At 64.0% G+C, this 107,537-nt stretch carries 106 protein-coding genes and 1 tRNA gene; 67 read left to right on the top strand and 40 right to left on the bottom strand.

What is annotated here, in order from left to right; translation table 11 throughout:
* Positions 1-68: 68 nt before the first annotated feature.
* From ACP7B7_RS22105 to ACP7B7_RS22095, 3 genes are all read right to left on the bottom strand, one after another.
* Positions 69-560 (bottom strand): hypothetical protein, encoded by a 492-nt coding sequence (locus ACP7B7_RS22105; protein WP_426078084.1) that lies wholly within the window; start codon positions 558-560, stop codon positions 69-71.
* Positions 561-836: 276 nt separating this feature from the next.
* A complete protein-coding gene (locus tag ACP7B7_RS22100) occupies positions 837-1,541 on the bottom strand; it encodes a hypothetical protein (protein ID WP_308921528.1) in 705 nt (234 codons plus the stop codon).
* Positions 1,542-1,879: 338 nt separating this feature from the next.
* On the bottom strand, positions 1,880-2,746 hold the full coding sequence (locus ACP7B7_RS22095) for a hypothetical protein (protein ID WP_308921527.1): 867 nt from the start codon (positions 2,744-2,746) through the stop codon (positions 1,880-1,882).
* A gap of 823 nt (positions 2,747-3,569) precedes the next feature.
* Between ACP7B7_RS22095 and ACP7B7_RS22090 the strand changes: the two genes are divergently transcribed.
* Positions 3,570-3,642 (top strand) — tRNA-Gly (locus ACP7B7_RS22090).
* A gap of 341 nt (positions 3,643-3,983) precedes the next feature.
* On the opposite strand, the gene ACP7B7_RS22085 is transcribed toward ACP7B7_RS22090, so the two are convergent.
* A complete protein-coding gene (locus ACP7B7_RS22085; protein WP_308921526.1) occupies positions 3,984-4,151 on the bottom strand; it encodes a hypothetical protein in 168 nt (55 codons plus the stop codon).
* A gap of 30 nt (positions 4,152-4,181) precedes the next feature.
* On the opposite strand from ACP7B7_RS22085, the gene ACP7B7_RS22080 reads away from it, so the two are divergent.
* From ACP7B7_RS22080 to ACP7B7_RS22070, 3 genes are all read left to right on the top strand, one after another.
* Positions 4,182-4,664, top strand: coding sequence for a hypothetical protein (locus ACP7B7_RS22080; RefSeq protein WP_426078083.1), 483 nt, complete (start codon positions 4,182-4,184; stop codon positions 4,662-4,664).
* Positions 4,665-4,742: 78 nt separating this feature from the next.
* A complete protein-coding gene (locus ACP7B7_RS22075; protein WP_374694193.1) occupies positions 4,743-4,961 on the top strand; it encodes a helix-turn-helix domain-containing protein in 219 nt (72 codons plus the stop codon).
* A gap of 38 nt (positions 4,962-4,999) precedes the next feature.
* Entirely contained in the window at positions 5,000-5,290 is a 291-nt protein-coding gene (locus ACP7B7_RS22070) for a hypothetical protein (RefSeq protein WP_308921524.1), read from the top strand.
* A 236-nt stretch (positions 5,291-5,526) separates the two neighbouring features.
* Here ACP7B7_RS22070 and ACP7B7_RS22065 read toward each other — a convergent pair whose 3' ends face one another.
* A complete protein-coding gene (locus ACP7B7_RS22065) occupies positions 5,527-6,276 on the bottom strand; it encodes an SDR family NAD(P)-dependent oxidoreductase (protein WP_308921523.1) in 750 nt (249 codons plus the stop codon).
* 129 nt (positions 6,277-6,405) lie between these two features.
* Between ACP7B7_RS22065 and ACP7B7_RS22060 the strand changes: the two genes are divergently transcribed.
* On the top strand, positions 6,406-7,305 hold the full coding sequence (locus tag ACP7B7_RS22060; protein WP_308921522.1) for a LysR family transcriptional regulator: 900 nt from the start codon (positions 6,406-6,408) through the stop codon (positions 7,303-7,305).
* 16 nt (positions 7,306-7,321) lie between these two features.
* Here ACP7B7_RS22060 and ACP7B7_RS22055 read toward each other — a convergent pair whose 3' ends face one another.
* Together ACP7B7_RS22055 and hmgA are read right to left on the bottom strand one after the other, a co-directional pair.
* Positions 7,322-8,407: a DUF1176 domain-containing protein gene (locus ACP7B7_RS22055; RefSeq protein ID WP_308921521.1), complete on the bottom strand. Its 1,086-nt coding sequence runs from the start codon at positions 8,405-8,407 to the stop codon at positions 7,322-7,324.
* A gap of 90 nt (positions 8,408-8,497) precedes the next feature.
* Positions 8,498-9,793 (bottom strand): homogentisate 1,2-dioxygenase, encoded by a 1,296-nt coding sequence (gene hmgA / locus ACP7B7_RS22050; RefSeq protein ID WP_308921520.1) that lies wholly within the window; start codon positions 9,791-9,793, stop codon positions 8,498-8,500.
* Between the two features lie 120 nt (positions 9,794-9,913).
* Here hmgA and ACP7B7_RS22045 point away from each other — a divergent pair, with 120 nt between their 5' ends.
* The 4 genes from ACP7B7_RS22045 to ACP7B7_RS22030 all read left to right on the top strand — a co-directional run bounded on the left by ACP7B7_RS22045 (position 9,914) and on the right by ACP7B7_RS22030 (position 15,412).
* Positions 9,914-10,819 (top strand): LysR family transcriptional regulator, encoded by a 906-nt coding sequence (locus ACP7B7_RS22045; RefSeq protein WP_426078082.1) that lies wholly within the window; start codon positions 9,914-9,916, stop codon positions 10,817-10,819.
* A 45-nt stretch (positions 10,820-10,864) separates the two neighbouring features.
* Complete coding sequence (locus tag ACP7B7_RS22040; protein WP_308921518.1) at positions 10,865-11,473, top strand: glutathione S-transferase family protein; 609 nt, start codon at positions 10,865-10,867, stop codon at positions 11,471-11,473.
* 33 nt (positions 11,474-11,506) lie between these two features.
* Positions 11,507-12,895, top strand: coding sequence for an amidase (locus ACP7B7_RS22035; protein WP_426078081.1), 1,389 nt, complete (start codon positions 11,507-11,509; stop codon positions 12,893-12,895).
* A gap of 285 nt (positions 12,896-13,180) precedes the next feature.
* The gene (locus ACP7B7_RS22030; RefSeq protein ID WP_308921516.1) at positions 13,181-15,412 is read left to right on the top strand and encodes an NADP-dependent isocitrate dehydrogenase; all 2,232 of its coding nucleotides are present in this window, start codon (positions 13,181-13,183) and stop codon (positions 15,410-15,412) included.
* A gap of 75 nt (positions 15,413-15,487) precedes the next feature.
* Here the strand turns inward: ACP7B7_RS22030 and ACP7B7_RS22025 are convergent, their stop codons facing one another.
* The 4 genes from ACP7B7_RS22025 to ACP7B7_RS22010 form a co-directional block, all read right to left on the bottom strand.
* Positions 15,488-16,789, bottom strand: coding sequence for a diguanylate cyclase domain-containing protein (locus tag ACP7B7_RS22025; protein ID WP_426078080.1), 1,302 nt, complete (start codon positions 16,787-16,789; stop codon positions 15,488-15,490).
* Between the two features lie 74 nt (positions 16,790-16,863).
* Positions 16,864-17,880, bottom strand: coding sequence for a hypothetical protein (locus ACP7B7_RS22020; RefSeq protein ID WP_308921514.1), 1,017 nt, complete (start codon positions 17,878-17,880; stop codon positions 16,864-16,866).
* Positions 17,877-18,590 carry an aspartyl/asparaginyl beta-hydroxylase domain-containing protein gene (locus ACP7B7_RS22015; RefSeq protein WP_426078079.1) on the bottom strand — a complete coding sequence of 238 codons (714 nt, stop codon included), beginning with the start codon at positions 18,588-18,590 and terminating at the stop codon, positions 17,877-17,879. The genes ACP7B7_RS22020 and ACP7B7_RS22015 overlap by 4 nt, the downstream gene beginning before the upstream one ends.
* Positions 18,587-19,078 (bottom strand): GNAT family N-acetyltransferase, encoded by a 492-nt coding sequence (locus tag ACP7B7_RS22010; protein ID WP_308921512.1) that lies wholly within the window; start codon positions 19,076-19,078, stop codon positions 18,587-18,589. The genes ACP7B7_RS22015 and ACP7B7_RS22010 overlap by 4 nt, the downstream gene beginning before the upstream one ends.
* 96 nt (positions 19,079-19,174) lie before the next feature.
* On the opposite strand from ACP7B7_RS22010, the gene ACP7B7_RS22005 reads away from it, so the two are divergent.
* Together ACP7B7_RS22005 and ACP7B7_RS22000 are read left to right on the top strand one after the other, a co-directional pair.
* Positions 19,175-19,486 (top strand): DUF6916 family protein, encoded by a 312-nt coding sequence (locus tag ACP7B7_RS22005; protein ID WP_308921511.1) that lies wholly within the window; start codon positions 19,175-19,177, stop codon positions 19,484-19,486.
* A complete protein-coding gene (locus tag ACP7B7_RS22000; protein WP_308921510.1) occupies positions 19,483-20,466 on the top strand; it encodes a class I SAM-dependent methyltransferase in 984 nt (327 codons plus the stop codon). The genes ACP7B7_RS22005 and ACP7B7_RS22000 overlap by 4 nt, the downstream gene beginning before the upstream one ends.
* A 3-nt stretch (positions 20,467-20,469) precedes the next feature.
* Here ACP7B7_RS22000 and ACP7B7_RS21995 read toward each other — a convergent pair whose 3' ends face one another.
* The 3 genes from ACP7B7_RS21995 to ACP7B7_RS21985 form a co-directional block, all read right to left on the bottom strand.
* Positions 20,470-21,183 (bottom strand): phage tail protein, encoded by a 714-nt coding sequence (locus ACP7B7_RS21995; protein WP_308921509.1) that lies wholly within the window; start codon positions 21,181-21,183, stop codon positions 20,470-20,472.
* A 105-nt stretch (positions 21,184-21,288) separates the two neighbouring features.
* Positions 21,289-21,972, bottom strand: coding sequence for a phage tail protein (locus ACP7B7_RS21990; protein WP_308921508.1), 684 nt, complete (start codon positions 21,970-21,972; stop codon positions 21,289-21,291).
* A 228-nt stretch (positions 21,973-22,200) separates the two neighbouring features.
* Positions 22,201-22,914 (bottom strand): phage tail protein, encoded by a 714-nt coding sequence (locus tag ACP7B7_RS21985; protein ID WP_308921507.1) that lies wholly within the window; start codon positions 22,912-22,914, stop codon positions 22,201-22,203.
* A 477-nt stretch (positions 22,915-23,391) separates the two neighbouring features.
* Here ACP7B7_RS21985 and ACP7B7_RS21980 point away from each other — a divergent pair, with 477 nt between their 5' ends.
* Positions 23,392-24,969 (top strand): hypothetical protein, encoded by a 1,578-nt coding sequence (locus tag ACP7B7_RS21980; protein ID WP_426078078.1) that lies wholly within the window; start codon positions 23,392-23,394, stop codon positions 24,967-24,969.
* A gap of 3 nt (positions 24,970-24,972) precedes the next feature.
* Here the strand turns inward: ACP7B7_RS21980 and ACP7B7_RS21975 are convergent, their stop codons facing one another.
* Positions 24,973-26,094 carry an NADH:flavin oxidoreductase gene (locus ACP7B7_RS21975; protein WP_426078077.1) on the bottom strand — a complete coding sequence of 374 codons (1,122 nt, stop codon included), beginning with the start codon at positions 26,092-26,094 and terminating at the stop codon, positions 24,973-24,975.
* Between the two features lie 103 nt (positions 26,095-26,197).
* Here ACP7B7_RS21975 and ACP7B7_RS21970 point away from each other — a divergent pair, with 103 nt between their 5' ends.
* On the top strand, positions 26,198-27,079 hold the full coding sequence (locus ACP7B7_RS21970) for a LysR substrate-binding domain-containing protein (protein ID WP_426078076.1): 882 nt from the start codon (positions 26,198-26,200) through the stop codon (positions 27,077-27,079).
* Positions 27,080-27,088: 9 nt separating this feature from the next.
* Here ACP7B7_RS21970 and ACP7B7_RS21965 read toward each other — a convergent pair whose 3' ends face one another.
* A complete protein-coding gene (locus tag ACP7B7_RS21965) occupies positions 27,089-28,453 on the bottom strand; it encodes an amino acid permease (RefSeq protein ID WP_426078075.1) in 1,365 nt (454 codons plus the stop codon).
* A 111-nt stretch (positions 28,454-28,564) separates the two neighbouring features.
* A complete protein-coding gene (locus ACP7B7_RS21960; RefSeq protein WP_426078074.1) occupies positions 28,565-29,008 on the bottom strand; it encodes an acyl-CoA thioesterase in 444 nt (147 codons plus the stop codon).
* A gap of 104 nt (positions 29,009-29,112) precedes the next feature.
* On the opposite strand from ACP7B7_RS21960, the gene ACP7B7_RS21955 reads away from it, so the two are divergent.
* The 6 genes from ACP7B7_RS21955 to ACP7B7_RS21930 all read left to right on the top strand — a co-directional run bounded on the left by ACP7B7_RS21955 (position 29,113) and on the right by ACP7B7_RS21930 (position 33,156).
* The gene (locus tag ACP7B7_RS21955; RefSeq protein WP_308921503.1) at positions 29,113-29,820 is read left to right on the top strand and encodes a GntR family transcriptional regulator; all 708 of its coding nucleotides are present in this window, start codon (positions 29,113-29,115) and stop codon (positions 29,818-29,820) included.
* Entirely contained in the window at positions 29,813-30,556 is a 744-nt protein-coding gene (locus ACP7B7_RS21950; protein ID WP_426078073.1) for an SDR family NAD(P)-dependent oxidoreductase, read from the top strand. Before ACP7B7_RS21955 ends, ACP7B7_RS21950 begins: the two co-directional genes overlap by 8 nt.
* A gap of 64 nt (positions 30,557-30,620) precedes the next feature.
* Complete coding sequence (locus tag ACP7B7_RS21945; RefSeq protein WP_426078072.1) at positions 30,621-31,340, top strand: hypothetical protein; 720 nt, start codon at positions 30,621-30,623, stop codon at positions 31,338-31,340.
* Between the two features lie 121 nt (positions 31,341-31,461).
* Positions 31,462-31,926 carry a hypothetical protein gene (locus ACP7B7_RS21940; protein WP_426078071.1) on the top strand — a complete coding sequence of 155 codons (465 nt, stop codon included), beginning with the start codon at positions 31,462-31,464 and terminating at the stop codon, positions 31,924-31,926.
* A 90-nt stretch (positions 31,927-32,016) separates the two neighbouring features.
* Positions 32,017-32,688, top strand: a complete 672-nt coding sequence (locus tag ACP7B7_RS21935) for a hypothetical protein (protein WP_426078070.1) — start codon at positions 32,017-32,019, stop codon at positions 32,686-32,688.
* Between the two features lie 27 nt (positions 32,689-32,715).
* The gene (locus ACP7B7_RS21930; protein ID WP_426078069.1) at positions 32,716-33,156 is read left to right on the top strand and encodes a hypothetical protein; all 441 of its coding nucleotides are present in this window, start codon (positions 32,716-32,718) and stop codon (positions 33,154-33,156) included.
* On the opposite strand, the gene ACP7B7_RS21925 is transcribed toward ACP7B7_RS21930, so the two are convergent.
* Positions 33,157-33,630 carry a heme-degrading domain-containing protein gene (locus tag ACP7B7_RS21925; protein WP_426078068.1) on the bottom strand — a complete coding sequence of 158 codons (474 nt, stop codon included), beginning with the start codon at positions 33,628-33,630 and terminating at the stop codon, positions 33,157-33,159.
* 73 nt (positions 33,631-33,703) lie between these two features.
* The gene (locus tag ACP7B7_RS21920; RefSeq protein WP_426078067.1) at positions 33,704-34,018 is read right to left on the bottom strand and encodes a hypothetical protein; all 315 of its coding nucleotides are present in this window, start codon (positions 34,016-34,018) and stop codon (positions 33,704-33,706) included.
* Between ACP7B7_RS21920 and ACP7B7_RS21915 the strand changes: the two genes are divergently transcribed.
* From ACP7B7_RS21915 to ACP7B7_RS21885, 7 genes are all read left to right on the top strand, one after another.
* Positions 33,995-34,153, top strand: a complete 159-nt coding sequence (locus tag ACP7B7_RS21915; RefSeq protein WP_426078066.1) for a hypothetical protein — start codon at positions 33,995-33,997, stop codon at positions 34,151-34,153. The genes ACP7B7_RS21920 and ACP7B7_RS21915 overlap by 24 nt on opposite strands.
* A gap of 191 nt (positions 34,154-34,344) precedes the next feature.
* Positions 34,345-35,007, top strand: coding sequence for a DNA oxidative demethylase AlkB (gene alkB, locus ACP7B7_RS21910; protein WP_426078065.1), 663 nt, complete (start codon positions 34,345-34,347; stop codon positions 35,005-35,007).
* Between the two features lie 90 nt (positions 35,008-35,097).
* The gene (locus tag ACP7B7_RS21905; protein ID WP_426078064.1) at positions 35,098-35,292 is read left to right on the top strand and encodes a hypothetical protein; all 195 of its coding nucleotides are present in this window, start codon (positions 35,098-35,100) and stop codon (positions 35,290-35,292) included.
* An 87-nt stretch (positions 35,293-35,379) separates the two neighbouring features.
* On the top strand, positions 35,380-36,195 hold the full coding sequence (gene blaOXA, locus ACP7B7_RS21900) for a class D beta-lactamase (protein WP_426078063.1): 816 nt from the start codon (positions 35,380-35,382) through the stop codon (positions 36,193-36,195).
* A gap of 91 nt (positions 36,196-36,286) precedes the next feature.
* Positions 36,287-38,761, top strand: a complete 2,475-nt coding sequence (locus ACP7B7_RS21895) for a penicillin-binding protein 1A (RefSeq protein ID WP_426078062.1) — start codon at positions 36,287-36,289, stop codon at positions 38,759-38,761.
* A gap of 2 nt (positions 38,762-38,763) precedes the next feature.
* Entirely contained in the window at positions 38,764-39,210 is a 447-nt protein-coding gene (locus ACP7B7_RS21890) for an Imm70 family immunity protein (protein ID WP_308921490.1), read from the top strand.
* Positions 39,211-39,241: 31 nt separating this feature from the next.
* Positions 39,242-39,676 carry a hypothetical protein gene (locus ACP7B7_RS21885; RefSeq protein WP_308921489.1) on the top strand — a complete coding sequence of 145 codons (435 nt, stop codon included), beginning with the start codon at positions 39,242-39,244 and terminating at the stop codon, positions 39,674-39,676.
* 131 nt (positions 39,677-39,807) lie between these two features.
* Here the strand turns inward: ACP7B7_RS21885 and ACP7B7_RS21880 are convergent, their stop codons facing one another.
* From ACP7B7_RS21880 to ACP7B7_RS21860, 5 genes are all read right to left on the bottom strand, one after another.
* Positions 39,808-40,443 carry a M17 family peptidase N-terminal domain-containing protein gene (locus tag ACP7B7_RS21880; RefSeq protein WP_426078061.1) on the bottom strand — a complete coding sequence of 212 codons (636 nt, stop codon included), beginning with the start codon at positions 40,441-40,443 and terminating at the stop codon, positions 39,808-39,810.
* 82 nt (positions 40,444-40,525) lie between these two features.
* Complete coding sequence (locus tag ACP7B7_RS21875) at positions 40,526-41,239, bottom strand: hypothetical protein (protein WP_426078060.1); 714 nt, start codon at positions 41,237-41,239, stop codon at positions 40,526-40,528.
* A complete protein-coding gene (locus ACP7B7_RS21870; RefSeq protein WP_426078059.1) occupies positions 41,236-41,802 on the bottom strand; it encodes a hypothetical protein in 567 nt (188 codons plus the stop codon). Before ACP7B7_RS21870 ends, ACP7B7_RS21875 begins: the two co-directional genes overlap by 4 nt.
* 79 nt (positions 41,803-41,881) lie before the next feature.
* On the bottom strand, positions 41,882-42,169 hold the full coding sequence (locus tag ACP7B7_RS21865; RefSeq protein WP_308921485.1) for a putative quinol monooxygenase: 288 nt from the start codon (positions 42,167-42,169) through the stop codon (positions 41,882-41,884).
* 96 nt (positions 42,170-42,265) lie between these two features.
* A complete protein-coding gene (locus tag ACP7B7_RS21860) occupies positions 42,266-42,838 on the bottom strand; it encodes an FMN-dependent NADH-azoreductase (protein ID WP_426078058.1) in 573 nt (190 codons plus the stop codon).
* 73 nt (positions 42,839-42,911) lie between these two features.
* Between ACP7B7_RS21860 and ACP7B7_RS21855 the strand changes: the two genes are divergently transcribed.
* Complete coding sequence (locus ACP7B7_RS21855) at positions 42,912-43,388, top strand: winged helix-turn-helix transcriptional regulator (RefSeq protein WP_426078057.1); 477 nt, start codon at positions 42,912-42,914, stop codon at positions 43,386-43,388.
* 56 nt (positions 43,389-43,444) lie between these two features.
* On the opposite strand, the gene ACP7B7_RS21850 is transcribed toward ACP7B7_RS21855, so the two are convergent.
* Both ACP7B7_RS21850 and ACP7B7_RS21845 read right to left on the bottom strand, forming a co-directional pair.
* On the bottom strand, positions 43,445-44,269 hold the full coding sequence (locus ACP7B7_RS21850) for an aldo/keto reductase (protein ID WP_426078056.1): 825 nt from the start codon (positions 44,267-44,269) through the stop codon (positions 43,445-43,447).
* A 120-nt stretch (positions 44,270-44,389) separates the two neighbouring features.
* Complete coding sequence (locus ACP7B7_RS21845) at positions 44,390-45,421, bottom strand: helix-turn-helix transcriptional regulator (RefSeq protein WP_308921482.1); 1,032 nt, start codon at positions 45,419-45,421, stop codon at positions 44,390-44,392.
* A 235-nt stretch (positions 45,422-45,656) separates the two neighbouring features.
* Here ACP7B7_RS21845 and ACP7B7_RS21840 point away from each other — a divergent pair, with 235 nt between their 5' ends.
* The 19 genes from ACP7B7_RS21840 to ACP7B7_RS21750 all read left to right on the top strand — a co-directional run bounded on the left by ACP7B7_RS21840 (position 45,657) and on the right by ACP7B7_RS21750 (position 64,973).
* Entirely contained in the window at positions 45,657-47,654 is a 1,998-nt protein-coding gene (locus ACP7B7_RS21840; protein WP_308921481.1) for a glycoside hydrolase family 3 protein, read from the top strand.
* 114 nt (positions 47,655-47,768) lie between these two features.
* A complete protein-coding gene (locus ACP7B7_RS21835; protein WP_426078055.1) occupies positions 47,769-49,574 on the top strand; it encodes a DUF885 domain-containing protein in 1,806 nt (601 codons plus the stop codon).
* A 78-nt stretch (positions 49,575-49,652) separates the two neighbouring features.
* Positions 49,653-50,108: a homoprotocatechuate degradation operon regulator HpaR gene (gene hpaR / locus ACP7B7_RS21830; RefSeq protein WP_308921479.1), complete on the top strand. Its 456-nt coding sequence runs from the start codon at positions 49,653-49,655 to the stop codon at positions 50,106-50,108.
* Between the two features lie 294 nt (positions 50,109-50,402).
* Positions 50,403-51,569, top strand: coding sequence for a porin (locus tag ACP7B7_RS21825; protein ID WP_308921478.1), 1,167 nt, complete (start codon positions 50,403-50,405; stop codon positions 51,567-51,569).
* Between the two features lie 23 nt (positions 51,570-51,592).
* A complete protein-coding gene (locus ACP7B7_RS21820; RefSeq protein ID WP_308921477.1) occupies positions 51,593-52,105 on the top strand; it encodes a sugar dehydrogenase complex small subunit in 513 nt (170 codons plus the stop codon).
* A gap of 12 nt (positions 52,106-52,117) precedes the next feature.
* Entirely contained in the window at positions 52,118-53,725 is a 1,608-nt protein-coding gene (locus ACP7B7_RS21815) for a GMC family oxidoreductase (RefSeq protein ID WP_308921476.1), read from the top strand.
* Positions 53,722-55,113, top strand: a complete 1,392-nt coding sequence (locus ACP7B7_RS21810) for a c-type cytochrome (protein ID WP_308921475.1) — start codon at positions 53,722-53,724, stop codon at positions 55,111-55,113. The genes ACP7B7_RS21815 and ACP7B7_RS21810 overlap by 4 nt, the downstream gene beginning before the upstream one ends.
* A gap of 51 nt (positions 55,114-55,164) precedes the next feature.
* Positions 55,165-55,482: a hypothetical protein gene (locus ACP7B7_RS21805; protein ID WP_426078054.1), complete on the top strand. Its 318-nt coding sequence runs from the start codon at positions 55,165-55,167 to the stop codon at positions 55,480-55,482.
* Positions 55,483-55,551: 69 nt separating this feature from the next.
* Entirely contained in the window at positions 55,552-56,214 is a 663-nt protein-coding gene (locus ACP7B7_RS21800) for an ABC transporter ATP-binding protein (RefSeq protein ID WP_426078053.1), read from the top strand.
* Positions 56,202-57,407, top strand: a complete 1,206-nt coding sequence (locus ACP7B7_RS21795) for an ABC transporter permease (protein ID WP_426078052.1) — start codon at positions 56,202-56,204, stop codon at positions 57,405-57,407. Before ACP7B7_RS21800 ends, ACP7B7_RS21795 begins: the two co-directional genes overlap by 13 nt.
* A gap of 11 nt (positions 57,408-57,418) precedes the next feature.
* The gene (locus tag ACP7B7_RS21790; protein ID WP_426078051.1) at positions 57,419-57,910 is read left to right on the top strand and encodes a DUF3299 domain-containing protein; all 492 of its coding nucleotides are present in this window, start codon (positions 57,419-57,421) and stop codon (positions 57,908-57,910) included.
* On the top strand, positions 57,907-58,356 hold the full coding sequence (locus ACP7B7_RS21785; RefSeq protein WP_426078050.1) for a TlpA family protein disulfide reductase: 450 nt from the start codon (positions 57,907-57,909) through the stop codon (positions 58,354-58,356). The genes ACP7B7_RS21790 and ACP7B7_RS21785 overlap by 4 nt, the downstream gene beginning before the upstream one ends.
* Before the next feature lie 50 nt (positions 58,357-58,406).
* On the top strand, positions 58,407-58,859 hold the full coding sequence (locus tag ACP7B7_RS21780) for an Rrf2 family transcriptional regulator (protein ID WP_308921469.1): 453 nt from the start codon (positions 58,407-58,409) through the stop codon (positions 58,857-58,859).
* The gene (locus ACP7B7_RS21775; RefSeq protein WP_426078049.1) at positions 58,846-59,766 is read left to right on the top strand and encodes an NAD(P)/FAD-dependent oxidoreductase; all 921 of its coding nucleotides are present in this window, start codon (positions 58,846-58,848) and stop codon (positions 59,764-59,766) included. Before ACP7B7_RS21780 ends, ACP7B7_RS21775 begins: the two co-directional genes overlap by 14 nt.
* A gap of 109 nt (positions 59,767-59,875) precedes the next feature.
* Positions 59,876-60,790: a GTP cyclohydrolase FolE2 gene (folE2, locus tag ACP7B7_RS21770; RefSeq protein WP_426078048.1), complete on the top strand. Its 915-nt coding sequence runs from the start codon at positions 59,876-59,878 to the stop codon at positions 60,788-60,790.
* Between the two features lie 79 nt (positions 60,791-60,869).
* Positions 60,870-61,580, top strand: coding sequence for a metal ABC transporter ATP-binding protein (locus tag ACP7B7_RS21765; RefSeq protein WP_308921466.1), 711 nt, complete (start codon positions 60,870-60,872; stop codon positions 61,578-61,580).
* A complete protein-coding gene (locus tag ACP7B7_RS21760) occupies positions 61,570-62,427 on the top strand; it encodes a metal ABC transporter permease (RefSeq protein WP_308921465.1) in 858 nt (285 codons plus the stop codon). The genes ACP7B7_RS21765 and ACP7B7_RS21760 overlap by 11 nt, the downstream gene beginning before the upstream one ends.
* A 22-nt stretch (positions 62,428-62,449) precedes the next feature.
* Positions 62,450-63,367 carry a metal ABC transporter substrate-binding protein gene (locus tag ACP7B7_RS21755; RefSeq protein WP_308921464.1) on the top strand — a complete coding sequence of 306 codons (918 nt, stop codon included), beginning with the start codon at positions 62,450-62,452 and terminating at the stop codon, positions 63,365-63,367.
* Between the two features lie 157 nt (positions 63,368-63,524).
* Positions 63,525-64,973 carry an MFS transporter gene (locus ACP7B7_RS21750; RefSeq protein WP_426078047.1) on the top strand — a complete coding sequence of 483 codons (1,449 nt, stop codon included), beginning with the start codon at positions 63,525-63,527 and terminating at the stop codon, positions 64,971-64,973.
* Here ACP7B7_RS21750 and ACP7B7_RS21745 read toward each other — a convergent pair.
* The 3 genes from ACP7B7_RS21745 to ACP7B7_RS21735 all read right to left on the bottom strand — a co-directional run bounded on the left by ACP7B7_RS21745 (position 64,970) and on the right by ACP7B7_RS21735 (position 68,168).
* Positions 64,970-66,154, bottom strand: coding sequence for an MFS transporter (locus tag ACP7B7_RS21745; RefSeq protein WP_426078046.1), 1,185 nt, complete (start codon positions 66,152-66,154; stop codon positions 64,970-64,972). The two genes, ACP7B7_RS21750 and ACP7B7_RS21745, sit on opposite strands and share 4 nt — an antisense overlap.
* Complete coding sequence (locus ACP7B7_RS21740) at positions 66,151-67,278, bottom strand: Gfo/Idh/MocA family protein (protein WP_426078045.1); 1,128 nt, start codon at positions 67,276-67,278, stop codon at positions 66,151-66,153. The genes ACP7B7_RS21745 and ACP7B7_RS21740 overlap by 4 nt, the downstream gene beginning before the upstream one ends.
* Before the next feature lie 119 nt (positions 67,279-67,397).
* On the bottom strand, positions 67,398-68,168 hold the full coding sequence (locus tag ACP7B7_RS21735) for an SDR family oxidoreductase (protein ID WP_426078044.1): 771 nt from the start codon (positions 68,166-68,168) through the stop codon (positions 67,398-67,400).
* A 123-nt stretch (positions 68,169-68,291) separates the two neighbouring features.
* On the opposite strand from ACP7B7_RS21735, the gene ACP7B7_RS21730 reads away from it, so the two are divergent.
* Positions 68,292-69,215, top strand: a complete 924-nt coding sequence (locus tag ACP7B7_RS21730; RefSeq protein WP_308921459.1) for a LysR family transcriptional regulator — start codon at positions 68,292-68,294, stop codon at positions 69,213-69,215.
* A 19-nt stretch (positions 69,216-69,234) separates the two neighbouring features.
* Positions 69,235-69,987 (top strand): DUF4303 domain-containing protein, encoded by a 753-nt coding sequence (locus ACP7B7_RS21725; protein ID WP_426078043.1) that lies wholly within the window; start codon positions 69,235-69,237, stop codon positions 69,985-69,987.
* A gap of 51 nt (positions 69,988-70,038) precedes the next feature.
* Here the strand turns inward: ACP7B7_RS21725 and ACP7B7_RS21720 are convergent, their stop codons facing one another.
* The 10 genes from ACP7B7_RS21720 to ACP7B7_RS21675 form a co-directional block, all read right to left on the bottom strand.
* Complete coding sequence (locus tag ACP7B7_RS21720) at positions 70,039-71,160, bottom strand: metallophosphoesterase (protein WP_426078042.1); 1,122 nt, start codon at positions 71,158-71,160, stop codon at positions 70,039-70,041.
* A gap of 13 nt (positions 71,161-71,173) precedes the next feature.
* Positions 71,174-71,980 carry a substrate-binding periplasmic protein gene (locus ACP7B7_RS21715; protein WP_426078041.1) on the bottom strand — a complete coding sequence of 269 codons (807 nt, stop codon included), beginning with the start codon at positions 71,978-71,980 and terminating at the stop codon, positions 71,174-71,176.
* A complete protein-coding gene (locus tag ACP7B7_RS21710; RefSeq protein WP_426078040.1) occupies positions 71,967-73,481 on the bottom strand; it encodes a response regulator in 1,515 nt (504 codons plus the stop codon). The genes ACP7B7_RS21715 and ACP7B7_RS21710 overlap by 14 nt, the downstream gene beginning before the upstream one ends.
* 1 nt (position 73,482) lies before the next feature.
* Positions 73,483-75,207, bottom strand: coding sequence for an ATP-binding protein (locus ACP7B7_RS21705; protein WP_426078039.1), 1,725 nt, complete (start codon positions 75,205-75,207; stop codon positions 73,483-73,485).
* A gap of 95 nt (positions 75,208-75,302) precedes the next feature.
* Positions 75,303-76,385, bottom strand: a complete 1,083-nt coding sequence (locus ACP7B7_RS21700) for an ATP-binding protein (protein ID WP_426078038.1) — start codon at positions 76,383-76,385, stop codon at positions 75,303-75,305.
* Complete coding sequence (locus ACP7B7_RS21695) at positions 76,382-76,795, bottom strand: anti-sigma regulatory factor (RefSeq protein ID WP_426078037.1); 414 nt, start codon at positions 76,793-76,795, stop codon at positions 76,382-76,384. The genes ACP7B7_RS21700 and ACP7B7_RS21695 overlap by 4 nt, the downstream gene beginning before the upstream one ends.
* A gap of 34 nt (positions 76,796-76,829) precedes the next feature.
* Positions 76,830-77,192, bottom strand: coding sequence for an STAS domain-containing protein (locus ACP7B7_RS21690; protein WP_426078036.1), 363 nt, complete (start codon positions 77,190-77,192; stop codon positions 76,830-76,832).
* A 7-nt stretch (positions 77,193-77,199) separates the two neighbouring features.
* Positions 77,200-78,078, bottom strand: a complete 879-nt coding sequence (locus tag ACP7B7_RS21685; protein ID WP_426078035.1) for an STAS domain-containing protein — start codon at positions 78,076-78,078, stop codon at positions 77,200-77,202.
* 175 nt (positions 78,079-78,253) lie between these two features.
* Positions 78,254-79,252, bottom strand: a complete 999-nt coding sequence (locus ACP7B7_RS21680; protein ID WP_426078034.1) for an NADP-dependent oxidoreductase — start codon at positions 79,250-79,252, stop codon at positions 78,254-78,256.
* 3 nt (positions 79,253-79,255) lie between these two features.
* Complete coding sequence (locus tag ACP7B7_RS21675; protein ID WP_426078033.1) at positions 79,256-80,071, bottom strand: oxidoreductase; 816 nt, start codon at positions 80,069-80,071, stop codon at positions 79,256-79,258.
* Between the two features lie 104 nt (positions 80,072-80,175).
* Between ACP7B7_RS21675 and ACP7B7_RS21670 the strand changes: the two genes are divergently transcribed.
* From ACP7B7_RS21670 to ACP7B7_RS21645, 6 genes are all read left to right on the top strand, one after another.
* Positions 80,176-80,616, top strand: coding sequence for a winged helix-turn-helix transcriptional regulator (locus tag ACP7B7_RS21670; RefSeq protein WP_426078032.1), 441 nt, complete (start codon positions 80,176-80,178; stop codon positions 80,614-80,616).
* A 120-nt stretch (positions 80,617-80,736) separates the two neighbouring features.
* A complete protein-coding gene (locus ACP7B7_RS21665) occupies positions 80,737-81,147 on the top strand; it encodes a hemerythrin domain-containing protein (protein WP_426078031.1) in 411 nt (136 codons plus the stop codon).
* A gap of 39 nt (positions 81,148-81,186) precedes the next feature.
* Complete coding sequence (hmpA, locus tag ACP7B7_RS21660; protein WP_426078030.1) at positions 81,187-82,368, top strand: NO-inducible flavohemoprotein; 1,182 nt, start codon at positions 81,187-81,189, stop codon at positions 82,366-82,368.
* Between the two features lie 107 nt (positions 82,369-82,475).
* A complete protein-coding gene (locus ACP7B7_RS21655; RefSeq protein WP_426078029.1) occupies positions 82,476-82,784 on the top strand; it encodes a DUF485 domain-containing protein in 309 nt (102 codons plus the stop codon).
* Entirely contained in the window at positions 82,781-84,454 is a 1,674-nt protein-coding gene (locus ACP7B7_RS21650; protein ID WP_426078028.1) for a cation acetate symporter, read from the top strand. Before ACP7B7_RS21655 ends, ACP7B7_RS21650 begins: the two co-directional genes overlap by 4 nt.
* 140 nt (positions 84,455-84,594) lie before the next feature.
* A complete protein-coding gene (locus ACP7B7_RS21645; protein ID WP_426078027.1) occupies positions 84,595-87,051 on the top strand; it encodes an ATP-binding protein in 2,457 nt (818 codons plus the stop codon).
* Between the two features lie 11 nt (positions 87,052-87,062).
* On the opposite strand, the gene ACP7B7_RS21640 is transcribed toward ACP7B7_RS21645, so the two are convergent.
* Positions 87,063-87,509, bottom strand: coding sequence for an RrF2 family transcriptional regulator (locus tag ACP7B7_RS21640; protein WP_426078026.1), 447 nt, complete (start codon positions 87,507-87,509; stop codon positions 87,063-87,065).
* A 333-nt stretch (positions 87,510-87,842) separates the two neighbouring features.
* Between ACP7B7_RS21640 and ppc the strand changes: the two genes are divergently transcribed.
* The 13 genes from ppc (at position 87,843) to ACP7B7_RS21575 (ending at position 107,230) form a co-directional block, all read left to right on the top strand.
* Entirely contained in the window at positions 87,843-90,596 is a 2,754-nt protein-coding gene (gene ppc / locus ACP7B7_RS21635; protein WP_426078025.1) for a phosphoenolpyruvate carboxylase, read from the top strand.
* Positions 90,597-90,673: 77 nt separating this feature from the next.
* The gene (gene pyk, locus ACP7B7_RS21630) at positions 90,674-92,134 is read left to right on the top strand and encodes a pyruvate kinase (protein ID WP_426078024.1); all 1,461 of its coding nucleotides are present in this window, start codon (positions 90,674-90,676) and stop codon (positions 92,132-92,134) included.
* Positions 92,135-92,227: 93 nt separating this feature from the next.
* A complete protein-coding gene (locus tag ACP7B7_RS21625) occupies positions 92,228-92,755 on the top strand; it encodes a hypothetical protein (RefSeq protein WP_426078023.1) in 528 nt (175 codons plus the stop codon).
* Positions 92,756-93,229: 474 nt separating this feature from the next.
* Positions 93,230-93,406, top strand: coding sequence for a hypothetical protein (locus tag ACP7B7_RS21620; protein ID WP_308921436.1), 177 nt, complete (start codon positions 93,230-93,232; stop codon positions 93,404-93,406).
* A complete protein-coding gene (locus ACP7B7_RS21615; RefSeq protein ID WP_426078022.1) occupies positions 93,403-93,969 on the top strand; it encodes a DUF6891 domain-containing protein in 567 nt (188 codons plus the stop codon). Before ACP7B7_RS21620 ends, ACP7B7_RS21615 begins: the two co-directional genes overlap by 4 nt.
* A gap of 119 nt (positions 93,970-94,088) precedes the next feature.
* A complete protein-coding gene (locus ACP7B7_RS21610; RefSeq protein WP_426078021.1) occupies positions 94,089-94,661 on the top strand; it encodes a (2Fe-2S)-binding protein in 573 nt (190 codons plus the stop codon).
* Positions 94,658-95,692 (top strand): FAD binding domain-containing protein, encoded by a 1,035-nt coding sequence (locus ACP7B7_RS21605; RefSeq protein ID WP_426078020.1) that lies wholly within the window; start codon positions 94,658-94,660, stop codon positions 95,690-95,692. Before ACP7B7_RS21610 ends, ACP7B7_RS21605 begins: the two co-directional genes overlap by 4 nt.
* Positions 95,689-97,983, top strand: a complete 2,295-nt coding sequence (locus ACP7B7_RS21600; protein ID WP_426078019.1) for a xanthine dehydrogenase family protein molybdopterin-binding subunit — start codon at positions 95,689-95,691, stop codon at positions 97,981-97,983. Before ACP7B7_RS21605 ends, ACP7B7_RS21600 begins: the two co-directional genes overlap by 4 nt.
* Positions 97,984-98,088: 105 nt before the next feature.
* Positions 98,089-98,589 (top strand): sigma-70 family RNA polymerase sigma factor, encoded by a 501-nt coding sequence (locus ACP7B7_RS21595; RefSeq protein WP_426078085.1) that lies wholly within the window; start codon positions 98,089-98,091, stop codon positions 98,587-98,589.
* Positions 98,586-99,545, top strand: a complete 960-nt coding sequence (locus ACP7B7_RS21590; RefSeq protein ID WP_426078018.1) for a FecR domain-containing protein — start codon at positions 98,586-98,588, stop codon at positions 99,543-99,545. Before ACP7B7_RS21595 ends, ACP7B7_RS21590 begins: the two co-directional genes overlap by 4 nt.
* An 83-nt stretch (positions 99,546-99,628) precedes the next feature.
* Positions 99,629-102,109 carry a TonB-dependent siderophore receptor gene (locus ACP7B7_RS21585; protein WP_426078017.1) on the top strand — a complete coding sequence of 827 codons (2,481 nt, stop codon included), beginning with the start codon at positions 99,629-99,631 and terminating at the stop codon, positions 102,107-102,109.
* A 383-nt stretch (positions 102,110-102,492) separates the two neighbouring features.
* The gene (locus tag ACP7B7_RS21580; protein ID WP_426078016.1) at positions 102,493-106,209 is read left to right on the top strand and encodes a PAS domain S-box protein; all 3,717 of its coding nucleotides are present in this window, start codon (positions 102,493-102,495) and stop codon (positions 106,207-106,209) included.
* A gap of 25 nt (positions 106,210-106,234) precedes the next feature.
* Positions 106,235-107,230, top strand: coding sequence for an HD domain-containing phosphohydrolase (locus ACP7B7_RS21575; RefSeq protein ID WP_426078015.1), 996 nt, complete (start codon positions 106,235-106,237; stop codon positions 107,228-107,230).
* The last annotated feature ends 307 nt before the right edge of the window (positions 107,231-107,537 follow it).

Here is a 107,537-nt window from a genome sequence, read left to right as displayed (position 1 = left end):
AGTTGTTGAGCGAGGTGGAATCCTTGATGAAAGGTTTCGGAACTGCATTCACAATAAATTTCGTCTGACTACTTAGCAGCAGAAGGATCATACCCAACTTGGCTATAGATAAATTCTCGAAGCGCTTTGCCTGCAAGCAGCCGGTAGTTCTTCTTCGCCTCTTCTTTGATGTTTGCTCCAGCATCAAAGGAATAATACTCAAGTATCGCCAAGCAAACCACATCGGGGTAGGCGTAAAAAGCAACACCACTGCGCTGTTTAATTTCGATATATGGGTGTTCGACAGCATCTCCATGGGAGATGATTATTTCCCGTATTCTCAAAGATCGAGACTGCTGTACCGGCTGGGACCATTCGTCGTTTATGCCTTGGATAACACTGTGATTTACGCCGCATAATCGCGCTAGTCCGCGAAGGGTTAAGAATGGCGTTCCGTCCGAAAGGACACCCATACCAACACCATCAATCTCGATCTGCTTGTTTATGCCCAAATCCAGGGATCCTTGGCCGGACATCTTGGAGGGCATAATCGAAGGCAACTTACTGATTGTATTGCTCATTTTTCTGGCTACCTGAGGTTGTTTCTATCGGTGGAATTCCGCTTGCAGCGGAATGTGAGAAATTGGTTTTGCTTGTTCGGTGGAATTGGCTCGATCATAGCCGTCCGCTACTGCGATGGCAGTTATGAGGGCTTGCTTGGCCTTGTCGACGCTTAGATTAGTTGTAATTGGGTGCCTTCATCTCATCAGCAGCACACCCGCCGCCGGCTAAGTGATGCCGTGGGTATGTTTTTTGCGTAGGTGGGCTATTTCGCGGCGGTACTGACCTAAAACGTGCTACAAGTTCTGCGCTTGCATTGACTTAATATCTTTAGCGCAATCATCGAAATTGTTAAATGTATAGACGATTTTAGCGTATGCGTTAGAACTGTCCGAGGCTTGGGCGGTGACTTCGACCGCCCTTAATTCGTTATGCAATGGGGCTGCCGCTTTACTTTCCCATGTGTATCCATAAATGACCGAATCATCTTTTAGACCAATCATCCACATATCGGGATTTCGCTTAAATGTCCCGCTGCCAACATAGTTTGTTTTAACGGGGGTGTCGCCATATTTAATTTTCAGGGACTCCGCCAGCCGATCAACTGATGCCTTGACCTGATCGCCCGAGTCATTAGCCACTGCAACAGGAGTTGACGCCACAATTCTGCATAGACCGCTACGTTTTGTTGCAAGAACGATGTAATCAACAAGACCCTCGACAGGCCTAGGTGGAATGCCTGCATAAACATTTGATGCGGTTTCTGCGGCCTTAAAGCCAAACGCTCCCGTCAATTGCTCGGTCGTCACCCCTTTGGCTAATCCAAATGGGCCTGCTAATATGGCAATATTTTCCATTGGCGGGTTAATCTCTTGTGTCTTCGCGGCGAGGGCTATGCTAGACTCTTCCCGACTTTTATTTGCGGGCTTATGATTGTCGCACCCGAACAGCAGCAAGGTTGCTGTGGTTATGCATATTTTCAGAATGGATGAATTGGTCACTATCGGTTCCAGTACCAGCAAAGATATGCCGTTTCTTTATTGAATTATATAAAATATTGATAATAGGAAATCTAGCGAATTGTTGCACTACTTCATCAGTCGCACACCAGCTTTTGGCGATGCAATCCCATCAATTTACCCTTGCGATAGAACATGATCTCTCGCGCACCGCCACCCCGGCACGCAGCCTTATAAGCACATGTCGTGACCATCTGAAGACGCTTCGCCTCGGGCTGCTTCTCGATGGCATATGTCCAGTGCACGGTCAGACGGCCGCCCTCCATGACCAGCCGACGAGCTTGCTGATTGCGACCTGGACGTCCTGAGCAGCTTTCCTATTACAGGACTTCGGATTCCTTTGCGCAACAGGCGCTGGCTGCTCTCATGGCGCTGGGCCTGAGAAGTGCGGATTCTTCATTTACTATTTCAACCATCGTCTTAATATTATCGTTAACTCTGGATTTTTCAAATGGGTTTCCAAATACAAATGTTTTGTTATCACCACGTCCGCACAATGATACTTTGTTGTGATCCTCGCCATCTGTTCTATCTTTGAAAAGGTACACGAGCGCAACCAATCCGTCGAAATAGAACCTTACATAGGGAACATTTCTCTCTCCAATCTCATCGTCCGTTGCGATGTTGACTTCTTCTGATAGTGGCACTCTGTTGTGCTTTACCCCGATAGTTGTGACTTGATAAAGATGTACTGGGTAGTCCTCAACTTGGCCAATATTTTTATTTAAGACACGTAAGCGGATGTCTTCTAATATCTCTGGTGCAACTTGTACATGCTTGAATTCTACTCTATTGGTTGTTGCAGCACGCCAGAGTAGGCTCAGAAAGAATAATTGTAGGGCAGGCGCATTTTTAATTGTTATCTGGCGTATGTTTTGATCGTCTGCTGTACCGACATCAAAATCAGCTTGAAGTTTTTCTGCACCCCCCCATGATCCCCAAATTAATAAATTTTCCCGCAGGATTCTTATCGCTTTTGTGTCAATATCTGCAAGTATTTTTTCACCTTCGTGTGTGCACAGTTCCAGGTCGAACCAGCTATCGAACCTTTTCTTTATGCCCTCACCAATTCCAACCTCTACTAAACGCTCGCCAGTTAAGCTCAAGCGGGTAAGCGCTTTTGGCAAAAGATGGGATCGCGCAAAACGCCCCCTCTTTTTGGTAAGTTTGCATAAATCTGTAGTCATTTCTCAAACCTATAACAGGAACGCCATGTGAGCCAATCTGTGTGTCGCCGTGATTTTAATTTGAATAACGATATTTGATTTCTCATCTATTTGCAATATGCATTGTGAAAAAATTTTTAACCGCTTAGAATGAAGGAATTCTTCCAGCACTCCGCGCCTAGCCGAGAGCTGGGACTCGCGATTTTACCCTGTGCCCCGTTGGTTGAGGTCGCTTGGAGATTTATCGCTCACCACGCACTATAGCCAAGGGGCAAACACTGGCGCCCGCTCATGCGGGCTTTTTCTATTGCGCGCCACCTTCGAGGCCGCCATGTCAGAAACCATTCCTTATTCACGCTACGTCGCCGGCGAGTACTTGGAGCGCTGCAAGCCGGCGCCCGACCTGCTGCCCACGCAGGATGAGGTGCGCCGCGAGTTGGGTTGAACCCTGATCACCGCTGAGCGTCAGGCGCATGCCAAGCGCGACGAACAAAACTGAACTATCCAGATGCGCGCGCGCATGCCACCGCAGGCCTGAAATGGCGGTGCACCATGAATTAACGAAGAATTCAACCCCCAGCGCCGCACGGCGCAATGTGATGGCGACTTACCGCGCATTTAGCCATCGGCGCAGTGGGTAGTTTTTCACTGGCGAGGCCTTAGCGCATCAATCAGCCTACAACCATGGAATCACCAAGATCTGCCAACAGCTGTCGACCGGACAAAGTCTAAGCCGGGACAAAGAAGCCCGCAGGATACGCCGAGCAGGCCGCAGCGCAACAGCTGACGGACTTTGTACCTCCCGCAATTCGGCTGCAGACGCTGTAACTGGCAACCAGATTTCGCGGGCTTAGCTCAATTGTTGAGCGGAAGCCTTCCAAGCTTTCCATGCGGGTTCGATTCCCACGCCCGCTCCAGTTTCCCTTGCCCGGCACGCCGGGTTTCGCCGCCTGCTGCATCACAGCGATGATGTGGCGTGTCCATCACTGCAACCACCATCACGGCCGCCCAAGCGACTCAGCTGCGGTAAGCCTCGGGCCAGGGCGCGTTTCCCTCAAGCTAACTGTGGAGTAGGTGGATCTGCTTTGCAAGGCGAATGCGCCGAAGTGGGCTGCATGGAGGTGATAGCGAGGGCATTTCTAACGCTGCATAGCGATTAAGCCGAGAACTGTATTTCGTTTCGTACATGGAGCTCTCCAGTTGTTGTATCGAGAACCAATTCTATGAGCTTTTCGCTGCTTAAAATTTAATCAGTAGCTCAAATCAATTTTGCGTAGGTGTATTTGCCGCTAATCTGCCAGCGCGCTTCATTGGCAGGGCTTGAAGAAATGGGCGCAGTCGCCGACGTAACAAAGATCCAGACGACTTCGGCCGCGATGCGCCGCGGCGCCTGCTGGAGGCGGGCGGTGGCTTCATACCATGACATAATTCACATTCAACAACATTGGAGGTAATTATGAATTTTGGAAATATATCCCAGGACAAGTGGCAAATTTTCCGCGATCTAGCGCCAACTATGGGCCGCATTAACGCCAGAAGCGATGCAGTGATTAATCTGCTGATTGCCTCGTGTGTTAAGCAAAGGACCTTAAAGGAGGCGCAAATCCTTGTAAGTAAGTCAGAAACTCAGCCTGAGCTAGCTATACTTAGCACACCTTTTGGCAAGGGGCGACTCGTTCGGTCTTGGAAGATAGGCGGCAAGGAGTTGGTGGGCCTTATTATTTGCGAGCGCGTTTGCCGAGACAAGTATGACCAAACGTATTGGGAGCCGGTGTGGGCGCTGCATATTCCGCAGTTTGAGGATCCTTTTACCGGAACTGGTGACGGTAAGTTGACCATAAAGCTAAACGATAGCTTCGAAGATGATCAATGGCATGGCGTCTTTAGCGCCATCATGTCTATGACATACGGCTTAATCGAAGGGCCGGTTTTGGAGTAAGAGTGATCTTCGAAAAGTTTAGCCGCCTTATGGCGGCTTGTCATTTAGTATATCTCATTTGTAAAGCCGCGAGGGAGTATGGGGCGCAAATCGTCGCTGACAGACAAGCAGTGGGCAGCGATAGGGCAACGTCTTCTCAAGGGGGAGGCGGCACGAGCGCTTGCCAAGGAGTTCGGCGTATCCGAAGCTGCGATCAGGAAACGCTTTGGTGCGCAGACGAAACAAATAAAGACATTGCAAATCAATTGGTTGTGGCAGAGTCAGCATCTAGCGCGCTACCGATTGGTGCGCATATAAGTGCGCACACGTTGGCCGACGAGTTGAAAGAAATCTCTATGCACTTGGCCGGCGCCGCACGATATGGCGCTGCCACCTCGCACCGACTGCCCGACATCGCTCACCACAAGGCGGGCGAGATCGATGACGCCGAGCCGCTGGACGACAAAAGCCGCCTGGCACTGGGCGATATCGCCGTGTTGACCAAGATGGCCAATGGCGCTGCCGAGATCGGCCTGAACCTGCTGAAAGCCAGCAAGGAAGTGAAGCCGGACGACGACGCGCCTACGCCTGTCGGCATCACCTTCGGCGTGAAAGACGCCAAGCGCCATGACGACAATCCAGTTTGACTTAAACCTCCAGCAATAGAGCTTCCTGCAGCTGCCGCACAAGTTCAAGGCCTACGTGGCCAGGTTCGGCTCGGGCAAGACGTTTGTCGGCTGCGCTGGCATCTGTATCCACCTTTAGGAGTGGTCAGGCATCAATCAAGGCTACTTCGCGCTGATCTACTCGCCGATCCGCAACATCTTCTACCTAACTCGTCCTGGAACAAATTGATACTTTCACGGCTGCGCGCCCCGTGTCATCAAATCTGCCTCAACCCCCCATCCACAAACAACTCAATCCCATTCACAAAACTCGCATCGTCCGACGCCAGGAACACCGCCGCTTTCGCGATCTCGTCCGGGTCGCCGACACGGCCCATCGGGATCAGGGATGCCAGGTGGTCGAGGAAGACTTGCTGCTGGCCGGCGTCGTGGCCGACCAGTTCCACCAGGCCTGGAGTCTTGATCGGGCCGGGGCTGAGGGTGTTGACGCGGATATCGCGGCCTTTCAGGTCGAGGATCCAGTTGCGGGCAAATGCGCGCACGGCCGCTTTGGATGCCGCATAGACGCTGAATGCTTCGGTGCCGCCGCTTGCTGCGGTGGAGCCGGTCAGTATCACCGACGCGCCCTTGCCCAGCAGTGGCAGGGCAGTCTGCACGGTGAACAGCGTGCCTTTGACGTTGCGCGCAAAGGTGTCGTCGAAGTGCTCTTCGGTAATCTGGCCCAGCGGCAGCAGGGAGCCGCCGCCGGCGTTGGCGACCAGGACGTCGAGCTTGCCGTGTTTTTCCCTGATGCGGTCGAACAGTGCCTGCAGTTGGGCGATGTCCTTTGAGTCGACGCGGGCGCTTTCGGCCGTGCCGCCGATGGCTTGCACAGCCGCATCGAGCTCGGCCTGGCGGCGGCCGGTGATGTAGACGTGTGCGCCTTCGCTCACAAAACGTTTTGCAATGGCCAGGCCGATGCCGGTGCTGCCGCCGGTGATGACGGCTACTTTTTCTGCAAGTTTCATGCTGTTTTTCCTTGATCTGGTGAATGGGGACGGATGCAGTGTGCCTCGCGACTGCCGCCGTGATAAGACAGGCGGCGCGCATATCAGCTATGCTTCAGTAGCATGAATTGATCGCAGGGGGATGTAGAAATGGATAAATTGCTGTGGATGCAGTGCCTGGTGCGCGCTGTCGAGACGGGCAGCTTTTCGGCGGTGGCGCGCGAATTGGGCATAGGCCAGCCCAATGTCAGCCGGCATATCGCGTCGCTGGAAAAAGCGCTCGATACGCGCTTGCTGCATCGCTCGACGCGCCAGCTGGTCGCCACGCCGGAAGGGCAACGCTATTATACGCAGGCACGCCAGGCGCTCGATCTGATCGCGCAGGCCGACGCCGATGCGCGCGGCCAGCACAAGCCCCATGGCTTGCTGAGGGTGTCGTGTGCGCCGACCTTGGCCACGGAGAAAATTATCGGGGCGCTGCCGGATTTCCTCGCGCGCTATCCCGATGTCGAGGTCGAGCTTCGGCTCGGCGATGATTACATCGATCTGGTGGCGGAAGGCGTCGATATCGCCATTCGCGGCGGTGTCCTCAAGGACAGTGCGCTGCGGGCGCGCCGTGTCGGCACCTCCGAGCGGATTTGCGTGGCGAGCGCGAAGTATGTGGAAAAACATGGCGTGCCGCAGCAACCGGCAGATCTGCTGCGGCACCAGTGCCTGATCTATACCCTGATGACGGGCGCGGGCGGCTGGCCTTTCAAGAATGGCGAGGTGCAGGTGCAAGGCCGCTTGCGCCTGAACAGCCTGGAAGGCATACGCAAAGCCGTGATGCAGGACATCGGCATCGCCTATTTGCCGTCGTGGACGATTGCGGAGCAGCTGCGTAGCGGCGAGCTGCGCGCGTTGCTGAGCGAGCATGCGGCTGGGCGCACGCCGCTCAATGCGGTGTACGCCGCCGAGCGCTTGTTGCCACGGCGTGCCGCCGTGTTCATCGATTTTATCAGCGCCGTGTTTGCGGCCACGCCCGGGCTCGACGGCAACACGATAGTTTGACCGTGTTGCGCTTGTTTCAGCGCGCCTGGTTCCTGCTCCCGCTCCTGCGCACGGTCGTCACATACGTCGGCAACTCCCACGCGCCACCTGGCGCCACCAGCCGGCACATGCCCGTGGTCGATTCTTTGGTCCAGACGAATTGCTTGCCATCCCAGGTATGGATGCTCGAACTCCAGCAGTCGCCCAGGCCGCGACCTTTATGCGACGCGGAAATCTCGCCCTCGTCATAGCCGCTGGCGTCGCCGCCGGCGCTGACCGGATCAAACGGTGGCGTGGCATTGACCACCCAGAACATGCCGGATTGATTGTAGGCATAGGTCTCGCAGACCGTCGACACGACCAGCTTGGTGCGTGACAAACGGTGCACGCTAAGCTCGTTCGCTTTCTCTCCGTCTTCGGACGGGTACAGCCCTTCACAGTCTTCCCGGGAGGCCGTTTTCCGCAGTTCTTGCAACAAGGCGGCACGCTGGACGCCCGGTAATAACAGATCCTTGTCGTTGTGCTGCGGCACGGCAGCGGCGATAACGACCGGCGCGATACTGGGTTGCAGTACGCCGGTTTCTGCGTTGCCGCCTTTGCGCACCAAGGCGCCGGCGGTACCGATGCGGCCCTGGGCTTCGTCCATTTTCAACAGCACGGCGCTGGCGCCGGCGGTGGACAAGGTCCAGTCCTGCTTGCCACTTGAAAATATCACGCTCGACGACTGCAGCAGCGCCGGCAGGATGACGGCCAGCGTTGCGCCGTTCAGGGGGCTGGACTGCGCGCCAGGGACCAGGTCGATTGTCCCGAGTTTGCGTCCACCTGACTTGATCACCAGATGACTGACATTGGCGGCCAGCGCCACATCACTCTCGGCGTAGGAGCCCAGCTGGATTTTTGCACTGACCGCCTGTTTCGCGCCCGCGTCGCGCATCAGCAGCAGGGACACGGCCGGCTCGGCCCCTTCGACCTGGTAGCCGGCGGCGCGGCAGGTGCCGGTATTGTCGCAGGCCAGTTCCCAGTCCTTGTGCGAGAAACCGATGCCCGGCTTGTCGGCGGCAAGGCCGAGGCCGGGCATGGCGGATGCGCCGGTCAACAACATGATGGCCAAGCCTGTCTTCATTTCAACTCTCCTGACTGTTCGATCCGCATTATAGGATGGGATGGCCTGGACCCCGAACGACAATGGCGGACACGGAACGGGCGTCAGGGATCAAGGCTGGGCCGGATCGAAATGCTTGCCGATGCCCATCCAGCACTCGAAATAATCGGCTTGCAATTGCGGCGAGGCCAGCGCGTGGGCGGTCGGGCACAGCACGCTGCGCGTTTCGAACATGAAGGCCATGGTGTTGTCGACCTTTTGCGGCACACTGGTGTCGATGCTGCTGGCCTTGTCGAAGGTGCCCGAGTCGGGGCCGTGGCCGCTCATGCAGTTGTGCAGGCTGGCGCCGCCCGGGCGGAAACCGGCGGACTTCGCGTCGTACTGGCCGTGGATCAGGCCCATGAATTCACTGGCCACGTTGCGGTGGAACCAGGGTGGGCGGAAAGTGTCTTCGGCCACCAGCCAGCGTGGCGGGAAGATGACGAAGTCCAGCGTATCGACGCCGGGCGTGTCGCTGGGCGCCTGCAGCACCAGGAAGATCGACGGGTCGGGGTGGTCGTGGCTGATCGAACCGATGGTGTTGAAGTGGCGCAAATCGTATTTGTAGGGCGCGTAATTGCCGTGCCAGGCGACCACGTCCAGCGGCGAGTGGCCGATTTTGGCCGTCCACAGATTGCCGCAGAACTTGGCCACCAGTTCGAAGTCGCCTTCGACGTCTTCGTAGGCCGCGCACGGCGTCAGGAAGTCGCGCGGATTGGCCAGGCCGTTCGAGCCGATCGGGCCCAGGTCGGGCAGGCGCAGCAGGGCGCCGAAGTTTTCGCAGATATAGCCGTGCGCCTCACCGTCCGGCAGCAGGGCCTGGAAGCGGATGCCGCGCGGGATCACGGCGATTTCCTGCGGTTCGAGTTCGATCACGCCCAGTTCGGTGCGCAGCTGCAAGCGGCCCTGCTGCGGCACGATCAGCAGCTCGCCATCGGCCGAATAGAAGTAGCGGCCCTGCATGTCGCGGTTGGCCGCGTACAGGTGGATGGCGCAGCCCGATTGCGCCGCCGCCGAGCCGTTGCCGGCCATCGTCACCCAGCCGTCGATAAAGTCGGTGGGTTCCACAGGCATCGGCAGCGGATCCCAGCGCAGCTGGTTCGGCGGCGCCTCGACGTAGTCGAAATCGGCGGCGATGCGGCCGTTGTCCAGGCGCTGGAACGGCCGGTGCATGGCGGCCGGGCGGATGCGGTACAGCCACGAGCGGCGGTTATGGCTGCGCGGCGCGGTGAACGCCGTGCCGGACACCTGCTCGGCATACAGGCCGTAGGCGGCACGCTGCGGCGAGTTGCGGTGGGCGGGCAGGGCGCCGGGCAGGGCCTCGGTGGCGAATTCATTGGCAAAGCCGGATTGGTAGGGCGCATTCATTGTTTTTGTCTCCATTGTGATGGCAGGCCCTACTCTAGAACGTGGGATAATATTTGACGAGATAAATAGGTGAATACAGAGTATTTACAATATGAATAGTCCCCGCTTGAAAGCCTCGCCATGATCGATGTGCGCAATATCGACCTGAACCTGCTGGTGGTGTTCCACGAGGTGTACCGCGAACGCCAGATATCCAACGCGGCCAGGCGGCTGCGCCTGAGCCAGTCGGCCGTCAGCAATGCGCTGGGGCGGCTGCGGCGCACCTTCGACGACGAATTGTTCGTGCGCACGGCGCAGGGCATGCAGCCCACGCCCTATGCGCAGCTGCTGGCCGAGCCGGTGGCCGGCGCGCTGGCTACGCTGGCCGAGGCCTTCAAGCCGCCGCAGGCATTTGACGCCGCCAGCAGCGCGCGCCATTTTCGCCTGGCCATGAGCGACGTCGGCGAAGTGTATTTCATGCCGGTGCTGGTCAAAACGTTGCGCCAACTGGCGCCGCAGGTGCAGGTCAGCACCGTGCGCGCGGGCGCCATCGATATCAAGACGGAAATGGAAGCGGGCCGGGTTGACCTGGCGATCGGTGCGTTTGACGACGTCTCGGGCGCGCTGTACCAGCGGCGCCTGTTCGAGCAGGCCTATGTGACGATGTTTCGCAAGGGCCATGCGCTGGGGCGCGGCAAGCCGACCCTGAAACGCTTCCTGGCGCTGGAACACCTGGTGGTGGCCTCGTCGGACAGCCCCTACGATAAAGTCAACGCGCTGCTGGACAAGGCCGGCGTGCGCGCCGCCACCAGTTTCCAGGTGCCGCATTTCACGGCCGTGCCGTATATCGTCAGCAGCACGGACCTGGTGGTGACGGTGCCCGAAAAGCTGGCGCAGCGCGCGGCCGCGCCGTTCAACCTGGCTTACCTGCGCCCGCCGCTGCACTTGCCTTCGCTGCAAACGAATATCTTCTGGCACCGGCGCTATACCCAGGATGCGGGCAACCAGTGGCTGCGCAATCTGCTGGCCGACACGTTCGCCGAATAGGGCGGACTGTGCATTACTATACGGTTTTGCTTATCAGGGAACACCATGGCCATCCGCGTACATCATCTGAATCAAAGCCGCTCGCAGCGCATTGTCTGGCTGCTCGAGGAACTGGGGCTGGACTATGAACTCGTGCGCTACCGGCGCGACGCCGTCACCCATTTCGCGCCGCCGGAACTGAAAGCCATCCACCCGCTGGGCAAGTCGCCGCTGCTGGAAGTGGACGGCGTGCTGATCGAAGAGTCGGGCGCCATCGTGCAATATCTGTGCGAACAGCATGGGCAGTTCCTGCCTGCGGCCGGATCGCCGCAGGCGCTGCGCCATCTGCAACTGATGCACTTTGCCGAGGGCTCGGCCATGATTCCGCTGCTGCTGCGTATTTATGTGTCACGCCTCGGCGATGGTGGCGCGCCGCTGCACGGGCGCATCGATGGCGAGGTGGTCAGCCATTTTGATTATCTGGAAAGCATCGTGCAGCCGTCCGGCTACTTTATCGGCGACAGCTTGACCGGCGCCGACATCATGCTCAGTTTCCCGGTCGGCATTGCCACCAAGCAGCCGGAAGCAACACGCTGGCCCAGGTTGCAGGCGTTTGTGCGCGCCATCGAGGCGCGCCCGGCCTGGCAGAAGGCCATGGCCATCACCGAAGGCTGATCAGGGCGCGCGATGGACAACTTCCAGAGAGACTTGAACGGTCCGGACGCCGTGGCCTTGCTGGCGGCGCTGCGCCAGGGCACATTGAGCGTGGAGCAACTGGCGCGGGCGCAGCTGGCGCGGCTGGACCAGGTGCAGCCGCAGGTCAATGGCGCGACGCATGTTTTCCGTGACGAAGCGCTGGCGCAGGCGCGCCTGCTGGATAGCGCCGGCGACAGGTCGCTGCCGCTGTTCGGCTTGCCGTGCAGCGTCAAGGAAACCTTTGCCATCGCCGGCGAGCCGCTGACGGCCGGTTCCATGCGCATGACGCCGCAAGTATCCACGCAAGACGCGCAGATCGTGCGCCGTTTGAAAGAAGCGGGCGCCATCGTGGTAGCGCGCAGCAATGTGCCGGAGTTTGCCATGACGGCCGAGAGCGTCAATCCGCGCTACGGGCGCACCCGCAATCCACTCGACGTGGATCGGGTGGCCGGTGGTTCGAGCGGTGGCGAAGGGGCGCTGGTCGGTGCGGGTGCTTCCGTGTTCGGCGTCGGCTCCGACATCCTCGGCTCGATCCGCATCCCGGCCGCCTTCTGTGGCGTGGTCGGCTTCAAGCCCCATTCCGGCGCCGTCGACCAGCGCGGCACCTGGCCGGTGGTGACCGGCAATACCCGGTCCTGGCTGGGCCTGGGACCGTTGACGCGCAGCGTGCGCGATGCGCGGCTGGTCTACGACGTGATCGCCGCGCAGCCGGTGTCTGCCGTTCCGCCCGCTGCCGGCAGGCTGGTCACGCCGGGCGGCTTTCCGCTGGCGATGCGCGAACCCTGCATGGCCGGGGCGCTGGCCGCCGCCAGGACGGCCTTGCTGGAAGAGGGCTACCGGCCGGAGGCGCAGGATTTTTCCGACGTTCCCTATTTATACAACCAGATTCCCAAGCTGATCCTCGATGATTTTTACGACGGCTGGCTGCGCTTGCTGTCGACACCCGAGGCAGGGCGCTTTTCGCCGTGGGCCGAGCTGCTGCGCCAATTGATGAAAAAGCCGACCATCGACGAAGGCTTGCTGCGCTGGATGCTGATTGCGCCGCTGATGAAGCCGCGTAGCGCGGCCAACGTCAACACGATCGCGGCGCGGTTTGCCGAGGCCCGGTCGCGCTGCCAGGCATTGCTGGGTACCGATGGCGTGATGGTCTTGCCGACCCTGGGCCTGCTGGCGCCTGCGCATGGGCAGATGAACCGGCTATCGTTGAAACCCGGTGTCAATGGCTGGTTTACCGCCCATACCCTGGGCAATTACCTGGATTTGCCGGCGATGGCGATTCCGGCCTGGAAATTTACGGACCCTGCCACCGGCTTGCCGCCGAGCATCTCCGTGCTGTGCGCACCGGGTGCCGAAGCGCAGCTGTTTGCGGCCGCCACGCGCATCGAGGCCGCCTTGAACTGAACATGTTTTCATGTTGATATTGTCGTTATGGCATTTCAGCAGGTGAAATATCGTTTTATTGCATGAAATTGGCGCTTGCGCACTGGCTCGGGCTTCTAATTTGCTGTCTTATATAAGATTCCTCGCCATCGGGTACACAAACGGCGGCCGGACAGTCTAAAATACGTGGTGGGCCAAGCACGGCGTCACCGCCGGTACACTAGCCGTCCAAAGCAAGGTCAACCACCCTGTGTTTGGAACGAAGAAAGTTAACCACCAAGCATCACCGCATACAAGGGACTGAACATGGCAACACAAAAATCCAAGATCATCTACACGCTGACCGATGAAGCGCCCATGCTGGCGACGTATTCCCTGCTGCCGATCATCAAGAAGTTCACTGCGCCGGCTGGCGTCGACGTTGTCGCCAGTGATATTTCGGTCGCTTCCCGCGTGCTGGCTGAGTTCCCCGAGTACCTCTCCGACGACCAGAAAGTCCCGAACACCCTGGCCGAGCTGGGCGCCCTGACGCAAAACCCCGACACCAATATCATCAAGCTGCCGAACATCAGCGCGTCGGTAGGCCAGCTGGTCTCGTGCATCCGTGAACTGCAAGGCCGCGGCTACAAGCTGCCGGACTATCCGGAAGACGCAAAAACCGACGAAGAAAAAGCGCTCAAGGCCCGCTACGGCAAGTGCGTCGGCAGCTCGGTCAATCCGGTGCTGCGCGAAGGTAACTCCGACCGCCGCGCACCGAAAGCGGTGAAAGAATTCGCCCGCAAGCACCCGCATTCGATGGGCGAGTGGAGCCAGGCATCGCGTACCCACGTGTCGCACATGCACCATGGCGACTTCTACCATGGCGAAAAATCGATGACGATCACCGCCGCGCGCGACGTCAAGATGGAACTGGTCACCAATTCCGGCAAGACCATCGTGCTGAAACCGAAGGTCTCGCTGCTGGCCGGCGAAATCATCGACAGCATGTTCATGAGCAAGAAAGCGCTGCTGGAGTTCTACGAGAAGGAAATCGACGACGCGTTCAAGACCGGCGTAATGTTCTCGCTGCACGTGAAAGCGACCATGATGAAGGTCTCGCACCCGATCGTGTTCGGCCACTGCGTGCGCATTTTCTACAAGGATGCGTTCGCGAAGCACGCCGCGCTGTTCGACGAGCTGGGCGTGAACGTCAACAACGGCATGGTCAATCTGTACGACAAGATCGAAACCCTGCCGACGTCCAAGAAAGAAGAGATCCTCAAGGACCTGCACGCCTGCCACGCGAACCGTCCGGAACTGGCGATGGTCGACTCGGCCAAGGGCATTACCAACTTCCATTCGCCGAACGACATCATCGTCGACGCGTCGATGCCGGCCATGATCCGTATTGGCGGCAAGATGTGGGGCGCCGATGGCCGTCCGAAAGACGTCAAGGCCGTGATGCCGGAATCGACTTTCGCGCGCATCTACCAGGAAATGATCGGCTTCTGCAAATGGCATGGCAACTTCGATCCGAAGACCATGGGCACCGTGCCGAACGTGGGCCTGATGGCGCAGCAAGCCGAAGAATACGGCTCGCACGACAAGACCTTCGAAGTGACGGAAGCCGGCGTGGCCAACATCACCGACATCGCCACCGGCGAAGTGCTGCTGTCGCAGAACGTGGAAGAGGGCGATATCTGGCGCATGTGCCAGGTCAAGGACGCACCGATCCGCGACTGGGTCAAGCTGGCCGTCACCCGCGCGCGCAACTCGGGCATGCCTGCCGTGTTCTGGCTCGACACCTACCGTCCGCATGAAAACGAAGTCATCAAGAAGGTGCAAACCTACCTGAAAGACCACGATACCAGCGGCCTCGACATCCAGATCATGTCGCAGACGCGCGCCATGCGCTACACGCTGGAACGCGTTGCCCGCGGCCTGGACACCATCTCGGTCACCGGCAACATCCTGCGCGACTACCTGACCGACCTGTTCCCGATCCTGGAACTGGGCACCTCGGCCAAGATGCTGTCGATCGTGCCGCTGATGGCCGGTGGCGGCATGTACGAAACGGGCGCCGGCGGTTCGGCACCGAAGCACGTCAAGCAGCTGGTGGAAGAAAATCACCTGCGCTGGGATTCGCTGGGCGAGTTCCTGGCGCTGGCCGTGTCGCTGGAAGACATGGGCATCAAGACCGGCAACGACAAGGCGAAAATCCTGGCCAAGACGCTGGACGAAGCGACCGGCAAGCTGCTGGACAACAACAAGTCGCCATCGCCACGTACCGGCGAGCTGGACAACCGCGGCAGCCATTTCTACCTGTCGCTGTACTGGGCGCAGGCACTGGCTGCGCAGAACGACGACGCCGAACTGAAAGCCCATTTCACGCCATTGGCCACCGCCCTGAGCGAAAATGAGACGAAGATCGTCGAAGAACTGCTGGCGGCGCAAGGCGTGGCCACCGATATCGGCGGCTACTATATGCCTGATCCGGCAAAAACCGATGCCGTCATGCGTCCGAGCGCCACCTTGAACACGGTGCTGGGCAGCATCTGATCGCGTAACAGGAAGGTGCGGCGCGCAGGCAGGCGCCGCATCGCGAAGCCGCCGGGAGAGATCCCGGCGGCTTTTTTATTGCTTGAACACCTGAGCCTTGGCCACATACATGGCCTGGTCGGCGTGGCGCAGCAGCAGCTGGGTGCTGTCGCCATGCTCGGGATAATGCGCGCTGCCGATGCTGGCGGCGGTGCGCAGGCAGCGGCCGTTATCGAGCGCGAAGTCGAGCGCCAGCGCCGCGTGGATTTTCTGCTCGACCAGCAAGACGTCGGCGCCCTGCGCATTGTTTTCCAGTAGCACCACGAATTCGTCACCGCCCAGGCGCGCCAGGGTGTCGCTCTCGCGCAGGCATTGTTTCAGCCGCCTGGCCACCGCCTGCAGCAGCAGGTCGCCGCAGGCATGGCCGTGCTCGTCATTGACCCGCTTGAAGCCGTCGAGGTCCAGGAACAGCAGCGACAGCCGTTCCTGCTTGCGCTGGGCACGCGCAAAAGCCGTTTGCAAACGGTCATGGAACAGGCGGCGGTTCGGCAGGCCGGTCAGTTCGTCGTGCATGGCCATGAACTGCATGTGGGCGTGCAGCTGCTTGCGTTCGATGACGGTGGCGATCTGCTTGGCAACGAACTGCAGCAGTTCCTGGTCCTGTTCCGTGTAGCTGCCGGCATCGCTGCCGCCATGCAGCAGCAGCGCGCCGATGGTGCGCCGCGCCGTGGTCAGCGGCACGGCCAGCCAGTGCCCGTGCTCGCCGGCGGTCCCGGGGCCGGGCCGTAGCGGCTGGCCACCGGCCAGCACCTCGCCGGCCAGCAGGCGCGCCAGGTCGCACGGTGGGGCGGTCTGCTGCTCATCGGCACGCGAGGAAAATTCTTCCGGCTGGCCCTGCTGGTCCAGCAAGGTCATGTACAAGCCGGCCGCCGGCAGCAGTTCGCCGAGGATCTTGTGGATGTGGCGAAACAGGGTCGCCAGGTCTTCGGAGGCATGGGCCGCTTCGGAGATCGCATACAGCGCCGCCTGCTTCTGGCGTGCCTGCTTCAGCACGGTGATGTCGCGCGCCACCGCCACGCGCAGCTGGTCGGCTTCGGACCAGCGCGCCGACCACATGATATGCGCCAGGCTGCCATCCTTGCGGATGTAGCGGTTTTCGAAATGCGCGTGGGCGTTGCCATCCATGATGGCGCGCGCCGCCGCCATGGTGCGCTGGCGGTCGGCCGGTGCCACCAGATCGAGCATGACCATGCCGATCATTTCCCGCTGGGTGTAGCCAAAGATGCGTTCACAGGCGGCGCTGACAAACACAAAGCGCCCGTCCTTGTCGACCATGCAAATGGCATCAAGCAGCAAATCGGCAAAGCTGGCCATCGGGGCGCGAATGAGGGGTTCCATCAGCGCATTCTAATGGACATTTCATCGCCGCACAGAAAATGTTCATTGTGGAAATAATTGAAATATTTATATTTTCACAGCGCCTCGATCTCCAGGCGCCGCTGCTCCAGCGCCTCGTAGCCAGGCGCAATCTGTGCCGCCAGCTGCGCCAGCCGTTCTTCCTGCGGCGGGCGCGCATCGCCGCGGTAGGCATTGCCGGTGTATTTGGAGTGAAACTGCGAGCGCTGCCGCATCGCTTCCAGCTGCGCCGGTGTGCAGTCGATCTTCAAGCTGGCCAGCAGGTCCGAAAAGACGATACCGGGCAACTGGCTGTAGTTGACCAGCCTGATCCGTCCGGCGGCCGCATGGGCCAGGGCTGCCGTGTAAAAACTGTCCAGCACCAGGCCGGTATATGCATCGAGGTCGCCGGGGGCGGTGGCGTGTGCCGGCAAGGGCAGCAAGGCGGGGTGGATCAGGCCAGGCACCATCTGCGGGCCGCGCTGGCGCTGGTGCGAGGCCAGCACCGCCTGCGGCGCGCGGTACAGGAACAAACAGGGCGTCTCGGGGAAGGCTGCGCGCAGCAGTTCCAGGCTGTGGATGTGCCAGCAGTCGAACTTGATGACAAAGTGCTTTTCCTGCCCGGTACGGCGCTGGCCCATGGCCCGCATGACCTGGCGCAGCAGGGCGACGGTGCCGTCAGGCGCGCCCTGGTCGTGGTGCAGGCGCAGCACGGAGTCGATAATGGGTGGCTCGGACATGACGATGCATTGCGGCAGCGACGCCAGCAATTGCGTCAGCAGGGTCGAGCCGCAGCGCGAGACGTGGAAGATAAAGGCGTCCGGCGTCGGCACGCCGTTGAACTGATCGAGTGCCGTGGCCGGCGTATGGCAGACGCGGCGTGCGTCGCGCTGCTGGCGCGCCAGGGTGTTTTCAAAGAAGGAATCGGTGAAGGCGATATCGGCCATGTCGCGCCAGGCCAGCGTCACTTCGCCATCAACAATACCGGCCGTCAGCGGGAACCAGTGGCGCAGGTCCATGCCCGGCTGCCATGCGACTTGTTCGCCCTTGGTCAGCTGGCGCTCCTGCACCGCAAAGCCGTTGTGCGGGTTCATGCGGCCACCCCGCGGTAAATCGCGTCCAGGCGCTCTGCCTGCGCCAGCACGGCCGGCTCGCCGGTGGCGCGCAGGCTGGCGATAATGTGCTGCACATTGCCGTCGTTGATGCTGGCGTCGCCATACTTGGGCGTCGCCTTCGGCACGAAGCCGGCGCTGGCGAACAAGCGTTGCAGCCAGTCGTTGGTGACGCAGTCGATCACCAGGTGCACGCGTGGCGCCGCACCACGGTTTTCCACGGCGTGGCGGCAGCTGGCATCCATGTACCAGGCATGGCCGGCGCTGAAATGCACTTGCTCGCCATCGATGCGGAACAGCACCTGCGGCGAGGTCCTGATCGGGATATGGATGCGCGTCACGCCGTCGACCAGCGCGGTGCCGGGGTCGCGGTGTTCGCGGATCACGGCGCCGGCTTCGAGCGCCATCAGGCGCGCGGCGCCGATCTCGCAGTCAAAACTGGCAATCACCTGCCGCAGATACGGGCAGTGCGCCAGGTGCGGCGTGTCGGCATATGCCACGTCGTCGAGCGACATGATGTGGCGCGCGTCGCCGCCGGCCGAACGCAGCGGCAGCACGCTCCAGCCATTTTCATAGGCGCCCGTATTGAAATGCGCGAGCCAGTCGGTGGCGTGGAAGCGGGCAATTTCCTGCTGCATGCGCGCCACGTCGAACAGCAAAGGCAGGCGCAGATGCGTGCTGGGCGCGGTCATGGCGCACTCCAGCGCAGCTGTTGCTGGATCGGGTCTTCGCCGTCGGCCACGAAACCGAGCCGCGCATACAGGCGGCGCGCGGCCAGGTTGGCGTGATTGACGCCCAGGCTGACGGTGCATCCCTGCGTTGCGGCATGCGCCTGCAGGCCGGCCAGCACGGCGCTGCCCGCGCCCTGGCCCTGCGCCTGCGGCAGCAGCGTGATGTCGACCACGCGCAGCGCCTGTTCGGCGGGGTTGACAATCAGCCGGCCGATCGGCGCGCCGTCGCGTTCGATCATCAGGTGGCGCGCCTGCGGATAGGACTGGCGGTAGCCCTGATCGTGCATGCGCTGCTGCATGGCGATCAGCTGGTCGATGAAGTCGGCTTCGGCTTGCATCTGCAGCAAGTCGCCGCGGCTGCTGCGGTACAGCGTGCGCACAAAAGCCTGGTCGCTTTCGCTGGCGACATCGAGCTCGCGCAAGTTGAAAGGGGAGGATAAGGAATACACCGGCGCTCCAAAAAAAGGGGTGGTTCAAATGGCTATCTATTTGCTATGCTGCCAATGTTTACGCCGTCTTGCAATCACATTTACAGGATTTCCCCTATGAACATCACTCTTGAACTGGTCGCTCCTCTGGTCGACAGCGTCTTCATGGCCCATACCGCCGCCGGCGTGCTTCCCTTGATCCTGACCGAAGCGAAGGAACTGCCGCGGCGCGGCTTGCCGGAGCAGTTCCGTACGCCGCTGAGCATGATCTTCGCGGGCCCGGCCGAACTGGTACTGTCAGACGGCAATTACACCCTCGATCACGAACAGCTGGGCCGGCTGGAGCTGTACTTGTGGCCGATCTCGGCGCCGTTGCCGGCCAGACCCAGCGAGATCGGCAAGCAGTGCTACCAGGTATCGCTGTCGTGAGCGGCGTTGATCGCGCCGCCGAGCAGGCGGAGCTGGCGCAGATCGCCCGCGCCATCGCCGATCCGGCGCGTCCGCTGGCCTCGCTGATCGGCGAAACCGGACAGCTGCGCGCCTTTGTCGAGCGCCACTCGCAGCTGTCGATGGCGGGCTCGGACCGCATGACCGAGGGTGAAAGCACCTTGCCCAGCGGTTGGGCGATTTCACCGGTGCAAGCGGCGCTGTGCGCGCGCGAACCGCTGCGCAGCGCCGCCTTCATCCAGGGCCTGGCGGCGGCCATCCACGCCGCGTCCACGCCGCAGCGGCCGGTATCGGTGCTGTATGCGGGCTGCGGCCCGTTTGCCTTGCTGGCCCTGCCGCTAATGGCGATTTTTTCGCCCTTGCAGGTACAGTTCACCATCCTCGAGGTGCACCAGGAAGCGCTCGACTATGCGCGCGCGCTGATCGAAGAGCTCGGTTATGGCGCGCACGTGGCGGCATTCGTCTGCGCCGACGCCGCGACCTGGCGCATCGCGCCCGATGCGATGCCGGACGTGATCGTCAGCGAGACCATGAATACGGCACTGGGCAAGGAACCGCAGGTGGCCATCATGCGCAATCTGTTCGTACAGGCGCCGCAGGCGGCACTGGTGCCTGCCGCCATCGCGGTGCATCTGGGCCAGCCGGGACGCGCCATGGACGAGCCGTGCGCCGACTGGGGCCGCATCTTTGAAGTGAATGCCGCCAGTATCCTGGCGTGGCAAGGACAGCAGGGCGGTTCCCTGCCGGCCGCCAGCATCCGCCTGCCGGCGCAGCTGGCGCGCGCGCCGAAACTGCTGACGCGCATCCAGGTGCATGGCCAGATCGTGCTGCACGATTATGACTGCAGCCTGAACTTGCCGCTGCACCTGCCGGGCAAGCCGCAACTGACGGGATCGGAAACGCTGGCTTTTTCCTATCAGCTGGGCAGCACGCCGGGCCTGGCGTGCGAGGTATTGCGCTGATGCTTAATTGCGCATCGGGAAGATGCCTTCGACGGCGATCAGGTAATTCATCGCCAGGAAGGGCGGCGTCGGCGCGCTCTGCGCCGTCAGCGTGACCGGCGCGATGATCGGCGTGCCGCTGCCGGTGATGGCGTTGGTGACGGCCGGGTTGAAGCTGACCTGTCCGCTGGCCTTGGCCAGGGTGACGCTGCCGTTGGTGCCCAGTGCAGGCAGGTACATATTGGTGACCGCAGCGCTTGACGATGCGGCGGTGGCCAGGTAGCCGCCGGCCGTTGGCGCGGGGTCGGTGGCCTCGTCCAGGGCCGCCTTCAAGGTAACGTCGACCGTCGACGAGCCGCTCGACACGGTGGCCGCGTGGGTGTGTGCCGGCATATTGTTGACCGTCAGCGTGATGTTGGCTGCGCCGGTGCTGGCCAGCCGCACGTTGGCGCCCAGCGTGTCGCCATTTTGCGCCGCCCGCGTCGGTGCGCCTGCACTATTGACCGGCGCGGTGACGATGCGGTCAGGCGCGACCGTGTTGTTCAGCGCCACCGGAATGCGGCCACGCAAGTCGGGCAGGGCGAAGGTGGTCTTGCCGTCGCCGCCGAATTGCACGCCCAGCAGCGCGTACAGCACGTTGTTGGTGCTGATGTTGAGTATCTGGCCATTGCAAAACATCCAGCCCTTCGGTGCGAAAGGGAATGCCGCCAGCATGATGGTGCCGATAAGTGGATCCATATTGTCTCTGGTGAAGTGAGGAGTAGGTCAGATGGGTAGGTGAAACAGCTGCGAGCGCTGCGAACCGGGGCGCGCCTTGTGCGCCCCGAATCGTGCCACAGGGGTTTAGTTGCGGCTAGGGAAAATGCCGTTGATGCAGATGATGTACTGTATCGTCTGGAACGGCGGCACGGTGGGCACGCTACCGTTGGTGGTGGTGGTGACCGCTGCCACCACGGGGGCGCCGCCGCCGGTATTGCCAACCGTGACGGTGCCGCTGCCGCCGCCGCCGGACACGGTCGCCGTGGCGGCATTGAGCTTGGTCAGCGTGCCGCCTTCGGCATACAGGAACGGCGGGCTGCTGCCATCGCTGGCGCCGGCGGCCAGGTAGCCGCTGTTCAGCGGTGCCGCTGACGTGGCATCGGTGGTGCTGACATTGATGTCGACGGTGATGGGCGCGCCACCGCTACCGGCCGTAAACGTCGCGGAATGGTTGTGGGCCGGCAGGTTGGCGACGGTCAGGGTGGCGGTGGCGGAGCCGGTGCCTGGCGCGACGAACGTGCTGGACACGGTGCCGCCGGCGGCGCCATTGCCGCCCGGAATGCGGCTCGCCATGCCGGCCTGATTCTGGCCCACGGCGACGCGGCCGCGCAAATCGGGCAAGCCGAAGGTGTTGATGCCGTCGCCGCCATATTGCGTGCCGAGCAATGCAAACAGGGCCGCGTTGTTATTAACGTTCAGCAGCTGGCCATTGCATGTCATCCAGCCGCGTGGTGGAAAAGCAAAGCCTACGCCAAGAATGGTACCCATAAATGCATCCATGTTTGCTGCCTTTCAAATGAGAACTTCAATATTATGTCGCCGGGACCGCCAGGCTGGTCCGGATGAAACGCATCCAGCCTGGGCATATTAAGTCGGTTTTAAAAACATGAGGCCGAATTTGCACTACGGTGTTATTTTTAAAAAGACAATATACCGCCACATCGTAAAAATATAAACGATAATAATCATATGGCCGACGCCGCATGCGCCCCGTTATCAGTTGCGTTGCGGGAAAACTCCCTCCACGGCGATGATGTACTGCATGGCCAGGAAGGGCGGCGTTGGCGCGTTTTGCGCCGTCAGCGTGATGGGCGCGGCGACCGGTACGCCGCTGCCGGTGCTGGCGTTGGTGACGGTCGGGTTGAAGCTGACTTGTCCGCTTGCCTTGGCCAGGGTTACGCTGCCGTTGCTGCCCAGCGCCGGCAGGTACATATTGGTGACAGCAGCGCTGGACGATGCGGCGGTGGCCAGGTAGCCGCCGGCCGTCGGCGCGGGGTCGGTGGCTTCATCGAGCGAGGCGGTCAGGGTCACGTCGACTGTCGACGAACCGCTCGACACGGTAGCGGCGTGGGTGTGTGCCGGCAGATTGTTGACCGTCAGCGCGAAGCTGATGCCGCCGGTGCTGACCAGGCGCACATTGGCGCCCAGGGTGTCGCCCACCACGCCTGGCCTGGTCGGTTGGCCCTGCGCATTGACGGGGGCGGTAACGATACGGTCGGGCGCGACGGTGTTGTTGACCGCCACCGGGATGCGTCCGCGCAAGTCGGGCAGGTTGAAGGTGGTCTGGCCATTGCCGCCAAACTGTATGCCGAGCAGTGCGTACAGCGCGGCATTGGTTTGAATATTGAGGGTCTGGCCATTGCAGAACATCCAGCCTTGCGGTGCAAAGGTGTAGGGACACAAGATGACACTACCTAAAATCGGATCCATGCGTGTACTCTTTCAATTGACGGGAATGAAAAGACAGGCGGCGCGACCACGCCGCTGGGGGGGGGATGTTGAAGCTTCTGCATGCAAGGATCAGCCTGCCGTAAGCTGAAAAGAAAAGTCCGCATGGATTATGCTGGCGGCATAGGCTTGCATGTTCTTCCTTTCGGATATGGAATACGGCTGTCTCGCTGCCGATTAAGCCGGCGCGGCATGGAGTGGATATATTAATTCAAAATTTTAAAAATATCTATTAATTATCGCTGCCATATTATTATTGAAAAACATGCAACCGAATCGATCGCCGGCGCTTGTGCAAAACCGGGGATAATAATAAAATGGCACGCGAACGGGACTCATGTTTTGGCGTGGCCGGTCGTTATAGCTGTGACTGCTTTGCATGCGCGTGCCTGCCTGGCGGTAAATCATTGTCAAAAACTGAAGCTTGTCAGTTTTATCCATGCACCCATTATGACGGCCATGACTTCTGTTTCCTCCATCGCAAGCTGGAATGCCAGCACCCTGCGCAGTACCGCCACGCCCCCCGCCAGCCGCGAGGAGGCTTCTTCCTTGCCAGTCTCCACGTCTTCCGGCACGTCTTCCACCATTATTGCGCTCGGCGCCGCCGCTGCCCAGGGCCTTGCCCAGGCCGTTGCGGCGCCGCTGCAGTGGGAACGCGCCTCACGCGACCAGGTCAGCGAGCTGATGGCGAAAAACTTCGCGGCCGGTTCCAGCGCGGGGCGCTTCAGCGGCCTCGGTGCCGCCCTGCTCGACCAGTTGAAGGGCGGCGTGACGCAGTTGTCGCAAACGGCGCAGCGTGCACCAAACGGCGCGCAGGCCGCTACCTACGCCGGCATCGCCACTGGCGTCTCGGGCGCCTTGCACGGCATGGGCGACGACAAGTTCAGCCTGGGCATCACCACCAACAGCGGGGTCCAAGTGAGACTGTCGCTCGACAGCGATGGCGATGCCCTGGCCGTGCAGATGACGGCCAGCGGCGAATTGACTGACGCTGAAACGCGGGCGCTGGGCCAGTTGTCGAAAGCCTTCCAGGAAGCGATCGACGGCATGGCGCAGGACCCGCCCCAGCTCAAGCTGGCGGGCCTGATGCAGTTCGATGCGAAGCAGCTGGCCTCGCTCGACCTGCGCGCCAGGGTGGGTCTCGATACCCAGCCGCCCAGCGTGCAGACCTTGTCGTTCCAGGCGGACGCCACCCAGCGCAAGGTCGCGTTCAGCGGCGCGGCCGGCAGCCTGGACGTAAAAGTTGACGCCAGCCAGGCGGCCAGCCTGGGCGGACCAGAACAGCAGGCACGCGCCATGAAAAGCTACATGAGCCAGTTCGACCAGGCGGCCACGCGTGGCCATGCCGACGGTGCCTTGATGAGTTTGTTCAAGGAGACCTTCAGCGCCTTGCACACCACTGTCGGCGATGCAGCGCAGCTGAGCCTGGGCGGCGCCACGCCCGGCAAATGGCAGCTGGCCGCGCAAGACCAGGCCATGCTGACGGGCCTGGCCGATTTTTCGGCGTCCGTATCGCAAACGCCGAAGATGGAGAATCCGATGCGCCTGTCCGAGCAGGATGCGTTCCACTACGAAGTGGGGCAGAGCACCAGCATCGCCGGGCGCAGTATCGATGACCGCGCGATATCGCAGAAGCAGACCTCCAGCCTGAGCGCCAGCTTCCATATGCCGCTGGTGGCCGGCACCTCGCTGCGTTTGACCACCGCCGCCGAGTCGCAGAACTATAGCTACCACCAGATCGACGACAGCGCCCGCAGCGAGGCCAATATATCTTACCGGGACGGCAAGCTGGCCAAGGCCACGCTCGAACAGTCGTCCAGCCAGTCCACGCGCGTGCAGCGCTACGAAATGGGCAAGCTGAAGTCGGATCTGACCAATCCGAGCGTCCATTCTCTGACGCGCGACCTGGTGGCCAGCCTGGCGCCGTACCAGGCGGGCCAGACGCAGCTGAACCTGGAACAAAAGGCACAGCAGCGCACGCAGATGTTGCGTGAACTGAACGACGAGGTGTTCCTGCGGGCCGACGCGGGCCGATAAACACTACTCCCGGGACGATGCGCCGAACGCCAGTTCGCTTTCCTTGATGTGCGCGATCGGCGATAGCAGAGCCCCGTCGAACGGGTGCTGCGCCACGCCATCGCGCCACCGCTGCGGCAGGTCGGGATTGGCCAGTGCGCCGCGGCCGACGGCGACCATGTCAGCGCCTTGCGCCAGCGCTTCGCGTGCGCGCGCCGCATCGTGCAGATTGCCGTTGGCGAGGATGGCGACGCCCGGCGCATGGCGGCGGGCCAATGCGATCAGGCTGTCCTGGTCGCCGTCGAACGCCGGTTGCCACGCCTCGAATTCCGTGACGTGAATAAAGTCTGCGCCGGCCTTGGCCAGTGCGCCGAAGATGGCCTCGGCATCGGCCGTGCCGCCTGGCCACTTGTGTGTGAAATCATTGACCTTGCCTTGCGAAATGCGCACGCCCACCGGCACCGTGCTGCCTACCTCGCGTTTGACCATTGTTAGTATTTCCAGCGTCAGTCGCAAGCGGCCATGCACATCACCACCCCAGCGGTCGCCGCGCAGATTGGTATGCGCGCCCAGGAACTGGTCGAGCAGGTAGCCATTGGCTGCGTGGATTTCAATCCCGTCGAAGCCAGCGATGCGCACGGCACGGCCTGCCGCCGCCGCGAAGCTGGTGATCGCCAGCGCGATTTGCTCGGCCGTCATTTCCGCCGGCAGGGCATACGGGCCGTCGCCATGATAGAAGGCCATCTGTTTTCCTTGCGGGCGCACCGGCGACGGCGCGATCGTGCCTGGGTAAAACGGATTGGCCTGGCTGAGAGCGCCCGCATGCATCAGCTGGGCAAAGACGAGGGCGCCGTGCCGGTGTAGCTCATCATTGGTGGCGGTCCACGAACGCGCCTGGCTATCGTCAGCCATGCCGGGCTGGCCGGTGTAGCCCTGCGACCAGGCATGGTCCGTGTACAAGCCTTCCGTCATCACCAGACCAAAGCCGCCACGCGCAAATCTGGCGTAATACTTTGCCATGGCGGCAGTTGACGAGCCATCGGCGCTGGCCGACACGCGCGTCATCGGGGCAAGTGCAAGGCGGTTGCGTATCTTCGCGCCTTTCATATCGAATGTGGATAAAATACGCTGCATATTCTGGTTCATGTTTTTGCTCGTTGTGGGCTGGAAAAAGACCATCGTAGCTTTGTCTTTGGCCGCAAGATAGCCCGCGCGGTGGGAAGCCGGCTTATCATATTTGGATATAAAAATGCAGATGCAGGATGTACGATTGTTCCTGGCCGTCGCCAATGCCGGCAGCCTGTCGGCCGCTGCCCGGCAGTGCGAGACGGGTCCGATGCACGTGTCGCGCCGGATTGCCGCGCTGGAAGCCGAGCTGGGCGCGCGGCTGTTTCACCGTACCACGCGCGCCGTCGCGCTGACAGACGAGGGAACCGCTTTCTTGCCCCATGCGATGACCCTGGTGGAAACCGAGGATAACGCGCGCCATGCCCTGCGGCCTACACCGGCGCAAGCGTCAGGCCTGTTGCGCATTACGGCCCCAAGCGTCTTCCGCCAGGCCATCGTGCTGCCGGTGTTGTCACGCCTGCTCGCGCAGCATCCTGCGCTGCGGGTCGATCTCGATGTCTCCGACCGCCTGGTCGATATCGTGGGCCAGGGTTTCGACTTGGCCTTGCGCGTGGCGCCGCTGCTTGACTCGGAGCTGGTGGCGAAAAGAATCACCGGTAATCCGCGCCTGATCTGTGCGGCACCGGCTTACCTGGCGCGGCACAGCCAGCCAGCGACACTGGCCGAACTGCTGCGGCACGATTGCATCGTGCTGCAGGCTGTGCCGCTGTGGCCGTTGATGGTGGATGGCACGCTGCAGCGAGTGCGCGTCAGCGCGCGCGTCACTACGAGCAGCGTCGAGGCTGCCCGCGCCGCTGCGCTGCAGGGGGCGGGGCTGGCCATGCTGACCTACTGGGATGTGTACCGCCAGCTAGCCGACGGCAGCTTGACTGCCGTGGCCTTGGATGATGCCGCGATGGAACAACTGTCAATCTGGGCGGTCATGCCGACCCGCCGCCATGTCCCTGCACGCGTCAAGCTGTTCCTGGCGGCGCTGGAGGAGGCATTGGCGGGTTTGCTGTAGGGCCAGGTATCAGGCCCTGGCCTTGCTTTGCCGTATCCAGTAACCGATGCCCAGCGCCCCGAGCCAGACGGGAATCAGGTACACGGAAATGCGCAGGCCCGGGGTCAGGAACATGATCACCAGGATGCCGGCCAAAAACGCCAGGCACAGGTAGTTGGTGAACGGGTAGCCCAGGCTCCGGAACAGGGTGGTCTTGCCTTCGATTTTCTTTTGCGCGCGAAAGCGCAGATGGATCCAGCTGATCATGGCCCAGTTGATGATCAGGGCCGACACCACCAGCCCCATCAGCACTTCGAACGCTTCGCCCGGCATGAAATAATTGACCACCACGCAGATGCCGGTGGCCAGCGCCGACACGCCCAGCGCCACCAGCGGCACGCCGCGGCGGTTCAGGTGCAGCAGCGCGCGCGGCGCATTGCCCTGTTTCGCCAGGCCGAACAGCATGCGCGTGTTGCAGTAGACGCCGCTGTTATAGACGGACAGCGCGGCCGTCAGCACCACCACGTTCAGGGCGGTGGCCACCAGGTTGCTGTCGAGTGCGTGGAAGATCAGCACGAACGGGCTGCCGCCGGTAACCACGTTCTGCCACGGGTACAGCGACAGCAAAATGCCCAGCGCGCCGATATAAAAGATCAGGATGCGGTAGATGGCCTGGTTGGTGGCGCGCGGAATGGTGGTGCTGGGATCGTCCGCTTCGGCCGCCGTGATGCCGACCAGCTCCAGCCCGCCAAACGAGAACATGATCACGGCCATCGCCATGACCAGCCCTTGCCAGCCGTTCGGGAAAAAGCCGCCGTGCTGCCACAGATTGGCCACCGACGCCTGCGGTCCGGCGTCGCCGGACGCCAGCAGGTAGGCGCCGAAGACGATCATGCCGATAATGGCCACCACCTTGATCAGCGCGAACCAGAATTCCATCTCGCCGAAGGCCTTGACGTTCAACAGGCTGATGGCATTGATCACGCAAAAGAACACCAGCGCCGAGACCCAGGTCGGCACGCCCGGCCACCAGTACTGCACATAGATGCCGACGGCCGTCAGTTCGGCCATGCTGACCAGCACATACAGCACCCAGTAATTCCAGCCCGACAGAAAGCCGGGCAGGTGGCCGCAGTATTTGTCGGCAAAGTAGCTGAAGGAGCCGGCCACCGGTTCATCGACCACCATCTCGCCCAGCTGGCGCATGATCAGGAAGGCGATCACGCCGGCGATGCCGTAGCCGAGCAGCACGGACGGCCCCGCCATCTTGATGGTTTGCGCGATGCCCAGGAACAGGCCGGTGCCGATCGCGCCGCCCAGGGCGATCAGCTGGATATGGCGGCTTTTCAGCCCGCGCTTGAGTTCTGTCGCTTCCGTATTACCGACTGCCGTCATCTTGTTTTATCCTGTTTTCATGGGTGGGCAAGGCCAGTGATTCTAATGCATGAAACGCATGAACAGCAGGGAAAAACATGTTGCATTGCGGGGTGGCAAGCCGCACCAGGTTCAGGCGGACCTGCTGGCGACGATGGCCGGCTCGTAGACGGCCAGGAACTCGGCCGGCAAACGGCGCGCGCGGCCACTACCGAGTTCAATGCATACCAGTTCCCAGCGCCCGCGCACCACGGTGGCGCCGTCGCTGTCGCGGATCAGCTGGAAGCGCCGTTCCATGCTGGAACGTCCATCGCTGGCGCACAGCCAGGTGCCCAGGCGCAAGGCTTCGCCTTCCCGCGTGGGCAGCAGATAATCGTATTCGCCACGGCGGATCGCCATGGCCCGGTCGAGACGGCGGTAGTCCTCCAGGTCCAGTCCCAGCGCTTTCGAATGGTGCCAGGCGGCGTGTTCGCACCAGCGCACGTACACGGCGTTATTGGTGTGCTGCAAGCCGTCGATATCGCCGGCTTGCGGCGTGACGGGCACGATGTGCGGCTGCGGATAATCCCAGTTCACTGGCGTCCTTCAGGGTGGCGATCAGCGATTGTACTGTCCGGCACGGGTCGCAATCACGATTTTTCATCTTGATGTATGATGCATCATAAATTGAGAGAACCTTCATGGCCTATCAACTCGATCATCTGTCGCACTCCAACCTGGGAAAATCCGTCCATGCGCGGCTGCGCGAGGCGCTGGCGGCGGGGCGTTTCCGCCCGAATGAGCGCCTGCGCATCCGCGAACTGGCGCTGCAACTGGGCACCAGCGTGACGCCCGTGCGCGACGCCATGCTGCAGCTGGTGCAGGAAGAAGCCTTGGTGCTGCGCTCGCCGCGCGACTTTCGCGTGCCGATGCTGAGCGAGGCGCGCTACCTGGAAATCCGCGCCCTGCGGGTGGAACTGGAAGGGCTGGGCGCGGCGATGGCGGCACGGCGGATCGACGCCGCGACCCTGGCGCAACTGGAACAACTGCTGCTGGACAACGAAGAAGCGATCGCGCGCCAGGACCTGGCCGGCGCCCTGCAGTGCAACCAGGCCTTCCACCTGGGGCTGGCGCAGGCGTCCGGCATGCCGACCTTGACACGCTTTGTCGGCCATCTGTGGATGCAGACCGCGCCGCTGATCGCCGCCGGCTACGCGGCCTTTACGCCCACCATGCGCGTCGGGCATCACCGCGCCATCCTCGACGCCCTGCGGGCGCGCGATGGCGAGGCGGCCCGGCAGGCGATGGCGCGCGACATCCTGGACGGCGGCGCGCAATTGCTGGCCTATGTGCGGCAGATGGAGCAGGCCGCCGCAGAACCTGAACCGGAAAAGGAAGAAAATGACTGACAACGAACAGAAAACCGCCATCGTCACGGGTGCCAGCCGTGGCATCGGCCACGCCGTCGCCGAGCGTTTCCGCAGCCTGGGCTGGCGCGTGATCACGGTGTCGCGCAGCCCGATCCCGCTCGGCTGCCCGCGCAGCCAGGAACACAATACGCATTTTTGCATGGATTTGTCTGACCTGAGCCAGATCGGCCAGATGGTCGACATGCTGCGCCCGATGCTGGTCGATGGCAAGCTGCACGCACTGGTCAATAATGCGGGCGTGTCGCCGAAAGGGCCGGGCGGCGCCCGCGTCAATTCGCTGACCACCGACATGCAAACCTGGCAGGCGATGTACAACACCAATTTCTTTGCGCCGCTGGCGCTGACGCGCGGCTTTGCCCAGGAATTGTCCAACGCGCACGGCTCGGTGGTCAACCTGTGTTCGATCGCCGGTTACCGCGTGCATCCGTTCGCCGGCTCGGCCTATGCCAGTTCCAAGGCGGCGCTGGCGTCGCTGACGCGCGAAATGGCCAACGACATGGCGCCGATGAACGTGCGCGTGAACGCCATCGCGCCCGGCGAAATCGATACGGCCATTTTATCGCCCGGCACCTCGCACATCGTCGACACACAGATCCCGCTGCGCCGGCTGGGCACCACGGCCGAAGTGGCCGACCTGGTGGAATTCCTGTGCAGCGAGCGTGCCTCGTATATTACCGGTGCCGAGATTCCGATCGATGGCGGGCAGCGGATCTAGCTTGCCAGGAATGCAATTGCTCCCGTAGACTGGGTGACATCATATGCATACGGGTAGTGCTTCAATGAAGAATAATTACATTTGGGCCCTGTCGGCGGCAGCCGTCATATTGTCTCTTGCCTGCTGTCCGGCCCTCGCGCAATCGCAGGCGGCCGCAAAGTCCGTCGATTGCGCTGCCACCGCCGAACGTGCAAGCGGGTTGAAGCTGGTGGAAACGCGGCAGTCCTTGCAGGACCTGTCGATCACTCTCGCCGCCAACCAGCAGAAAAAATTCCTTACTGCTCGCGTCACCTTGCTCGAAGGGCCTTGCGCGAATGAGGTCCAGGCATTTAGCATGAGCCAGCTCGTGTTCAACGATGACGCCGTCTTCACCGTCCAGCTGGACGGCCACCTGACCTATAACCCTGGTACCACCGGTTTGACCAATGGCTGGGGTGGGCCTGCGGCCAGCGACCACCCGCAGATCAGCCAGGCCCGTTTCATCATGGCCGCCAATGTCGACTTTTCCAGCAAGCAGGACGACAAACAGGTCCTTCGCGTCGGCGTATGGCAAACCGGCGAGACCTGGTTTGTTGCAGCGTTCGTTCGGCAAGCGGAGGGCTTCAGCGAGCCGGTCGAACTGCTGCGCTCGCGCCAGCCCATCCGCAGCGTCAGCTATTTTCCTTCTCCCGACACGAACACCGGCATATTGGGGCTGGTGGCAGATACCGGCCACGGCGTTGCCTTGGTCAGCCTCGACTGGGACCATAACGCCATGAGCAGGGCGATGCGAGCTGCACACTAAGACCAGGCTGGCGTAGTGGGCGACACTAAAACAAGGGCTGGCTACAATAACAATCTTGTACGACGAGGCCGCTTCCGGCGGTTCCGGTTCGTGTATCTCCACCTGTACAGGAGTCAACCAGATGAATATTCGCAGCCTGCTTTCCTCGATCCTGATCGGCGCCGTCGCCAGCGCGCGCTCGATGACGCCGATGGCCACCATCGCCGCCGCCCGCCTGGCCGGGCGCCATACCACCGGCCAGCTTGTCCTGCTCGACCGTCCCGTGTTCAAGGCCGGCGCGCTGGTGATGGGCGCGGCCGAACTGTATGGCGACAAGATGAAGACGGCGCCGGACCGCACCGTGTTCCTGGGCCTGCTGGCGCGCGTGCTGAGCGCCGGCATCGCCGGTGCGGCGCTGGCGCCCGAGGGACGCGAAAAGACGGGCGCGGCCGTCGCGGTCGCCACCGCCGTGCCGCTGGCCTACCTGACCCTGGCCGGCCGCAAGGAGGCGATGGCGCGCATCGGCCAGACCCGTAGCGGGCTGATCGAGGATGCGCTGATCGTGGCGGCCGGCGTGGCGATCGTGGCGCTGTCCACCAGAAAGTAGTTTGATCTTGCCGTGAGAATGTGTGATTTTTCCTTTGAGCAAGAATGTTAAAATTTTCGTCCTGAATTTTGCTCACTCTTCGAGGGACACATGGATTACGGTATGGACGGACTGGCGGCGCGCGTCGCTGCTTGTGAACAGGAAAATCGGCGCCTGCACAAGGTCATCAAACGGCAGAACCTGCTGTGGGCGGGCGCCTTGCTGGTGGCGGCGGTGGGCACGGCGACGGCCGGCATCGCCTTGAAAAATGGCGTGTTCGGCACCATCCGTGCCAACGACATCACCATTGTCGACAAGAATGGCGTGGTGCGCGCACGCATGAGCGGCGACATGCCCGATGCCGTGATGTTTGGCGGCCGCGTCGCCAAGCGTGGCGGCGAGGCAGCCGGTTTCATGATCTACGACAAGGATGGCTACGAACGTGGCGGCTATGTCACTTTCGACCACGACAACGCCATGCTGTCGCTGGATTCGAAATACCATATGGTAGCCAGCCTGATTGCCGGTCCCGGCGAAAGCGGTACCGGTGTACTGGCCCTGAAATCGAGCGACGGTGGACTGGAGCTGCGCAGCGACCTGGACGGCGCCCGCCTGAGCGTCAACCAGGGGCGCACGGTGGCGCAGCAGATTCCCGCCATCGAGGCGCTGTCGGAAGCATCGTGCCGCAACTGGCGCGAGATCGAAAAGCAGCACCCGAACGAGAACGCCTGTCGCAGCCGCTATACTGAAAGCGCTTGCAAGCGCTGCCTGGATGAGCAGTAGCCACTTTCAATTCGACCGAGGCCTGTCTTGTACCCAGTGACGGTCACCATAGACCGCGTCTTCAGCGTCGCCTACCGCTGGGGCAATCCTGGCCCCAGGACGGAGTTTGGCTTTGCTTCCGGCAACAAGCGGTATTACGGGCTGGAGCTGCCAGGCAAGCCGGCGATCGAGGCTGGCATGCAAGTAACTGCGATTCTGGAGAAGGAAGGGGACTGGAGCTCGCTGCAGGGCTGGTTCAATCATACGACTGGCGAGCTGGTGTCGCCGCCAAGAGCCAATCATGTGCTTCAGTTGCTGGTCTGCGGAGTTCTTGGCAGCAGCGTGATTACATCCTTGGACAATGCCATGGCCATCGTGATCTTCTTGTTCCTTTCGGCCATCGCCTTGCTGAGCGGCTCGATGCTGTGGCGCGCACAGCGCGCCATCAAGGCATTGGCCGCACTGGCGCGCACCGCTCCGGCATCCTGATCAGTGCGCATCCAGCTGCGCCTGCAGCGCCGCCACCACCAGCGCATGGTCATCCGCCTGCGCCAGCCCTGACACGGTGATGGTGCCGACCATGCCCACGCCGCGGATGATCAACGGGAAGGCGCCGCCGTGGCCCGCATATTCGAGGGTGTCGAGGTAGGCGACCTCTTCGAACGTCGCACCCTTGTTTTTGTACGAAATACCCATCGCGTAGGAACTGCGCGCAAAGCGCTGCACCGTGTTGTTCTTGCGCCGTATCCAGTCGGCCTGGTCGGCGGTGGCGCCGCTCATGGCGTAATGGAACAGCACCTGGCCATTGCGCGTGATATTGACGGTGACGGCGCGGCCAAGCTTGCGCACTTCCTCGACGATCCACAGGCCGACGGCCAGTGCGGTGTCATTGTCGAAGCGGTCGAACTGCAGGGTTTCTTCCTGCTGTGCCAGGGTGTTGAGCAAATCGGCGTAATGATCCATAGGTGTGAAATAAGGGGGCAAGATGGTTAATGGCGCTACTTTAGCGCAACGTCTTCCTGGTTGTGCGTCTTTTTCACACGCAGGCGGACACGCCATTTTTGATCAGCGCAGCCAAGGTCGCCGCCGCTTCCGATTCGCTGCAATTGCCGCGTACCATGGCCGATGACAGCGCCTCGCCAGCGCCGACCAACCCCACGCAGCGCCTTTCCAGCACCTCGGAGGACAGGGCGCTGTGCGGCGCAAGCACCGATACGAACAACCGGACATAGCCGTCAATCAATCCCTGATGCACCAGCCCCATCTCTTCGCTGCCGGCAAGCGCGGCGCCGATCGCATGCCATTCCGCGCTGGTATCAGCTGAGCAATGGATATAGGCGGTGGCAAGCACCTCAACGACCTGGCCACCGAGCTGATCCTGGAGATCGAAGGCGAGGCAGCTGGCGTCAGCAAGCTGCGCCGCTCGACCATCGAGTTTGCAAAAGGGCAGGCGGCGCTGATCGGCCTCGGTGCGATGCTGGCGTGATCGACGCCGCTCGGTCTGGAAGGCCGTCCGGCTGCGGCTGCAGGTCTTTATTTCCCTGAACACCTGATGACGCCGCAATGGTTTTTGGCTGAACTGTCACGTGCGGGCGCGACCAGCACGGTGGGCGAGGACTGAGCCGCACCGCGACACCGGTACGCCACGCCTTTTTTCACGGCGCGCTAGAATAGGGCATGAACCTGTCCCTGTTTGCCGACGACGATTTCGCCGCCATCGGCCCCGCGCCACTGGTGCCTGGCAGCACCGCCTCCGTCCTGCTGCGCGGCTTTGCCTTGCCCAGGGTCGGGCAATTGCTGCCTGCCCTGGATGCCATCGTGCAGGCGGCGCCGCTGCGCCATATGGCCACGCCGGGCGGCTTGCGCATGTCGGTGGCGATGAGCAATTGCGGCCAGCTGGGCTGGGTGACCGATACGCGCGGCTACCGCTATGTGCGACAAGATCCGGCCGGCAGCGCGCCGTGGCCGGCCATGCCGCCGGTGTTCCTGCAACTGGCGCGGGATGCGGCCGAGGCCGCCGGTTACGCCGGTTTCATGCCCGACGCCTGCCTGGTCAACCGCTATGTGCCGGGCGCGCGTATGGCGCTGCACCAGGACAAGGATGAGTGCGACTTCACGGCGCCCATCGTCTCCGTTTCGCTGGGCCTGCCCGCCACGTTTCTGTTCGGCGGCGCGCTGCGCGCCGACCGCGCCGCGCGCATCGTGCTGGTGCATGGCGACGTGGTGGTGTGGGGCGGCGAGGACCGCCTGCGCTACCACGGCGTGGCGCCCTTGAAGGATGGGCAGCATGAGCTGCTCGGTGCGCAGCGCATCAACCTGACCTTTCGCAAGGCAGCTTGAGCACGGAGCTCGCGCGCTTTACCGGCCAGAAAAACCCGGCAATTATTCCAATTCCGTCTACACTGATTTGCATTCAAACCAAGGAGATGCATGATGGCGCACAAGCATGGCGAGCCAAGGCTGGACGATATGGATGAGGTGGAAGACACAGTGGAAGCGGACGTGGAGCGCGAGCGGCGGGAACATGATTTGCTTGACGAGGAAAAAATGGGCATGGGCGAACTCGAGGAAGAGCGCATGAAACCGGGGCGCATGCCGGTGGAGCGGAAAGAAGAGCGCGACTAGGGTGTGCGGCAAAGCGCGGGGCTCTGGCAAGACCAGCCGCAGGTGAGTACAATTTCGCTTTGCCATCTGCACGCATCCCGGAGGCCCATGAAATTTCGCTCTGCCCTGACAGTACTTTTACCGCTGGCTTTCAGCATCTCCCCGGCGGCCCAGGCCGCCACCATCTGCACCGCCATCGCCGACGCCGCGTCCGGCACGGTGCTGCTGCAGGAAGGCAATTGCATCGACCGGGTCACGCCAGCGTCGACCTTCAAGATCGCGCTCAGCCTGATGGGCTACGACGCCGGCTTTCTCAAGGACCAGCATGCGCCGCGCCTGCCATACCGGCAGGGCTATGTGGACTGGGGCGGCGACGCCTGGCGCCAGGAGACCGATCCGGCGCGCTGGATGCAGTATTCCGTGGTCTGGTATTCGCAGCAGATCACGCAGGGACTCGGTGCGGCGCGCTTTCAGAAGTACACGCGCTCGCTGGGCTATGGCAATGCGGACGTGTCGGGCGATCCCGGCAAGGACAATAGTCTGGAGCGTTCCTGGATCAGTTCCTCGCTGAAAATTTCGCCGCTGGAGCAGCTGGGCTTTTTGCGCAAGCTGGTCAACCATCAGTTGCCCGTCAGCCGCCAGGCCATGGACCAGACCGCCAGCCTGACGCGCCTGGCCGACTTGCCCGGCGGCTGGCAGTTGCATGGCAAGACCGGCGCGGCCTTTCCGCGCAGGAGCGACGGCAGCTTTGACGAAGCCCATGGCCATGGCTGGTTTGTCGGCTGGGCCAGCAAGGGGGAACGCACGTTCGTGTTTGCGCGGCTGGTGCAGGATGAACAAGCGGGCCAGCAATCAGCTGGCCTGCGCACGCGCGAGGCCATGTTGAAAGAGTTGCCAGCCCTGCTGGAGCAGGCGCAGCAGTAAATTTCGTCTGCTGTGTTCCGCCAAGCCAGGCCTGCGCCCTATATACTTGCCGAAACGGATCATCCGGCAACAGGCAAGGAGTGGGGCAAGCATGGAGCAGTTAAGGGCTAAGGCAAGGCAATGGACGGCGCGCGGCAAGGATAGTGCCGCCAGGCTTGGCCGGCATGGTGGAGCCCGCCTGGTGGCCCTGTACCGGCGTGGCCACGCTCACCTGATGAGCTTGCCGCCCGGGCGGCGCGCGCTGGTGATGGCCCTGTGGTCCTTCCTGGCCGTGCTGGCGCTGCTGGTGGCCTACCTGCTGCTGCTGATACCGCTCACGCCCAGCATCCACGACCTGCGCCAGGCGCGCACGGCCGCGCCGAGCACCATGGTGGCGGCCGGCGGCGAGGAACTGGCCCGCTTCGACCAGGGCCTGCAGGAACGGGTGACCTTGCAACAGATCTCGCCGAATGTGGTCAGCGCCCTGATCGCCACCGAAGACCACCGTTTTTATGCGCACCACGGCGTCGATTTCAAGCGCCTGGCCGGCGCCATCGTCCACAGCCTCTCCGGCGACCCGCAAGGCGGCTCGACCATCACCCAGCAGCTGGCGCGCAATATGTTTCCGTCGGAAATAGGGCGCTCGCGCAGCCTGAACCGCAAGCTCAAGGAACTGGTCACGGCCCTGAAAATCGAGGCCACCTACAGCAAGACGGAAATCCTCGAAGCCTACCTGAACACGGTGCCTTTCCTGTACAACACCTTCGGCATCGAAATGGCGGCGCGCACGTATTTCGACAAGCCGGCCGCGCGCCTCGATATCCTGGAAAGCGCGACCCTGGTCGGCATGCTCAAGGGCACGAATTACTACAATCCGGTCGGCAATCCGGAGCGCTCGCTGCAGCGCCGCAACGTGGTGCTGGGCCAGATGCGCAAGCACGAGGTGATCGACGAGAAGCGCTACAGGCAGCTGATCAAGCGTCCGCTGCGCCTGCACTTCGAGCGCCAGAGCGAACGCGCGCAAACCGACAGCCATTTCACGGCCTATGTGCGCAAATGGCTGATCGACTGGGCCGACGAAAACGACTACAACCTGGAACTGGACGGCCTGGTGGTGCACACCACGCTCGACAGCGACCTGCAGCAGGCGGCCGAGCGCGCCGTCGAACGGCAAGCCAATGCCTTGCAGGCGATTGCCGACGTGGAATGGAGCCGCGCCGGCGTGCCGTCCTCGACCTCGACCGGCATGTATGCCTCGATGCAATCGGGTAGCGTGCCGTTCGATTATTTCTGGAAATCGCATCCGGCCCTGGTCGACGCCTTTGTCAGGGAGTCGAGCGAGTACCGCAAGCTGGTGGCGGCCGGCGGCACGGCGGACGACGCGGTGGCGCAACTGAAGGGCGACCGCGCCTTTATTTCCGCCTTGCGCAAGTCGAAGACGCGGCTGCAGGCCGGTTTCGTGGCGATGGACCCGGCCACCGGCGCCTTGCGCGCCTGGGTCGGCAGCCGCGACTTTGCGCGCGAGCAGTTCGACCACGTGGCGCAGGCCGCGCGCCAGCCCGGTTCCACCTTCAAGCCCATCGTGTATGGCGCGGCGCTGGAAAAAGGCTTGAGCCCGGAGCACATCTACCGTGACGCAGTGATGGACATCAAGGCGGCCGACGGCACCAAATGGCGCCCGACCGACATGAGCGGCAGCACCGGGCGCGAGATGACCATGCGCGAAGGCCTGGTGTATTCCAAGAACACGATCACGGCGCAGGTCATGCAGGACGTCGGCTTGCCGCCGATTATCAAGCTGGCGCGCGCGCTCGGCGTGCGTGACAGCAAGCTGGCCTCGGTGCCGTCGCTGGCGCTGGGCACCAGCCCCGTCACCTTGCTGGAAATGGTCAACGCCTACGCCAGCATCGCGGCCCAGGGCCAGGCGCGCAAGCCGTATGTGGTCACGCATATTACCGACCGCGACGGCAAGCTGATCGCGCGTTTCGGCGAAGACAAACCGGTGCAGGCCATGAAGCTCGAATCGGCCGATACCCTGACCGACATGATGCGCGGCGTGATCGACCGTGGCACGGGCACGGCCATCCGCAACCGTTTCGGCATCCGCTCCGACGTGGCCGGCAAGAGCGGTACCACGCAGAACAATGCCGACGGCTGGTTCATCATGATGCACCCGCAACTGGTGGGCGGCGCCTGGGTCGGCTTCAACGACGCGCGCGTCACCATGCGCAGCAATTACTGGGGCCAGGGCGGCCACAATGCCGTGCTGGTGGTGGGCGACTTCTTCAAGACGGCGCTCGACACGGGCAAGCTGGCGCGTGACGCCATCTTCGCTGGCGGCAAGCCTCCGCCGCCAGCGCGCCGCATCGAAGCGATGGAGCCGGAAAACGAGCCGATGGAAGAGGGCGGCGACATGGAGCAGGCGGGCGCGCCACCGGCGCCGTTGGCCATGCCGACGGAAGGCGATGGCGGGCAGGAATCGAATGGCCGCGCCGTGCCGCAGGAGTCACCCGTCCCAATTCCGGCTCCTGCTCCGGTCCCGATCCCCGCTCCTGCCCCGTCGCCGTTACCGGCACCGCAAGGCTGAGCATGACCATCGCCTTTCGTCATGGCGCGGTCATCACCGAGATCGGCATCAATGTGGTGCTGCACTCCCTGCTGTCGACGGTGGCGGTGCGGCTGGAAGGCGGCGAGTGGGGAGCGCGCTTTCCGCTGATCATGATCAAATTGTATCAAGGCCGGCTCGATGCGCCGGACGCCGATACCGCCCTGCTGGAACTGCGCCAGATCCGGGCTGGCCTGGCCACCCTGGCGCCCGCCGAGCTCATCTGGGATTTCAATGACCTGTCCCGGCAGCCGCCATGGGGCGATGCCGTCGCGCCCAGGACCACCTCGATGGCCGATTACCACACCACCAATGCCAGCCGGAACCTGCTTGACGAGATGCTCGCCTGCGTGACGGCACTGAAGGACGGTGGCGGGGTGCTGGAGATCATCGCGCTTGAAGGCATGGCGCCGTTTTATTACGTGAGCTGAGCACGGCCATTTTACGCAGGCGGAAATTCCCATGAAAAAATTCAGCCGTGCTTTGTCAGGGTTGTTGCTGGCGGGCGCATTGTGTGCTTCGCAAGCCACGGCACGTTCCGTGATCGCGCCAGGCAAGGCCGTATCCCAGGCACGCGCCGATCTCGTTATCGACCTCGAAATCATGGCACGCCACCCCTCCAACAATGCGGACGTGAACTGCGGCGTCGCCTATGAAGCCAGGATCAACAAGGTATCGAAGGGCGCGATTGGCGGCGCCGCCGTCACATTCGGCTATCTTGATGGCCTGGAAGTAGGCAGGTCATACCGCGTGTATCTTGCGACCGCAAAGAACAAGGAGAAACTCCGGCGAATGTTATTGGAAAGAAGGTGGCCTGAGCCACAGGTGGAAACGTTCTTGAAGCAGTGTGCTGGCCGGCAGTGGGAGTATTATTTTTTCAGCATGGATCGCCTGTGAAAAAAGGGCCATCAGGTTTTCGACACTGAGTCGATGATGTTGCGTGAGAAGCAAATGATGGCCTGGCATAATGATATATGCCAATCCGCCGGCAGGCCTGGCGGTCCATCGGCGTGCCCTTGTCAAATTTTCTATTCGGCATCATGCAGCTTGGCAAACGCCGCCGCAAACGCCAGGGCCGCGGACTCGACGCGCGGCGCGCCGACGTCAAAGGTGCAATGCCGCAGCAGCGGCTCGCCCGCCAGGCCCGTTTCGGCCAGCAGAAATTCGCCGGCCAGCGCGCCCAACATGCCGTCCAGCATGACTTCGGGCATGTCCAGCGCGGCATTGTCGGCGTGCCCGGCGTCGAGCACGCTGGGCGCGAAAGCCATCGACAACGCGCCGTGGCGGATCGCCTCGCGCATGGCCACGCGGGTGGCGCGGCGCAGCAGGTCGGACGTCAATTGGCCGGGGTCGCCCAAGCCGATGACCAGCACCGCGCGTGGCGCCATGCCGGCAGGCGGCGTGGTGATCAGCAGGGTTTCCATCGGCTGTGCGCGAAAGGCGCCGGTGGCGCGCAGCCGCGTCAGCTGGCCGCCCAGCGCCTGGTCCAGCGCCAGCAGGCCGCCGGCGATGGGCGCGCCGCCAACTTCGTGCTCGAACATGCAGGCGACGCTCAGGTCGACCTCGGCCATGGCCGGACCCCAGGCCACCACGTCGAAGGTGACGCCGTGGGCAATGCCGATCGGGTGGCGCGTGGGGGGCTTGGCGGCTTGAAAGGTCGTCATGGCGGTGCTTCCTTGCGTAAAGATGAGATGGCCATCTTAGCTGCTTGCCATGTCCCGCACACCTGCCAGAAGGCAGGCGGGGCTAGATGCTATTGCGCATCAGGCCCGCATGCCGCACGAACACCTGCATGGCCGGCATGGTCTGTTCGTGCAGCGCTTCGAGTTCCTTGTCGAGCGCGGGCGTGACCCTCAGCGTGCCGTCAAGCTGCTTGCGCACCGGCAAGCCCAGCGCCTGCGCCATTTCAACAGGATAATTCGTGAAGTCCCCATACGGGCGCTTGCCGTCGACCGCCGGCGTGGGCCAATAGCCTTCGCCCAGATAGTCTTCGGCACCCAGGCCCAGCATTTCCAGCGAGCGCCACGATTGGCGGCGCAGCAGCAGCTGATGGCGTTCGGTAAACGCAAAGCTTGCCTGGTCCAGCGCGTAGTTGCCCGGTTTCAGTTTCGCCATCTGCATGAAATGAGGCAGCAGTTGCGCCGCTTCCATCAAACGCTGCGCCGCCAGCGCGGCATCCTTGCTGGCGGTAATCCGCATCGCCAGCGCCAGGGTGTCGCCGTCGCCCAGCGGCTGCTCCGGGTTCAGCATCGGTGCGCCGCTTTCCACCGGCGACCAGGCGATATTGAAACGCCGTATCAGGGCCAGGTGCTGCACGTTGAGTACTTTCGGCGCGGCTTGCTCGATGGTGGCCAGGATGCGCTGGCGCACGGGGCCGGTCAATCCCGTTTCGGCAGCCCGTACCAGAACGGGCGAGCACAGCAGCGTGCCAGCCAGGCGCAGCAGCTGGCGCCGCATCATGGTTTCACGGCGGCTTGCTGCTGGAATTCGATGCGGTTCTCCTTGTAATCCCATTTGTTGTAGGGACCAAAGACGCGGCGGTTTTCCTTGCTCTCGGCATTCGATACTTCGCGTTTCATGCGCCGCACCAGGGCCGTGTCGGTCAGCGGCGCGGTGGTGGCGGCGAACACGTCGTGGCGCACGCTGGCCTTGGCGTCGGCGCCGCGCGAAATAATGGTCAGCTTGCGCGAGGCGGCATCGAAGTACAGGCGCATGGCGAAGGTATTCATGTCCTGCAGGTACAGGCCGTCGTCGCGCCACTGGGCGTAGAAATAATCGCCGCAGACGGCTTTCGGTTCGCGCTTCCATTCGCACGACAGCACGATCAGCAAATGCTTGTCATCAAGCTGCTTGATCGCAATGCGTCCCTTGGAGTAACCCCAGGTGCTGGCCGGCACGGTGGTCGACGAGGCCAGATTGTAGTCGCCCACCAGATTGGGCATCGGGGCTTGCGCGGAGGTGCCCAGGCTGAACATCAGGGCGGCAAGTGCGGTGGTGGAGCGCAGGATGGAAAGATGGGTCATGGCAGGCCAGTAGAAAAAGTTGCCACATTGTATATGGCAACCTTTCAACAGGCGCGCGCGATTGAAGCCGGCGCCTGGCTTACGCCAGCTTGCTCAGTTCCGCCACGTTGATATTGACGACCTTGTCGCCCACGGCGCCCACCAGTGTCTTGAAATGGGGCGTCGCTTCATGCGCGCGCAAGGCGGCTTCGTCGGCCCATTCTTCCAGCATGATAAAGCGCGTGGGGATTTTATTGTCCAAGTGCAGCTCGTAGCGCAGGCAGGTGGTCTCCGCGCGGCTGGGCGGCACGACCGCTTCCAGCGCGGCGCGCACGGCGGCGATATGGTCGGCTTGGGCATCGATGGTGGCGACGACGATCAGGGTCATGGTGTTCCTTGTGATGGGGGTGGGCTCAAGAGCTTAGCGCATCTTGCTCCTTTCTGCCCAGCCCCCACGGCAATCTCGCCCGCCGTTATGCCGGTCCTATGCCGCCTGCAGCTGTGCGATCTGTTCGAACGCCGAGGCCATCGCCTGCGCGCGCACCTCGTCGCTGACCTTCAGGCCTTCGGCGCGCACGATTTCCAGCTGGTTGACGCCCAGGAAGCCGAAGAAGCTTTTCAGGTAGTTTTCCTGGTGGTCCAGGCTGGCCATCGGCGTGCCGGGCGTATAGATGCCGCCGCGTGCCGAGGCGATGATCACGCGCTTGGCGCCCAGCAGGCCTTCCGGGCCGCTGGCGCCATACTGGAACGTCTTGCCCGGCACGGCCAGCGCGTCCAGCCACGATTTCAGTTGCGAAGGGACGCTGAAGTTGTACAGCGGCGCGCCGATCACGATCACGTCGGCGGCCAGTACCTGCTCTAACGCAACGGACAGCGCGGCGGCGTCCATGGCGCCGGGCGCCGCCGTAAATTGCGGCAGCGGTGCGGCGGCCAGATCGCGGTAAGTGACTTGCGCGCCGGGCGCGGCCGCTTGCAGGCGGGCGGCGATGGCGGCCGTCAGCTGGCGCGTGGTGGAATGGTCGCCGAGGATGCTGGAATCGATCTGCAGGATATTCATGTGGAGCCTTGTAAGTTTGGTCGGTTCAGGGTGGTATCATTTTGTACCTGAGGCTCATAGTGATGAAAAAAAATTGAACGCACAAGAAGGCACTTTTTCCATACCCGGGCACATGGATGTGACTGATGGCGGCGGCCTGGAACTGGAACAGCGCATGCGCACGGACGGCGGCTACCCGGCCGTGGCGCACTCGTGCCAGCCGGCGACCGATATCCTGGCCCGCGTGGGCGACAAATGGAGCGTGCTGGTGGTGATCTTGCTGGGCAACGGCACCAAGCGTTTCAATGAAATGCGCCGGCTGATCAACGGCATTTCACAGCGCATGCTGACCCTCACCCTGCGCGGCCTGGAGCGCGACGGCCTGGTCACGCGCACCGTGTTTCCCACGGTGCCGCCAAGGGTCGACTATGCACTGACGGACCTGGGCAGGTCCCTGCTCGGCCCCATCAGCGCGCTGGGCCAGTGGGCGTTTGGCCACCGCGCGCAGATCGACGCGGCGCGGCTGGCATATGACGCGAAAAATGAGGCTGGCCTGGGCGAGATTGCATAGGGATTGCCAGCATCCGGTTCGCGCCGGAAACCTGGCCTACCGAGCCGAATAGCGGATTACGGGAACAGCAGGGGATCGGGGCCCATCCGGCCGTCGCGATCCAGGCCTGCGATGGCCGCCATGTCATCGTCACCCAGCGCAAAATCGAAGACGTCGAAGTTCGAACGGATGCGCTCCGGCGTGACCGATTTCGGGATCGCGATATTGCCAAGCTGCAGCTGCCAGCGCAGGACGATTTGTGCCGGCGTGCGCTTGTGTCGCGCAGCGATTGCGACGATGGTCGTATCCTGCAGCGCCTCGCTTTGGCCGAGCGGACTCCAGGCTTGCGTGCGTATTCCCATGCGCTGATGGACGGCCCGCAAGTCGTGCTGCTGGAAAAACGGGTGCAACTCGATCTGGTTGATGGTCGGCACGATGCCGGTCTCGTCGACCAGCCGTTGCAGGTGTTCTTCCGTGAAGTTCGATACGCCGATCGAACGAACCTTGCCCGCCTCACGCGCCTGCGCCAGGGCCTGCCACGTTTCCACGTACAGGTTCTGCCCGGGAACCGGCCAGTGTATCAGCAGCAGGTCGACATAGTCCAGTTTGAGCCGTTTCAGGCTCGCATCGAGCGCTTGTGCAGTCTTGTGCACGCCCTGGGCGTCATTCCAGATCTTGGTGGTCACGAAGACGTCTTCGCGCGGCAGGCCGGCCCTGGACAAGCCCGTGCCGACGCCATCTTCGTTTTCATAAATTGCCGCGGTGTCGATATGGCGGTAGCCCGCCTCCAGCGCTTCCACCACGGCGGCGCCGGCTTGCTCGGGAGTCGCTTTCCAGACACCGAGCCCGATGGCCGGAATATGGTTACCGTCGTTCAGTTCGATAAGTTTTTGCATGGTCATTGTGTGGGAAAGAAAAGAGAGGCAGTCTGTCGATATGCCCGGTGGTGGGGATAAGGCGATAGTAGCAGTGAATCGGCGTCGCCCACGGCGTCACTTCCATCAAATGCGTTTTCAGACGCGCTATCTTGCCTCGTGCCGGTAGCGCGCCGGCGGCAGTTCGAACTGGGTCCTGAAAAAGCGGGTGAACGCGCTTTGCGAGGAAAAGCCCAGGCGGTCGCCGATTTCGGCCACGCTGAGGGTGGTTTCACGCAGCAGGCGGCGCGATTCGCGGCTTTTGGCGCGCAGCTCCAGCGCGCGAAACGAGGTGTCTTCCTGCTGCAGCTGGCGCCGCAGGGTCCAGCTGTTCATCGCCAGGCCGTCGCACAGCGATGGCAGCAGCGAGGCGCTGTCGGCCAGCTCGCCGCCGCCTTTCCTCAGCAAATCGATGATGGCCTGTTCCACGCGGGCCGAGAACAGCTGCGCGCTGTGCAGCTGGTGCAACTGGGCCTGCGCCTGTTCCAGCGCGTGCGGCGCCAGCAGCGGGTTGAAATGCGCGCAGGGCGCGTCGAGCAGGCGCGCCTCGAAGCTCAGGGTATTGCGCGCCTGGCCAAAGCGCGCGCTGGCGCCGAAGCATTCGGCGACGGCGTGCGCAAACCAGGGCGCCTTGCCCTGGAAGCCTGTATGAAACGCGGTCGCCGCGCCGTCGTCATAGGCGCGCACCACCAGCGACAGCATCCTGAAATTGGCCAGCGCCTGCATGGCGCCGCCCAGCGCGCAAAATTCGGACAGGTATTCGATCTCGACGTGGCTGCCATTTTCGCTCATCAGCATGAAATCGAATTCGCCGATCAGGCCGCGCAAGTGCAGCATTTCGTGCAGCGCGCTGCGCAGGGTGGGGCGGTTGAAGCACACTTGCGCCACGGCGGGAAAGTGGGCAAACCAGTGCTGGGGCGCGATGTCGAGCATGCCGCGGTGTGCCGGCAGTTGCTGGGCGTAGGCCACCATGCGGCGGTGGCGCTGCGCATCGATGCGCCCGCCCGGTTCCTGCAATTGCGCTGGCGTGATGCCGGTATGGCGGAAGAAATCGTCGGGGCCGTGGCCATCGGCCTCCAGCGCCAGCGCGCACTGGCGCGCGATATGGTTCGCCACCGTGCGGGTGTCGGTTTTGTTCATTTTCTCGTCTCCAGTCTCTGCGGACTTGTTTGTAGTAATTTTTCACAAATGGTAGCATTTTTGTTGGAATTCGGTGATTGCTGCACGTCAATATCGAAAATTGTTCTCACCGGTATAACTACTGTTCTGCGCGGTCAAAAACATGCCGACATGACACGCTATATTGCGTCCGGGGCGGCCTCGATGCGGCCCCGCTCACCACAAAAACATACTGGAGACAGCCATGAATTGCACCATGAAACCGATGACCCGCGCGGTCGCCGGCGGCCTTGCCGCGCTCGCCCTTGCCGCCTGCGGCAATCACGACACCGTCAGCGAGGAATACACCCAGCCGGTGTTCGGCACCACCACCTACAGCCAGCTCAAGGTCGACGGCTATACCTTCAAGGACATGAACCGCAACGGCAAGATCGACCCTTACGAGGACTGGCGCCTGTCGGCCGAGGAGCGCGCCGCCGACCTGATCGGTCGCATGACGCTCGAGGAAAAAGCCGGCCTGATGATGCACGGCACGGCGCCCACCGTGGCGGACCCGACCGGCATCGGCCAGGGCAGCGGCTATGACCTGACGGCCCTGCAGGACCTGATCGTCAAGCAGTACGTCAACACCTTCATTACCCGCATGGCGGGCGACTCGGCCAATATGGCGACCCAGTACAACAAGGTGCAGGCCCTGAGCGAAACTTCGCGCCACGGCATCCCGGTGTCGATCAGCACCGACCCGCGCCATCATTTCCAGTACACGGTGGGCGCCAGCGCGTCGACCAACGGCTTTTCGCAGTGGCCTGAAACCCTGGGCCTGGCTGCCATTGGCGACGATGCCCTGGTGCGCCGCTTCGGCGATATCGCGCGCCAGGAATACCTGGCCGTCGGCATCACGCAGGCGCTGTCTCCGCAGGCGGACCTGGCCACCGAGCCGCGCTGGTCGCGCATCAACGGCACCTTCGGCGAAGACGCGGATCTGGCCAAGCGCATGGTGCAGAACTATATCGAAGGCTTCCAGGATGGCAGTACGGGCCTGCACGACGGCAGCGTGGTGGCCGTGGTCAAGCACTGGGTCGGCTATGGCGCGACCAAGGAGGGTTTTGACGGCCACAATTACTATGGCCGCTACATGACCTACCCGGGCAATAACTTCGCCTATCACGTGAAACCGTTCGAAGGCGCGTTCAACGCCAAGGCCGCCTCCGTCATGCCGACGTATGCTCTGCCGGACGGCAATATCACCATCGACGGCATCACGCTGGAACAGGTGGCGGCCGGCTTCAGCAAGACCATGCTGACCGACCTGCTGCGCGGCAAATACGGCTTCGAAGGCGTGATCCTGTCCGACTGGGGCATCACCTCGGACTGCGACGCCAACTGCCGCAACGGCACCCCACCGGGCGTGGCGCCGTCCTTCTTCGGTTTCGGCACGCCGTGGGGCATGGAAGACGCCACCAAGGCCGAGCGCTATGTCAAGGCCGTCAATGCGGGCATGGACCAGTTTGGCGGCGTGACGGAAGCGCCTTACCTGACGCAGGCCGTGCAGCGCGGCCAGTTGACGGAGGCGCGCATCAACGCTTCGGCGCGCCGCATCCTGGTGCAGAAATTCAAGCAGGGCCTGTTCGAACATCCGTTTGTCGACACGGCAAAAGCCGCCGCTACTGTGGGCAAGGCCGACTTCGTCGAAGCGGGCCTGGAAGCCCAGCGCCGTTCGCTGGTGCTGCTGGAAAACAAGGACAAGGTGCTGCCGCTGGCCACCACCGTCAAGAAGGTATATTTGTACGGCATCGACGCGGCCGTCGCCCGCCAGTACGGCTACACCGTGGTGGCGACCCCGCAGGAAGCCGACGTGGCCCTGCTGCGCGTGGCCGCGCCGTATGAAATCCTGCACCCGAACTATATCTTCGGCAGCATGCAGCACGAAGGCCGCCTCAATTTCGTCGACGGCGACGCCGACTACGAGGCGATCAAGAACGCCGCCCGCCTGGCGCCGAAAACCGTGGTGACCGTCTACCTGGACCGCCCGGCCATCCTCGGCAACGTGCAGGACAAGGCCAGCGCCATTATCGGCAACTTCGGCGTCAGCGACGGCGCGCTGTTCGACGTCCTGACCGGCAAGGCCAAGCCGCAAGGCAAGCTGCCGTTCGAGCTGCCATCGTCGATGGCCGAAGTGCAGGTGCAGAAGTCCGACGTGCCATATGACACGGCGCGGCCGCTGTACAAGTTCGGTTACGGGCTGGGCTACTGATAGAAGAAGGAAAGGGGAGGGCGGCCCGCCTGCCTTCCCCTGGATTGACAGTGCCCCGGCGCTCGCCGATACTGGCCGTTTCGTTCGCCGAAACCGCCAGGAAGGAAACCCCCGATGTCCGTATCCCTGAAATTGCGCCAGACCGTGTTTGCGCTGGCGCTCGCCGCCGCCTTTTCCACCACCGTTGCCATTCCCGCCATCGCAGCCCCAGCTGCTTCCGCCGCCTGGGTCGAGACCAGCAACCGCAATGCCGCCATCGTGCTCGAAGCGCAGGCGAAATTTTCGCCGGAAAACGCGTCCGACACGGGCCTGCCGCAATACGATGGGCTGGCGGCAGACCTGGGGCCGAATATCGTCGAACGCCAGGTGGCGGTGCTGCAGCAGGCGCGCGGCAAGCTGCAACTGAAGCTGGAACTGGAGCGCGACGAGCGCATCCGCCAGGACCTGGAAATTCTGATCAAAGCGGTGGACCAGGAAATCGCCGGCGCCCGGATCGAGGACAAATACAGCCTGCCATGGATCGACGTGCCGCAGATGGTGTTCGGTTCCATGCAAAGCCTGCTGCAGGAACAGCGCCCGGCCGCGCGCCGCGCCAAGGCGCTGGAACGGCTGCAGCGCTACACGGGCCAGTTCAAGGGCAGCACGCCGATCACCGAACAGGCCAGGGCGCGCTTCACGGAAAAGATCGGCCAGCCGGGCCTGGCCGGCCCGGTGCGGCTGCAGGTCGAGCAGTCGCTGGAAAACGTGCCGACCTATATCGCCGGCATCCGCAAGCTGTTTGCCGACATGAAGATCGCGGGCGCCGAACCGGCGCTGGCGGCGATGGAAAAGCAGCTCAATGACTACGCCGCGTGGGAGCGCGAAGTGGTGCTGCCGCTGTCGCGCACGGATTTCCGCATGGCGCCGGAACAGTATGCATTTCGCCTGAAGCAGGTCGGCATCGATATCGAACCGCGCGCCCTGGTCGAACGGGCCGAAGTGGCCTACCTGGAAACGCGCGCCGCCATGCAGGCGCTGGCGCCCGTGGTGGCGGCAAGGCTGGAGCTGAAGGGCATCGATGGCAGCGACTATCGCCAGGTGCTGCGCGCGCTGAAAAGCGAGACGATCGCGAATGACAAGCTGGAAGCGCACTACAAGGGCGTCAATACCGAGCTGGAAAAACGCATCCGCCAGCAGGGTGTGGTCGATATTCCGGCGCGCGCGATGACCATGCGCCTGGCCTCGCCGGCCGAATCGGCGGCCCAGCCGGCGCCGCACATGCGTCCGCCTCCGCTGATCGGCAATACGGGCGAGCACGGCCAGTTCGTGCTGCCGGTCGGGAACCCGGCCGCCAGCGGCAAGGGCGAAGCGTATGACGACTTCAATTTTGCCGGCGCCGCCTGGACCCTGAGCGCGCACGAGGGCCGCCCCGGCCACGAACTGCAGTTCAGCGCCATGGTCGAACGCGGCGTGTCGCAGGCGCGCAGCCTGTATGCCTTCAACAGCGTCAACGTGGAAGGCTGGGCCTTGTATGCGGAAGCGGAGATGATTCCCTACGAGCCGGTCGAAGGCCAGTTCATCGCGCTGCAGTTCCGCATGCTGCGCGCGGCGCGCGCCATGCTCGACCCGATGCTGAACCTGGGCCAGGTCACGCGCGAAGAGGCGGGCCGCATCCTGACCGACGAGGTGATGCTGTCGGCGCCGATGTCGCGCCAGGAACTGGACCGCTATACCTTCAACATGCCGGGCCAGGCGGGCAGCTATTTTTATGGCTATACGCGCATCTTGCAACTGCGCGCCGAGACGGAACTGGCGCTGGGCGCGAAGTTCGACCGCCTCGCCTTCAATAACTTCCTGCTGGGCCAGGGCCTGCTGCCGCCGGACCTGCTGGCCAAGGCCGTGCGCGAGCAGTTCATTCCGGCGCAAAAAGCCAGGGGATAAGCAAAGCGGTAGACGGCGCGCGCCGCCTGGTGCGCGCCGTATAATTGCCAGCGTTATCACTTTTTTCTGGAGTCCAGCTTGCAGTTACCGATCCGCTATCCCAATATGCCGCAGCTGCTGCTCAAGGCGCGCGATAGCCTGCTGCAGCATTTCCGGCCCATCCTCAATCACTATGGCGTGACGGAACAGCAGTGGCGCATTATGCGCGCGCTGAACGAGGCCAACATGCTGGAGCCGCGCGAACTGTGCGACCTGTGCCAGATATCGAGTCCCAGCATGAGCGGCATCCTGGCCCGCATGGAAGAGACGGGCTGGCTGGCGCGCAGCAAGTTCGAAGGCGACCAGCGCCGCCGCAAGGTCCATCTGTCGCCCGCCGGCGCCGACTTGCTGATGGAAATGGGCAAGCTGATCGACCTGCAATACGAAAACCTCGAAGCGGCCTACGGCAAGCAGGTGTTCGAAGACATGCGCCTGGCGCTCGAAGCCTTTATCGCGCTCGATACCCTGCCGGTGGCGCCGGCGATTCTTCCTTAGCGCGCCGCGCAATCATTTCTCCCCCAACATGAAGGCTGGGGTCGTACCCGGCGGGTACGACCCCTGTACTCTGCTGTGTCATTACTCGGCACTATTCCCTGCGCCATCCCGCTTTGCTACAAGACTACGCCCAACAGTCAATTGCTTACATGTTAGTGAAAAGGCGTATAATTTGGTCCACTTGATCCAGATCAAGAAGAAAACGCGATGCCACGGCGCTGTTCGCTGGGCTGAACGCGGTACGCGGGCGCCTCTTGCACGCCGTACGCCAACTCAGGATAGTCAGGAAAAATAATGAAAAACCCATGCATGCGCGCTGCCGCGCTGGCCGCCACCTCGCTACTGTGCGCAAACGTTTGCGCACAAAGCAATGTGACGATTTACGGTGTCGTCGACGAGGCCGCCGCCTACGCCAGCAACCAGGGCGGCCACTCGAACACCTATATGCGCAGCGGCAGCCTGTCGGCCAGCAAGATCGGTTTCCAGGGTACCGAAGACCTCGGAGGCGATCTGCAGGCGCTGTTCCTGCTGGAAAGCGGTTTTGAAGCCGATACGGGCGCGCAAAGCGTGGCCGGTTCCTTGTTCAACCGCCAGGCTTATGTGGGCCTGCAGTCGCGCCGCCTCGGTACGCTGACGGCCGGGCGCCAGTACACGCCGTATTATCTGCTGGTCGGCTCACTCGCCTCGAGCAATATCCTGACCGGCGCCACCGGCGCCCATCCGGGCGATTTCGATGGCCTCGACACTACCGTGCGCGTCAACAACTCCCTCACCTACAGCTCGCCCGTCTGGCGCGGCCTGCAGGCCAGCACGCAATATGGTTTTGGCGAAGCCAAGGACGGCAATGGCGCCGGCAGCAGCTTCAGCGCCGCCGTCAAGTACAGCACCTCGCCGGCCGAATTCGCGCTCGGCTACCTGAAACTGAAAAACGGCAGCCATGCCGGCGGCTGGAGCGACACGGCCTCGGGCAACTTCGGCGTCTCGGCCATCAACCAGGGGTATGTATCGGCTGACAGCATCCAGTTTATCGCCGCCAGCGCGCGCTACACCTTCGGTCATTTCATGGTCGGCGCCAATGCCAGCAATGTGCAGTTCCAGGCCGGCAGCGATTCCACTTTCCGCGACACCGCCGTGTTCAATACGGCGGGACTGATCGCCAGTTACCAGGCCGCCCCCGCGCTGTTCCTGTCCGCCGGCTACAGCGACACGCGCGCGGCGCATGCCAACGATATTAGCGACCGCGCGCGCTACCGCCAGCTGTCGTTCGAGCAGAACTACGCGCTGTCGAAACGCACGGCCCTGTACGCGATCGAAGCGCGCCAGCTGGCGCATGGTCAGAGCCTGGGCGCCAGCGGCAATATCGTCGATGCCGTGGCCTCGATCGGCGACTCGCAGAACGGCACGCCGTCGTCGAACGGCGGCCAGACCGTGCTGATGCTCGGCCTCAAACACGCTTTTTAAGTGCGCACGCACAGGAGCCATCGATGAACACGAATCGCAAGGAGGGCGCCAGCCCTGTCAATCCCGGCCGCCGCATGGTGCTGGCCGGCCTCTTGTCGGCGTCGGCCGCCGCCCTGATTCCCTGGGCCCTGGCCGAGCCGGTGGCCAATGCGGAGCAGGGCGCCTTTCTGGGCGTCTCGGCCCTGCTGGTGGGGCGCCAGGCGCTCGATCCGGTGCTGGCCACGCGCCTGTACGAGGCGCTGGTGGCGCAGGACGCCGCCTTTCCCGCCAAGGTGCGCGCCTTGCTCGCGCTGATCAACACGGACGGCCTGCAGGCGGCCGGCCTGCAGGAGGCGCTGGACGCGGCCACGTCACCGCTGGCGGCCCTGCCGCGCCAGATCGCCAGCGCCTGGTACCTGGGCATTGTCGGCACCGGCGAGGCGGCCGTCTGCGTCGCCTACGAGCAGGCGCTGAACGCGGCCGTGGTGGCCGACGTGCTGAAGCCTCCCACCTATTCCTACGGCGCCTACGGCAGCTGGGCCAGAAAACCAATTTAAGAAGGAGCCATCATGGCTGAACAACTTACCGCCGATTACCTCGTGATCGGCTCGGGCATCATCGGCTCGCTGGCCGCGCGCAAGCTCGCGCTGGCCGGCGCCTCGGTGCTGATCCTGGAAGCGGGGCCGCGCGTGTCGCGCGGCGAAATCGTCGCCCGTTTTCGCAACACCACGCGCCGCAGCGACTGGATGTCGCCGTATCCGTCGGTCGCCACCGCGCCCCATCCGATCTACCAGCCGAAGGACAATGGCTACCTGATGCAGGCCGGCCCCTATCCTTACCCGGCCGAATATATCCGCCAGTTCGGCGGCACCTCGTGGCACTGGGCCGCGCAAGCCTGGCGCAATGTGCCGAACGACTTCCGCATCCATACCTTGTATGGCGTGGGCGTGGACTGGCCGATCAGCTATGCAGACCTGGAGCCGTTCTACCAGGAGGCAGAGGAGATCATGGGCGTGTCCGGCGCCGACAATACGGGGTCGCCACGCAAGCAGGCCTTCCCGATGGCGCCCGTGACGGAACCGTACGCGATGCGCCGCATCCGCGAACGCCTGGATCCCGCCTTCAAGGTGGTCGGCAATACGGTGGCGCGCAACAGCGTCAGCTACGCCGGCCGCCCCGCTTGCTGCGGCAATAACAGCTGCCAGCCGATCTGCCCGATCGACGCGCAATACCATGGCGGCATCGCCGCCTTGCAGGCAGAAGCGGCCGGCGTCAAGATACTGTGCAATGCGAATGTCTACAAGCTGGAGCACGACGCCCAGGGCCGCATCACGGCCGCGCTGTACTACGACGTCGACAAGCAGAGCCACCGCGTCACCGCCAGGACCTTCATCCTGGCCGCCAACGGCATCGAAAGCCCGCGCCTGCTGCTGGTGTCGGCGTCGGACAAGTATCCGAACGGCCTGGCCAACAGCAGCGACATGGTGGGCCGCAACCTGATGGACCATCCGAGCACCTCGATCACGTTTGACGCCGACGAAGACCTGTGGCTGGGCCGTGGCCCGCAAAGCCCCAACTCGATCAACACCATGCGCGACGGCGACTTCCGCGGCGAGCATGCGCCATACCGCCTGGATTTCACGAACATTTCGCGGGTCGATGGCGCCACCAAGGAGCTGATCGGCCAGGGCGTGTTCGGCGAGGCTTTCGAGCAGCAGCTGCGCTACCGCTCGGCGCGCGAAATGAGCCTGAAAAACGTGCTGGAAGTGCTGCCCCATCCCGACAACCGCATCGCGCTCGGCAGCGAGAAGGACGCCATGGGCATCCCGAAACCGCAGGCGCATTACGCGATCGACGAGTACACGCGGCGCGGCCACGAACGCTCGAAGCAGGATTTCGAACGCATCGCCAAGCTGATGGGCGGCAGCAATCTGCGCCACAGCAAGGAGGGGGTATTTTCCAACAACCAGCATATCTGCGGCACCCTGTCGATGGGTTCCGATCCGGCCAGGGCCGTGTGCGACCAGTGGGGCCGTACTTACGACCACGCCAACCTGTTCCTGTGCAGCACCGGCGTGCTGCCGACGTCCGGCACCTGCAATTCGACGGAAAATGGCCTGGCCGTGGCGCTGCGCACCGTCCAGCATATCCTTGACGAACAGGGAGTGGCCGCATGATGGCGCACCTGAAAAGGCACCTGAGCCAGCGATTGGCTGGCCTGCTGCTGGCCTGCGCCAGCGCCTCCGGCATGGCCGCCGTGACACCCGATGCGGCCAGCGTGGAGCGCGGACGCTATCTGGCCACGGCCGGCGACTGCATCGCCTGCCATAGCGTACCGGGTGGCAAGGCGATGGCCGGCGGCCTGGCGCTGGCCACGCCGCTGGGCCCCATTATCGCCACCAATATCACGCCTTCAAAAACGCATGGCATTGGCAACTACACGCTGGCGCAGTTCTCCGCCGCCGTGCGCCACGGCGTGCGAGCCGATGGCGCCCACCTGTATCCGGCCATGCCGTATACTGCCTACGCCAAGGTGAGCGATGCCGATACGGCGGCCCTGTACGATTACTTCATGCATGGCGTGGCGCCAGTCGATGCCGCCCCCGCGAAAACCACCGAGCTGCCGTTTCCGTTCAATATACGCCTGTCGATGGCTGGCTGGAACCTGCTGTTCCTCGACAAGACGCCGTTCGAGCCCGACCCGGCGAAAAGCGCCGAATGGAACCGCGGCGCCTACCTGGCGCAGGGCCTGGCCCACTGCAGCACCTGCCATACGCCGCGCAACCTGCTGATGGCAGAGCAGCTGTCGAAAGAACTGGGCGGGGCCGACCTGGGCACCTGGCATGCGCCCAACATCACCTCGGACGTGAACAGCGGCATCGGCGGCTGGCGCCAGCAGGAGCTGGTCGACTACCTCCGCACGGGCCGCGCCGCCCACCGTGGCCAGGCGGCCGGGCCGATGGCCGAAGCGATCGACCATAGCCTGAAGCACTTGAGCGATGCGGACCTGAACGCGGTGGCGGTGTACCTGCAAAGCGTGCCGGCGCTGCATGACAAGGCCGATACGAAACCGGTGACGCAGCGGGGCGCGCCGGCCGACGACCTGGCCAGCATCCGTGGCGTGGCGCTGCCGAAGGACCTGAACCGCATGTCCGGCGCCCAGCTCTACGACGCTCACTGCGCCAGCTGCCACCAGGCGAAAGGCGAGGGCAGTTTCGACGGCAGCCTGCCGCCGTTGTTCCATAACTCGGCGACGGGACGCACCAACACCAGCAACCTGGTGATGACGATGCTCGATGGCGTGGAACGGCAGGACGGCGGCAGCAATCATCTGATGCCGGCGTTTCGCCAGACCCTGTCCGACGAACAGATCGTCACCTTGGGCAATTACATCCAGGCCAGGTATGGCAACCCGGCCGGCAAGGTCACGCTGGAACAGGTGACGACCTTGCGCCGTGGCGGCGCGCCCTCGAACCTGATTGGTCTGGCGCGTGGCGGCATGATCGTCGGCCTGCTGGCGCTGTTGCTGCTGTTCCTGTGGTGGCGCGGGCGCAAGCAGGACTGAAGCGAGCCCGCCGGGCATGCTAGTATACGCAAATCAATTGCGTTTTTGGGCATGCCTGGTCTTATGGTTGCAAACGGTTCCTGGTACAAGCGTTGGCTGGCATGGCTGGTAATGGCCATGCTGGCGCTGCAGCTGTTCGGCCTGGCCCGGCACCATCACGCGCTCGACAGCCACCCGCTTGACTGCGCCAGCTGCTTTGCCGGCAGCGTAACGCCGGCCGACCAGGCCTTGACGCCACCGGCGCTGGTGGTAGTGCGCCTGGCCGGCAGCCATCTTCTTTCTCCCGCGGTGCAGCCAGCCAGCACGGTGCCGCGCAGCTTTCTGATTCCGCATGCGCATGGGCCGCCCGGCCCGGTCTCCTTCCCCTGATACCGCTACCACGACCGCAGGGCGCAAGCCGCCGCTGCGGCCTTGTTGTCATTGCTGATCGAGACCATTTTGCTGACCATCTCCCAACTGGAGCACCGCTACGGCGGTGTGACCGTACTTTCCGTCCCCTTTTTTGAACTGGCGCGCGGCCAACACGCGCTGCTGCTGGGGCCATCCGGCTCCGGCAAATCGACCCTGCTGCATCTGCTGGGCGCCATCCTGAGCCCGCAGGCGGGGCGCATCGATATCGACGGCGTCGATCTCGCGGCCCTGGCGCCACGCGAAGCCGATGCCTGGCGCGGCCGCCATGTCGGCCTGCTGCCGCAGCAGCTGGCGCTGGTCGCCAGCTTGTCCGTGCGCGACAACGTGCTGCTGCCGGCCTATGCCTGCGGCTTGCCTGCCGACGTCGAGCGCGCCCAGGCGCTGCTGGCGGGCCTCGGCTTGGCCGACAAGGCGCACGCCATGCCGCACCAGTTGAGTGGCGGCCAGCGCCAGCGCGTGGCGATCGCCCGCGCCATGTTCACCCAACCGCGCTTGCTGCTGGCCGACGAACCGACGGCCAACCTTGACGATGCGGCCTGCGCCCAGGTGGCCGCCTTGCTGGCGCGCCAGGCCAGGGACGCCAACGCATCGCTGCTGATCGCCAGTCACGATGCGCGCCTGATTGCCGCCTTGCCCGGCGCCGCCGTCCTGCGCCTGCCGGCGCGCGGGGAGTTGCCATGCGCCGCCTGAACGCCGTGACCATGGCGCTGGCCGCGCTGCGCCACAAGCCGCTGGCCACGTGCCTGAACCTGCTGCTGATGGCGATCGGCGTGGCGATGATGACGTTTATTCTGTCCGCCTCCAGCCAGCTGGAAGACGGCGCCATGAAGGACGCCAACGGCATCGACATGGTGGTGGGCGCCAAGGGTTCGCCGCTGCAGCTGATCCTGTCGTCGATCTACCATATCGATATCCCGACCGGCAATATCCCGGCTGCCGCGCAGGCGGAACTGGCGGCCAATCCGCTGGTGGCCGAGGCGATCCCGCTGGCGCTCGGCGACAGCTACCAGGGCTACCGCATCGTCGGCAGCACCGCCGACTATATCCGCCACTACGGCGGCCAGGCCGCCAGCGGCGTGCCGTTCGGCGGCAGCATGCAGGTGGTGCTGGGCGCGGAAGTGGCACGGCGCACGGGGATTGCCCTGGGCGCCCGCTTTGCCGGTTCGCACGGCCTGGTGGCCGGCGGCGAAGTGCATGCCCATGCGCCGTACACGGTGGTCGGCATCCTGCAGCCGACCGGCACGGTGCTGGACCGGTTGATCGTCACGCCGGTGGCATCGGTGTGGCGCGTGCACGAGACCGACCCGGACGAACCGCATGCGCACGTGAATGAGGCGGAGCATGAAGTCACGGCGCTGCTGGTGCGTTACACCTCGCCGCTGGCCGCCATCAGCCTGCCGCGCTGGGTCAATGGCCAGACGCGCTTGCAGGCGGCGCAGCCGGCGCTGGAATCGGCCAAATTGTTCGAGCTGGTGGGCGTGGGCGCCGACGTGCTGCGCGCGATCGCCGCCATCGTGCTGGCGGTGGCCGCGCTGTCGATGTTTGTCGCGCTGTACCACGCGCTGGAAGAGCGCAAGACGGACCTGGCGATCCTGCGCGCGCTGGGCGCGCCGCCGCGTAAACTTTTGCTGTTGTTGCTGACCCAGGGCCTGGCGCTGGCGCTGGGCGGCGCCATGCTGGGCTGGCTGCTGGGCCACTTTGGGGTGGGCCTGCTGGGCGCGTTGATGGAAGGCCAGCAGAACCTGGCGCTGTCGGCCTGGACTATCGACCCGCAGGAAGCGTGGCTGCTGCCGGCCGCCTTGCTGGTCGGCCTGGCCGCGTCAATCTTGCCCGCCGTGCGCGCCTACCGCACCGATATCGCCGCCACCCTGGCGCATTCCTGATTGGAGACATCATGAAATCACTGCTGCTTGTTTTGCTGCTTGCCGCTGGCGCTGTCCACACCGCCGCGCAAGCCGCCAAGGTCACCACGCCGGCCACCGCCGACCATCCACCGTCGTTCTTTGCGCCGCTCGAGGATATTCCCGGCGTGCTGCCCTGGAGCCTGCTGTCGAAGGCCACCACCGTGAAAGCCAAGGGCGGGCGCATGGTGCCGAAATATACGGAGGAAATCAGCGCGCTGGACCAGACGGAAGTCAAGGTACAGGGCTTCATGATGCCCTTGCAGCCGGGGCAGAAGCAGAAGCATTTCCTGCTGACGGTGACCTCGGCCAGCTGCCCGTTCTGCCTGCCCGCCGGGCCGGAAGGGGTGGTCGAAATCAACAGCAAGACACCGGTCAAATTCACGTACGCGCCGATGGTCATGAGCGGCAAGATGACGGTGATGAAAAGCGACTCGATGGGTTTGTACTACCGCATCAATGACGCCAGCCTGGTGGAGCAGTGAGCGCGCTATTGCTGGCGGCGGCGCTGGCGGTGGCACAGCCCAAGCTTGACTTCAAGCTGCCCACGCTCGACGCCAGCCGCGGCGTGACCCTGGCCGCCTTGGCCGGTCCCGTCCTGTTCAACTTCTGGTCCAGCGACTGCCTGCCTTGCGTGCGCGAGCTGCCGCTGCTGCAAGCGCAGTCGCGGCGCTTGCCCGGCTTGCGCTTTGTCGGCATCGCCATCGACGAGGGGAGGCGGGCGGCGCCGTTTGCGCACAGGGCGGGCACGGCGTATCTGCAACTGGCGGCGCCGGGCCGCCAGGATCTGCTGCGCCGGTTCGGCAACCCGTTGGGCGCCTTGCCCTATACGGTGGTGCTCAATCGCGCGCACCAGGTATGCACCACGCGCCTGGGCGCCGTCGATGCGCGGTGGCTGGCAAAGGCGGCGCAGGCCTGCGCCTCTCCCTGATATTTGCAAGTGGTTTGCATTAAAGGATTTTATGTAATATCATTAGTTACATGAAACCAGACAGCAAACTTTCATCGATATTGCATGTGCTATTGCATATGGCGCATGCGGGACGCCCGATGACGTCCGACGAGATGGCCACTTGCCTCGGCACCAACCCGGTGCTGGTGCGGCGCGTGATGGCGGGACTGCGCGAGCGCGGCTACGTGGCGTCGACCAAGGGCCATGGCGGCGGCTGGACCATCAGCTGCGACCTGGCGCAAGTCACCTTGCGCGATATCTACGACGCCGTCGGCGCACCCACCGTGTTCGCCATGGGCAACCGTGTCGAGCAGCCGGGCTGCCTGGTCGAACAGGCCGTCAACCAGTCGCTGGCGACCGCCTTCGATGAAGCCGAAGCCCTGCTGATCGCGCGTCTCGGCGAAGTCAGCCTGGCCGACCTGTCCGCGCGTTTCAGCCAACTGCACGCCAACCACCGGAGACCAGCACATGAAACCATCTGACATTCAAGCACCGTATGACGTCGTCATCATCGGCGGCAGCTACGCGGGCCTGTCCTGCGCCATGCAACTGGGCCGCGCGCGCCGCCGCGTGCTGGTGATCGACGCCGGCCAGCGCCGCAACCGCTACGCCAGCCACTCGCACGGTTTTCTGACGCAGGACGGCCGCGCGCCCAGCGAGATCGCCGCCGACGGCAAGCGCCAGGTGCTCGCTTACCCGACGGTCAGCTGGCGCGAGGGCAGGGCGCTGCAGGCCGCGCAAACGGCTGACGGATACGCAGTGACGCTCGACGACGGCAGCACCGTGCAGGCCCTGCGCCTGGTGCTGGCCAGCGGCGTGGTCGACGAACTGCCGCCCGTCGAGGGCTTGCGTGAACGCTGGGGCGCCAGCGTGTTTCACTGCCCGTATTGCCATGGTTATGAACTCGGCCAGGGCCGCATCGGCGTGATCGCCACCGGGCCGCTGTCGATGCACCACGCGCTGATGCTGCCCGACTGGGGCACGGTGACGTTTTTCCTCAATGGCGCGTTCGAGCCCGATGCGGCGCAGTTGGCCGAACTGGCGCGGCGCGGCAGCAAGGTCGAGCGCACGCCGATCGCACGTATCGACGGCGTGGCCGAGGTAGTGCTGGCCGATGGCGGCACGCACGCCATGGCCGGCCTGTTCGTGGCGCCCCGCACGCGGCAGGCCGGCCCGCTGGCCGAACAGCTGGGCTGCGCGATCGATGAGGGGCCGATGGGCCCCGTGGTGCGCACCGACGAGATGAAGTCCACCAGCGTGGCCAGCGTGTTCTGCTGCGGCGACGCGGGCCGCGCGGCCGGCAATGTGGCGTTTGCCGTGGCCGACGGCGCCATGGCCGGCGTGGCGGCGCACCGCTCGCTGATGTTCGGGCTGGCGCCAGCGGCCTGACAGCGCGCTTGACCCTACGGTTTGCCGGGGTTTGATTGCCGTTCCGGCCAGGATGCCTTAAAATCATAAAATGCAATTGACTTGCATTAATAATGAGCTCAAGGATGCCATGAACGACCGTTTGCCTGATGTGGCATTGCACCACACTCCCGCCGCGCTGGCGCCGCTCGACTGGGTCGGCATGCAGGACATCGCCCTGCCTGTGCTGATCGAGGAAGAGGGCGCCGCCGGCGCCGGCCTGATCGCGGCGCGCGCCGATCTCCATGTCGACCTGCCGTCGCCACATGTCAAGGGCATCCATATGTCGCGCCTGTATCTGCTGCTCGACGCCTGGGCGGGAAAGACAGGCGTGGACGGCGCGGGACTTTCCTCGCTATTGCACAGCGTGGTGGCCAGCCATGCCGATTGCGGCGCCACCGGCGCGCGCCTGGCGCTGCGGTTCGAGCTGCTGTGCCGGCGCGGCGCGCTGGTGACCGAAAGTCTCGCCGGCTGGAAGGCGTATCCGGCAACCATCGATGCCGTCTGGCGCGCCGGCGTGCTGGAACTGCATGCCGGCGTGACGGTGGCGTATTCCTCGACCTGCCCATGTTCGGCGGCGCTGTCGCGCCAGTTGCTGGCGCAAGCTTTTGAACAGCGCTTCGGCAGCCAGGTGGTGCTCAAACCCGTCGATGCGCAGGCCTGGCTGCTGGAACACGGCAGCCTGGCCACGCCGCACAGCCAGCGCAGCCTGGCCGAGGTAAGGGTGCGCCTGGCGCCGAATGCGCCCTTGCGCCTGCTGGCCCTGATCGACCTGATTGAAACCGCCCTGGCCACGCCCGTGCAGACAGCCGTCAAGCGGGCCGACGAACAGGCGTTTGCCCGCCTCAATGGCAGCAACCTGATGTATGTGGAAGACGCGGCGCGGCGTTTGCGCCTGGCGCTGGACGGCCACTACCTGGCGGCGCAAGTGACGGTGCGCCACCTGGAAAGCCTGCACGCGCACGACGCGGTGGCGTTTGCCTCGCTGGCCCAGGCCGGCGCATGAGCGGCGGCGTGTTTTCCTGGCCGGCCTGGCTGCGCATGCTGGCCGTGCTGCCCGCCTGCGTGGTGCTGTGGCTGGCTGTGTGCTGGGCCCTGGCGTGAGCGCGCTGGCCAGCGTGCGCCAGCTGTCGGTGCGCTATCAGGGCACCGAAGCGCTGAGCGGCATCGACGGGCAGTTCGAACGGGGCGGTTTGTACGCGGTGGTGGGGGCGAATGGCGCCGGCAAGAGCACCTTGCTCAAAGCCATGCTGGGCCTGGTGCCGCTGGCCGGCGGCACGGTGGAACTGCACCTGCCACGCGCGCGCATCGCCTATCTGCCGCAACAGTGCGAGATCGAACGGGACTTTCCCATGCTGGCGCGCGACTGCGTGCTGCTGGGCGCCTGGCAGCGCGTGGGGCTGTTTGCGCGCGTGACCGGCGAGCTCCAGGCGCGCGTGGACCAGGCGCTGGCCGCCGTCGGCATGGCGCAGCTGGCGCACCGCCCCATAGGCGCGCTGTCGGCCGGCCAGTTCCAGCGCCTGCTGTTCGCGCGCCTGATGGTGCAGGACGCCGAACTGCTGCTGCTCGACGAACCGTTCAACGCCATCGATGCGGCCACCACCGCGCTGCTGCTGTCATTGATCCACGATTGGCACGAGCAGGGCCGCACGGTGGTGGCCGTGCTGCACGACCACGCCCAGGTGCGGGCGCATTTTCCGCAGGCGGTGCTGCTGGCGCGCCGCCTGGTGGCCTGGGGCGACACGGCCCGGGTGCTGGGCGCGGACCATCTTGCGCGGGCACGCGATGATGCTTGACCTGCTGGCCGGACCATTTGTCGAATTTGCCTTCATGCGCCGCGCGCTCGTGGCGGTCGTCGCGCTGGCGCTGGGCGCGGCGCCGCTCGGCGTGCTGCTGACACTGCGCCGATTGAGCCTGGTGGGCGATGCACTGAGCCACGCCGTGCTGCCCGGCGTGGCGCTGGGCTTCCTGTTTTTCGGCCTGTCGCTGACCGCTTTGAGCATCGGCGGCGTGCTGGCCGGCATGCTGGTGGTGGGTGCTGCCGCGCTGGTCAGCCGCCATACGCGCATCGCCGAAGACGCCAGCCTGGCCGCCCTGTACCTGGTGGCGCTGGCGCTGGGCGTGATGCTAATCTCGCTGCAAGGCTCGCAGATCGACCTGCTGCACATCCTGTTCGGCAATGTGCTGGGCGTCGACCGCGACGGCCTGCTGCTGGTGGCGAGTGTCGCCAGCGCCACCTTGCTGCTGCTGGCATTGATGTACCGCGGCCTGCTGCTGGAAAGTTTCGATCCCGCTTTCCTGGCGGCCGCGCGGGGCAATCGTACCTGGTTCCAGCAGCTGTTTCTGATGCTGGTGGTGGTCAACCTGGTGGCTGCCTTCCAGACCCTGGGCACCCTGATGGCGGTGGGCCTGATGATGCTGCCGGCCATCTCGGCGCGGCTGTGGCACCACAGCCTGCCGGCGCAGCTGGTGCATGCGGCCTGCCAGGCCATGCTGGCCGGCGTGGCGGGACTGCTTCTTTCCTATTACGCGGCGCTGCCGTCCGGCCCCGCGATCATTGTCTGCGCCGGATTGCTGTATGGCGGCTCGCTGCTGCTGTCGCCGCGTGGCGTCCTGGCCGCGCTGCGCCGCGCCCGTACCTGATTTTCTACTGTGGAGTTTAGTCATGTCTCGTCTGAATAAAAGCGCCGTGCTGGCCATCGTGCTGGCACTGTTTGCGCAGCGCGCTGCCGCCGAAAAACTGCCGGTGGTGGCCAGCTTCAGCATCCTGGCCGACCTGGTCAAGGTGGTGGGCGGCGAACGCGTCGCCGTGACATCCCTGGTGGGGCCGGACGCCGACGCCCATGTGTTCGACCCCACGCCGAAGGACGCGGTGCGCATCGCGCGCGCCAGGCTGGTGGTCGTCAACGGCCTCGGTTTCGAAGGCTGGCAGCAGCGTTTGCTGCAGGCGGCCCGCTACCAGGGCGAAGTGGTGGTGGCGTCCACCGGTGTCAGGCCGCGCGGCCATGAGCATCAAGGTGAACATGCGCAGGGCCACGAGCACGGCCACCTCGATCCGCACGCCTGGCAGGACCCGCAAAACGTGATGCTGTATGTCGCCAATATCGCCGCCGCCCTGGCGCGCGTCGACCCGAAAGGCGCGGCGACGTACCGCGCCAATGCGGCAAGTTATCAGGTGGTGCTGCGCGAACTGGACGCCTGGGCCGGCGCGCGCTTCGCGCGCATTCCCGTCAGCCGGCGGCGCGCCGTCACCGCGCACGCGGCGTTTGATTACCTGGCCGCGCGCTATGGCCTGCGCCTGTCGGCGCTGCAGACGCTGTCGACCGAAAGCGAACCGAGCGCCCGCGCCATGGGCGAGCTGGTGCGGCGCATGCGCGCCGACGGCACGGCGGCCGTGTTTGCCGAAAACCTGCACAACGCGCGCCTGCTGCGCCAGCTGGCGGGCGAGGCCGGCGTGACGGTGGGCGGCAAGCTGTATTCGGACGCCTTGTCCGCGCCGCGCGGCCCGGCGCCGACTTATCTGGCGCTGATGCGCTACAACGTCGACCAGCTGGCACGCGGCATGCAAGGCAATCCGCGCTAGAACACCTAACTAACCTACTGCGCGTCGCGATTTGCGGCCTCCGATGCTCACTGTGCATTCGCACAGCTCCGCGTCTCGGCCACAACTCACTGCCGCTCGCTACGATTTGTTAGTTATTCTTAGGCGATAATGGTGCCTGGACTTTTCAGGAATCCCCATGAATGCTCAAGCGGCCGCACCGGCCAATCAATCCGCCGATGCACGCAAGGCGCGCTGGATCGCGCTGCTGGTGGCCGGCGCTTTTTTCATGGAAAACCTCGACGGCACCGTGATCACCACCGCCGTGCCCGACATCGCCCAGTCATTCGGCGTGGCGCCGCTGGACCTCAATATCGGCGTCAGCGCCTATCTGCTGACCCTGGGCGTGTTCATTCCCATCAGCGGCTGGGTGGCCGACCGCTTTGGCGCCCGCAAGGTGTTCGCGGCCGCGCTGGCGCTGTTTACACTGGCCTCGGTGTTGTGCGGCATGGCCGACGGCCTGCTGGAATTCGTGCTGCTGCGCGCGCTGCAAGGCGTGGGCGGCGCCATGATGGTGCCGGTCGGGCGCCTGGTGGTGCTGAAAAGCACGCCCAAGGACAAGCTCATTTCCGTGATCGCCACCCTGACCTGGCCGGCGCTGGTGGCGCCCGTGCTGGGGCCGCCGCTGGGCGGTTTCATTACCAGCTACAGTTCCTGGCGCTGGATTTTTTATCTCAATCTGCCATTGGGCCTGCTGGCGCTGTTCTTCGCCTGGCGGCTGATTCCCGATCACCAGGCGACCGAGCGCAAGCCTTTCGACCTCACGGGCTTTTTGTATGCGGGCGGCGCGCTGCTGTCCCTGACCTGGGCCGCCGAAGAACTGAGCCGGCCCGATGCGCCCTGGAGCGAGGCGGGCCTGTTCTTTGCGCTCGGCGCGCTGCTGGGCTATCTGGCCGTGCGCCATCTGCGCCAGGCCGAACATCCGCTGATCGACTTGCGTACGCTGGGTACGCCCACCTTTGCCGTCGCCATCTACGGTGGCTCGCTGTTCCGCATGGCGATCGGCGCCGTGCCGTTTTTGCTGCCGCTGTTGTTCCAGGTCGGCTTCGGCCTGAACGCTTTTCATTCGGGCATGCTGGTGATCGCGGTGTTTGCGGGGAATTTGATGATGAAACCGGCCACCACCGGCATCCTGCGCCGCTTCGGCTTCAAGCCGGTGCTGCTGGTCAATGGCGCCATCAATGTGCTGTCCTTGCTGGCCTGCGCCTTTCTGACGCCCGCGACCCCCATCTGGCTGATCGCCATGGTCCTGTTTATCGGCGGCCTGACGCGCTCGATGCAGTTCACGGCCTATAACACCATCGCCTTTGCCGACATGGCGCAGGCGCGCATGGCCGCCGCCAATACCCTGTTCAGCACCGCCTTTCAGGTCGCCATGGGCCTGGGCGTGGCGCTGGGCGCGCTCGGTGTGCGGCTCGGCCACTGGCTGGCGCAGACGGCCGGCATCGGCCAGATGCCGGCCGCCGAGTTCCGCCTCGCCTTCGTGCTGGTGGCGCTGGTCAGCCTGCTGGGGCTGATCGATACCTGGCGCTTGCAAGCCGGTTCCGGCGACCATTTGTCGAACAAGGCGCCGGCCCGCCAGCCTTAGCTGGAGCTGGCGTTGGTCCAGTAATGGCGCTGCCGCGTGTTCCAGACGATCAGCAGCGCCGCCAGCAGGATGGCGGTGGCCGCAAACGAAAACGAATGCGGCCCGAACTGCTGCAGCAGCGTGCCGCCGGCCAGGCCGCCGGCAAAGATGGCCAGGTTCCAGACCGTGGTCATCATCGATTGCGCCACGTCCTGGCCGGGTCCGGCGGCGTTGGCCAGCGAGGTGACGAACAGGGTGGCCGCGCCACCGAAGGCCAGGCCCCACACGCCGACCGCCAGGCAGGCGGCCGGCGCCGATTCCGGCAACACCGCCAGCAGCACGCAGGCCGCCAGGAACAGCGCCATGCTGGCGATCACCAGTTGCCGCAGCCAGCGGTCGATCAGCGCGCCGACCAGCAGCAGGCCTGCCAGCGCCGTGCCGCCGAACAGCATCAGCAGGAAATCGATGCGCGGCGCCAGCTTTGCCAGCGTCGCCAGCGGCGCAATATAGGTGTACAGGATATTGTGGGCCAGCACATACAGCAGCATGGCGCCCATGATGGGGCGCACGCCCGGCATGACGAACACCGAGGCGATGCGCTGGCGCCGCGCTGCCGGTTCCGCAGGACAGGCCGGCAGCCTGAACATGATCCAGGCCATCAGCAAGCCTGCCACGATGCTCAGCAAGCCGAAGGTCAGGCGCCAGCCCACCAGGTTGCCGATAAAGGTGCCGGCCGGGATGCCGACCGTCAGCGCCAGCGGCGTGCCGGCCATGGCGATGGCGATCGCCTTGCCTTTCTGCGCGGCGGGCACCATGCGCGCCGCATAGCCGACCATCATGGCCCACGCCAGGCCCGCCGCCACGCCGCCAAGGAAGCGCGCCACGAAAATCAGCGGCAGGCTGGTCGACAGCGCCGTGACGGTATTGACGATGGTGAAGCCGCCGATGGCGGTCAGCAGCAAGGTGCGGCGGCCGACGCCCTGGGTTGCTGCCGCGAGCGGAATGGCGGCCAGCACGGAACCGAGCGCATACACGCTGATCAGCTGTCCCATCACGGCTTGCGAGCTGTCCAGGCTTGCCGCAAGCTGGGGCAGCAGGCCGGCCGGCAGCACCTCGGTCAGGATAATGATAAAGCTGGCCGTCGTCAGCGCCAGCAGCGAGGACAGGGGCAAGGGAGGATTGGTGAGGCTTTTGTCCGTCATGGAGTCTTCACAGTTGGCACAGCCGTGCGCGCGCCGCTGCGATCCGACTCGAGGATAAGGTCGATCACTTCATGCATGTTCACGGCGTCGCGGAAAGCCGGCGCCAGTTGCGTGCCGTCGCGCCGGTCGCGCGCATGGGCTGCGTACAGATGCGCCAGTTCGGCGGTGCTGCCGCCCAGCTCATGCGCCGGCAGCCAGTCGTACTTGGCTGGCACCGGCAGCGCCTGCAATGGCTGGGCGTCGCCCCGGGCGCCTTCGATCAGGTTGACCGGCGGGCCGAAACAGGTGCTGTTGCTGATTTTCAGATCGCCTTCGGTGCCGGTCAGGTCGATCTGCAGGCCGAAGTTGTTGCGCTTGCCCGCTTCGAGCTGCACGGAAAGCACGGCGCCATTGGCGAACACGCCGTGCAGCAAGACCTGGTCCGGCGTGCTGTGGGGGATCAGCTCGTCAGTGCCGGCGATGGCGACCTGCTTGATCTGGTTGGCGGTCAGCGCGCTGAACTGACGCGGAAAGCCGAAGTGCGCAAACAGGATGTCGAGAAAGTGGCCGCCGAAAATGGGCAGCAGATCCGAGAAGTTTTCAGGCGGGACGGTGTAGGCGAGGTAGCTGGCGCGCAGCGCGCCGAACGATTCGACGCTGACATGCATGCGCACCGAGCGCAATTGGCCGATATAGCCATCGGCCAGCAAGTCGCTGACGTAGCGGTAGCCTGGCGCCAGCCGGCGCTGCAGGCCGACGATATTGCGCACGCCTGCCTGTTCGGCCAGTTGCGCCAGTTCGGCCGAGACGGCGGTGCTGGTGGTGAGCGGCCATTCGCAATACACATCCTTGCCGGCCGCGATGGCGGCGCGGATGCCCGCCTCGTGCTGCGGCGCCTGGTTCAGCACCAGCACCAGGTCCACCTCGGGGTGGTTCACCAGTTCGTCCAGCGACGTGACGGCGTGCGTGATTCCGTGGCTTGCGGCCACGCGCGCGGCTTTTTCCGCGCTGCGGCTGAAGACGGCGGTAATCCGGTATTGCGGCAGCAGCTTGAGTGCCGGGATATGGCCATATTCGGCCCAGGTGCCGGCGCCGATAATGCCGACGCGGATCGGTGCTGCTGCGTTGCGGGTGGTGTCATTCATGGGGGGTATTTCCTGTACAGATACTGTGTTGCTGATGTGGATGAAAGCGTTAACGACGGCAAGCGCACGGCGGGAACGCGGTGCGCTTGCTGGTCACGGCACGGGGCCGTGGCGGGAAATCAGGCAGCGAAGCCGCCGTCGATTTTCAAGCCGGCGCCGGTCACGAAGGCGGCTTCCTCGCTGGCCAGGTAGGCCACCATGCCGGCGATTTCCTCGCCGGTGCCGTGGCGCGGCAGGGCCATCAGGCCGTGCATCAGGTCGGCAAAGTCGCCGGTGGGCGGGTTCATGTCGGTGGCGACCGGACCGGGTTCGACATTGTTGATGGTGATGCCGCGCGGACCGAGGTCGCGTGACAGGCCTTGCGTCAGGCCGGACAAGGCCGACTTGCTCATGGCGTAGGCGGCCGCGCCGGCGAACGGCATGCGGTGCGCATTGGTGCTGCCGATATTGATGATGCGCCCGCCCGACGGCATCAGCGGCACGGCGGCCTTGATGGCGACAAACACGGCGCGCACATTGACGGCCAGTGTCTTGTCAAAGTCTTCCAGTGAAAAATCGTCAATCGCGCCAGGCACGAAGACACCGGCGTTATTGACCAGGATATCGAGCTTGCCGGTCAACTTTGCCGACTCGGTGACGGCCGCCGACAGGGCTTGCGCATCGGCCGCATCGGCTTTTACCGCCTGCGCCTGGCCACCGTCCGCCTGCACGGCGGCGGCCAGCGCTTCGGCTTCCTTGCTCGAGCTTTGATAGGTGAAGACGACATGGGCGCCCTGGCGTGCCAGGCGGCGCACGATGGCGGCGCCGATGCCGCGCGAGCCGCCGGTGACAAACGCGGTTTTGCCGGTAAATGACAGGGGCAGGGCGGTGGTGGTGTTGGTAGCGGTCATGATGGGCTTTCAAAGAGTGGGTTGGGAGCAGCCAGTATCTGCCTGTTGTTCCTTGTGCGCTAGCCGGTAATCGCGACAATCACTTTCAACCATTGGTATCAACTGAGCAGGTAGAATGGCGGCATGGAAGCGCTCAATCATTTGCAATCATTCGTGTTGTCGGCCGAGGCCGGCAGCTTTTCGGCGGCCGCGCGCCGCCTGGGGCTGACGCCCGCCGCCGTCAGCAAGAACGTGGCGCGCCTGGAGGCCAGCCTGGGCCTGCGCCTGTTCCAGCGCAGCACGCGCAAGCTGACCCTGACCGAAGGGGGCGAGCGTTTCCTGCAGCAGATCAGTGGCGCGCTGGCCACCTTGCATGAAGCGATAGCCGACGTCAGCGAGGAAGGCGGCCAGCCGGCCGGCATCCTGAAAATCAGCCTGGCGCCATCGTTCGGCCGCAGCTATGTGGTGCCGCTGCTGGCCGAATTCGTCCGCCGCTATCCGGGCGTGATTCCCGACTGCCATTTCGACAACCGCCAGGTGGACATGGTCGGCGAGGGCTTTGACGTGGCCATCGGCGGCGGCATCGAGCTGACGCCGGGCGTGGTGGCGCGCGAACTGGGCCACGCGCATATCGTCGCCACGGCGTCGCCGGATTTCATGCGCGGCAAGGCCATGCCCACACATCCGTCCGAGCTGGCGCAATGGGACGGCGTGATACGCCGCTCGGCCGGCAGCGGGCGCCTGCGCAGCTGGGTGCTGCACGATGGCCGTGGCGGCGAAGGCGTGGCCGAATGCCGGCCGCGCGCCATCTTCGACGACCCGGAAGCGATGGCGATGGCGGCCATCGACGGCGTCGGCGTGGCCCTGCTGCCGATGCCGCATGCGCTGGCGCATTTGCGCAGCGGCGCCCTGATCCGCCTGCTGCCCGGCTGGCGCGCCGACTCCGGCCCCTTGTCGCTATACTATCCCGGCAAGAAACTGCTGCCCGCCAAGACACGCGTCTTCGTCGACTACCTGCTGGAGCAGTTCCGCCAGCAGGATTTTGCGGCGCAGATAACCCCGGATTAATATAAGGACACGCCATCGCATGAGCAGCAACTACAGCCTGTTTTACCGTTACGACGGCGCGGCGCCCGCGCAGTTTCGCGAAGTACGCGTGTTTGATTCCACCGTCTGGAGCGCGGAAGGCGCGGCCATGACCTGGGGCGAGGAAACCCGCACCGCGCATACTGGCGAAGCGGAAGCGCGGGCCGCGTATGCCGCCCTTTGCGCGGCGGCGCTGAGCGAAGGCTACACGCTGGCGCGCGCCAGCGTGATCGACCCCGCCGTATTCGATGCGCCGCTGCTGCAAACCTTGCTCGTCACCGCCACGCGCCAGGCCGTGACGGCTTTGCGCGCCGCCCACCCCGGCCAGCATTTCAACGCATATGCCTTGCTGAGCGACGACAGCGCCATGACCATTTCGCTGCTGGCCAACAGCCGCGAAGCGCTGGCCACCGCCGAAGACGAGGACGAGATGCTGTGGAATCCCGGCGAATGGCAGTTTGACGAGGGTGGCGCGTATTTTGATAGCGCTTATCGCCTGCTGTTGCAGGCGCACCGGGATTTGCCGTTCGAGGTTGAATTCGCCGAATTCCGTGACGCCGCCTTCGAGGCTTGCATTGCGGCTTTGGCGCAGCTGGGCAAGGAAGGCTTGTTTGGCACTGGCCTGGAGCGAGAAGAGACGCTGGTACTGTTCGAGGTCAGCGATAGCGAGGAACTCGATGGTGTAATGGAGCGGTTGAATACGCCGCAGATGGTAAAGCGGCTGCATGACTGGATGGCGAGCTGGGATGAGTAAGAATTTTTAACCCAAAAGCAAATTCCGGGGTTGGGGTGATAATAAAGCACGCTATTTCCCCACCAGCACAATCCTCGTAATCTCCGCCGGCGCCCCCACGCGCTTCGGCGGTCCCCAGTATCCGGTGCCGCGGCTGACATAGACCTGCAGCTGGCCACTGCGGTGCAAACCCGCCACATATGGCTGCTGCAGCGGCACGAACAAATTCCAGGGCCAGAACTGGCCGCCGTGGGTGTGGCCGGACAACTGCAGGTCGAAGCCGGCTGTTTCCGCTGCCGGCGCGCTGCGCGGCTGGTGCGCCAGCAGGATGCGCGGGCTACCCGGTGGCGCGCCGGCGATGGCCGCTTGCGGGTCGCTGGACTGGGCCGGGTCGAAATGCGCGGCGTTGAAGTCGGTGACGCCGGCCATGACCAGCTGCGCGCCGTCGTGCTCCAGCACCTGGTGTTCATTCATCAGCACCGTCAAGCCCAGGCGCCGAAATTCGGCTACCCAGGGCGCGGCGCCGGAATAGTATTCGTGGTTGCCGGTGACCAGGAAGACGCCATGACGGGCGCGCAGATCGGCCAATGGCGCTGTATGCGGGCCCAGTTGCGGCACGGTGCCGTCGACCACGTCGCCGGTGATCGCGATCGCGTCGGCGTTCAGGCTGTTGGCGCGCCTGACCATCGCCTCGACCCAGGCGCGCTTGATGGTGGCGCCGACATGGATGTCGCTCAGTTGCACGATGGTAAAGCCGTGCAGCGCCGGCGGCAGCCCGGCGATGGCGACCCTGACGTCCTTGACACGGGCGATCCTGCGCGCGTTGATGAAACCGATAACGGTTGCCAGCAGGGCCAGGCACAGTACGGCGATGGCGCTTGCCTGTGCATGCAGGCGCGCCGGCGGGTACAGCATCAGCAGTTCGCGCAGCACGGCCAGCACGAACAGCGAGGAAAAAAAGCCCATGCACAGCGAACCGGCCCAGCTCAGGCGGTCGGCCAGGCGCGTGTCATTGGTGAGGGCGCGCGAAAAAATCGTCATCGGCATCAGCATGGTCGAGGCCAGCAGCACCACGCCGCCCAGCAGCCAGCCGGCCAGGCCGACCGGCAAGGCCGGCAGCAGCAGATAACCAAGCACGGCGTGCAGGGCGCCCAGGATCATGGTGATGCGTAGCAGGGGTGGGCGCAGGCTCATGGCGGATTGATGGTCAGGGTGTCAGGGCGTCGAGGCCCAGGTAGGATGAAGTGAGGCGCGCAAAGGTGCCGTCCTGGCGCATGCGGGTGAAGGCGCGGTCGAAGGCGGCCGCCAGCGCGGCGGAATGGCCGCTCTTGCGGAAAACCAGATAGGTGTCGAAGCGCGTCACCGGCGGCGCCACGCGGACGATGCCTGGCAGTTTCAGCTGGCGCAGCGTGTACAGGCCCACATAGCTGTCGGCCAGCACGGCATCGACGCGGTGCAGGGCCAGCTTCTGGAAGTTGACCGCATCGGTCGGCACTTCGGCCAGGCTCCAGCGCCCGCTGGCAGCGCCGGCCACGATCTCGTCCGGCAGGCGAAAGCCGGCGCGCACGCCGATCACCTTGCCGGCCATGTCCTCCAGGCGCATGGCCGATGGCGTGGCCTCGCCCTGGCGCACGAACAGCGCATATTCGGTCGGCTGCAGCGCTACCTTGCCAAATTCCAGGTATTGTTCGCGCCGCGCCGTGCGGCTCATGGCGAAGGCGCAATCGACGGTGCCGCCGGGTTTGGCCAGCTCGCTTTCCAGGCGGCGCCAGGGCGTGGCGCGAAACGCGATGGCGATGCCAATCCGGCTGGCCGCCTCGCGCAGCACATCGACGTTCAGCCCTTCGATGCGGCCGTCGTTCTGCATGAAATAGGGTGCGAACAGGTCGTCGTGGCACACCAGGCTGGCCGGCAGCGCGTCGCTTGCAGCAGGTGCGGGCGCGGCCGATGCCAGTGCCGGCAGCAAAAAGCACAGTGCAATGCGAGCGATCGAGCGCAGCCTATCTGCCAACATGCAGCCCCAGGGTGGCCAGCTTGTCGAAATCGACGGGCTTGGCAAAGTGGTCGTTGAAGCCGGCGGCCAGCGCCGCGCGCCGGTCGTGTTCCTGGCCGTAGCCGGTCAGCGCGATCAGCAGGAAGTCTTGCGGGATCGCCAGCTGGCGCAGCTTGCCAGCCACCTCGTGGCCATTGATGTCGGGCAGGCCGATATCGAGGAAGACGATGTCGGGCCTGAATGCAAAGGTGCGTTCGATCGCCTGCGCGCCGGTGTAGGCGGTGCGCACTTCGTGGCCGTCGAGTTCCAGCAGTTCGGCCAGGGTGTCGGCCGCGTCCTCATTGTCGTCGACCACCAGGATGCGCTTGCTGCTGCCGGCCGGCGGCTCGACCGGCGCCACGGCCTGCGGCGCGGCCGTCAGGTCGAGCGGCAGATCGATTTCAAACGTGCTGCCCAGGCCCACGCCGGGGCTTTGCACGGTGACCTGGCCGCCGTGCAGTTCCACCAGCTTGCGCACCAGCGACAGGCCGATGCCCAGGCCGTCCTGCACCCGGTCCGGCGCGTGGCCGCTCTGCTCGAACAGGCCGAAGATGGTGTCGATGCTGGCGGCGGCGATGCCGATGCCGTTGTCCTCCAGACGGATCCGCACTCGGTCGCCCTCGCGCTCGGCACCGATGCTGATGGCGCCGCCCGGCGCGGTAAACTTGGCCGCGTTGAGCAGCAGGTTGGCGACGATTTGCGACAGGCGCACCGGGTCGCCGTGCACCCACAGTGCTTCCTGCGGCAGCGCCACGCTCAGAGCATGGCCGCGTCCGGTGACGATGTGCGAACTGGTTTCCAGCGCGCTTTTCACGATGCTGGCCAGGCTGACCCGTTCCCACTGCAGCGAGATCTTGCCCTGCGAAATGCGCGACACGTCGAGCAGGTCGTCGACCAGGCGCACCAGGTGGTCGGTATGGCGGCCGATGGTGGCGCGGGCGTTCTCCTGCATCGCCGGCACATCCGGATCGAGCTTGCGCAGCAGCGCCAGCGCCGTGCGGATCGGCCCCAGCGGATTGCGCAGCTCGTGCGCCAGGGTGGCCAGGAATTCGTCCTTGCGCCGGTCCACCTCGCGCAGTTCGCGCTCCACGCGGCCAAGGCGCAGCAGGGCATTGACGTTGGCGATCAGTTCATCGGGTTCGATCGGCTCGACCAGGTAATTGTCGGCGCCGCCATCGAGCGCGCGGATCTTGTCGGCGGTGCCGATAAAGGAGGCCGACGTCTGCAGCACCAGGATGGTGTTGGTGTCAGGGTTGTCCTTCAGCCGGCGGCACACTTCCAGGCCGTTGATGTCGGGCAGCTTGACGTCGAGCAGGATCAGGGCCGGACGGTCCCTGGCCGCGCGCAGCAGGGCGTCGCCGCCATTCGACGCCTCGATCTCATTGAAGCCGGCGCGCGTGAGGATGCGCGACTTGGCGTAGCGCGCGCCGTCGCTGTCATCGACGTTGAGTATCAGTGCATCGCCATTATTGTACGGAGCCATGCTAGTTCCCAGGTTGAGTTGCCATGCGGCGCGGCGCGTCCTGCATCGCTGCTTGCGTCTTTGCGCCGGCGCCATGCTGTGTCAAGGTGCGCAGGGTCGACAGTAGTTGTGCTTGCAGCAGGGGCTTGATGTAATAGGCATCGGCGCCCAGCGCCAGTCCCTTGCGCTCGTCCTCGATTTCGGTAGCGATAATGACAGGTACCTGGCGCCGCAGCGGATCGTTTTTCAGTTCCGCCAGCCAGTGCCAGGAGTTTTCGCCGTGCAGCAGGATGTCGAGAATGACGGCGGCGGGGCGGTCCTGCTCCCACAGCTCGACGGCTTCGCGTACGCTGCGCGCGAACATGGCGCGAAACTCGGTCTCGGCCAGGAATTTTTCATACAGCAGGCGTATCGGCGCATTGTCCTCCACCACCAGCACGGGGATGCGCTGGTCGCGCGCGGTTTCTTGCGCCGCCTGTGGCGCAGCGTCGTCGCCCGTGCCGGCGTCATGCCGGACCGGCAGGGTAACCGAAAACACCGAACCGACGCCGGGCGTGCTGTCCACGGCGACGCTGCCATCAAGCAGGGTCGCCAGATTGCGGCATAGCGGCAGCCCCAGGCCAGTCCCCTTGACCCTGCGCTGCAGGTGGTTTTCCACCTGGCTGAATTCTTCGAAGATGAATTGCTGGTCCTCGGCGCTGATGCCCAGGCCTGTGTCGGACACGGAAAAGCGGATCATGCCTTCCTGCGGCAGCGGCGTGGCGCTGACGATGATGGCGCCCGTTTCGGTGAACTTCAGCGCATTCGAGATGAAGTTGCGCAGGATCTGCGACAGCTTGCCTTCATCGGTATGCATTTCCAGCGCCGGATCGGGGTCGATGAAGGTCAGGTTCAGCGATTCGGACACCAGCAGCGGGCGCAGCATGCCGCGCAGGGCGCTGAACAGGTCGGCCACATTGAAGGTATTGGCGTGCACGTCGACCTTGCCCGCTTCGATCTTGGCCAGGTCCAGCAGGTCGTTCACCAGGTCGTTCAGGCCGACCGCGCTTTGCAGGATGAACATCACCTGTTTTTCCTGTTCCGTCGACAGCTCGCCGTCGACCCTGTCGATCAGCAGCTTGGCCAGCGCGCGGATGGAGCTGAGGGGCGTGCGGAATTCATGGCTCATGTTCGACAAGAAGCGCGACTTCATCTGGTCGGCACGGCGCAGGTGGTCGGCCTTTTCGTCGAGTTCCGCATACAGCGCCACCACCCCGCGGTTGGTGTCTTCCAGCTCGCGCGTCAGCTGCAGCAGTTCATCCTGGCGCGTCTTCAGTTCGGCCAGCGTGGCCAGCAACTCATGGTTCTGCTGCTGCACTTCGGACAAGGTGATGTCGGAAGGCAGCGCCTGCAGGCTGCCGGAGAGCGCGCCGATGGCCGGTCCGGTCAGCAGCGGCGCCTCGCGCGGGAAAAACTTTTGCAGCGTGATGTCCGTACCTTTGCCCGGCACGCTGTGTATATGGAAACGGTCCATCAGGCGGCGCGCGCCCAGGATGCCCAGGCCCATGCCGGTTTGCGACTCGTACTGGCCGGCCAGGATGTGGTCGAGCTGGGCGATGCCGGGGCCACGGTCCTCGATGCGGATGGCAAACACCTGCGGCGCCGTGCTGCCCTCGATGGCGAAGTGGATCTTGCCGGTACCGGCGTAGTTCCAGACATTGCGCGCCAGCTCCGACACCGCCGTGGCGATGCGCACCTGGTCCTGCACGCCAAAGCCTCACAGGGCGGCGATCTGGCGCGCCCGCTGGCGCGCGCCCACCACGTCGAGTTCATTGCCGATCACCGCCGTCAGGATGCGCTGGGTCATGCCGCCTCCAGCGCGTCGTGCGCGAGATGCTCGCGCAGCACCACCACGCCGACGTCGTCGCGACCACGTGTAAAATCGCGGTACAGCACGGCGGCGATCAGGGCCGGGTGGCAGTGCGACAGGCCCGGGTACTGGTCGAGATCCCAGCGCGTGTGCAGGCCATCCGAATGCATCACCAGCAAGGTGCCGGTTTGCCAGGGATGCTGGAACTCCTGCACCTTGCGCAGGTTGCTGCCGACGATGCCGTTATGCGACAGCAGATGCCGGCATTGCCCGGCATCGAAGGTGCAGGCGGCGATATTGCCGACGCCGGCATAGCGCAGTTCGCGCCGTTCGCTGTCGACATGCGCAACCGCCATGGCCGCGCCGCGCGTGCCGCCCAGCGCGGCGTGCGCCAGTTTCAAAAAAGCCCCCGGCATCGGCGCCAGGCCAGGCGCGCTGTTTTCCAGCAGGGCGCTGGCCGTTTCCGATGCCTGTGCCGCATGCGGGCCGTGGCCCAGGCCATCGGCCATCATCAGGCTCAGTTCATGGCCTTCGCACACCACGTTCCAGGCGTCGCCGCTGACTTCCTCGGAAGCCAGGGGCAGGCAGACGGCGCCGATCTGCCAGTCGGGGGCGGTGGGGATGGCGGCATTGGCGCTCGGGCCCCACACCACCATCATCAGCACCGTACCCAGGCCGGGCAGGGAATACAGGTCGAATTCCTGGCTCAGGCGGCGGATCGCGCCCAGGCCCACGCCGTAGGTGCCGGCCGTCGACTGGCCGTCCTCCATGTATTGGGCCACGTTGCGCATGCCCGGTCCCTTGTCGATGGCCAGCACCTCGATGCCGCTGGCGCCACCGCGCGTGACCTTGCGCAGCAGGATTTCACCGTGGCCGGCGTGCTTGACGATATTGGTGGCCGCTTCGCTGATGACGATTGCCAGCTGGCCGGCGCGCACGTCGTCAAAGCCGATACGGCGCGCCAGGGTCGTGCCGGCACGGCGCGCCGCGGCGATTTCGCTCGGTTCGCCGATGGCAAAGCGTTGTTGCCTGAACGCGTCCGGCGAGAGTGCGGGCAAAGGTGTGGCGAGGTTCAAAACAGCTTCCATTTCACGATCGTGACGGTGGTGCCGGCACCGGGTGCGGTGTCGATCTGGAATTCATCGGACAGGCGCTTGGCGCCGCCCAGTCCCAGCCCCAGGCCGCCGCCGCTGGTATAGCCGTCGGACAGCGCCAGCGCGATATCGGCGATGCCGGGACCCTGGTCGCTGAAACTGAGCTCGAGGCCCTGGCGGCTGCCGTCGCGCAAATAATTGATGCGGCCTTCGCCGCCGCCGCCATAGCGCAGCACATTGCGCGCCAGTTCGCTGGCCGCCGTGATGTACTTGGTCTGCTCGACCAGGCCGAAACGCATGGCGATCATGCTTTCGCGGACCTGCTTGCGCAGCCGTACCACGTCTTCATCCGTATGCAGCGGCAGCACCTGCGCCTGGCCAGGGTCACTCATGGTGCACCCGTGATGGTTGTGCGCCCATGCGCCCTCAACCCCACAGGCTGCCCCGCTCGAGCAGCTTGATCCCCAGTTCCACGTTCAGCGCCGTGCTGACGCCGTCGAGCGTCAGGCCCAGTTCCACCAGCGTGATGGCGACGGCCGGCTGCATGCCGACCACTACCGTGCGTGCGTCGAGGATCTTGGCCATCGCCGCCGTATTGCTGATCATGCGGCCGATAAAGGAGTCGACGATGTCGAGCGCGGAAATGTCGATCAGCACGCCGGTGGCGCGGTCCTTGACGATGCGCGCCGTCAGGTCGTCCTGCAAGGTCATGGCCAGGCGGTCATGCATGTCCACCTGGATCGTGACCAGCAGCAGCCGGCCCATGCGCAAAATGGGAATTCTCTCCATGGACGCCTCAGTGTTGTTGCTGCGAGTAGGTAATCGTCGAACCGGTGCGTTTCAGCGCCACCACGAAGGCGTCCGCCAGCGTGGCCTTGGTGATCACGTCTTCCAGGTTGACGCCCAGGTGCACGATGGTTTGCGCGATCTGCGGGCGGATGCCGCTGATGATGCAGTCGGCGCCCATCAGGCGTGCGGCGGCGATGGTTTTCAGCAGATGCTGGGCGACCAGGGTGTCGACCGTCGGCACGCCGGTGATGTCGATGATGGCGATCAGGGCGCCGGTATCGACGATTTTCTGCAGCAGGCTTTCCATCACCACCTGGGTGCGGGCGCTGTCGAGCGTGCCGATCAGCGGCAGGGCCAGCACGTTTTGCCACAGTTGCACCACCGGCGTGGACAGCTCCAGCAATTCCTGCTGCTGGCGCAGGATGACCTGTTCGCGCGCCTTTTGATAGATCTCGATGGTCAAGAGGCCCAGCTTGTCGAACAGGTTGCTGGTATTGACGATGGCGTCGCCGAGCAGTTCGGGCGTGCCGCTCAGGGCCGCGCGCAGGTAGCCGAACAGCGGTTCCTTGAGCGAGAAGATGAAGCTGGCCGTGTCGATCGGCGAATAGCCCTGGCGTACGCGCGACTGCGAAATCTCGGTCAGCAGCTGGCGCGTGTCGTCCCAGGCGCGCGCTTCGATGTCGAAGGAGTCGCTGGACTCCAGCGCGCTGGCCAGCGACGGCAGGAATTGTGCCGCCTGCTGGCGCAGCTCGTTTTCGGCGATCTTGTCACGGCGCATCAGGCGGCCGATCAGGTCGGCCATCCAGCCTTCCAGCAATTGGGTTTGGTGTTGGCTGATAATGCTGGCCAGTTGCCTGGCCTGGCCCGCGCCTGTCTCTGTGTTCATGCTCATCCTTGGCTGCTAATGTTGGTGTGCCGTTCGCCCCGTCAACGCCGCTCGGTAGCGGCGCCGGGACACAGTCTGTCGAGATCGGATTATAGGCTGTGCCAGCCGATTTTTGACGCACTCTTGTGTACATTACAGCAAAGGACGAGACTTTTTTACATTCATCCTGAAAAATTCAGTTTTTCATGGCGATCACCACCTTGCCTTTCGCGCGGCCCGTCTCGACATGCGCCAGCGCCTGCGCTGTGTCGGCGAACGGGAACACGCGCTCGATCACCGGCCGGATCGCGCCCGCGTCGACCAGTGCGGCGATCTGGCGCAGTTGCCCGCCATCGGCCCGCATGAACAAAAAATCATAGTGCACCTGCTGCCGGCGCGCCTTGCGGCGCACGCCGGCGCTCAGCAGGCGCACCACCAGTTTCACGAACCACGGCGCGCCCAGCTTGTGCGCAAAGGCCGGATCGGGCGGGCCGGAAATCGAGATCAGGCGGCCGCCCGGCTTGAGCACGCCCAGCGACCTGGCCAATGTGGCGCTGTCCTGGCTGTGCAGCACCACATCGTAATCGCGCAGCATGGTGGCAAAATCGTCCTTGCGGTAATCGATCACCAGGTCGGCGCCCAGTGCCTTCACCCAGGCCGCGTTCGCCGCGCTGGTGGTGGTGGCGATAAATGCGCCCAGGTGCCTGGCCAGCTGGATCGCAAAGCTGCCCACGCCGCCGGAACCGGCCTGGATAAACACTTTTTGCCCCGGTTGCAGCTTGGCGACTTCCACCAGCGCCTGCCAGGCCGTCAGCCCCACCAGCGGCAGGCTGGCCGCTTGCTCCATCGTCAGGCTGGCCGGCTTGCGCGCCAGCGCCTTTTCCTTGACGGCGATGCGTTCGGCAAACGCGCCGATGCGCATGTCGCCGGGGCGCGCATAGACCTCGTCGCCCACGTTGAAACCGCTGACCTTCGCGCCCACTTGCAGCACTGTGCCGGCCACGTCGTGGCCGAGCACCAGCGGCAGCTGGTAGGGCAGGATCAGCTTGAATTCGCCATTCCTGATTTTCGCGTCCAGCAGGTTGACGCCGGCCGCGTGCACCTGCACCAGTACTTCATCGTCGGCCAGCACCGGTTCGGCGATATCGGCCAGGCGCAGTTGCTTGCCATAGGCTTCGAGCAGATAGGCTTGCATGCTTCAGCCCTCCAGCCGCAGGTCGTTGCGCACGCCCGCGTCGAGCACGCTGGCCGGCGCGAAACGGCGCAGCAGCCGCATGCGATTGGCCAGTCCCGGCGTGTAGCGCAATTGCGGCTTGTGCGCGCCGGCCGCCTTGACGATGATCCGCGCCACCACTTCGGGGCCATCGGCGCCGGCCAGCACCTGCTTGACGCGCTGCGCGACTTTTTCGCAGATGGCGCGGTAGGCGGCCAGCGGTGCGTCGGGCGCCATCAGGTTGGCGTCGAACGGGGTATTGATATAGGCAGGTTCCACCACCGAGACGCGCACGCCCATCGTGCGCAGTTCATGGTCGAGCGCTTCCGAATAGCCGGCCACCGCATGCTTGCTGGCCGAGTACAGCGCCATGTAGGGCATCGGCAAAAAGCCCAGCACCGAGCCGATATTGATGATATGGCCGCTGACCTGCGCGCGCATGTGCGGCGCCACGGCGCGCGTCATGCGCACCAGGCCGAAAAAATTGGTGTCGAAGATGGCGCGCGCCTGCTCCAGCGAACTTTCCTCGGCGGCGGCCGGCGCCACGCCGAAACCGGCGTTATTGACCAACAGGTCGATGCGGCCGGCGCGCCGCATCACGTCGTTGACCAGCGCTGCGACCGAGTCGTCGCTGGTGACGTCGAGCGCCAGCATCTCGACGTTTGGATCGGTCTGTGTCGCCGCGCGGCGGCTGGTGCCGAAGACGCGGTAGCCGGCCTGGGCCAGGTGCTGCGCGGTGGCCTGGCCGATGCCGGACGAGGCGCCGGTAACGAGCGCCACACGCTGGGTTGCTTGATGCATGAAGGACTCCTGGTGGTGATGGTTGGTGCGATGAACGGGTTCGTGTTACTATCTTTTCAGTACGAATATTACTATCATTTTGAAAGTAAAAGTAAACACTAGCCATGAATACTGAAAATAATTCCGCCAAGGGGGCGTGTCCCATCGCCCGCAGCCTGGCCGTGTTTGGCGATGCCTGGAGCCTCTTGATCCTGCGCGACGCGCATGCCGGCCTGACCCGCTTCGACCAGTTCCGCAAGAGCCTGCGCATCGTGCCGACCATGCTGACGCGCCGCCTGGCCAGCCTGACGCAGGAGGGGCTGCTGGAAAAGCACCGCTACTCCGAAACGACGCGCGAAGAGTACTTGCTGACCGAGGCCGGGCGCGACTTGCTGCCGGTGCTGTTCATGCTGGGCGAGTGGGGCCGGCGGCATCGCTGCGACGGCCAGCTGTCGCGTATCTTCGATGCCGGGACCGGGACGGAAGTCAGGCCGGTGGTGATCGATGAAGTGACGGGCCAGCGCATCGGCACGCGTCCGCTGCGCCTGGAGGTTCCCAAAGTGTAAAAGGGCAGGGCGCAAGGCGCTCGGTTCGCCTGCGGTTTTAAACATGTATATGATTTGCATGTTTATGCGAAAAGCGCTACACTGGCATCACTCGACTTGAAAAGAACAAAGAGAACAACCATGAATATCGACAAATTCAAACATGAACACGTGGCCATCCTGTCGGCCATCGATCAGCTGCGCGGGCTGGCGCGCAGCGGCGTGGCGCTGCAATCGCAGGCGATCGCCGAACAGATCGTCGCCATGAGCGGCTTGATCAAGCTGCACCTGGCCGTCGAGCAGCGCTTCCTGTATCCGGCCGTGCAGGCGTGCGGCGTGGCGAAAGTGGCGCGCCTGGGCCGCCAGTATGAAAACGAAATGCAGGGCATCGCTGGCGACTACCTGGCCTTTGCCGGCCGCTGGAATACGGCGGTGCGCCTGGCGCAGGAACCGGAAGCGTTCCGCAGCGAGGCCAACCTGGTGCTGCACGCCCTGTACCAGCGCATGCGGCGCGAAGACACGGAGCTGTATCCGGCTGTCGAAGCCATCTGATTTTCCACATCCCCTTACCAATTTCCACAGGAGTCCTGCATGCTGACCCAGCCACAACGCGACATCGTCACCGCCACCGTCCCCATCCTCGAACAGGGCGGCGAAGCGCTGACCCGGCACTTCTACAAGGGCCTGTTCCGCGATTATCCGGAAGTGCTGCCGTACTTTAACCAGGCGCACCAGCACAGCGGCGAGCAGCAGCGCGCGCTGGCCAATGGCGTGCTGGCCTATGCGCGCCATATCGACAAGCTCGACGCGCTGGGCGGCCTGGTGGCCACCATCATCAACAAGCACGTGGCGCTGCAGATCCGCGCCGAACACTATCCGCTGGTGGGCGCCAGCCTGCTGAAAGCGATTCGCGAAGTGCTGGGCGAGGACGTCGCCACCGACGCCGTGATCGAGGCCTGGGGCGCGGCCTATGGCCAGCTGGCCGATATCCTGGCCGGCGAGGAAGGCCGCATCTATAAAGAACAGGCCAATGCGCCGGGCGGCTGGAGCGGCGCGCGCGATTTTCAGGTCGTCAGCAAGGTGGAAGAGAGCGAAGAGATCACCTCGTTCCTGATGGCGCCGGTGGACGGCAAGCCGGTGCTGGCCTTTGCGCCGGGCCAGTATATCGGCGTGGTGGTCAGCGTCGACGGCGTGCCGATGCGGCGCCAGTATTCGCTGTCGGCCGCCAGCAATGGCGAGACGTACCGCATCAGCGTCAAGCGCGAGCCGGGCGGCAAGGTATCGAATTATTTTCATGACCAGGTACAGGCGGGTGGCACGGTGCAGCTGACGCCGCCGTCGGGCGAGTTCGTGCTCGCCGAGTCCAGCAAGCCTCTGGTCCTGATCAGCGGCGGCGTGGGCATCACGCCGACCCTGGCCATGCTGGCGCAGGCGCTGCGCGGCACGCGCCCGGTGCACTTCATCCATGCGGCGCGCCACCACGGCGTGCATGCGTTCCGCGCGCAGATCGACGCGCTGGCCGCGCAGCATCCGCAACTGAAGCGCTTTTACTGCTACGCCGAGCATGGCGGCGCGGAGCATGCGCCGGACGCGATCGGTTTGCTGAACCGGGAGACCCTGGCCGCGTGGTTGCCTGCCTCGCGCGATATCGACGCCTATTTCCTGGGGCCGCAACCGTTCATGCGCGCCGTGAAAGGCTATCTGCGCGAGCTGGGCGTGCCGGAAAGCCAGACCCACCACGAGTTTTTCGGCCCCGCGTCCGCCCTGAACTGAAAATGAAGAAAACCTGCCCGCCGTAAGGGGCGGGTAAGCCTCGCCCTTTATTGTGAAGCCAAGCTCGAAACAAAAGAGCATGGTTTCATATAAATGGAGGCAACAAAATGCAAGACGATCTGGTTCAAAAAATCAAGGGCGACCCCAATTATCACAAGCTGGTCAAGGTACGCTCGACGTTCGGCTGGTGGCTGACAGCCGCGATGATGGTGGTCTATTACGGCTACATCCTGCTGATCGCCTTCAACAAGGAATTTCTCGCCTCGAAAACCGGCGCCGGCGTGATGACCTGGGGCATGCCGATCGGCCTGTTCGTGATCGTCTTTACGGTCGTGGTGACCGGAATTTATGTCAGCCGCGCCAACAAGCAGTTCGACGACCTGACGGCCGCCATCGCCAAGCGGGTGCAAGCATGAGCGCCGCCAGCCAATTCCGGCGCGGCCTGGCCGCATTGACCCTGTTGGCCGGCAGCGGCAGCGTGCTGGCCGCCGGCGCCGACCTGGGCCAGGCGGTGCAGCAACCGACCAACTGGACCGCGATCATCATGTTCGCCGTGTTCGTCATCTTTACCCTGTTCGTCACCAAGTGGGCGGCCGCCAAGACCAAGTCGGCCTCCGACTTCTATACGGCCGGCGGCGGCATCACCGGCTTCCAGAACGGCCTGGCGATCGCCGGCGACTATATGTCGGCCGCCTCGTTCCTCGGCATTTCCGCCGCCGTGTTCCTGAACGGCTACGATGGCCTGATCTACGCCATCGGTTTCCTGGTCGGCTGGCCCATCATTACCTTTTTGATGGCCGAACGCCTGCGCAACCTGGGCCGTTATACCTTTGCCGACGTCGCGGCGTATCGCTTCAAACAGGCGCCGATCCGCATCTTTTCCGCTTCCGGCACGCTGGTGGTGGTGGCGTTTTACCTGATCGCGCAGATGGTCGGCGCGGGCCAGCTGATCAAGCTGCTGTTCGGCCTGGAATACTGGATCGCCGTGGTGCTGGTCGGTACCTTGATGATGATCTACGTGCTGTTTGGCGGCATGACGGCCACCACCTGGGTGCAGATCATCAAGGCGGTGATGCTGCTGGGCGGCGCCACCTTCATGGCCGTGGCCGTGCTGGCGCAGTTCAACTTCAGCCCGGAAGCGCTGTTCGCCAAGTCGGTTGACGTGCACGCCGCCAAGGAAGCCATCATGGGCCCCGGCAGCTTTATCAAGGACCCGATTTCCGCCATCTCGTTCGGCATGGCGCTGATGTTCGGCACGGCCGGCCTGCCGCACATCCTGATGCGTTTCTTCACGGTGCCGAGCGCCAAGGAGGCGCGCAAATCCGTGTTCTGGGCCACCACCTGGATCGCCTATTTCTACATCCTCACCTTTATCATCGGTTTCGGCGCCATCGTGCTGGTCAGCACCAATCCCGAGTTCAAGGATGCGGCCGGCAAACTGCTGGGCGGTAACAATATGGCGGCGGTGCACCTGGCCAAGGCGGTTGGCGGCAATGTGTTCCTGGGCTTTATGTCGGCCGTGGCCTTCGCCACCATCCTGGCGGTGGTGGCCGGCCTGACCCTGTCGGGCGCCTCGGCGGTGTCGCATGACCTGTACGCCACCGTCATCAAGAAGGGCAAGGCCACCGGCGCGAATGAGTTGAAAGTGTCGCGCGTGACCACCATCGTGCTGGGCATTATCGCCGTGGTGCTGGGCATCGCGTTTGAAAAGCAGAACATCGCCTTCATGGTCTCGCTGGCCTTCGCGATTGCCGCTTCGGCCAACTTCCCGGTGCTGTTCATGTCGGTGCTGTGGAAAGACTGCACCACGCGCGGCGCCACCATCGGCGGCTTCCTCGGCCTGATCACTGCCGTCGGCCTGACGGTGGTCTCGAAATCCGTATGGGTCGACGTGCTGGGCCATCCGGAAGCGCTGTTCCCCTACGCTTCACCGGCGCTGTTCTCGATGACGGCCGGTTTCGTCGGCATCTGGCTGTTCTCGGTGCTCGACAAGAGCCCGCGCGCGCGCATCGACCGCGCCGGCTACGAAGCGCAGCAAATGCGTTCGGAAACGGGCATCGGCGCCGCCGGCGCCAGCGCGCATTGATGTAACCGGCATGGCGTGAAGCAAGGGCCGGTGCGCAGTCCAGCGCACCGGCCTTTTTTTTCTGCACGCCAAATAAACACCCGGTCTGGCGGCAATCGTGGCATAGTCTCCGGTTACGCCTGACTGGAGCCTGAAGTTGTATGGATACGTCCCCGACCTTTCCCTGTGACGCCGCCCAGGGAGGTCCCCAGGCTTTCGAGCCGTTTCTGCAGGCCATGCCCATGCCCTGTGTGGTGATGACGCCACAGATGGTCATCATTTCCGCCAATCCCGCTTATTTGCGGCTGGCCGGACGCAGCGCGGCCGATATCCTGGGCCGCAATATCTTCGATGCCTTTCCCGGCAATCCCCACGATCCGCATGCCGATGGCGCGGCCAATCTGCGTGCCTCGCTGCTGCGTGTGTGCGCTACCGGGCGCGCCGACAAGATGGAATTGCAGCGCTACGATGTCGCCACGCAGGAAGATGGCGGCGATTTCCAGACCCGCTACTGGAAGCTGCAGAACGCGCCGGTGCCGGGTGCCGATGGCGCCGTGGCCTACCTGCTGCATATGGTCGAGGAGCTGACGGATTTCTACCTGCCGCGCAAAAACACCTTGCGCGATGTGCTGGCCAACCTGGCCGACGCGCTGCGCGACCTGAAGAGCGAGAGCGAGATCGGCCATGCGGCGTCGGCCATCCTGGGCGAGGCGCTGGCCACCAGCCGGGTCGGCTATGGCACCATCGATCACGCCAGCGATACGCTCGGCGTCGTGCGCGACTGGTGCGCGCCCGGCGTCGGGACCCTGGCCGGCACCACCGAGCTGCGCAGCTATGGCTCCTTCATCGATGACCTCAAGCGCGATCGTTTCATTGCGATTGCCAATGTCGACCACGATCCGCGCACGGCGCCTGCGGCGGCCATGCTGCGCGCGCGCGATGCGGCCGCCTTTGTCAATGTGCCGGTGGTGGAAGATGGCGTACTGGTCGCCGTGCTGTTTGTCAACGACGCGCGCGAGCGGCACTGGACGGCCGAAGAGCTGGTGCTGGTCAAGGAAGTGGCGGCGCGCATCCGCATCGCGGCCGAGAGAGAGCGCGGCGCGGCGGCACTGAGCCAGAGCGAAGCGAAGTTTCGCATCATCACCGACGCCATGCCGCAGATGGTGTGGTCGGCCTTGCCGGACGGCTACCACGATTACTACAACGAGCAATGGTACCGCTATACGGGCGTGCCGCCTGGCTCGACCAACGGCAGCGGCTGGAACGATATTTTCCATCCCGACGACCGCGCGCGCGCCTGGGACGCCTGGCACGATAGCCTGGCCAGCGGCAAGGTCTATGAAATCCAGTACCGCTTGCGCCACCACAGCGGCGTCTACCGCTGGGTGCTGGGCAGGGCCTTGCCGGTGCGCGACCACTTTGGCGGCATTACACGCTGGATGGGCACCTGCACCGATATCGACGACCAGAAGCGGGCCGAGGACGAGCTGCGCCGGCTCGGCGTGCGCAAGGACGAATTTCTGGCAATGCTGGCGCACGAGCTGCGCAATCCGCTGGCGCCCATCAGCAGCGCGGCGCAGTTGCTGATGCTGGGTGCAAGCGACCCGCAGCGCGTGCAAAAATCGGCCGGCGTGATCCAGCGCCAGGTGCGCCACCTGACCAACCTGGTCGATGATCTGCTCGACGTGTCGCGCGTGACGCGCGGCCTGGTGCGGCTGGACCGGCGCGTGCTCGACCTGCGCGAGGTGCTGCATGGCGCCATCGAACAGGTGCGCCCGGCGATCGAGGTGCGCGGCCACCAGCTGGCGCTGGCCTTGCCGCCGGCGCCGCTGCCGGTGCATGGCGACCGGACCAGGCTGGTACAGGTGGTGGCCAACCTGCTGGCCAATGCCGCCAAATATACGCCGCCCGGCGGCCATCTCGGCCTGTCCCTGCGGCTCGAAAACGGCCAGGCCTGCATTACCGTCAGCGACGACGGCATCGGCATGTCGGCCGATTTGCTGCCGCATGTGTTCGAGCTGTTCGTGCAGGCCGAGCGCACGCCGGACCGCGCCCAGGGTGGCCTGGGGCTGGGCCTGGCGCTGGTGCAGCGCATTGCCCAATTGCATGGCGGCAGCGCGCGGGCGCGTAGCGGCGGGCTGGGCCAGGGCAGCACCCTGACTGTCTGTCTGCCGCTCTCCAGTGCGGCGGCGCACGACAGCGTGCCGGTGCAGGCAGGCGCGGCGGACACCTTGCCGCCGGCTGGTGCAAGCTTGCCGACACTGTTGCTGCTGGACGACCACGTCGATGGCGCGCAGATGCTGGGCGCCTTGCTGCGGGCGCGCGGCTTCGAGGTGACCATCGTCCATGACGGCGCCAGCGTGCTGCGCCTGGCGGCCGCGCGCCATTTCGACGTGTATATCCTCGATATTGGTTTGCCCGGCATGGATGGCTATGAGCTGGCGCGGCGCCTGCGCGCCAGCGCCGATACCGCCCGGGCGCGGCTGCTGGCGCTGACCGGCTACGGCAAGGCGGAAGACCGCCAGCGCGCGCTGGACGCCGGTTTTGATCATCACCTGGTCAAGCCGGTGGATTTGCCGGCGCTGCTTGCGCTGCTGGTCAGCCCGCCGCAGTCCTGAACCGGCCGGTTTCAGTTCGCCAGTTTCAGGGGAATCACGCCCGCCAGCGCGGCCGGCGCCGGCGCCAGGATGGTCGCCAGGGTCACCTGGTCCAGTACGGCCAGGAAGGCCCCCGTGGCCTGGCCGAGTGCTGATTTCAGCTTGCAGTCGGGTGTCAGCGGGCAGGTATTGTTTTCCTTGTTAAAACACTCGGCCATGAAAAAATCGCTTTCCGTTTCCCTCACCACGGTACCGATATTGATCTCGGACGGCTCGCGCGCCAGGCGCAGCCCGCCGTTGCGGCCCCGCACGGTTTCCACGATGCCGGACAGGCCCAATTGATGCACCACCTTCATCAGATGATTTTTTGAAATCAGGTGCAGGTCGGCGATATCCTGGATGGTGACCAGCCGGTCGCGGTTGGCGCCCAGGTACATCAGGGTGCGCAGGGTGTAGTCGGTATAGGCGGTCAGTCGCATGGCAAGTTGAGGTTGTAAAGATGTGGAATACATCCTTGTTTCTTGCGCCAGCATACAGCAAAAGAACGTCGTTTTCATGGCGTGCGGATGAAAAGCAGATTGCATTTCGGCTAAATGCGTAGTAAATTTTCATATTGTTGGAGCAAGAACCCACGAACAAGCAGGCAGCAAGCCCTGTAACACCCTTTTTGCATGGAAAAAGGGCGCATAATGAAGGAGATGCCAGGGCATTGAAGTAAATTTACTACAAATTGAAGAATGTGTTTTCCTTGACGGAAAGTGCATATGCGCAATCAGTGCGGTCCGCTTGCGGCTGCCCCGGGAATGACTACCATGCAAATGAATGAAGTAAAAGACGAACTGCTCAGCAGTGATATCCGCCAGCTGGGCCGCCTGCTGGGCGACGCCATCCGCAGCCAGCTGGGCGATGCCGCCTTCGACGGCATCGAAAACGTGCGTCAGTTGGCGATCCGTTTTCGCCGCGACAATGATGAAGCGGCGCGCGCGCAATTGTCCGACGCGCTGGAAAGCATGTCGCAGGAAGAAACCACGCAACTCATCCGCGCCTTCAGCTACTTCTCGCTGCTGGCCAATATTGCCGAAGACCAGCACCATATCCGCCGCACGCGCGCCCATCTGATCGCCGGCTCGCCGCCGCGCCAGGGCAGCTTGCGCCATGCCGTCGGCAATGTGTTTGACGCCGGCAAGGCCGATGCGCTGGAAACGTTTTTCGACGACGCGTTTGTCAGCCCCGTCTTCACGGCGCACCCGACCGAAGTACAGCGCAAGAGCATCCAGAATTGCCAGCTGGCCATCGCGCGCCTGCTGAACGAACGCGACCGCGTGCAGATGACGCCCGAGGAAGCCGAGCAGAACGAGGAAGCGCTGGGGCGCGGCATCGTCACCCTGTGGCAAACGCGCTTGCTGCGCACCACCAAGCTGTCGGTGATGGACGAGGTGGAAAACGGCCTGTCCTTTTACGACCATACGATCTTGCGCGAACTGCCGCAGCTGTATTCCTCGCTGGAAACCATGCTGGCCCAGCGCGATGCGCGCTGGGAAGACGTCGAATTGCCCAACTTTATGAAGGTGGGCAGCTGGATCGGTGGCGACCGCGACGGCAACCCGTTCGTGACGGCCGATATCCTGCGCAGCACCTTGCAGCAGCAGGCCGGCAAGGTCTTCGGTTTCTACCTGGAAGAATTGCGCAAACTGGCTTCGCAACTGTCGCTGGCGCAAAAACTCAATGGCTGCAGCGCGGACCTGGCGGATCTGGCCGAACGCTCGGCCGACGCCTCGCCGCACCGCGCCGATGAACCCTACCGCCGCGCCCTGCACGGCGTGGTGGCGCGCGTGGAAGCGGCGCGTTTTGTTCTTTGTGGCAAGGGCAAGCAGGCTGACGGCGTGCAGCCATACGCCTCGGCCGGCGAACTGCTGGCCGACCTGGACGTGGTGCATCACTCGCTGGTGGCCAACGGCCTGCGCGCGCTGGCCCGTGGCCGCTTGCGCCAGCTGCGCCGCGCCGTCAAGGTGTTCGGCTTTTCGCTGGCGCCGCTGGATCTGCGCCAGAATTCCGACGTACACGAGCGCGTGGTGGGCGAACTGTTTGCCGGCGTGCAGCCTGGCCTGGCCTACCTCGAGCTGGACGAAGAAGCGCGTATCGCCTTGCTGCTGAAGGAACTGGCTTCGCCGCGCCTGCTGATGTCGCCGTATGCGCAGTATTCGGAAGAAACCACGGGCGAGCTCGACATCTTCCGCGCCGTACGCGAGGCGCATGCGAAATATGGCCGCGAGTCGGTGCCGAACTGCATTATCTCGAAGGCGGCCAGCGTGTCGGACCTGCTGGAAGTGGCGCTGCTGCTGAAAGAAGTGGGTCTGCTGCGCCAGGACAAGCTGGAAGTGGACGTCAATATCATCCCGCTGTTCGAAACCATAGCCGACTTGCGCGCCGGCCCGGCCATCATGGCGCGCGCGTTTGGCCTGCCGTTCTACGGCGGCCTGCTGGCCTCGCGTGGCCGCCAGCAGGAAGTCATGCTGGGCTATTCGGACAGCAACAAGGACGGCGGTTTCCTGACCTCGGGCTGGGAACTGTACAAGGCGGAGATCGAACTGGTCAACGTGTTCAGGGAGCACCAGGTCAAACTGCGCTTGTTCCATGGCCGCGGCGGTTCGGTCGGCCGTGGTGGCGGCCCCAGCTATGAAGCCATCCTGGCCCAGCCGGCCGGCGCCGTGCAAGGCCAGATCCGCCTGACGGAGCAGGGCGAAGTCATTACCGCCAAGTATGCGAATCCGGAAGTGGGGCGCCGCAACCTGGAAGTGCTGGTCGCCGCAACGATCCAATCGACCCTGCTGCCGCAAGAACAGCTGCAGCCTAGCGCCTCGGCCGGCGCCGGCCATCTGGCCGCGATGGAAGAACTCTCGGGCACGGCGTTGAACGCGTATCGCGAGCTGGTCTACGGCACCGAAGGCTTCGAGCAGTATTTCTGGGAGTCGACCGTGATCGCGGAAATCGCCGCGTTGAATATCGGCAGCCGCCCGGCCTCGCGCAAGAAATCGACCTCGATCGAAGACCTGCGCGCGATTCCCTGGGTCTTGAGCTGGGCGCAATGCCGTTTGATGCTGCCGGGCTGGTTCGGTTTCGGTTCGGCCGTGCAAGCGTATGTCAAGGCGCATCCGGACACGGGCGCCGAACTGCTGCGCGGCATGTACCAGGACTGGCCATTCTTTACCTCCCTGCTGTCGAACATGGATATGGTGCTGGCCAAGAGCGATATCGCGATTGCCGGCAAGTATGCCGAGCTGGTCAAGGACGAAGCCTTGCGCACGGCCATTTTCACGCGCATCCGCGCCGAATATGCGGCCACGCTGGACGCCCTGAAACTGATCACGGGCCAGGAAGAGTTGCAGCAAGCCAACCCGCTGCTGCAGCGTTCGATCCGCCACCGCTTCCCGTATATCGACCCGCTCAACCACGTGCAGGTGGAATTGCTGAAACGCTTCCGCGAAGGCAAGCAGGACGCGGCGGCACGTACGGGCATCCATTTGTCGATCAATGGCATTGCGGCGGGCTTGCGCAACAGCGGTTAAGTATTCTCTCCCCAACAGTGTAATCGGCCAGCCCACAAGGCTGGCCGTCGCATGACCTTTTATAGAAAGCACCCATCATGACTCTGCAAACCCAGCAACGCGCGACCAAGATCGTCGCCACCATCGGCCCCGCCTCCAACGACATCGACACCCTGGTGCGCATGTTCAAGGCCGGCGTCGACGTGGTGCGGCTGAATTTTTCGCACGGCAAGGCGCAGGACCATATCGACCGCGCGCGCATGGTGCGCGAAGCGGCGACCCTGTGCGGCCGCGAAGTGGCCATCATGGCCGACTTGCAAGGTCCGAAAATTCGCGTCGGCAAGTTTGAAGAAGGCAAGATTTTCCTGGAAAACGGCGCCAAGTTCGTGCTGGACTCGAAATGGGGCGAAAACGGCGAACTGGGCAACCAGGAACGCTGCGGCCTGGACTACAAGGAACTGCCGCGCGACCTGCGCGCCGCCGACGTGCTGTTGTTGAATGACGGTCTGATCGTGCTGACGGTCGACAAGGTCATCGGCAGCGAAATCCACACCACCGTGAAAATCGGCGGCGAGCTGTCGAACAACAAGGGCATCAACCGCCAGGGCGGCGGGCTCTCCGCACCGGCACTGACGGCAAAAGACATGGAAGACGTCAAGACCGCCATGAGCTTCCAGGCCGACTACGTGGCCGTGTCGTTCCCGAAAAACGCCACCGACATGGTGATGGCGCGCCAGCTGGCCAATATCGCCGGCGAAGCGTGGGACCACAAGCCGATGATGATCGCCAAGATCGAGCGCGCCGAAGCGATTCCCGCGCTGCAGGAAATCCTCGACGCCTCCGACGGCATCATGGTCGCGCGTGGCGACCTGGCCGTGGAAGTGGGCAATGCGGCCGTGCCGGCCCTGCAAAAGCGCATGATCAAGATGGCGCGCGTGTCCAATAAACTGGCCATTACCGCCACGCAGATGATGGAATCGATGATCGTCAACGCCGTGCCGACCCGCGCCGAAGTATCCGACGTGGCCAACGCCGTGCTGGACGGCACCGACGCCGTGATGACCTCGGCCGAGACCGCGTCGGGCCGCTATCCGATCGAAACCGTCGAAGCGATGGCCGCCATCTGCCTGGACGCGGAAAAATGGGACACTGTCAAGCTCGATGCCGATTTCCTGAACGCCACCTTTACCCGCATCGACCAGTCGATCGCCTATGGCGCCCTGTTCACCGCCTACCACCTGCGCGTGAAAGCCATCGCCACCCTGACGGAGTCGGGCTCGACCGCCTTGTGGATGAGCCGCTGCAATATCGATATCCCCATCGTGGCGCTGACGCCCAGCGTGGCCACGCGCCGCAAGCTGGCCTTGTACCGCAACGTCAGCACCATCGAACTGGGTTCGGGCACCGACCGCGACAAGGTCCTGAGCCAGGCCGAAGCGCTGCTGGTCGAGCACAAGGTGGTGTCGAAAGGCGACACCGTGGTACTGACCTGGGGCGAGCCGATGGGCAAGGTGGGCGGCACCAACTCGCTGAAGATCACCAAGATCGGCCAGCATTGAACTGAGTAATTTGTAACCCCGTTGAAGCCCGCTTGCCACTGGAAGCGGGCTTTTTTCATGCTACTATCGGCAGGCAGGGCCGCACGATGCTGCATGGTCGACAACACCGGTCTGACAGACAACGATGGTGAAACCTGCAGGAAAAAGAAGCTGGAAACTGACTTGAACAATTCATATCGTATCGCTGTCCCCATGTATCTCATTATTGGTGTTGCAGCCGCTGCCTTGTTCGGTACCTGCGCCGTGAGCGCATTATTGGAGGGGCAATATTCGACCGCCGCATTCGGGATGGTTTTCGTGCTGATGGGACTTTATCTGATGGCCAGTGCCGGCAGTTTTGAAATGTCCGGGAAGTACATCGAGCAGCGCACCATTCATGGCCGCTACCGGATGGACTGGGATCAGGTGAGAAAAATTGAATATGGCGCGCAAGGCACGATTATCTTCCACGGCGAAAATGCGCGCTTCGTGCTGGCGCCTCCGGGGTACTGGTCCGGCAAACAAAAACCGGAGTCGCTGGACTTTCTCCAAAAGACGATTGCCAGTCTGGATGTGCTTGATTATTCGAGCAGTAGCGCCGACTTTAAAATCCACAAGAACGTTCGCTTGCGCACGGCTTGATACCAGACACGCGCCGCGCCACAGATTTCCGCACATTGAATGGCTGCTTGGGGGCTTTTGCACCGTTGCTTGGTAGTATTCTTTTCAATGTGAAAAGTACTTGAAAACTCGCGTATGGCGTGACCTTGATGACCGCCAAAATACTGGTCGAGCAGCACCAGAAATCAAGGCATCGCCTGTAGTGGAAGGCGATGCCTGCCCGACGCCGATAGCTGAAAAATCAACCGACCCCACTCGATGCCTGAACCAGCTGAATCACAACCGCTCAGTCACAGCGAACTGGACATCAGTCCCGGGGAACTGGCCACGCGCTATGCTTGCGGTGCCGGGAAGCGTGATGTCCAGGCTTAAGAATGGCTGAAAATTCCTCTGCTGGCGGCGAACCATGGCGCCGAAACGTCATTCTGCATTGTGTCATCAAGCTATCCATGTCAGGATGGCTTTTATTCCGATAACCTGACTGAGGAGTGCGCCATGACTGCCTATATTCCCGCCCTGATCTGGACCATGTCCGCTTTTGCCTGCCTCTTCATTGCCAAGCGCCGCAACTTGAAAACCACCACTTCCATGGCCGCGGTGGTGACCTTGCTGGGGCCGCTCGCGATTCCCCTGGTGCTGGCGCTCAAGCCCGTGAAACGGAACGATGGATGACCGACAGCGAACAACACGTGGCCGACAGCGTCAGGCAATGGGTCTGGTCCGGGTTTTATACGCAGGGCGATATCGAGCAGATGATGGACGATATCGTGGACGACGATTGCGATGTCGACGAATTGAGATCGCTGATCGGCCCCTGCCTGCGCGAGAAACAGCGGGCGGAACGTCAATGGCCGGCCGTCACCGATTGCGACCGGCTCGACAGGGTCTTTTACGCACTGCATGAACAGGGCATCTGCGCGCTGGCCAACGCCGGCTACACCATGTCCGATGGCCATTCCGACGTGGCCGAAGCCGTGGCGGACGCCCCCGAGGGGCACTACACAGGGTTTTGTTTTTATCACGGCCAGGATGTCGAGCGCGCCATCGAGGGCCATGGCGTGATGCTGGCCTTTGGCGACCTTGCCGACGACGAGGCGCGCAGCGTGCGGGTGGGCCAGGTGATTGCCGAAGCATTGCGCCAGGCCGGCTTTGCTGTCGACTGGGATGGTTCGACGCGGACCAGGATCAATCTGCCGGCGTTTGACTGGAAAAGACGGGCCACGCCGCAAGCTTGAGTGCGCCGGCAAGCGCCGCAATTTTCCTGATTCGTCCATATGTGCGGGACCGCATATAAGAACCGTCGCTACAATCTTAATATTCAGGCATTCCCACGATCTATCTGGAAGGGTTTGCCATGGATAACCGTTTGCCCGCCACGCCTGTTTCCCCCGCTCACGCCGCACCGCCGGTGCCGCTGTATCCGCTCAAGCTGAACATCAATGGCCGGCAGCACCAGCTGCATGTCGAAGCCTGGGTCAGCCTGCTCGACCTGCTGCGCGACCGCCTGGCCCTGACCGGCACCAAGAAGGGCTGCGACCACGGCCAGTGCGGCGCCTGCACGGTGCTGGTCGATGGCAAGCGCATCAATTCATGCCTGACGCTGGCGCTGATGCAGGAAGGCCGCGAGATCACCACCGTCGAAGGGTTGGCCGAAGGCACGGAACTGCATCCGCTGCAGCAGGCCTTTATCGCCCACGACGCTTTTCAATGCGGCTACTGCACTCCGGGCCAGCTGTGTTCCGGCATGGGGCTGATCGCCGAAGGGCAGGCCACGACGCGCGCCCAGGTGCGCGAACTGATGAGCGGCAATATCTGCCGCTGCGGCGCCTATCCGCAGATTGTCGCGGCGCTGGCTGACGTGATGCAACTGCCCGCGGAAACACAGGACGGCCAGGCCAGCGCGCCGGTCGGCATGGTGCCCGCATGAATCCGCTTTCGTTCGTGGTGCCGTTCGACCAGGCCGCCGCATTGACGCAGATCCGTGCCGAAGGGGCGCGCTTTATCGCCGGCGGCACCAACCTGGTCGACCTGATGAAGGAACGCGTGATGCTGCCGCAGCGCCTGGTCGATATCAACCGGCTGGCGCTGGACGCCATCGAAGCCGATGACGATGGCGGCCTGCGGCTGGGTGCGCTGGCGCGCAATGCGGCCACCGCCGCCCATCCGCTGGTGCTGGAACGCGCGCCGCTATTGAGCGCGGCCATCCTGGCCGGCGCCTCGCCGCAGATCCGCAATATGGCCAGCAATGGCGGCAACCTGCTGCAGCGCACGCGCTGCCATTATTTCTACGACGTTGGCGTGCCGTGCAACAAGCGCGAACCGGGCAGCGGTTGCCCGGCCATCGGCGGCATTTCGCGCCAGCACGCCATCCTCGGCGCCAGCGATTCCTGCATCGCGACGCACCCGTCCGACATGTGCGTGGCGCTGCGCGCGCTCGACGCCGTGGTGCATGTGGCGTCCGGCAATGGCGAGCGGGCGATTCCTTTCGGCCAATTCCACCGCCTGCCCGGCGACCAGCCGCAGATCGACACCAACCTGGCGCCGGACGAACTGATCACGCATATCGCGCTGCCGGCGGCGCCGCAGTTTGCGGCGCACTCGGTCTACCTGAAGCTGCGCGAGCGCGCTTCGTATGCGTTTGCGCTGGTGTCGGTGGCGGCCATGCTCGATATCGGCGAGGACGGCGCGATCCGCGAAGGGCGCGTGGCGCTGGGCGGCGTGGCGCACAAGCCGTGGCGCCTGCCGGAGGCGGAAGCGCTGCTTCAGGGCCCGCCCGATCCGGCCCGCTTCGGCGCCTTTGCCGACCGCCTGCTGGATGGGGCGCTGGGGCAGGGCGGCAACGATTTCAAGATCGTCATGGCGCGGCGCGCCATCGTGCGCGCACTGAACATGGCGGTGGCCGGCACGCAGGACAATACGGGCCATGGCGGCACGGTGATGGCAAGGGGAGCGGCATGAGCACGGCGACGACAGCATTGATCCCGGAACTGCGCACGCCGGTGGCGGACGCGGGTACCGGCTATGTAAAAACCGGCACCGCCGTGCCGCGCGTGGACGGGCGCGACAAGGTGACGGGCGCGGCGCGCTATGCGGCCGAATTCCTCACTGACGACTTGCTGCACGGCGTGGTGGTCAACAGCACCATCACCAAAGGGCGCATTATTTCGTTCGACACCAGCGCTGCGCTGGCGCAGCCCGGCGTGGTCGAGGTGATCACCTATCTGAACCGGCCGAAAATGCGCAGTTTCGACCTGTTCTACAAGGACATGACGGCCCCCGGCGGCGCGCCGTTCCGGCCCCTGTACGACGAGCAGGTCGTCAGCAATGGCCAGCCGGTGGCGCTGGTGGTGGCCGAAACGTTCGAAGCGGCGCGCCATGCGGCGGCGCTGGTGACAGTCCGTTATGCGGAAGAACCGCATGAAACGGGGCTGCTCAATTATCTGTCGCGGCCGCACAAGCCGAAGGGGCTGAAGGCTGGCTACACCCCGCCGCCCGATGAAAAAGGCCACGCGGAGCAGGCGTGGCAGGACGCCGACTGCAAGATCGATGCCGAATACTATAGCGGCGTGGAGCACCACAACCCGATGGAGCTGTTTGCGTCGACCGTGATCCGCGCGGCCGACGGCCATCTGACCATCTACGACAAGACGCAAAGCTCGCAGAACAGCCGCTGGTATGTGTCGCGCGTGTTCGGCCTGTCGAAATCCGAAGTCACGGTGCGCAACCCCTATGTGGGCGGCGCGTTTGGTGCCGGTTTGCGGCCCCAGTACCAGCTGCCGCTGGCGGTGATGGCGGCCTTGAAACTGCAGCGTTCGGTGAGGGTGGTGATGACGCGCCAGCAGATGTTTACCTTCGGCCACCGGCCCGAAACCTGGCAGCGCGTCAAACTGGCGGCCAGCCGCGACGGCGTGCTGCAGGCCATCGCGCACGACGCCACGGCTGAAACCTCGCGCTTCGAGGACTATGTGGAAGCGGTGGTGAACTGGTCGGGCCAGCTGTACGCCTGCGAGAATATCCGCCTCGGCTATCAATTGGTCGACCTGGACCAGTTCAGTCCGATGGACATGCGCGCGCCCGGCGCGGCCCACGGCGTGCATGCGCTGGAAGTGGCGATGGATGAATTGTCATACCAGGTGGGCATGGACCCGCTGGCCTTCCGGCTGAAGAATTATGCCGAGTCCAATCCCGTCGACGACCTGCCGTATTCGACCAAGGAGCTGCGCGCCTGTTACGCGCAGGGCGCCGAGCGCTTCGGCTGGAGCCGGCGTCCGCTGGCGCCGCGCAGCCGCAAGGAAGGCACGGAGTGGGTGGGCTGGGGCATGGCGACCGGCATCTGGGACGCGATGCAGATGTTTGCCCGCGCCAGCGCGGTGCTGCATGCGGACGGGCGGCTGGTGGTCAGCAGCGCGGCCACCGATATCGGCACCGGCACGTACACCGTGATGGCCACCATCGCGGCCGAGGAAATGGGCCTGCCGCTGGAACACGTGGCCTTCCAGCTCGGCGACTCCACCTTGCCGGTGGCGCCGATCGAAGGCGGTTCCTCGCATGTGGCCACGGTCGGTTCGGCGGTGCAGGGTGCCTGTGAAAAACTCAAAAAGACGCTGTTCAAGCTGGCCAGGCAGTTGCCCGATTCGCCATTTCCGAAAGCGCGCTTTGCCGACGTGGAGTTTGTCGAGGGGCGCGTGCGGCTGCGCCGCGAACAGGAAACGGGTATCGCGCTGACAGCCTTGCTGCCTGCGGCCGAGATGGCGAAGGTCGAGGAAAAATATTTGCTGCTGCCGAACATGCTGCAACAGCGCAAATACACGCGCGCCGTGCATTCGGCCGTGTTCTGCGAAGTACGGGTGGACGAGGAGTTCGGCACGGTGCGGGTCACGCGCGTGGTCAGCGCGGTGGCGGCCGGGCGCATCATCAATACCAAGACGGCCGCCAGCCAGGTCAGCGGCGCCGTGGTGTGGGGCATCAGCCAGGCGCTGCACGAAGAAACCCAGATGGACCATGCGCTGGGCCGCTTCATGAACCACAGCCTGGGCGAATACCATGTGGCGGTAAACGCCGATATCCACGATATCGACGTCATCTTCGTGCAGGAGGACGACCGCATCGTCAGCCGCCTGGGGGCCAAGGGCGTGGGCGAGATCGGCATTGTCGGCGTGGCGGCGGCGATTTCCAACGCCATCTATCACGCCACCGGCAAGCGGGTACGCAGCACGCCGATGACGCCGGACAAGGTGATGAGCATGTAGCGCTACCGCAACAAGCGCTGGCGATGCCGCAAGGGCATTGACGCGGTGCGGTTACACTTGAGATAATGAGAATTATTCTCAATTGAGCAGGAGCCCGTCGTGCATATTGCGCAGTCCAGCCAGGCCATCGCCGGCATCTACAGCAGCCACCATGGCTGGCTGTTGCGCTGGCTGCGCGGCAAGCTGCCCTGCGCCGACCAGGCGGCCGACCTGGCGCACGATACCTTCGTGCGGCTGCTGGCGGCACCGCAGCCGGCCATGCCGGCCTTGCGCGAACCGCGCGCCTACCTGACGACCGTGGCGCAGCGTTTATTGATCGACCACTACCGGCGCCTGTCGCTGGAACAGGCCTGGCTCGAAGTGCTGGCGCAGCAGCCGGAACTGCTGATGCAGTCGCCGGAAGAGCGTTTGATCATCCTGCAGGCGTTGCAGCGCCTGGACGCCATGCTCGATGGCTTGCCCGATGCGGTGCGCAGCGCCTTTCTGATGGCCCATGTCGATGACATGGGCTACGCCGAGATCGCGGCGCGTCTCGGTATCAGCGAGCGCACCGTCAAGCGCCATATGGTGCAGGCCTTCGAGCAGTGCATCCTGCTGATATTGTGAGCGCCGCGATCGATCCCGGCGCGGCGCGCGAGGCGGCGCAGTGGCTGGTGCGCCTGCGCGACGGTGCCTTGAGCGCCGCCGAGCAGCAGGCATTCGAGGCCTGGCGCAACAGCCATCCCGCTCACCTCGAGGCCTGGCGGCGCGCCCAATTGCTGTGCCAGACACTGGCCATCGTGCCGCCCGCCTTGCGCCAGCAGCAGCCGCAAGGACAACGCCGCCGCGCCGTCAAGCAGCTGGCGATACTGATCGCCTGCGCCGCGCCGCCTTTGCTGCTGGCCAGCCGCTCGCCGTGGTGGCAATCCTGGCGCGCCGGCATCAGCACCGCCACCGGCGAGATCCGCCAGGTGCTGCTGCCCGACGGCACCCAGCTGGCCCTCAATACCGCCACCGCCATCGACGTGGCCTTCGACGATACGACCCGCTTGATCGTGCTGCACGCGGGCGAAATCCATCTGCGCAGCGCGCCGGACCCGGCCAGGGTGGCGCGCCCGCTGATGGTGCGCTCGGCCAATGGCAGCGTGCGCGCCCTCGGCACGCGCTTTGCCGTGCGCCAGGAAGGCGGCCTGTTCTCGCCGCGCACGCATGTGTGCGTGACGCAGGGCGCGGTGGAAATCGTGCCGGCGCAGGCGCGGCATGCCGCGCGCACCGTCGACAGCGGCTGGCAAGCCAGTTTTGACAGTAACGCGGTGGCCGGCATTGCCGCCGCGGCGGCCGGCAGCGAGGCCTGGTTGCAGGGCGTGCTGATCGCTGACCGCACGCCGCTGGGCGAGGTGCTGGCGCAGCTCGCGCGCTACCGGAGTGGCGTCGTGCGCTGCGACCCGGCCGTGGCGCGGCTGCCGGTCGACGGCATTTTCCAGCTCAACGATACCGACCGGATACTGGCGCTGCTGCAGGTTTCCCTGCCGATCCGTGTCAGCCTGCGCACGCCGTACTGGGTCAGCGTCGGGCCGGCGTGAAGAGTTGGCGTTGCATGTCCCTTTTTTGATTCTGCTTCGTCATAACAGATAGAACGCTACTTCTGACGATAGAAAGGGACTCCATGCTTTTGCCGCACCACGCTTGCGCTACACCGATTCCATTGCACCCCACCGCCCGCGCCGTGCGCGCCGCCCTGGTCCTGTTGATGGGCGCCTCGACCGCGCTCGGCATCGTGCCGCAGCCGGCCCGCGCTGCGGAAACCACCACGGCCGCCGGCGCGCGCGAGGTCCGGATCGCCGCCGGCGACCTGCAGACGGCGCTCGCCAGCTATGCGGTCGCCGCCGGCGTCAACCTGTCGACCCAGGGACTGCCGCTCGCCGGCTTGCGCAGCAGGGGCGTGCAGGGCCGCCATACGCCGTTGCAGGGTCTGCAGAAACTGCTGGAAGGCAGCGGCCTGGAGGCCATCGACAGCGGCAATGGCAATTACGTGGTGCGCAAGGCGGCGGACGTCAGCCTGGCCACCATGCCGGCCGTTACCATCAGCGCCGAAGCGGACCGCAATACCGAGGGCACGGGTTCGTATACGACGAAAAACATGCGCACGGCGACCGGCCTGACGCTGTCGCAGCGCCAGACGCCGCAGTCGGTCAGTGTCATTTCGCGCCAGCAGATGGACGATTTCAATCTCGCCACCCTGCAGGACGTGGCGCTGGCCACGCCCGGCATCTATACCAAGCAGCCCGGCGTGACGGACCAGGAAACCTCGTACTATGCGCGCGGCTTTGCGCTGACCCACGTCAATGTCGATGGCCTGCCACTTGACGTTACCGGCTTCAACCAGCGCAATGTGTCGGCCGACATGATCATGTATGACCGGGTGGAAGTGGTGCGCGGCGCCACGGGCCTGATGGAAGGGGCGGGCGCACCATCCGGCAGCATCAACCTGGTGCGCAAGCGCCCGACCGCCACGCCGCTGCTCAATGGCTCGGTGGCGCTGGGCAGCTGGAACGACAAGCAAGTGACGGTCGATGCCAGCTCCACGCTCAACGAATCGGGCAGCCTGCGCGGCCGGGTGGCCGGCAGCTGGCGCGACAGCGACAGCTTTGTCGACGTGGTCAAGCACAGGAATGGCACCGTGTACGGCATCGTCGAAGCCGACCTGGGCCCGGATACCACCCTGGGCCTGGGCTTTTCACGCCAGAGCACGCGCACCGACGGCGTCTTTGTCGGCCTGCCGACCTTGCCCGACGGCAGCCACATGAACTTGCCCCGCTCGACCTTTCTGAACAACGCCGATTCCTTCCAGGACCGCGACAACGACGTGCTGTTCGCCGACCTGGAACACCAGCTGGCAGGCGGCTGGAAGGTGCGCCTGGCGGCCACCCATGTCGACGCCAAATCGTCCACCCGCAACACCACCAACAGCCGCATCGATGGCCAGACCTACCTGCTGCGGCAGTCCGAAACCGGCTGGAAGTACAGCACCGGCCAGGTGGTGGCCGACCTGCGCGCGAGCGGCCCCGTCACCTGGTTCGGCCGCCGCCATGAAGTGATCATCGGCGCCAGCTACCGCGACGACGATTCCGACGCGGGCCAGAGCTGGGAAGGCGCCGGCACGCGCGTGATCGATATCCGCAACTGGAATCCGCGGGCTTATGCCATGCAGGCAGGCGTGCTGGAACCGTATAACTGGGGCCGCAAGACGCGCGAGAAGGGTTTGTATGCGGCCGGCAATTTCAGCCTGGCCGACCCGCTGCACCTGGTGATGGGCGCGCGCCTGGGCTGGTACACGCAAGACGTCACCGGCTGGTACGAAACCCGATTTACGTGGCGCCGCAGCCTCGATGAAAGCGCCAGGCTGACGCCCTACCTGGGCCTGGTCTACGACCTGGACAAGCATCATTCCGTGTATGTCAGCGGCACCCAGATCTTCGAGCCGCAAAGCAGCATGGACGTCAACGGCAATACCTTGCCGCCGCTTAGCGGCACCAACTATGAAGTGGGCGTCAAGGGCGAGTACTTCGGCGGCGCGCTCAATACCAGCGCCGCGCTGTTCCGCATCAAGCAGCGCAACCGCGAAATGGCCGACGAACGCAACTGCCCGACCGGCGGCGCCATCTATTGCGCGCGCGCGGCCGGTGAAGTGGAAAGCGAAGGCGTCGACCTGCAGGTATCCGGCTCGCCCTTGCCGGGCTGGCAGGTCGCCGGTGGCTATACCTATGTCATGGCCAAGTACACCAAAGATGATATCGCCGCCAATGTCGGCCAGCGCATCGCCACCGACGAACCGAAACAGCTGCTCAAGCTGTCGGCCACCTGGCAGCCGGGCGGCAGCCTGGCGCCATGGAGCGTGGGCGCGTCGATCCAGGCGCAGGACAGGATGTTCCGCCGCGAGACGGGTTTTTATACCTCGCAGGGTGCGTATATGGTGGCGGGACTCACCGCCGGCTACCGCATCAACGACAAGCTGCAGCTGCGCCTGAATGTCGACAATGTCTTCGACCGCCATTATTACCAGGCGCTGGGCTACAGCTGGTCGGGCGGCCTGGCACGCTATGGCGCGCCGCGCAGCGCGCTGCTGACGCTCAATTACAAGCTGTAGCAGTAGACTGGCCGGCGCCACGGCGCCGGCCCGAGCGCTGTCGCATAATCGCCGCAAAACCTTGTCTTGCTTGCCATGGACTTGCTGAAGTCCTATGAATATTTTCCAAAAGCAACTATAATCTTCCTTCGTCAGATTCATCATCGTCACGCTGGTTGCCGCTTTTTTCACTGGCCGCGCCGGGGTTTGCACGCATGCCGCTTTTCCCATTCCCGGGAGGCATCTGGAAGACATCTTTTCCCGCCCCGAAAACGCGGGCTGGTGACCGTGCCATCATCCGGTCGATACTCCCTGTTCCTGTTTGCCGCGTCGCCTGATGGTTGCGATAGTGGCGCCCCTGGCGCGCGTTGCGCCGCTTGTTAATCTTATGCTCACGGAAGCACATGCTCAGTTCAATGTTCGCGACAGGCCCGGCCTCGATGCCTTACCAGTACGGCACCCATGACGCGGGGCTGGTATTCATCTCCATCGCCATCGCCATCTTCGCCTCGTTCATGGCGCTGCAAGTGGCCGGCATGGCGCGCGACAGCGACATGCGGCTGCAGCGCCAGACGGCCATCGTCACGGGCGCCATTGCGCTGGGCGGCGGCATCTGGTCGATGCATTTCATCGGCATGCTGGCGTTCGACCTGTGCACCCATGTCACCTTCGAGCCTCGGTTGACCCTGTTGTCGATGTTGCCGGGCATGGCCGCATCCTGGGTCGCGCTGCACCTGCTGGCGCGCCCGCGGATCAGCGTGCCGCAATTGCTGGTCGGCGGCGTCCTGGTCGGCACCGGCATCGGCTCCATGCATTACAGCGGCATGGCCGCCATGCAGAGCGCACTGGACCTGCACTATGAGCCATGGCTGTTCGCGCTGTCGCTGGTGGTGGCCATCGTCATGGCCGTGCTGGCCTTGTGGATACGCTTCGGCCTGGCCGCCTCGCGCTTGCAGTTGCGCCCGATGACGGCGCTGCTGGCCAGCAGCGTGGTGATGGGCCTGGCCATCTCGGGCATGCATTACACCGGCATGCTGGCGGCGCGCTTTTCGGGCATGCCGGCCGCAGGCAGCAGCACCATCACGGTGCAGGCCTCGTTCATCGCGCTGGCGGTGGCCCTGATCACCGTTACCCTGACCGTGTTCGTCGCCGCCGCCAATGGCCTGCTGCGCTACCGCCAGCTGCTGCGCCATGCGAATGCGGGCGAATCGCGCCTGCGCGCCATCGTCGACACGGCCGCCGACGGCCTGATCACCATCGACGGCCAGGGCAAGGTGCGCTCGTTCAATCCGGCCGCCGAAGCGCTGTTCGGCTGGCGCGAAGCCGAGATGCTCGGGCGCGACGCCAACCTGCTGCTGCAGGATGACGACGCGGCCATCTACCAGGGCTATCTGCGCGAATATGTGGCCACCGGTATCTCGCGCATCCTGCACAGCGGCCGCGAGCTGGAAGGTCGCCACAAGGATGGCGCCATGCTGCCGATCCGCGTCGCCATCGGCAAGATCGACACGCCGGGCCAGCCGCTGTTCGTGGCCTTCGTCACCGACATGCGCTCGTCGCGCAACATGGAGCAGGCGCTGAAGGACAGCGAGCGCCAGTACCGCACCCTGATCCGCAATATTCCGGGCGTATCGTTCCACAGCAGCTTTGCGCCGGACTGGCAGATGATCTTCATCAGCGACGCCGTCTATAACCTGACCGGCTGGATGCCCGAGGATTTCATCGAGGGCAGGGTCAGGATGTTCGACATCGTCCATCCGGACGACCGCCAGCGCGTCAACGACACCTGCGTGCAGGCGGCCGGCCAGAAACGCGACTTTGAAAACGTCTACCGCATGATCCACCGCGACGGGCGCGAACGCTGGGTGCGTGAAAGCAGCGGCCCGGTGCTGGACAACGACGGCGTGGTGCGCTGGATCGACGGCGTCATCCTCGACATCACCGAAAGCGAATTGCGCAACGCCGAATACGAAGGCAAGGTCACGGCCATTTCGCGCGCCATGGCGGTGATCGAATTCGACCTGCAGGGCAGGGTGCTGGCCGCCAACCAGAACTTCCTCGATCTGGTCGGCTACCGGCTGGACGAAGTGCTGGGCCAGCATCACAGCATGTTCTGCGAACCGGACTACGTGCAGTCCGAAGACTATCCCTTGTTCTGGCAGCGCCTGGGCAATGGCGAATTCGACGCCGCCGAATACAACCGCATTGGCAGGGACGGCAAGAAGATCAGCATCCAGGCCTCGTACAACCCGATCTTCAATGCCGACGGCAAGCCGTTCAAGGTGGTCAAGCTGGCCACCGACATCAGCGAGCAGCGCGCCATGCAGGAAAACCTGCGCGCCGCCAAGGACCGCGCCGAACTGGCGGCCGAGTCAAAAACCTCGTTCCTGGCCAACATGAGCCATGAGATCCGCACGCCGATGAACGCCATCATCGGCTTCACGGAAGTGTTGCTGGGCACGGCGCTGGACAGCCTGCAGCGGCGCCACCTGACCACCGTGCGCCAGTCGGCCCGTTCGCTGCTGGAGCTGCTCAACGACATCCTCGACACGGCCAAGCTGGAAAAGGGCGCGACCGAACTGGAACTGGTGGACTTTTCGCTGCCCGACCTGGTCGACCACGTGGCCGCCTCGCTGCGCATCACGGCCCACAACAAGGAGATCGAGCTGCTGGTCGACTACGATCCGCGCGCCGGCCAGTTCTTCCTCGGCGACGCGCGCCGCATCCAGCAGGTGCTGACCAACCTGATCGGCAACGCCGTCAAGTTCACCGAAGCGGGCCAGGTGCGTGTTGCCGTCGACATGCGCGGCGCCAGCGTGCATGTCGCCGTGCACGACACGGGTATCGGCATTCCGGCCGACCGCCTCGACAAGATCTTCGCGCCATTTACCCAGGCCGATTCCTCGATGAGCCGCCGCTTCGGCGGCACGGGCCTGGGCACCACCATCTCGCTGCAGCTGGTCGAACTGATGGGGGGCACCATCACGGTCGAAAGCACGCTCGGCGTGGGCAGCGTGTTCCACGTGCTGCTGCCGCTGGCGGCCGGCAAGGTGGTGCTGCGCCGCAGCGAACAGCCGGCGCTGGCCTTGCCGCCGCTGCGCATCCTGGCGGCCGACGACGTACCGCAAAATATCGAACTGCAGATGATCAGCCTGGGCGCGGCCGGCCACCAGGTGATCACCGCCGGCGATGGCGACAGCGCTGTGCGCGAATTTCGCAACGGCAGCTACGATATCGTGCTGATGGACGTGCAGATGCCGCGCATGGACGGCCTGGAAGCGACGCGCCTGATCCGCGTGCACGAACGCGAGCAGGGCCTGAAACCGACGCCGATCATCGCCCTGACGGCCAGCGTGCTGGAACAGGACCGGCGCGCCGCGCAGACGGCCGGCATGAACGGTTTTGCCTCCAAGCCGCTGGAAATGCACAAGCTGACGGCGGAAATCGCGCGCCTGCTCGACATCGCCGTCGACACCGGACTGGCGCCACAGCAGGCGGCGCTGGGCTTTGCCGGCGGCCAGGTCGACTGGCAGCGCGGCACGGCCCTGTGGGGCGGACGCGATGCGCTGGCGCGCGCAATAAGCCGCTTCGCCAAGACCAACGGCGACAGCACGGCGCTGCTGGCGCGCGAGATCGATCGCGGCAGCGCCAGCGTGGCCGGCCACCTGCTGCACCGCCTGAAGGGCGCGGCCGCCAATCTGTGCCTGGTGCAGATCGAGGGCATCCTCGGCCGCATCGAGCAGGCGCTGCACCACCAGGCGCCGGTGGCCGAGCTGCTGGAACAGCTGGCGGCGGCGTTTGCCGCGCTGGCGGTCGAAGTGGGCGAGGGCGCGCAGGCCGGCGTGGCCAGCGTGGCCGCCCCCGGCGTGCCGCTCGACCACGCGGCGGCCGAAGCGGTGCTGCGCAAGGCGATCGCCAGCCTGGAAGGCGGCCAGCTCGACGACGCCCTGATGGCGGACGTTACCGCCCTGCTGGCGCCGCACGCCGGGCAGCGCCAGCTGCAAACCCTGGCCGGCGCCATCGACGACTTCGAATTTGCGCGCGCCGCCGCCGTGCTCAGGCAGTTGCTCGAGTGGCTGCAGGCGCAGGCGGCCGAAGAAGACGGTGCTGTATCATCCTGATCCGAATCTGAGTTAATGTATCGACATGAAATTACCCGAACAAAAACCGACCCTGCTGCTGGTCGACGATGAAGCGACCAACCTGCAGGTGCTGCGCCAGATCCTGCAGGACGATTATCGTCTGCTGTATGCCAAGGACGGCGAAAAGGCCCTGGAGCTGGCGCAGAGCAATCCGGTCGAGCTGATCCTGCTCGACATCATGATGCCCGCCATGACCGGCTATGAAGTGTGCCGCAAGCTCAAAGCGATGCCGCTGACGGCGGCCATTCCCGTCATTTTCGTCACGGCCCTGGCCGACGTGAAGGACGAGGCGGAAGGCTTTGACGCCGGTGCCGTCGACTACATCACCAAGCCGGTCAGCCCGCCCATCGTGCGCGCCCGCGTGCGTACCCATCTGTCGCTGGTCGACGCGGCCGAACTGCGCCGCTCGCGCCTGCAGGTGATCCAGCGGCTGGGCCAGGCGGCCGAGTACAAGGACAATGAAACCGGCATGCACGTCATCCGCATGAGTTATTACGCGCGCCAGCTGGCGCTGGCCGCCGGCTTCAGCGAGGCCCAGGCCGAAGACCTGCTGAACGCCGCGCCCATGCACGATGTCGGCAAGATCGGCATCCCCGACGCCATCCTGCAAAAGCCGGGCAAGCTCGATGCGGACGAATGGCAGGTGATGCGCAGCCACGCCGAAATCGGCGAGGCCATCATCGGCGAACATGCCGGGGGCTTGCTCAAAATGGCGCGCACCATCGCCCTGACGCACCATGAAAAATGGGACGGCAGCGGCTACCCGAACGGTTTGAAAGGCGAGGAAATCGCGCTCGAGGGGCGCATCGTGGCGATCGCCGACGTGTTCGACGCCCTTACCAGCGAGCGCCCCTACAAGCGTGCCTGGACGGTGGAAGAGGCGATCGACACCATGCGGCGCGACAGCGGCGTGCACTTCGATCCCGAACTGATCGAACTGTTTATCGCCAATCTGCCGGCCATGCTGGAGATCAAGGCGCAGTGGAAAGAGCCGGTATAGGTATATCTGCATCGGATTACGCTACGCTAATCCGACCTGCGCTTCTCTTGTCGACTGTCTTCGAAAGCAAAGTAGGTCGGATTAGGCCGAAGGCCGTAATCCGACGACATTGTTGGCGCTAACGGTGGTGTCGGATTACGCACGGCTTCGCCCTGCTAATCCGACCTTGTATTATTCCTCTCATGCGGTTGGTGGTGTTGCGAACAACATCGACCGCTGTCAAAATTCTTGGTAGGCATATCAAGACCGGGTAACTGGATGCCGTATCCGCCCTTAGGCTCAAAGCCAGCGATGTAGATCTCGCACC

It is taken from the genome of Janthinobacterium sp. PSPC3-1, from assembly GCF_049896105.1.
In the GTDB taxonomy this organism is placed as follows: domain Bacteria; phylum Pseudomonadota; class Gammaproteobacteria; order Burkholderiales; family Burkholderiaceae_D; genus Janthinobacterium.
This window is presented reverse-complemented; position numbering and strand designations above follow the sequence as displayed.

Excerpts from the sequence above, each read along its gene's own strand:
- ACP7B7_RS22105 (WP_426078084.1), bottom strand. The coding sequence starts at position 560 with ATGAGCAATACAATCAGTAAGTTGCCTTCGATTATGCCCTCCAAGATG.
- ACP7B7_RS22095 (WP_308921527.1), bottom strand. The coding sequence starts at position 2,746 with ATGACTACAGATTTATGCAAACTTACCAAAAAGAGGGGGCGTTTTGCG.
- ACP7B7_RS22085 (WP_308921526.1), bottom strand. The coding sequence starts at position 4,151 with ATGTCATGGTATGAAGCCACCGCCCGCCTCCAGCAGGCGCCGCGGCGC.
- ACP7B7_RS22080 (WP_426078083.1), top strand. The coding sequence starts at position 4,182 with ATGAATTTTGGAAATATATCCCAGGACAAGTGGCAAATTTTCCGCGAT.
- ACP7B7_RS22075 (WP_374694193.1), top strand. The coding sequence starts at position 4,743 with ATGGGGCGCAAATCGTCGCTGACAGACAAGCAGTGGGCAGCGATAGGG.
- ACP7B7_RS22070 (WP_308921524.1), top strand. The coding sequence starts at position 5,000 with ATGCACTTGGCCGGCGCCGCACGATATGGCGCTGCCACCTCGCACCGA.
- ACP7B7_RS22065 (WP_308921523.1), bottom strand. The coding sequence starts at position 6,276 with ATGAAACTTGCAGAAAAAGTAGCCGTCATCACCGGCGGCAGCACCGGC.
- ACP7B7_RS22060 (WP_308921522.1), top strand. The coding sequence starts at position 6,406 with ATGGATAAATTGCTGTGGATGCAGTGCCTGGTGCGCGCTGTCGAGACG.
- ACP7B7_RS22055 (WP_308921521.1), bottom strand. The coding sequence starts at position 8,407 with ATGAAGACAGGCTTGGCCATCATGTTGTTGACCGGCGCATCCGCCATG.
- hmgA (WP_308921520.1), bottom strand. The coding sequence starts at position 9,793 with ATGAATGCGCCCTACCAATCCGGCTTTGCCAATGAATTCGCCACCGAG.
- ACP7B7_RS22045 (WP_426078082.1), top strand. The coding sequence starts at position 9,914 with ATGATCGATGTGCGCAATATCGACCTGAACCTGCTGGTGGTGTTCCAC.
- ACP7B7_RS22040 (WP_308921518.1), top strand. The coding sequence starts at position 10,865 with ATGGCCATCCGCGTACATCATCTGAATCAAAGCCGCTCGCAGCGCATT.
- ACP7B7_RS22030 (WP_308921516.1), top strand. The coding sequence starts at position 13,181 with ATGGCAACACAAAAATCCAAGATCATCTACACGCTGACCGATGAAGCG.
- ACP7B7_RS22025 (WP_426078080.1), bottom strand. The coding sequence starts at position 16,789 with ATGGAACCCCTCATTCGCGCCCCGATGGCCAGCTTTGCCGATTTGCTG.
- ACP7B7_RS22020 (WP_308921514.1), bottom strand. The coding sequence starts at position 17,880 with ATGAACCCGCACAACGGCTTTGCGGTGCAGGAGCGCCAGCTGACCAAG.
- ACP7B7_RS22015 (WP_426078079.1), bottom strand. The coding sequence starts at position 18,590 with ATGACCGCGCCCAGCACGCATCTGCGCCTGCCTTTGCTGTTCGACGTG.
- ACP7B7_RS22005 (WP_308921511.1), top strand. The coding sequence starts at position 19,175 with ATGAACATCACTCTTGAACTGGTCGCTCCTCTGGTCGACAGCGTCTTC.
- ACP7B7_RS21995 (WP_308921509.1), bottom strand. The coding sequence starts at position 21,183 with ATGGATCCACTTATCGGCACCATCATGCTGGCGGCATTCCCTTTCGCA.
- ACP7B7_RS21990 (WP_308921508.1), bottom strand. The coding sequence starts at position 21,972 with ATGGGTACCATTCTTGGCGTAGGCTTTGCTTTTCCACCACGCGGCTGG.
- ACP7B7_RS21985 (WP_308921507.1), bottom strand. The coding sequence starts at position 22,914 with ATGGATCCGATTTTAGGTAGTGTCATCTTGTGTCCCTACACCTTTGCA.
- ACP7B7_RS21980 (WP_426078078.1), top strand. The coding sequence starts at position 23,392 with ATGACTTCTGTTTCCTCCATCGCAAGCTGGAATGCCAGCACCCTGCGC.
- ACP7B7_RS21975 (WP_426078077.1), bottom strand. The coding sequence starts at position 26,094 with ATGAACCAGAATATGCAGCGTATTTTATCCACATTCGATATGAAAGGC.
- ACP7B7_RS21970 (WP_426078076.1), top strand. The coding sequence starts at position 26,198 with ATGCAGATGCAGGATGTACGATTGTTCCTGGCCGTCGCCAATGCCGGC.
- ACP7B7_RS21965 (WP_426078075.1), bottom strand. The coding sequence starts at position 28,453 with ATGACGGCAGTCGGTAATACGGAAGCGACAGAACTCAAGCGCGGGCTG.
- ACP7B7_RS21955 (WP_308921503.1), top strand. The coding sequence starts at position 29,113 with ATGGCCTATCAACTCGATCATCTGTCGCACTCCAACCTGGGAAAATCC.
- ACP7B7_RS21950 (WP_426078073.1), top strand. The coding sequence starts at position 29,813 with ATGACTGACAACGAACAGAAAACCGCCATCGTCACGGGTGCCAGCCGT.
- ACP7B7_RS21945 (WP_426078072.1), top strand. The coding sequence starts at position 30,621 with ATGAAGAATAATTACATTTGGGCCCTGTCGGCGGCAGCCGTCATATTG.
- ACP7B7_RS21940 (WP_426078071.1), top strand. The coding sequence starts at position 31,462 with ATGAATATTCGCAGCCTGCTTTCCTCGATCCTGATCGGCGCCGTCGCC.
- ACP7B7_RS21935 (WP_426078070.1), top strand. The coding sequence starts at position 32,017 with ATGGATTACGGTATGGACGGACTGGCGGCGCGCGTCGCTGCTTGTGAA.
- ACP7B7_RS21925 (WP_426078068.1), bottom strand. The coding sequence starts at position 33,630 with ATGGATCATTACGCCGATTTGCTCAACACCCTGGCACAGCAGGAAGAA.
- ACP7B7_RS21915 (WP_426078066.1), top strand. The coding sequence starts at position 33,995 with ATGGATATAGGCGGTGGCAAGCACCTCAACGACCTGGCCACCGAGCTG.
- alkB (WP_426078065.1), top strand. The coding sequence starts at position 34,345 with ATGAACCTGTCCCTGTTTGCCGACGACGATTTCGCCGCCATCGGCCCC.
- ACP7B7_RS21905 (WP_426078064.1), top strand. The coding sequence starts at position 35,098 with ATGATGGCGCACAAGCATGGCGAGCCAAGGCTGGACGATATGGATGAG.
- blaOXA (WP_426078063.1), top strand. The coding sequence starts at position 35,380 with ATGAAATTTCGCTCTGCCCTGACAGTACTTTTACCGCTGGCTTTCAGC.
- ACP7B7_RS21895 (WP_426078062.1), top strand. The coding sequence starts at position 36,287 with ATGGAGCAGTTAAGGGCTAAGGCAAGGCAATGGACGGCGCGCGGCAAG.
- ACP7B7_RS21890 (WP_308921490.1), top strand. The coding sequence starts at position 38,764 with ATGACCATCGCCTTTCGTCATGGCGCGGTCATCACCGAGATCGGCATC.
- ACP7B7_RS21885 (WP_308921489.1), top strand. The coding sequence starts at position 39,242 with ATGAAAAAATTCAGCCGTGCTTTGTCAGGGTTGTTGCTGGCGGGCGCA.
- ACP7B7_RS21880 (WP_426078061.1), bottom strand. The coding sequence starts at position 40,443 with ATGACGACCTTTCAAGCCGCCAAGCCCCCCACGCGCCACCCGATCGGC.
- ACP7B7_RS21875 (WP_426078060.1), bottom strand. The coding sequence starts at position 41,239 with ATGATGCGGCGCCAGCTGCTGCGCCTGGCTGGCACGCTGCTGTGCTCG.
- ACP7B7_RS21870 (WP_426078059.1), bottom strand. The coding sequence starts at position 41,802 with ATGACCCATCTTTCCATCCTGCGCTCCACCACCGCACTTGCCGCCCTG.
- ACP7B7_RS21865 (WP_308921485.1), bottom strand. The coding sequence starts at position 42,169 with ATGACCCTGATCGTCGTCGCCACCATCGATGCCCAAGCCGACCATATC.
- ACP7B7_RS21860 (WP_426078058.1), bottom strand. The coding sequence starts at position 42,838 with ATGAATATCCTGCAGATCGATTCCAGCATCCTCGGCGACCATTCCACC.
- ACP7B7_RS21850 (WP_426078056.1), bottom strand. The coding sequence starts at position 44,269 with ATGACCATGCAAAAACTTATCGAACTGAACGACGGTAACCATATTCCG.
- ACP7B7_RS21845 (WP_308921482.1), bottom strand. The coding sequence starts at position 45,421 with ATGAACAAAACCGACACCCGCACGGTGGCGAACCATATCGCGCGCCAG.
- ACP7B7_RS21840 (WP_308921481.1), top strand. The coding sequence starts at position 45,657 with ATGAAACCGATGACCCGCGCGGTCGCCGGCGGCCTTGCCGCGCTCGCC.
- ACP7B7_RS21835 (WP_426078055.1), top strand. The coding sequence starts at position 47,769 with ATGTCCGTATCCCTGAAATTGCGCCAGACCGTGTTTGCGCTGGCGCTC.
- ACP7B7_RS21825 (WP_308921478.1), top strand. The coding sequence starts at position 50,403 with ATGAAAAACCCATGCATGCGCGCTGCCGCGCTGGCCGCCACCTCGCTA.
- ACP7B7_RS21820 (WP_308921477.1), top strand. The coding sequence starts at position 51,593 with ATGAACACGAATCGCAAGGAGGGCGCCAGCCCTGTCAATCCCGGCCGC.
- ACP7B7_RS21815 (WP_308921476.1), top strand. The coding sequence starts at position 52,118 with ATGGCTGAACAACTTACCGCCGATTACCTCGTGATCGGCTCGGGCATC.
- ACP7B7_RS21810 (WP_308921475.1), top strand. The coding sequence starts at position 53,722 with ATGATGGCGCACCTGAAAAGGCACCTGAGCCAGCGATTGGCTGGCCTG.
- ACP7B7_RS21805 (WP_426078054.1), top strand. The coding sequence starts at position 55,165 with ATGCCTGGTCTTATGGTTGCAAACGGTTCCTGGTACAAGCGTTGGCTG.
- ACP7B7_RS21795 (WP_426078052.1), top strand. The coding sequence starts at position 56,202 with ATGCGCCGCCTGAACGCCGTGACCATGGCGCTGGCCGCGCTGCGCCAC.
- ACP7B7_RS21790 (WP_426078051.1), top strand. The coding sequence starts at position 57,419 with ATGAAATCACTGCTGCTTGTTTTGCTGCTTGCCGCTGGCGCTGTCCAC.
- ACP7B7_RS21780 (WP_308921469.1), top strand. The coding sequence starts at position 58,407 with ATGAAACCAGACAGCAAACTTTCATCGATATTGCATGTGCTATTGCAT.
- ACP7B7_RS21775 (WP_426078049.1), top strand. The coding sequence starts at position 58,846 with ATGAAACCATCTGACATTCAAGCACCGTATGACGTCGTCATCATCGGC.
- folE2 (WP_426078048.1), top strand. The coding sequence starts at position 59,876 with ATGAACGACCGTTTGCCTGATGTGGCATTGCACCACACTCCCGCCGCG.
- ACP7B7_RS21760 (WP_308921465.1), top strand. The coding sequence starts at position 61,570 with ATGATGCTTGACCTGCTGGCCGGACCATTTGTCGAATTTGCCTTCATG.
- ACP7B7_RS21755 (WP_308921464.1), top strand. The coding sequence starts at position 62,450 with ATGTCTCGTCTGAATAAAAGCGCCGTGCTGGCCATCGTGCTGGCACTG.
- ACP7B7_RS21750 (WP_426078047.1), top strand. The coding sequence starts at position 63,525 with ATGAATGCTCAAGCGGCCGCACCGGCCAATCAATCCGCCGATGCACGC.
- ACP7B7_RS21745 (WP_426078046.1), bottom strand. The coding sequence starts at position 66,154 with ATGACGGACAAAAGCCTCACCAATCCTCCCTTGCCCCTGTCCTCGCTG.
- ACP7B7_RS21740 (WP_426078045.1), bottom strand. The coding sequence starts at position 67,278 with ATGAATGACACCACCCGCAACGCAGCAGCACCGATCCGCGTCGGCATT.
- ACP7B7_RS21735 (WP_426078044.1), bottom strand. The coding sequence starts at position 68,168 with ATGACCGCTACCAACACCACCACCGCCCTGCCCCTGTCATTTACCGGC.
- ACP7B7_RS21730 (WP_308921459.1), top strand. The coding sequence starts at position 68,292 with ATGGAAGCGCTCAATCATTTGCAATCATTCGTGTTGTCGGCCGAGGCC.
- ACP7B7_RS21725 (WP_426078043.1), top strand. The coding sequence starts at position 69,235 with ATGAGCAGCAACTACAGCCTGTTTTACCGTTACGACGGCGCGGCGCCC.
- ACP7B7_RS21720 (WP_426078042.1), bottom strand. The coding sequence starts at position 71,160 with ATGAGCCTGCGCCCACCCCTGCTACGCATCACCATGATCCTGGGCGCC.
- ACP7B7_RS21715 (WP_426078041.1), bottom strand. The coding sequence starts at position 71,980 with ATGTTGGCAGATAGGCTGCGCTCGATCGCTCGCATTGCACTGTGCTTT.
- ACP7B7_RS21710 (WP_426078040.1), bottom strand. The coding sequence starts at position 73,481 with ATGGCTCCGTACAATAATGGCGATGCACTGATACTCAACGTCGATGAC.
- ACP7B7_RS21695 (WP_426078037.1), bottom strand. The coding sequence starts at position 76,795 with ATGAGTGACCCTGGCCAGGCGCAGGTGCTGCCGCTGCATACGGATGAA.
- ACP7B7_RS21690 (WP_426078036.1), bottom strand. The coding sequence starts at position 77,192 with ATGGAGAGAATTCCCATTTTGCGCATGGGCCGGCTGCTGCTGGTCACG.
- ACP7B7_RS21685 (WP_426078035.1), bottom strand. The coding sequence starts at position 78,078 with ATGAACACAGAGACAGGCGCGGGCCAGGCCAGGCAACTGGCCAGCATT.
- ACP7B7_RS21680 (WP_426078034.1), bottom strand. The coding sequence starts at position 79,252 with ATGCAAGCCTATCTGCTCGAAGCCTATGGCAAGCAACTGCGCCTGGCC.
- ACP7B7_RS21675 (WP_426078033.1), bottom strand. The coding sequence starts at position 80,071 with ATGCATCAAGCAACCCAGCGTGTGGCGCTCGTTACCGGCGCCTCGTCC.
- ACP7B7_RS21670 (WP_426078032.1), top strand. The coding sequence starts at position 80,176 with ATGAATACTGAAAATAATTCCGCCAAGGGGGCGTGTCCCATCGCCCGC.
- ACP7B7_RS21665 (WP_426078031.1), top strand. The coding sequence starts at position 80,737 with ATGAATATCGACAAATTCAAACATGAACACGTGGCCATCCTGTCGGCC.
- hmpA (WP_426078030.1), top strand. The coding sequence starts at position 81,187 with ATGCTGACCCAGCCACAACGCGACATCGTCACCGCCACCGTCCCCATC.
- ACP7B7_RS21655 (WP_426078029.1), top strand. The coding sequence starts at position 82,476 with ATGCAAGACGATCTGGTTCAAAAAATCAAGGGCGACCCCAATTATCAC.
- ACP7B7_RS21650 (WP_426078028.1), top strand. The coding sequence starts at position 82,781 with ATGAGCGCCGCCAGCCAATTCCGGCGCGGCCTGGCCGCATTGACCCTG.
- ACP7B7_RS21645 (WP_426078027.1), top strand. The coding sequence starts at position 84,595 with ATGGATACGTCCCCGACCTTTCCCTGTGACGCCGCCCAGGGAGGTCCC.
- ACP7B7_RS21640 (WP_426078026.1), bottom strand. The coding sequence starts at position 87,509 with ATGCGACTGACCGCCTATACCGACTACACCCTGCGCACCCTGATGTAC.
- ppc (WP_426078025.1), top strand. The coding sequence starts at position 87,843 with ATGCAAATGAATGAAGTAAAAGACGAACTGCTCAGCAGTGATATCCGC.
- pyk (WP_426078024.1), top strand. The coding sequence starts at position 90,674 with ATGACTCTGCAAACCCAGCAACGCGCGACCAAGATCGTCGCCACCATC.
- ACP7B7_RS21625 (WP_426078023.1), top strand. The coding sequence starts at position 92,228 with ATGGTCGACAACACCGGTCTGACAGACAACGATGGTGAAACCTGCAGG.
- ACP7B7_RS21620 (WP_308921436.1), top strand. The coding sequence starts at position 93,230 with ATGACTGCCTATATTCCCGCCCTGATCTGGACCATGTCCGCTTTTGCC.
- ACP7B7_RS21615 (WP_426078022.1), top strand. The coding sequence starts at position 93,403 with ATGACCGACAGCGAACAACACGTGGCCGACAGCGTCAGGCAATGGGTC.
- ACP7B7_RS21610 (WP_426078021.1), top strand. The coding sequence starts at position 94,089 with ATGGATAACCGTTTGCCCGCCACGCCTGTTTCCCCCGCTCACGCCGCA.
- ACP7B7_RS21605 (WP_426078020.1), top strand. The coding sequence starts at position 94,658 with ATGAATCCGCTTTCGTTCGTGGTGCCGTTCGACCAGGCCGCCGCATTG.
- ACP7B7_RS21600 (WP_426078019.1), top strand. The coding sequence starts at position 95,689 with ATGAGCACGGCGACGACAGCATTGATCCCGGAACTGCGCACGCCGGTG.
- ACP7B7_RS21585 (WP_426078017.1), top strand. The coding sequence starts at position 99,629 with ATGCTTTTGCCGCACCACGCTTGCGCTACACCGATTCCATTGCACCCC.
- ACP7B7_RS21580 (WP_426078016.1), top strand. The coding sequence starts at position 102,493 with ATGCTCAGTTCAATGTTCGCGACAGGCCCGGCCTCGATGCCTTACCAG.
- ACP7B7_RS21575 (WP_426078015.1), top strand. The coding sequence starts at position 106,235 with ATGAAATTACCCGAACAAAAACCGACCCTGCTGCTGGTCGACGATGAA.